Consider the following 113,912-nt stretch of genomic DNA (forward strand, 5'->3'; position numbering starts at 1 on the left):
GGGTGCAGGGGGGGGCGGGGGGGGCGTTGTGGGGGCCCGCCTCCGCCGCCCCCCGGGGGGCGCTGCGCCCCGCCCCCCCCCCCCCCCCCCCCCCGCGGGGGGGGGGGGGCGGCCCCCCCCCCCCCCACGACGTGCTCGTTGAGGTTCTCGCCGGAGCCGAGGCCGAGCCGGAAGCGGCCACCGGAGAGGAGCTGCATCGTGGCGGCCTTCTGCGCGACCACGGCGGGGTGGTAGCGGAAGGTCGGGCAGGTCACGTACGTCATGAGCGGGATCCGGTCGGTGGCCTGTGCGGCGGCGCCGAGGACGCTCCACGCGTAGGGCGCGTGCCCCTGGGATTCGAGCCAGGGGAAGTAGTGGTCGGAGACGACGGAGAAGTCGAACCCCGCCCTTTCGGCGCCGACCACGTGTTCCACCAGGTCCCGGGGGCCGGCCTGCTCGGTCATCATCGTGTATCCGATTCGCACCATGCCCGGCGTCTCACCGCTGGGGCGGGCCCGAAACCCCCGGGGCCGGTCAGTCGTGCGGCGCCTCGCCGGTGATCCGGTGGTCGGCGTGGCTGAGGGCTTCCAGGACCAGCCGGCGCAGATGGCCGTCCCGGAGGCGGTAGTACACGTACCGGCCCTCGCGGCGGGTCTCGACCAGGCCGGCCAGGCGGAGCTTGGCCAGGTGCTGGCTGACCGCGGTGCGCGAGGCGGTGCAGCGGTCGGCCAGCGAGCCGACGTCGGACTCCTGCTGCGCGAGCAGCCACAGCAGGTGCAGCCGGGTCGCGTCGGAGAGCAGGCCGAAGACGGCGGCCGCCTCGGCGAGGCGGGCGTCGTCGGGGGTCCGCAGGTGCGCAGGGGCCGCAGGAGGGACCGGTTCGCTGGCAGGCATGGGCACAGCCTAAGACCCGGGGCCGTCCGGCCGGGACGTCCCGACATCATGTGCACACATGCGCACATGATGTGTACGCTGGAACGGTCGCCCCGTCCGGAAAGGATGTCCGCGCATGCTCTCGGTCCTGGCCCACCGCACCTACCGGCGCCTGTTCGCCGCCCAGGTCATCGCCCTGACCGGCACCGGTCTCGCGACCGTCGCCCTGGGCCTGCTCGCCTACGACCTCGCCGGCGCCCGCGCCGGGTCGGTCCTGGGCACCGCGCTGGCGATCAAGATGGTGGCCTACGTCGGCATCGCGCCCCTGATCGGCGCCTTCGCCGGCCGGCTCCCCCGCCGGGCCCTGATGGCCGGCTCGGACCTGCTGCGGGCGGGGGTCGCGCTCGGCCTGCCGTTCGTGGACCAGGTCTGGCAGGTCTACGTACTGATCTTCGTCCTCCAGGCCGCCTCCGCCGCGTTCACCCCCACCTTCCAGGCCGTCATCCCGGACGTGCTGCCGGAGGAGCGCGACTACACCCGGGCCCTGTCCCTGTCCCGTCTCGCCTACGACCTGGAGAGCCTGTTCAGCCCGGCGCTCGCCGCCGCGCTGCTCGCCTTCATGAGCTACGACCGGCTCTTCCTCGGCACCGTCGGCGGCTTCCTCGCCTCCGCCGTCCTCGTGGTCTCCGTCGCGCTGCCCCGGCCCGCGCCGCCGGCCGGCTCCGCGGGGGGCGGGTACGCCAGGGCCATCGCGGGCAGCCGGCTGTTCTTCACCGTCCCGCGGCTGCGCGCCCTGCTGTGGCTGAACCTCGCGGTCGCCGCACCCGGCGCGATGGTCACCGTCAACACCGTCGTCTACGCCCGCGACCGGCTGGGCCGGGGCACCGGCGACGTCGCGCTCGCGCTCGGGGCGTACGGCGCCGGCTCGATGGCCGTGGCCCTGCTGCTGCCCCGGGTCCTCGACCGGGTCCCGGAGCGGGCGGTCATGCTGGGCGGCGCGCTGGCGCTGCCGCCGGTCTTCGCCGCCCTGGTGGCGATCACCACCGGGGCGGGCGGCGGCTGGCGCTGGCCCGCGCTGCTGGCGACCTGGACGGCGTTCGGGGCCGCCTGCTCGGCGGTGCTGACCCCGACCGGCCGGCTGGTCCGCCGCGCGGCGCCGCCCGAGGACCGGGCCCCGGCGTTCGCCGCCCAGTTCTCGCTGTCCCACGCCTGCTGGCTGCTCACCTACCCGCTCGCGGGCTGGCTGGGCGCGGTGGCCGGCCTCCGGTCCGCGGCCGTCGCCCTGGGCGCGGTGGCGACCGTGGCCGCCCTGGCCGCGCTGCGGCTCTGGCCGCCGGCCGGGCCGGAACCGGAGGAGGCCGCGGACGGGACCCGGCGGGTCCGGGTGCTCAGCGGATGAGCCGGCGGTGGGCTTCCGGCGCGGGTACGGGTGCGGGTACGGGTGCTCAGCGGTGGAGGCGGTCCCGCCAGTCGGGCGGGACCCGGCCGGCCGGTCCCGGGGAGGGCTGTTCGGTGGGGCGCTCGGTGGGCGGGGCCAGCGCGGGGCCCGACTTGTACAGCGCGCCGGTGTCGTAGTTCCAGTACCAGGCCTCGCCCGGCTCGAAGCTCTGCACCAGCGGGTGGCCGGTGGCCTTCCAGTGGGCGGTGGCGTGCTGCCCCGGCGAGAAGTCGCAGCAGCCGATGTGCCCGCACCGGGCGCACCGCCGCAGGTGCAGCCACCAGCCGCCGAGCGCGTCGCAGTCGCCGCACCCGGTGCCGCCGGGCGGCACCGCCGGGTCGATCCCGTGGGCGGGGTCGATCCCGTCGGCCGGGTGGGTCCCGTCGGTTCCTCCGGTGCCGTCGAGACCGGTCATGCGGGCTCCTCCGTTCCTGCTCCGGTGCGTTCTGCTCCCGTGTCTCCCGCTCCGGTGCCTTCTGCGCCGCTGTCTTCTGCTCCGGCGCCTTCTGCTCCGGTGCCTTCGGCTCCGGCGCCGGGGGCGGTCAGCGGCAGCAGGACCTGGAAGCGGGTGTCGCCCGGCACCGACTCGACGTGCAGGCTGCCGCGGTGCTTGTTGACCACGATCCGCCAGGAGATGTCGAGGCCGAGCCCGGTGCCCTCGCCGACCGGCTTGGTGGTGAAGAAGGGGTCGAAGATGCGGTCGCGGATGTCGTCGGGCACTCCGGGCCCCGTGTCGCGGAACTCCACGAGCAGCCGGTCGCCGTCCCGTGCCGTGCGGACCGTGAGGGTGCCCTCGCCGCCGCCGTCCGTGATGGCGGCGACCGCGTTGTCGATGAGGTTGGTCCACACCTGGTTGAGCTCCGCCGGGTAGGCCGGCACCTCGGGCAGCGAGCGGTCGTAGTCCTTCACCACCCGCACCCGGGGGCCGATCTTGCCGGACAGCATCAGCAGGGTGCTGTCGAGGAGTTCGTGGACGTCGACGTCGCGGTGCGGGGCGCGGTCCAGCTGCGCGTACTGCTTGGCCGCGTCCACCAGGTTCGAGATGCGGGTGGTGGAGTCCTCGATCTCGTCCATCAGGAGTTCGGTCTCCACCGTGTAGTTGAGCCAGCCGACGGCGCCCGGCAGGACGTCCTCGGCCACGGCCGCCGCGACCTGCTCCAGCCAGTCGGTGTCCAGGCCCGCCTGGACGAAGGTGGGCGCGACCCGCCAGCCCTCGGGGATGCCGTGGTCGTCGAGCCAGTCGGTCAGCTCGTCCTCGCGGTCGGACGCCTCCAGGGGGCTCAGCACCGGGGCCTTGGCCACGCGTTCGGCGGTCCGCTCCTGGATCTCGATGAGGTCGGCGAGCGTCTCGCGGGAGTACGGGCCCTGCGCGATGTGCGCCAGCTTGTGCCGCATCTTCCCGACCCGCTCGCGCAGCGCCGCGGTGGCGCGGACGGCGGCCGCGGCGGGGTTGTTGAGCTCGTGGGTGAGGCCGGCGGAGAGCGATCCCAGGGCCAGCAGGCGCTCGCGCTGGCCGATGGCCCGCTGGGTGTTCTTGGAGCCGAAGAACAGCCCCTCCAGCAGGTGCGCGGCCATCGGGAACCACTCGCGCATGACGTCGGCGAACGACTGGGCGGGGAGGACGAAGAAGCGGGTGGGCTCGGTCACCCGCATGGAGTTGACGTACGTCTGGGGCACCCGGTCGCCCAGGTAGGCCTGCATGGCGCCCGCGTACACGCCGCGCTGCGAGGTGCGGCTCACCTCCACGTCGTCGCCGCCCACCCGGCGGTACAGCACGACGGTGCCCTCGATCATCACGTAGAAGCACGTGGCCGGTTCGCCCTCGGTGTAGACGGGCCCGGGGTCGAAGCGCTCCACCCGGCCCTCGGCGCACAGCCGTCCCAGCTGCTCCGGGGACAGCTCCTCGAAGAGGAAGAGGGTGGCGATCTCGGTCGGGTCGCAGGCCGTGACCTCGGTGCTCATGACGGCGTCCTCATGACTGCTCCAGGTAGCGGTGGACGAGCATCACGGCCATGGCGCCCTCGCCGACGGCGGAGGCCACGCGCTTGGCGGACCGGGCGCGGGCGTCGCCGGCCACGAAGACGCCGGGGAGGCTGGTCTCCAGGTGGTAGGGGGGCCGGTCCAGCTCCCAGGTCGCGGGCGGGCGGCCGTCCGGGGTGAGGTCGGGGCCGGCGAGGATGAAGCCGTTCTCGTCCCGGAGGACGGTGCCCTCCAGCCAGCCGGTCAGCGGGGCGGCGCCGATGAAGACGAACATCCAGTGGGCCTCGGCCACTTCGCCGGCTCCGGTGACGGCGTCCCGCAGGGTCAGCCGTTCCAGGTGGTCGGTGCCGTGGGCCTCCGCCACGACGGTCCGGGGCCGGACGGTGATGTTCGGCGCCTCCTCGATCTGCTGGACGAGGTAGTGCGACATCGATGCCGTCAGGGACGCGCCGCGCACCAGCAGCGTCACGGACTTGGCGCCGCGCGCGAGGTACACCGCGGCCTGTCCGGCGGAGTTGGCGCCCCCGACGACGTACACATCCTCGCCCTCGCAGGACGAGGCCTCGGTGAGGGAGGAGCCGTAGTACACGCCCCGGCCGGTCAGGTCGTCGCAGCCCGGGACGGTGAGCTGCCGGTACGAGACCCCGGTCGCCAGGATCACGCTGTGCGCGGCTACGGCCGAGCCGTCGGCGAAGCGGACGACGCGGGCGGCGCCGTGCGCCTCCAGGCCGGTGACCTCGCGGGCGGTGAGGATCTCGGCGCCGAAGCGGGTCGCCTGGCGGCGGGCCCGGTCGGTGAGCTGGGCTCCGGAGACGCCGTCCGGGAAGCCGAGGTAGTTCTCGATGCGGGAGCTCTGGCCGGCCTGGCCGCCGGTCGCCGACCGCTCGACCAGGACGGTGCGCAGTCCTTCGGAGGCTCCGTAGACGGCGGCCCCGAGGCCGGCCGGGCCGCCGCCGATGACGACGAGGTCGTAGAACTCGGCTGCCGGGGTCGTCGCGAGTCCGACGCGGGCGGCGAGTTCGGGGGTCTCGGGCTCGATCAGTGCGGTGCCGTCCGGTGTGACCACCAGGGGGAGCCGGTGGCCGTCGGCGCCGGCCGCGGCCAGCAGCCGTCTGCCCTCGGGCTCGTCGGAGGAGTACCAGCGGTACGGCACCTGGTTGCGGGCCAGGAACTCCCGTACGTGCGAGGAGTGGGCGGACCAGCGGTGCCCGACCACCTTGGTGGCGGGTACCGGCCGGTGGTCGCTGGAGCGCCAGGCGGTGAGCAGGTCGTCCACGACGGGGTAGAGCTTCTCCTCCGGGGGGTCCCAGGGTTTGAGGAGGTAGTGGTCGAGGTCGACCACGTTGATCGCGTCGATGGCGGCGTTGGTGTCGGCGTAGGCGGTCAGCAGGACGCGCCGCGCCCCCGGGTACACCTCGATGGCCTGTTCGAGGAACTCGATGCCGTTCATCTGGGGCATGCGGTAGTCGGCCAGGATCACGGCGACCAGGTCGCCGCGCAGCTTGAGCTCGCGCAGCGCGTCCAGGGCCGACCCGCCGGACTCGGCCCGGACGATCCGGTAGCCGCCGCCGTAGCGGCGCCGCAGGTCGCGGGCGATGGCGCGGGAGACCCCGGGATCGTCGTCCACCGTCAGGATGACGGTCCGTGCCGCGTCGGTGGCCTGTGGCATGGTGCTCCGCCCTGGTGCTCCGGCCGGTGCGCCGAGCTGGTCGCGCCGGCTCCCGCCCATCGTATGTTCGATGGCGGGGGAACGCTTCGGTACGGGTGCCCCGCCTCCGGGCCGGGGTGCCGCCGGGGCCCGGCCCCGGCGGCGTCCGCGCCGGTCAGAGGCGTGTGGCGAAGACCTGGGTCCAGTAGGGGTCCGGCTGGGCGACGCCGACGCCGATCTCCTTGAAGGCGCAGTTCAGGATGTTCGCCTTGTGGCCGGGGCTGCGCATCCAGGCGGCCATGACCTTGGAGGGGGTGCTGTAGCCGTAGGCGACGTTCTCGCCGTAGGTGCGCCAGCGGTAGCCGGTCCGGGTGATGCGGTCGCCGGGGTTGGAGCCGTCGGAGCCGGTGTGCGACATGGTGCGGTGGGCCGCCATGTCCTTGCTGTGGTTGCGGGCGGCCTTCGTCAGCTTCGCGTTGATCTTGACCGCGCGGCAGCCGGCCTTGGCCCGCTCCTTGTTCACCAGCGCCACGACGCGCTCGGTGGTGGTGGACGTCTTCGTGGCGGCCGGTGCGGCGGGGGCCGCGGCGTCGGACGCGCCGGCCGCGGCGGTGCCGGCCTCGGGTGCCGTACGCGTGGCCGTCGCGGCGGCGCGGGTCACGGCGCCCGCCTCCTCCGCGCCCAGGCCCGCGACGGCGGTGGGTATGCCCACCACGCCGAGCGCGACGGCGCCGATGGCGATCTTCGTGTACTGGCTCTTCCTGCGGTGCTTCTGCATGCATGACCTCGTTCGGTGTTCGCCAAGCGTGAGCGCCCGGGCCGCCGGGGCGCCGAGCGGGCCGCCATTCTTGGAAGGGGCGCAACGGGCTGGCAAGTCAGGGCAGTTGCCGACGGGTGCGGATCGGCGGACCCGGCTTGAAAAGCGTCCGGCGACGTGCAGTAGGACGGCGGCGACCAAGGGGTGAGACGGCCCACGGGACGTCAGATGCCGCTGGGACAAGGCATTTCACGCCGGTCGTCTCGCGCTGCGAGACGGGCATTCGGCGGGAGTGGGAGAAAGGGCCCCTGGATCCCCATATCCCGACATCTCACACCGACGGGAGCGGTCGTGACCCTTCCGTGATCCGGAGGGGGCGGGTGATCCATGTCACGGCCGGACGAGCCGCGGGGGCCGGCCGGAAGGGCCGGCCCCCGCGCTCGTCGGGCGGCCCGGATCAGGAGACCGACGCCAGCCCGTAGTGGTTCCAGACCTGCGCGGCGGTCAGCGCCTTCGGGTAGACGGCCGTCTCGTCGATCTGGCCGGTGAACGCGTCGCTGCTCGGGCGCGCGGGCCAGCCGGCGAGGTTGTCCCCGCCGACGTGCCAGTAGCCCGTGAACTCCCCGTGGCCGGTGACGCCGGAGGTGGCCTTGAGCTTGCCGTCGACGTACAGCGCCGTGCCGGACGGGCCCTGCGTCGCCACGACGTGGTGCCACTGGTTGTCGTTGTACGCCTCCTGCCACGGCGAGGCGATGACCTGGACCGAGCCCGGGTAGACGCCGAACACGACGCGGCCGCCGTCGGTCAGGTAGAGCTGCTTGTCGTACTGGCTGCTGTTCCACGTCGTGTGGCTGCCGAAGCCGATCAGCTTGCCGCCGCGGGTGCTGCCGGTCCTGAACCACGTTTCGAGGCTGTACGCGCTGCCCACCGTCTGGCGGTGGTCGCTGTAGACCTGCTGGCCCGAGCCGTTGAAGCCGATGGCCGTGCTGGTGCCGTTCACCGCGCCGGGCGCCTGGCGCAGGGCCGGGCCGCCGACCTGGAGGCCGCCGGTGTTGCCGGCCCTGGAGGAGTCGGCCACGTACGGGCTGACGGTGTCGTCGTAGCGCCAGTACAGCTCCGCGCCGTCGGCGCGGACCCGGTCCGGGTAGGACGGGGCGGTGACCGGCACGGTCACCGAGGCGGTGGCCGACTTGGCGCTCGTGTTGCCCGCGCCGTCGGTGGCGGTGACCCGGTAGGTGTACGTGGTGCCGGCGGTGACCGCCGTGTCGGTCCAGGAGGCCTGGCGCCGCTCGAACTCCAGGGAGTCGGCGGTCATCGTGTGGACCGGGGTGCTGCCGCCGTTGCGGTAGATCCGGTACGTCAGCCTGCTGTCGTCGGCGTCGAAGCTGGTGCGCCAGCGCACCTGCACCTCGCCCGGGGCGACGCCGGCGGCACTGGCGACCGGGGTGGTCGGGTTGCCGACGTCGCCGGTGGAGGCGTAGCGGGTCAGACCCTGCTGGGGCTTGGTGTTGACGGTGGTGAACTCGCCGCCGACCCACAGGTACGCGGTGCCGTCCTTGGCGGCGACGGTCATCACCCGGGGCCCGACGCCCTCGCCGATGCCGCCGTTGACGGCGGGGAACCAGCCGAGCTTGCGCGGGCCGGGCACGAAGCCGTCCACCGGAGCGGGCTCGGCGCCCTTGTGGGCCGTGGGCTGCGCCATCAGGTAGCGCCGCTTGCCGTCGTCCGGGAACTCGCCCTCCGTGGCGCAGTTGTGCGCGTGGGAGGCGATGTAGAGCGCCCCGCCGTACGGCAGCACGTTCTGGGTGGCGCCGAGGCAGCGGTCGCGCCAGCGCTCGCCGAAGCCGTCCAGGTCGAAGGCCGCGCGCCCGTCGAAGACGCCGCCGCCGTTGCCCTGGTTGCCGGTGTAGAAGCCGGTCGCGTCGGTGGCGATGTCCATGACGACGGAGAGGCGGTGGAAGCTGTTGTACGTCTTGCGGACCGTGCCGGAGACCGCGTCGACCACGGCCAGGGCGTGGCTGGAGCTGTTGTTGACGGTGAAGAAGTCGCCGCCGAGCAGCACGTTCCTGCCGTCCGGGGTGAGCTCGACGGCCCGGCCGGACTCGTCGGCGTTCGCGGTGAACGCGCGGAGCGCGCCGGTGGAGGCGTTGACCGCGGCGAACTTGCGGCGGGTCTGGCCCTGGACGGTGCTGAAGTCGCCGGCGGCGTACAGGGTGGTGTCCGAGACCGCGAGGGCGCGCACGGTGGCCGAGAAGCTCGGGTGGAAGGCCGACTTCGGGGCGCAGCCGGCTATGTCGATCGCGGCCACGTTGGATACCTTCACGCCGTTCACGGCGCCGAACCGGCCACCCGCGTACAGGGTCTTCTTGTCCCTGGAGACGACGAGGGAGCGCACGGTGGCGGTGCCGCTGGTGGCCGTGAAGGACAGCCGGCACGAGGTGGGAGCGCCCGTCGCGGCGTTCAGGGCGGCGAAGTTCACCGCCGCGCGCGGGGTGCCGGCCGCACCGGCCGGCGGCCGGAGCTCGGAGAAGGTCCCGCCGGCGAACACCGTTCCGTTCACCTGGGTCAGGGCCCACACGATGCCGTTGGTCTGCCAGGTGGGCAGGCTGTCGGCGGTGAAGGAGACCGGCGGGGTGACCGCGGAGGCCCGTGGTGTGACCACCAGTCCGATGCCCGCGCCGGCACCCGCCAGCGCCAGCACGAGGGCGGCCGTGAGCCCTCTGGTTCCGCGCCCGCGGCGACGTCTTTCGCTCACTTCAGTACCTCGAAGATCCTGGTTTCGATGAGGGAGTTGGCGAAAGGGTGCCAGAGGGAGGCACGGGAGAATTCAGACAAAGGGCAACCGGCGCTGGGATACCTGAACGTTACCTTTCGATTACACCTGATGTTCACTCAATCATGTTGAATGAAAAGCGAGTTGGGAAAAACGCTCCAGATCCGAACCACTTTCGGCCGCGGGTCCGTTACCGAATCGAAATCTTCGCCCGGACGTGCCGCGGCCGCCGGTCCGGGCCTGGGCTCCGGACCGGCGGCGAGGGGCGGCGGGCTCAGGCGGCCCGGGCGGCGGGGGCCTCCTCCAGGTCCTCCGACCCGTCCCGTTCGTCGGCGTCCTCGCCACGCGCGGAGGTCTCGTCCCGGGTGGATTCCCCGTCGCGGGCGGAGTCCTCGTCCCGCGTGGTGCCGTCGTCGCCGACGACGTCGTCCCGGGCGCTGGGGATCTCCAGGGGGTCGCGCGGCGCCTCCCCCTTGGCCTCCTCCATCCGCTCGCCGAGTTCGACGAGCCGGTTGCGTCCCATGGCCTTGCGCACCTCGGGGAACCAGTCGTCCTCTTCCTCCTGGACGTGGTGCCGGACGTTCTCCATCAGGACGGTCATCTTGGCCTTGAACCGCTCGTCGGCCGCGTCCATGTCCTTGAGCTCGGAGAGCATCCAGACCGCCGCGTGGTGCTCCTCCACGCTCTCCAGCACGTGGTCGGTGGTGTCGGGAGCGGCCTCCCGCGCGGCCGGGTAGAAGACCTGCTCCTCGATCCAGGCGTGGACGGTGAGCTCCCCGATCACCTCGTCGGTGATCTCGCGGCGCTCGTCGACGTCCTCGTCGCCGGTCTTCTCGAACCGCTTGAACAGCTTCTCGACCGTCTTGTGGTCTTCCCGCAGCATGACGATCCCGTCCATCGCCGCCTCCTGTTCGTGTAGCCGGAACGGATCGCTCCGCTCATGCCCCGCACCGGCCCGGGCATGCGGCCGGACGCGCCGCGTCCGCACCACCCGTCGCCTCAGGCGCCGTCCGGTCCGTCCGTACCGGCGCGGCGCCGCTGGTCGCTGTCCCGGCGGAGCCGGTGCGTCTGCCGGACCATGCTGCCGATCCGGTCCGCGAGCGCCGGGTCGCCGGTGCGTACGTGGGGCTCGGCGGCGGCGAGGGGGTCGACCAGGGCGGCGGGGTCGCTGGCCGAGAGGGCCTCCCTGACCTCCCCGAGCGAGGCCCGGCCGGAGTCGTCGACGGCCGTCAGGGCGGTGACCAGACCGGCCAGCTGACGCAGGTCGGCGGCGTGGTCGCGGGCCCAGGCGTTCACGGTGCGCTGCGCGGCGCGGTAGTCGCGAGTGGCCTGGACCTTCTGCTCACCGGTGGCGCCCTCGGCGCCCGGACGCAGCCGCAGGTAGCGCCGCTCGGCGGCCTGGCGGCTGGCCACGCCGAGCGGACCGGCCAGCTCGGCCCAGCTCGCGCCGGCGGCCCGGGCCGTCTCGATGAGCCCCGACTCCCAGCCGGCCAGCCGCTCCCGGACCTCTCTCAGGAGCAGCAGCGCGGCCAGGGCCGCCTCCGGGTCCTCCGGAGTGTCGGCGCCCCGCCCGTGGGCGCCCTCCAGGGCCCGGTCGATGGCGCCCAGCGCCGCGACCGCGGCGAGGAAGGACGCGGGCGGGCCGGGCGATCTGGCGTCGTCGGACGGGCGGGACGGGGTCACGGGGCCTCCGGTGCGTCGTGGGCCGGCACGGTGACGGGCCGGGGGCGCCGGTTCGGCCGCGGACCGTGTCGGCGGCCCCCGGGCGCGTCATCCGGTGGATGCCGGATCCAATTGTCATCGTTTCGATGACATGTTACAACGGTGCTGTCCGCAGCGCACCGGCATCCCCCGCCGTCCGGCCCGGACCGCACGGCACCGCTTCGGGCAACGACAGCTCTTCCCTTCCTGACACGAAAGCGAAGAACCATGTTCGACCAGGCCGAACTCCGCCGGACGGCGCCGGCGATGACCTACGAGCAGCTGCTGGAGGCCGTGCGGTACGAAGGGGCGTACCCCGACGCCCCGCGCGCCGCCGAGTCCGTCCGGCAGGTCCTGGGCGCGCTGGGCCGCCGCCTGACCGGTGAGGAGCGGGTGGAACTGGCCGCCCGGCTGCCCGCCGAGGCCGCCCTGGCCTTCACCGCCCAGCCGCCCGAGCTCGACGAACTGACCGGCTGGGGCTTCGTGAAGGACCTCGCCGCCCGCACCGGGACCAGCCCGGCCGCCGCCCGCTGGGACACCGGCGCCGTGCTGTCCGTCGTCGCCCGGCTGGCCGGTCCCGAGCTGCTGGCCCGCATCCTGCGCGCCCTCCCCGGGGGCTACGCCCTGCTGTTCGGGCAGATCGAACTCGCCCCCGGCCGCACCGCCTGATCCGAGGTGAACAGCTGCGACGAAGGCGGTGGCGCCCGGATCGAGGTCGAGGCCCGGGACGGCACGACGGTGCTGCGGCCGCACGGCGAGATGGACATCGAGCGCGCCGCGGACTTCCACCGCCGGCTCCTCACGGCGCTGGCCCGGGACCCGGGCGGGGCCGCCGAGGTGGTGGTCGACCTGCGCCACCTCACCTTCTGCGACTCCGCCGGCCTGCACTCCCTCCTCCGCGCCCGCACCGCCGCCTCCCGGAACGGCCACCGGCTGTCCCTCGCGGCGCCGATGGACCAGTTCCTGCGGCTGCTGGACCTGACGGGCACCCGGGACCTGTTCGACATCCGGCCGGCCCCGCCGTTCTGAGCGCCGGGCGGGGCCGGGCGCGGGGTTCGGGGCGGGGCCGCGGGACCGGCCGGGGCCGGAGGACGCGCCGGGGCCGGGGCTCGCACGACCGGCACCTGCACGGCGGGGGCGCTCGGGGCCGACGCGCTCACCTGGAGCCCACGGGCGTGGGGCGCAGGCGGGCGGTCAGGTGCTCGGCGCTCCGCACGCCGGTCGGCCGCGGGGCCAGGTCGGGTGCGGGCCCTCGTGGGGGCGGCGCGGAGGGGGCCCCGTCGGCGGCCCGGCGCTCCCCGGGGGTGGGGGCGGGGCGGAGTGGCGAAAGGGCGGCCGCTTCACCACGCATCGCGGAATTCGGCCGTGCGGCCCTTTCCCGGAGGGGGTCCTGGACGCGCGGTAAACAGCCCGAATTTCCGGCCGGATGAATTACCGAGGCTTTACCCCCCGTACACGCTCCGGAATCCCCGGCGACCCGAGCGCCGGGGCCGTCACGCGGGGGCGACGCAGGCCCTGCCGCATTCCCCTCGAATGAATTCCGGTGATACGGAACAGGGGCCGTCGCCGGGAGTCGGATTCCGGCTTCCGGCCCCGCTCGGCGGCCCCGTCCGGACGGGGCCGCGCCGCGCCGGCGGAGCACCCGGCGCCCCGGCGGGCGCACGGGGGCGCGCACGCCGGAGCGTTCACCCGCGGCGACCGCTCAACAGGGGCCGGCGGGGCCCCGGAAGCCGTCCGCGGCGCCGGCGGCGGGCCGTTCCGGCCGCCCCCGGGGGACGGTCCGGCGGCCCTCTCAAATCCCCTTCGTCACAGGTCACATGGCCTGTCACCCCGGTCACGGCACCCGCACCGGGAACCGGTTTGTGGATCAGTCTTCGCAACTTGACCGCAAGTTGCACACATTCACTCTCCAGACGGGCCGCGATGGTCTAGATTGACCACTGCTTCAGACGCCTGGAGACGAGCCGACCATCTCTTGACGATCATCCCGGGGGCCCGAGGGGGGCGCACGGGAGCATCCGGAATTCACCGGGTTCCCTGGTCCGACGGGACTCTGGTAGAACATGCGGGTCCGCTGCCGCTCGGATGGGTTTCACGTAGGGCCGCAATAGCTGCAATAGCCGGTATGCCATTCGCGGGAGGTGGGGATCTCCCGTGCGAGAAACAGTGCGAGGCGACACCGCCGGAGCACTGGCGACCTGGGGGGGTCCTGTGCAGCAGAGGGAATTAGCCAGCCCGTTTCCGGCTGCGCGCGGGCGGCTGGGGAACGGGACATACAACCGGCCCGCGAGCGACTGGGAACAGCAGTACCGCCGGACCGTCGTGGTCGGCGACACCCTGGCCACCGCCCTGGTGGTGGCCGCCATCGGCGCCTCCCTGGGAGACCGGGAGGCCACCCACTGGCACGAGCAGTGGGGAACCCTCGCGGTCGCCACCGAGCTCCTGCTGCTGGGAGCGCTCGCGGTGGGCCGCTCGTGGGCGCCGGCCGTACTCGGCCAGGGCGCCGAGGAGTTCCGCCGGCTGGGCCGCTCCCTCTTCACCACCGCCGTCCTGCTGGCACTCGGCGGGATCGCCCTCACCTCACGCCCCATCAAGCTCTGGGTGTTCGTCGCGATCCCCGCGCTCGCACTCGTCACCATGACCACGCGGTACGTACTGCGCCTCCGGCTGCACAGGCAGCGTCAGGAAGGCCGGTGCCTGAGACCCGTACTCGCCGCCGGCAGCCCGGCCACCGTGCACGACCTGATCACCCGGGTGCGCAAGTACCCGCACCTCGGCTGGCGGATCGACGCCGTCTGCACCCCGGACGGGCTCGGCACCGACGGTGACCGCCTCGACGGCGTGCCGGTCGTCGGCCGGCTGACGGACGTCGCCGGCCACGTGCACCGCGACGGCTACCGGGTCGTCGCCGTCACCCCCGACCCCCACTGGACGCCCGAGCACCTGCGACGACTCGCCTGGAACCTCGAGGGCGGCGACGCCGAAATGGTCGTGGCCCCCGTGCTGATGGAGGTGGCCGGCCCCCGCCTGCACGTCGACGCCGTGCTCGGGATCCCGCTGCTGCGGGTCAGCATGCCGACGTTCAGCGGAGGGCCCCGGGCGGTCAAGGAGGTCGTCGACCGGCTCGGCGCCGCCTTCCTGCTGCTGCTGTTCGCGCCCGTGATGGCCTTCGTCGGGCTCCTCGTGGCGCTCGACAGCCGGGGCGGCGTGTTCTACCGCCAGCGCAGGATCGGCAAGGACGGCCGCCCCTTCATGATGGTCAAGTTCCGCACCATGGTCGCCGGAGCCGACCGGGCCCGTGCCGGGCTCGAAGACCTCAACGAGGGCGCGGGCCTGCTGTTCAAACTCCGCCGGGACCCGCGGGTGACCCGGGTGGGAGCACGGCTGCGCCGGTACTCGCTGGACGAACTCCCGCAGCTGTTCAACGTACTCACCGGATCGATGTCGCTCGTCGGTCCGCGGCCCCCGCTGCCGGAGGAGTCCGCCGCCTACGGCCCGGACATCCGGCGCCGGCTGCTGGTCAAGCCCGGCCTCACCGGGCTGTGGCAGGTCAGCGGCCGCAGTGACCTGCCGTGGGAGGAGGCGGTGCGGCTGGACCTCAGGTACGTCGAGGACTGGTCGCTCGCCCTGGACACGGTGATCTTGTGGAAGACCTTGCGTGCGGTGCTTCAGGGGCAGGGGGCCTACTGATGCGCGGAGCGTGCAGTCCGGTCAGCTGGCGGACGGCAGGCCACTGGGGCCTGGCCGGGGGGAGGAACGGGTCATGCGGATAAGCGTCTTGGGACTGGGTTACGTGGGCTGCGTGTCGGCCGCGTGCCTGGCCAGCCTCGGCCACGAGGTCATCGGAGTGGACGTCAGCCAGGTGAAGGTCGACCTGGTCAACTCCGGCCGGGCCCCGGTGGTCGAAGAACGGATCGGCGACCTCATCGCCGAGGTCGTGCGGACCGGGGCGTTACGGGCCACCGGCGACGTCCGCGAAGCGGTCCTGGGCAGCGACGTGTCGCTGGTCTGCGTCGGCACGCCGTCGGAACCCAACGGCAGCCTGTGCACCACCTACCTGGAGCGGGTCACCGAACAGATCGGCGCCGCGCTGGCCGAGCGCGGGGACCGGGACGGACGGCACACCGTCGTGTTCCGCAGCACCATGCTCCCCGGCACCTGCCTGAACCTGCTGGTGCCGATCCTGGAGAAGTACACCGGCGGCACCGCCGGCGTGGACGTCGGCGTCGCCGTCAACCCGGAGTTCCTGCGCGAGGGCTCCAGCGTGCGGGACTTCTTCGACCCGCCCAAGACCGTCATCGGAGAACTCGACCCGGCCAGCGGCGACGTCGTGGCCGCGCTGTACGAGGGACTGCCCGGCGAGGTGTTCCGGGTGCCCGTGCCCACCGCCGAGGCGATCAAGTACGCGGACAACGCCTTCCACGGCCTCAAGATCGGCTTCGCGAACGAGCTGGGCGCCGTGTGCCAGGCGCTCGGCGTGGACTCGCACCAGCTCATGGACGTGTTCCTGGCCGACCGCAAGCTCAACATCAGCTCCGCCTACCTGCGGCCCGGCTTCGCCTTCGGCGGCTCGTGCCTGCCCAAGGACCTGCGCAGCCTGGTCCACGCCGCGCGGCAGGCCGACGTGTCGGTGCCGATCCTCTCCCACGTGCTGCCGTCCAACTCCGACCACCTCCAGCGCGCCGTCGAGCTGGTCGAGCGCACCGGCAAGCGCCGGGTCGGCCTGTTCGGGCTGTCCTTCAAGCCCGGCACCGACGACCTCCGCGAGAGCCCCCTCGTCGAACTCGCCGAAAGACTCTTCGGCAAGGGCTACGACCTGCGCATCTACGACCCGAACGTGAACCTCTCCCGGCTGCTCGGCGCGAACCGCGAGTACGTCGAGACGCGGCTCCCGCACCTCGCCGGGCTGCTCTCCGACTCCGTCGACGACGTGCTGGCGCACGCCGAGGTCTGCCTCGTCGGCACCGGCGACCCCGCCGTCCTGTCGGCGCTGCCCCACGGCGAGGGCCCGGTGATCGTCGACCTCATCCGTGTCCCCGACGCCGAGACGCGCCGGGCCGAACGGGGGTACGTGGGCCTTGCCTGGTGACCCGACCGACGGCGCCCGCCCCGCCCGGCGCGCGCTGGTCCTGGTGGAGAACCTGTCGGTGCCGTTCGACCGGCGGGTGTGGCAGGAGTGCACCACCCTGCGCGACGCGGGCTGGGAGGTGCACGTCATCTGCCCGCGGGGCGAGAAGCGGGACACCGAACCGGAGGCGGAGATCGACGGGGTGCGGATCCACCGCTACCCGCTGCGCGCCGCCACCGGCGGTCCGGCAGGCTTCGCGCAGGAATACGGCACCGCCCTGTGGCACACCTTCCGGCTGGCCCGCAGGGTCGGGCCGGTCCACGTGGTGCACGCCTGCAACCCGCCGGACCTGCTGTTCCTGCCGGCCCTCTGGCTCAAGCGGCGCGGCGCCCGGTTCGTCTTCGACCAGCACGACCTCGTACCCGAGCTGTACCTCTCCCGGTTCAACCGCGGCAAGGACTTCCTCTACCGCGCCGTCTGCGCCCTGGAGCGGCTCACGTACCGGACGGCGGACGTCGTGCTGGCCACCAACGAGAGCTACCGGGACGTGGCGCTGGGCCGCGGCCGGCAGCGGCCGGAGGACGTGTTCGTGGTGCGCAGTGCGCCCGACACCGGGCGGTTCCAGCCGGTGCCGCCCGAGCCGGAGCTGAAGCGCGGCAAGCCCCATCTGCTGTGCTACCTCGGTGTGATGGGTCCCCAGGACGGGGTCGACTACGCGCTGCGGGCCCTGGCGAAGCTGCGCGACGAGCAGGGCAGGACCGACTGGCACGCGGTGTTCGTCGGCGGCGGCGACACCTTCGACGCGATGGTGGAGCTGTCCCGGCGGCTCGGTCTCTCGGAGCAGGTGCAGTTCACCGGCCGTATCCCGGACGCCGACCTGGCCCGCTACCTGTCCACCGCGGACGTGTGCCTCTCGCCCGACCCGCGCAACCCGCTCAACGACGTGTCGACCATGAACAAGGTGCTGGAGTACATGGTGATGGGCCGGCCCATCGTCTCGTTCGACCTCAAGGAGGCGCGGGTCTCCGCCGGCGACGCCGCGGTCTACGCCCCCGCCAACGACGAGGCCGAGTTCGCCCGGCTCATCGCGCAACTGCTGGACGATCCGGATGGCCGGGCCCGGATGGGCAAGATCGGCCAGGAGCGGATCGGCGGACCGCTCTCCTGGCCGAACTCCCAGGCGTCCCTGCTCGCCGCGTACGCCGCGGCCTGCCGTGACCGCAGCCCCCGTCGGGCGGGCGACCCGGACCGGGCAAGGAGGAGTCCGGGCCGTTGAGCGACGACACCATACGGCTGGTCACGATCGGCCGGATCCTCCGCCGGCGCCGGCGGCTGCTCACCGTCCTCGCCCTGGTGGGTGCGCTCGTCGGCTACGGCACCTCCCTGCTCTTCCCGCCGCGCTACACGACCTCGGCGTCGATCCTGCTGCCGGGGGCCTGGCAGGAGCGTGAGCTGCTGACCCAGGCGCAGATCGCGACCAGTTCGGTCGTGGTCGACCGCGCGGCGGCCGCGCTCGGCTGGGAGGGGGTCGACGGCGACGAACTGCGGGAGCAGGTCGCCGCCCAGGCCTCCGAAGGGAACATCATCAAGATCTCCGGTACGGCCGAGACGCCGGAGCGGGCCCAGCGGCTCGCCGACCAGGTGGCCCGGCAGTTCGTCACGTTCGCCGCGCGGGTCATGGGCGACAACGCCGACCCCGACGCGGCGGGCCGTCCCGAGGAACTCCGGGAGATGGTGGCCCAGGCCGCCCGGCGCATCACCGAGCTGTCCAACGCCACCGACCCGGGGCGGACCGTCGAGAGCGTGCAGGCCCGGACCGAGCTCACCAAGCTGCGCACCGCGCTGCAGGAGGCCGCCGACAAGCTGGAGCAGGCCGACCCGGCGACCGACCGGGCCGGCATGGTCGTGATGGGACCGGCGCCGCGGCCGACCGCCGAGGCACCCCCCACGACCGTCCACCTGGTCGCCGCCGGGGCCGTGCTGTTCGTCCTGGTGGCGGTCATCGGGCATCTGACCGCGGCCCGGACCAGCCGGCGGCTGCGCACCGGCCCGGAGATGGCCGCCGCGCTGCGCTCGGCCCTGCTGGGCACCGTCGACGTGCCGGTCGACGGGGCCGCGTACCGGCCGGAGGCGCCCGGCCCGCGGGCCCGGATCCGCCGGCTGCTGGGCGTCGAGGGCCGGTGGAACGCGCCCGCCCCGCGGGCCTCGGCCGACGAGACCGGCCAGGAGCTGCGGTACCGGCGGGTGTACGCCCGCCTGCGGGACCGGGCACCCGGCCGGATGCGGCTGCTGGTCGTCGTCCCGGACGGCGACGAGCTGGCGCGCCGGGCCGCCGGGCAGCTCGTGCTCACCGCGGCCGGGGACGAACCGGCCGCGGACGACGCGGACCCCGCGCTGCGGGTGGTCCGGGTGGCGGTGCCCCGGCCGACGGTGCCCGACCGCGCGGACGAGGCCGGTGCCCTGGTCGTGCTCAGCGCGGGCAGCTGGACGGCGGAGGAACTCTCCGGCATCGCCGAAGCCTGTGCGGACGCCGGTCACGCACTCGTCGGCACCGTCCTCGCCGAGCCGGTACGGGCCCGTGCGGCCCGTACCGGGGGCCGTTCTCGGCATGGAGCCAAGCCGGTGCTCGCCGGCACCGACGCGACGGGAAGTTCAGGGTGACGACGAGTACGACCACGGAGTCGCCGGCCGCCGCTCCGCTGCTGGACCTGCATTCCCTGGTGGTGGCCGTCTGGCGGCGACGGCGCCTGTGGTGCTCCGCGGCGCTGCTCGGGCTGGTCATCGGCACGGCGCTGGCGGTGCTGCTGCCCACGCCGCCCACCGCGGTGACCAAGGTGCTGGTCGCGCACCAGGAGGACCAGCCGAACGACCCGGGCACGCTGATCCGCACCGACGCGGCGCTGCTCCACACCACCCGGATCGCCGGCAAGGCCCTGGAGACCCTGAAGTCCGCGCAGAAGCCGGCGGACTTCATGGAGGACTACACCGGCACCGGCCTGACCAACAACCTGCTGCAGATCGACGTGTCGGGCGAGAGCGACGCGGACGCGGTGGCCCGCGCCCGGGCCCTGGCCGACGCCTTCGTGGCCGACCACGTCCGGCGGATCCAGGAGTCCTCCGCCGCCGAGGCCAAGACCCTGCTGGCACAGCGGGACCGCCTGCGGGCCGAACTCGCCCAGGTCAACAAGGAGATCGGGGAAGGATCGCCGGACACCGGGGCGAAGGCCTCGGCCACCATGGAGTCGCTCTTCTCCCGCCGGGCCGAACTCACCTCACGGGCAGCCGAGTTCGACCGGCGTGCCGCCGAGGCGCGGCTCGGCACCCCCCGGCTCGTCGCCGGCACCCAGATCGTCGACGCGCCGCGCGCGGTGCGGCGCTCCCCCGCCAGGGACACCGCCACGCACGCCGCCATCGGACTCGTCCTCGGCCTGGTCCTCGGGCTCGCGGTGTCCGCCGTCGGCACGGTGGTGGCGGACCGCCCCGTGCTGCGCCGGGACGTCGCGGCGCACCTCGGTGCCTCGGTCATCGCGGAGCTGCCCCGCAGGTCGGGCAGCCCGTGGCGGCGGCGCGGCACGCGGACGACCCGTGACCGGCTCACGACCACCCTGGCCCGCATCGTGCGGGACTCCCCCGAGCCGGTGTCCGTGCTCGAACTGGGCTGTGCCCGCAAGGCGGGTGAGATCGCCGTGGACCTGGCCCGGGCGCTCGGCACGGAGGGGCGGCCGGCGGCCGTCGTCGACGGCCTGCCGCGCCCGCGGCGGGCCGGGCGCCGCGCGAAGCCCGGCGACCCCGCCGTGGCCGTCGCCGGGACGGACGCGGAGGGACCGTACGAGGGGAACCGGGTCGGCGTCGGCTCGGTGGCGCCCGGGACGGCGTGGACCGACCTGCGGCACCTCGGCGCCCGGGCGGTGCTCGTCGTACGGGCCGGGCACGGCAGCGCGGCCTGGCTGCACACCGTGGCGCGGCAGCTCGCCGAGCAGCGCGTCCCGGTGATCGGTGTCGTGCTGGTCGACCCCGATCCGCTCGACCGCACCGACGGGACGCTGTGGGAGGGGCCGTACGCCCCGCCGCGCGCCCGGAACGACCGGCCGGCCCGGCCCAACGGGACCGCCCGGCCGGCGGACCGGCTGCCGAAGTGGGCCGCCCGGGTCCCGGAGACCGACCAGGAGGCGAGGTAGGACATGTGTGGCATCGCAGGCACGTACCGGTGGCCGGACGGGAAGGCCGTGACCGACCGGCTGACCGACACCCTCGCCCACCGCGGCCCGGACGGGGCGGGCCGGTACAGCCACGCCGCGGGGGACGGCGAGGTGCACCTCGGGCACCGCCGGCTGTCCATCATCGACCTGTCCGACACCGGCGCCCAGCCGATGGCGAAGGACGGCCTGGTCCTGACGTACAACGGGGAGCTGTACAACGCGCCCGTGCTGCGGGCCGAACTGGAGTCCGCCGGGGTGCGGTTCCGGGGCACCTCGGACACCGAGGTGCTGCTGGAGGCCTGGCGTCGCTGGGGCACGGACTGCCTGCCCCGGCTGCGCGGCATGTTCGCGTTCGGCGTCTTCGACGAGCGGACCGGTGAGCTGGTGCTCGTCCGCGACCAGCTCGGCATCAAGCCGCTGTTCCTGCTCCGGCGGGGCGAGGGGCTGGTGTTCGCGTCCGAGCTGAAGGCGCTCGCCGCGGCCACCGGCGGGTCGCTGGAGGTGGACCACGGGGCGCTGGTGGCCTCGCTGCTGTACTACTGGGTGCCGGACTCGCGGTGCGCGTTCCGCGAGGCGGAGAAACTGCCGCCGGGCAGCTGGCTGCGCTGCCGGCCGGACGGCCGGACGGAGCGCGGCCGGTTCTGGCACCTGAAGGACGTCGCGGCCGAGGGCCGGGAGCGGGCCAGGTCCGGTGAGCTGCCGGACATCGCGGCCGTCGTCGAGGAGTCGACCCGGCGCCACCTGCTCTCCGACGTGCCGGTGGCGACGTTCCTCTCCGGCGGTCTCGACTCCAGCTACCTGACGGCGCTGGCCGCCCGGGAACAGCCGGGGATCTCCGCCTACACGATCGGGTTCCGCGCCGAGGACGCGAAGTTCGAGGCGATGCCGGACGACCTCCGCTACGCCCGGCGGGTCGCCGAGCGGTTCGGGGTGGACCTGCACGAGATCGAGATCGCCCCGGACGTGCTCGACCTGCTGCCGCGGATGACGTACCACCTGGACGAGCCGATCGGCGACCCCGCGGCGATCAACACCTTCCTGATCTGCTCGGCGGCCCGGGAGGCCGGGGTGAAGGTGATGCTCTCCGGGATGGGCGCCGACGAGCTGTTCGCCGGCTACCGCAAGCACCTGGCCAACCTGGTGGCGCTGCGCTACCAGCGGATCCCGGGGCCGCTGCGGCGCGGTGTGTCCGGGGCCGTGGACCGGCTGCCGGTGGCCACGGCCCGGCGGGGGTACCGGTCGGTGCGGTTCGCGAAGCGGTTCCTGTCCTTCGCCGGTCTGCCGGAGGAGACGGCGTTCCGGCGCAGCTACACCATGTACGACCGGGAGGAGCTGCTCGGCCTGGTCGATCCGGACCTGGCGGGGACGGTCGACGACGTGCTGACCGAGCACGCGGACGTCTACCGGGACAACGGGCTGGACGACTTCGTCAACCGGATGTGCCTGGCGGACGCCCGGATGTTCCTGCCGGGGCTGAACCTCGCGTACACGGACCGCTCCAGCATGGCCGCCTCGACCGAGGTGCGGGTGCCGTACGTGGACGTGGAGGTGGTCAGGGCGGCGTTCGCCGTGCCGGGCGACCGCAAGATCGTCGGCCGGCAGGGCAAGGCGGTCCTGAAGGAGGCGGCCGCCACGGTCCTCCCCCGGGAGATCGTCTACCGGCCCAAGGGCCTGTTCAGCGCCCCGCTGCGGGCCTGGATGAGCCGGGACCTGGCACCGCTGGTGCGCGAGGTGATCCACGACGGGGCGCTCGTCGGGTCGGGGCTGCTGCGCCGCGACGCGCTGGAGCGGATGGCCGCCGAGGACGCCGCCGGGCAGCGGGACTTCTCCAAGCATCTGTGGCACGTGCTGACCCTCGAGTACTGGTACCGCGACGCGACCTCCGGTTCCGGGCAGAGCACTCGGTTGACGGCTTAGGAATCTTCAAGGAGTTCGGGTGAAGCAGGTTGTGCAGAACTACAAGAGCGGCGAGCTGGCGGTGCTCGACGTGCCGGTGCCGGGGTGCAAGCCGGGCGGTGTGCTGGTCCGCACCGTCTACTCGCTGATATCCACCGGCACCGAGCTGATGAAGGTGTCCGAGGCCGGCATGTCGATGCTGGGCAAGGCGCGTTCGCGGCCGGACCAGGTGGCGAAGGTCATGCAGAGCGTGGCCGTCAACGGGGTGCCGGCCACGTACCGCAAGGTGATGGGCAAGCTGGACTCGTACACGCCGCTGGGCTACTCGCTGTGCGGGGTGGTCGAGCAGGTCGGGGCCGGGATCGACGACGTGAAGGCCGGCGACCTGGTGGCCTGCGCGGGCAACGAGCACGCGCTGCACGCCGAGCTGAACTGGGTGCCGCGGAACCTGTACACGCCGGTGCCGGACGGTCTCGCGCCGCGGCACGCCGCCTTCGGGACGGTCGGGTCGATCGCGATGCAGGGCGTCCGCCAGGGCGAGCCGGCGCTCGGGGAGGTGGCGCTGGTCATCGGCCTCGGCCTGATCGGGCAGCTGGTGGTGCAGCTGCTGACCGCCTCGGGGGTCCGGGTGGTCGGGGTGGACCCGGACCCGGCGCGCTGCGCCCTGGCCGAGGAGCTGGGCGCCGACGCCTGCGGCGACCCCGAGTCCGCGGCGGTGGAGGCGGCCGTCGCGGCGCTCACCGGCGGTCACGGCGTGGACCAGGTGTACCTGGCGGCCGGCGGCGGCAGCAACGGGCCCGTCGAGCTGGCCGCCCGGCTGTGCCGGGACCGCGGCCGGGTGGTCGACATCGGCAAGTGCCGGCTGGACCTGCCCTGGAACGCGTACTACGAGAAGGAGCTCGACGTCCGCTTCTCGCGCAGCTACGGTCCCGGGCGCTACGACCCGGAGTACGAGCTGGAGGGCCGGGACTACCCGATCGGCTACGTCCGCTGGACCGAGCGCCGCAACCTGGCGTGCTTCCTCGACCTGATGGCGCGCGGCCGGGTCGACGTGGAGCCGCTGATCTCGCACGTCTCCGACTTCGCGGACGCGGTCACGACGTACCAGCGGCTGAAGGACGGCGAACTGAAGGCCGTGGCCGTGCTGTTCCGGTACCCGGAGCACGCGGCGGAGGGCGAGGCGGAGGCCCCGTCGGTGGCGGTGCCGGCGGTACGGCGTGACGCCACGGCGGCCGTCCCCGGCCGCACCCTGCCGGCCCGGTCCGCGCACGCGCCGGTGCGGCTGGCGTTCGTCGGCGCGGGGAACTACGCGACCTCGATGCTGCTGCCGCACCTGGCGGGGCGCGAGGGCGTCGAGCTGTCGGCGGTGGTCACCACGACCGCCCTGTCCGCGGCCAACGCGCAGCGGAAGTTCGGCTTCGGCCGGGCGACCACCGACCTCGACGCGGTGCTCGGCGACCCGGAGGTCGACGCGGTGTTCGTGGTCACCCGGCACAGTTCGCACGCCGAGCTGACCCGCAGGGCGCTCCTCGCGGGCAAGGCGGTGTTCGTGGAGAAGCCCCTCGCGCTGAGCGAGGAGGAGCTGGCCGGGGTGCTCGCGGCGGTGGAGGAGTCCGGCAACGACCGGATCCAGGTGGGCTTCAACCGGCGGTTCTCGCCGCTGCTGCGCGAGGCGAAGGCCCGGTTCGGCGCCCGGACCGGTCCGGCGAGCCTGCGCTACCTGGTGAACGCGGGCCGGCTCGGGCACGGCAGCTGGTACCTCCGGCAGGACACCGAGGGCTCGCGGTTCGCGGGCGAGGGCGGGCACTTCGTCGACACGGCGAGCTGGCTGATCGGCGCCGACCCGGTCTCGGTGTACGCGGTCGCCTCGGCCGGCAACGAGGACCTGCAGGTCGTGCTGCGCTACCCGGACGGGTCGACGGCCACCATCGGCTACGTGACCACCGGCTCCCCCGGCTTCCCCAAGGAGACGCTGGACCTGGTCGCGGACGGCAGGGTGCTCCGACTGGACGACTTCGTCCGCGCCTCGGTGTACGGGCGGAAGCGGTGGGTCAGCTCGCGGCTGCCCAAGGCCCGGGACAAGGGCCAGTCGGCCGAGCTGGCCGCGTTCGTGAAGGCCGTGCGGACGGGTGGGCCGATGCCGGTGCCGCTGGAGTCGCTGGCCGCGACCACCGCGGCCACCCTCGCCGTGGAGACCGCCCTGGCCGCGGGTGTGCCGGTCGCGCTGGCGGCCGCCCGATGAGCATGGGTGCGGGCTGGTACCTGCGGCGGCTGTCCCGGATGGGGCCGCGGGAGATCGGCGGCCGGGCGGTCGACACGGTGCGCAGGCGGCAGTGGCGGTCGGCGGTGCCGGCCGCCCCCGCGGTGCCCGGTGCCCGGTTCACCTCGGTGCTGCCCGCCGGGGTGCTCGACGACCTGCCGCCGGACGCGGTGAAGCGGCTGGTGGCCGAGGCGGACCGGCTGATGGCCGGGCACGCCGGGTTCTTCGGGGTGGAACGGGACGACCTCGCCGACCCGGACTGGTGGTACGACCCGAAGACCGGGCGCCGGGCGCCGTCCGGTCACGCCTTCGACGTCCCGTACCGCGACGAGGAGACGGCCGGGGACATCAAGCAGATCTGGGAGCCGTCCCGGCACCAGTACCTGACCGTGCTCGCCGCCGCGTACGCGGTCACCGGGGACGGGCGGTACGCGGAGCGCGTGGCGGGGCACCTGCGGTCGTGGTGGGCGGCGAACCCGCCGCTGCACGGCGTGCACTGGGTCAGCGGCATCGAGCTGGGCATCCGGCTGCTGTCCTGGGTGTGGATCCGCCGGCTGCTCGACGGGTGGTCCGGCGCGGCCGCCCTGTTCGAGGGCAGCCCGGTGGCGGTGGGGCAGATCTGGCACCACCAGCGCTGGCTGGCCGCCTTCCCGAGCCGGGGTTCCTCGGCGAACAACCACGTGATCGCGGAGGCCGCCGGGCAGTTCGCCGCGGCCTGCGCGTTCGGCTGGTTCCCGGAATCGGAGCGCTGGCGCTCCGCGGCGCTGCGGTCGCTGGAGCGGCACCTGCGCGGCAACACCTTCCCCTCCGGCCTCAACCGCGAGCTGGCGAGCGAGTACCACGGCCTGGTGCTGGAGCTCGGGCTGGCCGCGGTGGCCGAGGGCGACGCCGCCGGGGTGCCGGTCCCCGCGACGGTCCGGCTGGTGCTGCTGCGGATGACCGACGCGCTGGCCGCCGTCGTGGACAACCGGCTGCGTCCGCCGCGGCAGGGGGACTCGGACGACGGGCACGGCCTGGTCCTGGACGGGGCGGGCACGGACCGCTGGGGCTCACTGCTGTCCACCGGGGAGGCGGTGTTCGGCCGGCTCGACTGGTGGCCCGCGGTGCCCGGCACCGATGTGCGCACCCCGCTGCTGGCCGCGCTGCTGCGGTCCGGCGCCCCGGCCGTGGCCCGCCCGGCGCGCCGGCCGGCCCACTTCGCCGACGCGGGGCTGACCGTGCTGCGCGGCCCGGAGGAGATCTGGTGCCGCTGCGACGGGGGCCCGCACGGGTTCCTGTCGATCGCCGCGCACGCCCACGCCGACGCCCTGTCCCTGGAGGTGCGGCACGACGGGGTCGACGTACTGGCCGACCCGGGGACGTACTGCTACCACGGGCAGCCCGAGTGGCGGCGGTACTTCCGGTCGACGCTCGGTCACAACACGCTGGAGCTGGACGGCGGCGACCAGTCCGTCTCCGGCGGCCCGTTCCTGTGGACGCGGCACGCCCGCAGCCGCGTCCTGGTCGCGGACACCTCCGGCGGGGGTGTGGCGCGCTGGTCCGCCGAGCACGACGGCTACCGGCCCTCCGTGCACCGGCGCCGGGTGGAGCTGACGGCCGCGCTGCGGGAGCTGCGCGTGGTGGACGAGGTGCGGGGGCCGCGCCGGGCGGTGCGCCTGGCGTTCCACCTCGGCCCGGAGGTCACCGCGGAGCTGACGGGCAGCCGGGCGCTGCTCACCTGGAGCCGGGACGGCGAGGACCGCTCCGCCGTGCTCGACCTGCCGGAGCAGCTGTCCTGGCGGGCCCACCGCGGGGAGAGCGCCCCACCGCTGGGCTGGTACTCCGCCGGCTTCGGCCGCAGGGAGCCGGCCACCACGCTGCTCGGCACGGGGTCCACCGCGGGCGCCGGGCCGTCGGGCGGGTTCACCACCGTACTCAGGTTCCGTGGCTAGGGGGTGTCGTGTGGACCGCGCCGGATGCATGGGGTTCGGAAGGCGGCACCGGGCGTGGGCGGTGGCGCCGCTGCTGCTGGTGCTGGTGGCGGCGGCCGGCTGTACGGGCACTTCGGACGCGGCACTGACGGCGCGGGCCGGCCGGCCGGCCGCGACGGGTGCGCCCGGCGTGCCCCCGGCCCGGGTGTGCGACGCTCCCCCAGCCGGGCCGCGGACGGCCCCGGCGGGGGCGGTGACGGTCGACCCGGCGGTGGTCGGCGACCTGGCCGCGAAGACCAGGAACAGCCCCCCGCACACCACGTTCTGGCTGGCGCCGGGGACGCACACGCTCGAACCGCACCGCTACGCGCAGGTGCTGCCCAAGGAGGGGGACAGCTACCTGGGCGCCCCGGGCGCGGTGCTCGACGGCCGGAGGACCAACAACTACGCGTTCGGCGGCACCGGCACCGGCGTGTCCATCCGGCACCTGACCGTCCAGGGGTTCGTCGCGCCGAACAACGAGGGCGTGGTCAACCACGACATGGCCGACGGCTGGGTGATCGAGCACTCCACGATCCAGCGCAACTCGGGTGCCGGGCTGATGGCCGGTGCCCGGCAGCAGGTCCGCGCGAACTGCCTGCGCGAGAACGGCCAGTACGGGATGAACGCGTACAAGACCGGTGACTCCATCCGCGGCCTGGTGGTCGAGGGCAACGAGGTCGTCGGCAACAACACCGACGACTGGGAGCGGCAGCGGCCGGGCTGCGGCTGCACCGGGGGCATCAAGTTCTGGGCCGTCAACGGCGCGGACGTACGCGGCAACTGGGTGCACGACAACCGGGGTGCCGGCCTGTGGGCGGACAACAACAACAACGACTTCCGCATCGAGAACAACGTCCTCGACGCCAACGACGGTCCCGCCCTGATGTACGAGACCAGCTACAACGCGGTGATCCGGCACAACACGATGCGGCGGAACAACTGGGTCGACGGCCGCAGGTACGCGGGCACCGGCGACGACTTCCCGTACGCGGCCCTGTACGTGTCCGAGTCCGGGGGCGAGCCGCGGATCCCGGCCCGCACGGACAGGCTGGAGATCCACCACAACGTGCTGGAGGACAACTGGAACGGGATCACCCTGTGGGAGAACGCCGACCGGTTCTGCAACAGCCCCGCCAACACGTCCGCCGGCTACTGCACGCTGCTGGTGAAGGACACGGCACGCTGCGCGCCGCCGGCGATCGCCACCGCGCCGCTGCTGGACGACTGCCGGTGGAAGACCCAGCGGGTGGACATCCACCACAACCGGTTCGTGCTGCGTCCCTCCGTCCTCGCGTGCACGGGGCGGTGCGGTCTGATGGCGGTGCTGGCCAACTACGGCACCTACCCGGACTGGTCCCCGTACAAGGGCCAGGGGGTGGCCGAGGCGATCACCGGCCGGCAGCAGAACCGCTGGCACGACAACGTGTACCTGGGCACCTGGAACTTCGTCGCCCGTGACCCGGGACGGGTGCTCGACCCCGCGCAGTGGCAGGGCACCCCGTACCAGCAGGACCCCGGCAGCACCTTCCAGCCCCGGGCCGGTGGTTGAGATGGAGCGCGAGCTGCCTCCGAAGGGCGTCGGGATCGTCTGGGCGCTGCTGGCCCTCAACACGCTGGGGTCCGCGGGCGCGAAGACCGTGATCGCGCTGCCCCGCTCCCTGATCCAGCTCGCCACCATGGGGGCGCTGGTCGTCGCGTTCGCGCTGGCGCTGGTGCTCAACTTCCGGCTGCGCGTCCGGCCGAGCGCCTTCGTCTTCCTGCTCACCCTGCTGCTGGTGCCGAGCGTGATCTCCAGCGTGAACCTGGCCGTCGGGTACGGCGCGCTGTTCCGCTGCACCCGGCTCGCGCTGTTCGTCGGCACCCTGTGGCTGGTCAGCCGCTGGTGGGACGGCGGGCTGATGTTCGTCCGGTACCACATCCGGATGTACTTCTCCGTGCTGGTGCTGGTGGCCGCGGGACTGGCCGTGTCGCCGGGTACGGCCATGCCCGAGTACTACGGCGGGCGGCTGGTCGGTGCGCTGTGGCCGCTGACCCCGCCGCAGATCGGGCAGTACGCCGCGGTGATCATCGGGCTCACGGTGCTGCTCCTGCTGAGCCGGCGGACCACCGGGCGCAGCGCGGCGCTGGTCATCGTGCCGTCGCTGGTGCTGCTCGCGATGACGCACACCCGGACGGCCACGCTCGGGCTGATCATCGGGCTGGTGCTGGCGATCGGGTCGCTGATCCTGACCAGCGGGGCCGCCCGCCGGTTCTTCGCCTGGGCGGTGGTGTGCGCCACGGTGGCCGCGGTGGCGTTCAGCTCCGCGCTGCGCACCTGGTTCCTGCGCGGCCAGAGCCAGGAGAACTTCTCCAACCTGACCGGCCGGGCCAAGGTCTGGGACGCGCTGCTGGACGCGCCGCGGACGACGACGCAGGAACTGTTCGGCGTCGGCCTGGGCGACAAGTCGTTCGGCGGTCTGCCGATCGACAACAGCTGGCTCGCCGTCTACAACGAGCAGGGCCTGGTCGGCGTCGGCATCGTGGCCGGGGTCTTCCTCGTGCTCGGGTCGGTCGCGCTGCTGCGGCCTCCGTCGCTGCCCAGGGCCGGTGCGATCTTCCTGATCAGTTACGTCGCCATCTCCTCGTACACCGAGGCCGGCCTCGGCGACGCCTCGCCCTACCTGCTGCACCTGGCCCTGGCGGCGTCGCTGCTCGCGCTGCCCGCCGCGGCCACTCCCCCGCCGGAGCCCGCGCTCCCCCGACCGCCCGTACCGCCCCGGGCCCAGCACCCGGAGGTGGTCTGAACATGCACGTCGTCGTGGTGCACAACCGCTACAACACCACGCAGCCGAGCGGGGAGAACAGGGTCGTCGACGAGGAGGTGGAGCTGCTGCGCGCGGCCGGCCACCGGGTCGGGCTGTTCGAGCGGCGGAGCGACGACATCGCCGCCCGCTCCCTCCTCGCCAAGGCCGCGGTGCCGCTCCTGGTGCCGTGGAACCCGGCGGTCCGTACGGAGCTGGCCGCCCGGCTCCGGGCCGAGCGGCCGGACGTGGTGCACGTGCACAACGTGTTCCCGCTGCTGTCGGCCTCGGTCGTGGCCGCCTGCGCCGACGCCGGCGTGCCCCTGGTCGCCACGCTGCACAACTACACCCAGGTGTGCGCGCCCGGCACGCTGCACCGCAACGGCCTGCCGTGCGACGCGTGCGTCGGGACGGTCGCCTCGCTGCCCGCCGTCCGGCACGGCTGCTACCGGGGCTCCCGGCTGGCGACGGTGCCGCTTGCGGTCGGCCTGGCGGTCAACCGGCGGCGGTGGTGGTCGGGCGTGGAGCGGTTCTTCTGCATCTCGGCGGCGCAGCGCGACGTCCTGGTGCGGTCCGGCATGCCGGCCGAGCGGCTGTCGGTGAAGCACAACTTCGTGCCCGACCCGGGGGTGCGCCGGACCGGCCCCGGGGAGCACCTGCTGTACCTGGGCCGGATGGCGGAGGCCAAGGGGATCCGGCTGCTCATGGGCGCGTGGGACGAGGTCGCGGCCGGCGGCGGGGTGGGCGTGCCGCTCCTGCTCGCCGGGGCGGGCCCGCTGGAGGCGGAGGTGGCCGCGTGGGCGGCGGGCCGGGACGACGTCCGGTACGCCGGCCTGTACTCCCCCGCCGAGTGCCGGGAGGCCGTCGCGCGGTCGGTCGCGGTGGTGGCGCCCTCGGTGGCCAGGGAGACGTTCGGCCTGGTGGCCGCGGAGGCGATGGCGGCCGGGGTGCCGGCCGTCGCCGCGGGCCACGGCGGCTTCACCGAGCTGGTCGAGGACGGGGTGACCGGGCTGCTGCACACGCCGGGCGACACCGCCTCGCTGGTGTCCGGCATCCGCCGGATCACGGCGGAGCCGGACCGCAACCGGGAGATGGGGCGGGCGGCCCGGCGCCGCTACGAGCTGGGGTTCAGCCCGCGGGTCGGGCTCGAACGCCTGATGGAGGGGTACCGCGCCGCGATCGCGGGGCGGCCGGCCGGCGGGGAAGGACCGCCGCCGGCGAGGAACGGAAACGCTGGCCCGCTGCGGGACTCCGCACGCGGGCAGGGATGGGGGCAGGAGAAATGACACAGTGCCGACTCTGCGGCTCGGCGAAGCTCGCGAGCGTCGCCGACCTGGGGGCGACGCCGCCGTGCGAGAGCTTCCTCGCCGCGGACCAGCTGGACCTGCCGGAGCCCGCGTACCCGCTGCACCTGCGGGTCTGCACGGACTGCTGGCTCGCGCAGATCCCGCCGCTGATCACGCCGGAGGAGACGTTCGAGGAGTACGCGTACTTCTCCTCGTACTCCACCTCGTGGGTGGAGCACGCGCGCACCTTCGTCGGCGACGCCGTGGCCCGGCTGGGGCTCGGCCCCGACGCGTTCGTGGTCGAGGTCGCGAGCAACGACGGGTACCTGCTGCGGCACGTGGCGGAGCGGGGGATCCGCTGCCTGGGCATCGAGCCGTCGGTGAACGTCGGCGCCGCGGCGCGCGAGGCGGGCGTGCCCACGCTCACGGAGTTCCTGGACCCGGCCACCGGCGCGGGGGTCCGCGCCGAACACGGCCCGGCGGACCTGGTCGTGGCCAACAACGTGTACGCGCACATCCCGGACGTGGTCGGCTTCACGCAGGGCCTGCGCGCCCTGGTCGCGGACGACGGCTGGGTGTCCGTCGAGGTGCAGCACCTGCTGACGCTGATCGAGGAGAACCAGTACGACACCATCTACCACGAGCACTTCCAGTACTACACGGTCGCGTCCGCGGCCCGGGCGCTGGCCAGTGGCGGCCTCACGCTGGTGGACGTCGAGCTGCTGCCGACGCACGGCGGCTCGATCAGGCTCTGGGCCCGGCCCGCCGGGACGGCCGCCGAGCCGAGCCGCCGGGTGGCCGACGTACTGGCCCGGGAGAAGGCCGCCGGGCTCCAGGAGCTGTCCGGGTACACCGAGTTCTCCACCCGGATCTCCAAGGTGCGCCGGGACCTGCTGCGGTTCCTGATCGAGGCGGCCGACCGGGGCGAGACGGTCGTCGGCTACGGCGCGCCCGGCAAGGGCAACACCCTGCTCAACCACTGCGGCATCCGGCCCGATCTGCTCCGGTACACGGTCGACCGCAACCCGTACAAGCACGGCCGGTTCACCCCGGGCACCCGCATCCCGATCCTGCCGCCCGAGCAGATCGCCGCCGACCGGCCCGACTACGTGCTGGTCCTGCCGTGGAACCTGCGGACCGAACTGGCCGAGCAGCTGGCGTTCGTGCACGAGTGGGGCGGCCGCCTGGTCTTCCCCATCCCGGAACTGAGCATCGTCGAGGTGAAGTCGTGAAGGTCGTGCTGTTCTGCGGCGGTTACGGGATGCGGATGCGGAACGGAACCGCGGACGACGTGCCCAAGCCCATGGCCATGGTCGGCCCCCGGCCGCTGATCTGGCACGTCATGCGCTACTACGCGCACTACGGGCACAAGGAGTTCATCCTGTGCCTCGGCTACGGGGCCCACCACATCAAGGACTTCTTCCTCCACTACGAGGAGACGACGTCCAACGACTTCGTCCTGCGCGGCGGGCGCACCGAGTTACTGTCCACCGACATAGCCGACTGGACGATCACCTTCGCGCAGACCGGCATCGAGTCGCCCATCGGGGAGCGGCTGCGCCGGGTGCGGCACCACCTGGACGGCGACGAGATGTTCCTCGCCAACTACGCCGACGTGCTCACCGACGCCCCGCTGCCGGAGATGATCGACCGGTTCTCCCGGCGCGACGCCGGCGCGTCGATGATGGTGGTGCCGCCGCAGCAGTCGTTCCACTGCGTGGACCTGGCCGAGGACGGCCTGGTCGGCGGCATCACGGCGGTGAGCGACATGCCGCTGTGGGAGAACGGCGGCTACTTCGTGCTCCGCCAGGAGGTCTTCGACCACATACCCGAGGGCGGGGACCTGGTCGCCGACGGCTGCGCCGGGCTGGCCAAGCAGGGCCGGCTGGTGGCGCACCGGCACCGCGGCTTCTGGAAGCCGACCGACACCGTGAAGGAGCGGGCGGCGCTCGACGCCTCCTACGCGCAGGGCGACCGCCCGTGGGCCGTGTGGGAACGGGACGGCGCCACGGCGGCCCGGGTGCCCGCGAGCCGGGGCGGCGCCGCCGTGGGGGCCAGGTGATCCGGCTCGGGGCCCGGCGCCTGGACCGGCTCGTCGCGGTGGGGGCGCACTGCGACGACATCGCCATCGGGGCCGGCGGGACACTGCTGACGACGTGTCTGGCGCGGCCGGGCATCCGGGTCGACGCGCTGGTGCTGTCCGGCGGCGGGACCGAGCGGGAGGCGGAGGAGCGGGCCGCGCTCACCGCCTTCTGCCCGGGCGCCGACCTGCGGCTGACCGTCCTCAAACTGCCGGACGGCCGGCTGCCCGCGTACTGGGAGGAGGCCAAGTCCGCGGTGGAGGAACTGCGCGCGCGGACCGAGCCCGACCTGGTCCTCGCCCCGCGCACGGACGACGCGCACCAGGACCACCGGGGGCTGGCGCGGCTGCTGCCCACCGCGTTCCGCGACCACCTCGTCCTCGGCTACGAGATCGTCAAGTGGGACGGCGACCTGGGCCGTCCGTCCGCGTACCAGCCGCTGCTGCCGGAGACCGCGGAACGGAAGGTCCGGCTGCTCCAGGAGCACTACCCCTCGCAGCGGCACCGGCCCTGGTACGACCGCGAGGCCTTCCTCGGCCTGGCCCGGATCCGCGGCATCGAATGCCACGCCCGCTACGCCGAGGCGTTCGACGTCACCAAACTCACTCTCGACCTGGGGGAATGAACCTTGCGCGTACTGCTGACCGGACACCAGGGCTACCTGGGCACCGTGATGGCCCCGGTCCTCGCGGCCGCCGGGCACGAGGTGGTCGGCCTCGACTCCGGCCTGTTCGCCGACTGCCTGCTCGGCCCCCGGCCCGCGGACCCGGCCGGGCACCGGGTGGACCTGCGGGACGTCACCGCCGAGCACGTGGCCGGGGTGGACGCCGTGATCCACCTGGCCGCGCTCTCCAACGACCCGCTGGGGTCGCTGGCGCCCGAGCTCACCTACGACATCAACCACCACGCCTCCGTACGGCTGGCCCGGCTGGCCCGCGAGGCCGGCGTGCGGCGCTTCCTGTACGCCTCCACCTGCTCGGTCTACGGTGCCGCCGGCGGGGACGCCCTGGTCGGCGAGGACGCCCCGCTGCGCCCGGTGACGCCGTACGCCGAGTCCAAGGTGCGGGTCGAGGACGACCTGCACGACCTGGCCGACGACGACTTCAGCCCGGTGTACCTGCGCAACGCGACCGCGTTCGGCTTCTCCCCGCGGCTGCGCGCCGACATCGTGCTGAACAACCTGGTGGGCCACGCCCTGCTCTCCGGCGAGGTGCTGGTGCTCTCCGACGGCACCCCGTGGCGCCCGCTGGTGCACGCCGCGGACATCGCCGAGGCCTTCACGGCCGCGCTGACCGCGCCGCGCGAGGCGGTGCACGACCGGGCGTTCAACATCGGCAGCGAGCGCAACAACGTGACGGTCGCCGAGATCGCCGAGCAGGTCGCGCAGGCGGTGGACGGCGCGAAGGTGGTGATCACCGGGGAGAACGGGGCCGACCCGCGCTCGTACCGGGTGGACTTCTCCCGGTTCCGCGACGCGCTGCCCGGCTTCGACTGCGCCTGGTCGGTGGAGCGGGGCGCGCGGGAACTCGCCGACGCCTACCGGAAGCACGGGCTGACCCGGGAGGCGTTCGAGCAGCGCTTCACCCGCCTCGCCGTGCTGCGCGCGGCCTCCGGCGCCGGCTCCGTCGACGGCACCCTGCGGTGGAGCCGGTGACGGAGGTCGGCGAGGAGATGCACGCGCTGGTGCGGCGGCTGTACCCGCTGTGCCGGAGCATCACCGGCGACGGGGTGCGCGCCACCCTGGAGGTCGTCGGCGAACACCTCCCGCTGGAGGTGCACGAGGTGCCGACCGGGACGCAGGTGCTCGACTGGACGGTGCCGCAGGAGTGGAACATCCGGGACGCGTACGTGGCCGACGCCGCGGGCCGCCGGGTGGTCGACTTCGCGGCGTCCAGCCTGCACGTGCTCGGCTACAGCGTGCCGGTGTCGGCGACCATGCCGCTGTCCGAGCTGCGGGGGCACCTGCACACGCTGCCGGACCAGCCGTCGTGGGTGCCGTACCGGACCAGCTACTACACGCCGCAGTGGGGGTTCTGCCTGGCGCAGGAGACGCTGGACGCGCTGCCCGACGGGGACTACGAGGTGCGGATCGACTCCACGCTGGAGGACGGGCACCTGACGTACGCCGAGCACGTGGTGCCCGGGCAGGTCGCCGACGAGGTGATCGTGTCCTGCCACGTGTGCCACCCGTCGCTGGCCAACGACAACCTGGCCGGGATCGCGGTGGCGGTGCAGCTGGCGCGGGCGCTGGCGGCGGAGGACCCGTACCACACCTACCGGTTCCTGTTCGCGCCCGGCACCATCGGGGCGATCACCTGGCTCGCGCGGAACGCGGAGCGGATCGACCGGGTCCGGCACGGGCTGGTGCTGGCCTGCGCCGGCGACCGGGGGCAGCTGACGTACAAGCAGAGCAGGCGCGGCGACGCCGAGATCGACCGGGTGCTGCGGCACGTGCTCGCCGCGTCCGGACGGCCGCACGAGATCAGGGAGTTCACCCCGTACGGGTACGACGAGCGGCAGTTCTGCTCGCCCGGGTTCGACCTGGGCGTGGGCTCCCTCAGCCGCACCCCGTACGCGGGCTACCCCGAGTACCACACCTCGGCCGACAACCCGGACTTCGTCACCCCGGAGGCGATGGCGGACACCCTGGCGGTCTGCCGCGAGGCGTTCTCCGTGCTGGACCGCAACCGGCGGTACGTCAACCTCAGCCCGTACGGCGAACCCCAGCTGGGCAGGCGGGGGCTGTACGACTCGCTCGGCGGGCGCAGCGACGCCAAGCAGGCCCAGATGGCCATGCTCTGGGTGCTCAGCCTGTCCGACGGCGGGCACAGCCTGCTCGACGTCGCCGAGCGGTCGGGGCTGCCCTTCGACACCGTGGCCGCCGCGGCCGCCGCCCTGCACGGCGCCGGACTGCTCAAGGAATGACGCCGATGACCACCGAGGGGAAGAAGACGGGCACCGGGACGCGGGCCGGGTCCGCGGGGCGGGCGCTGGCCGGCCGGCTGTCCTGGGGCCTGGCCGACCAGGCGGCCTCCAGCATGAGCAACTTCGTGGTGGGCCTGTACGTGGCCCGCTCGCTGGGGCTGTCCGCGTTCGGCGTGTTCAGCCTCGCCTGGGTGACGTACGGCGTGGTGCTCAACGTGTCCCGCGGGCTGGCCACCGATCCGCTCGTGGTGCGCTTCAGCGGCGTGCCCGAGGCGTCCTGGCGTGCGGCGGTGACCCGGTCGACGGGCACCGCGCTCGGCGTGGGCACGGTCGTCGGGGCGGCCTGCCTGGTGGCCGGGCTCGGCATCGGCGGCCCGGTGGGCAGCGCGTTCGTCTCTCTCGCCGTCACGCTGCCCGGTCTGCTGCTCCAGGACGCCTGGCGGTTCTCGTTCTTCGCCGCGGGGGCCGGGCGGAAGGCGTTCGTCAACGACGTGGTGTGGGGCGTCGCGCTCGTCCCGGCCATGATGCTGGCGGCCGGCGTCGGCAGCGTGGCCGCCTTCGTGCTCGCCTGGGGCGGCTCCGCCGCGGTGGCGGCCGGGTACGGCTGCGTCCAGTCCGGCATCCGGCCCCGGCCGGCCGGGGCCCGCGGCTGGCTGCGCGAGCAGCGCGACCTCGGCTACCGGTACCTGGTCGAGAACGTCAGCCTCGGCGGTGCGAGCCAGCTGCGGGCGTACGGGCTCGGCGCGATCGCCGGCGTCGGCGCGGTGGGCGCCGTCCGGGGCGCCGAGCTGCTGCTCGGCCCGTTCCTCGCCGTGCTGATGGGTCTGTCGCTGGTCACCGTCCCGGAGGCGGCGCGGGTGCTGCGGCGGGCCCCGCACCGCCTCGGCGCGTTCTGCCTGCTGCTGGGCGGCGGGCAGGCCGTCGGCGCGCTGCTGTGGGGCGGGGCGCTGCTGCTCGTACCGGACCGGGCCGGCGCGTTCGTGCTGGGCGGCGTCTGGCAGTCCGCCTCCCAGCTCGTCGTGCCGGTCACCCTCGGCGTCGCGGGGGCCGGCCTCGGCACCGGCGCGGCGGCCGGGCTGCGCGCGCTCGGCGCGGCCCGGCGCAGCCTGCGCTGCCAGCTCTTCGCCTCCGTCTGCTACGTCGGCGGCGGCCTCGGCGGGGCGGCCGCCGCCGGCACGGCCGGCTCGGCCTGGGGCGTCGCCGCCGCGACCGTCGGCGCCTCGGCCGTGTGGTGGCTCCAGCTCCGGGCCGCCCTGCGCGAGCGCCGTCACGACCCCCTTCCCGAAGTGAGGACCACATGACCGCACAGCCCAGGCTGAGCATCGGCCTGCCCGTGTACAACGGCGAGGAGTACCTCGCCGAGTCGCTCGACGCCCTGCTCGGCCAGACCTACGAGGACTTCGAGCTGGTCATCTCGGACAACGCCTCGACCGACGGGACCCAGGACATCTGCCGCCGGTACGCCGGGAAGGACTCGCGCATCCGGTACCTGCGGCTGCCCCGGAACATCGGCGCCGCGCCGAACCACAACCACGTCTTCACCCAGTGCCACGGCGAGCTGTTCAAGTGGGCCTCGCACGACGACCTGTACGCCCGCACGCTGCTGGAGCGCTGCGTGGAGGCGCTGGACGAGCGGCCCGGGGTGATCCTCGCCCACGCCGACCAGGCGGTCATCGACGAGCGCGGCCAGGTGAAGGTGCCGTACCCGTACACCCTCGCCACCGCGTCCCCCTCCGCGCCGGAGCGCTTCCGCAGCATGCTGTTCGAGCCCGGGGGCGACGACTTCTACGGGGTGATGCGGGCCGACGTGCTGCGGCGGGTGAAGCCGCACGACAGCTACCACCACGCGGACCGCACCTTCGTCACCGAGATCGGCCTGCACGGGCCCTTCCACCAGGTGCCGGAGCTGCTGTACTTCCGCCGCGACCACCCCACCCGCGCCGAGCGGGCCAACCCGTCGAAGCGCTCGCGCTGCGTGAACCTGGACCCGCGCCGGGCGGGGCCGCTGCACCCGACGCCGCGGCTGCTGGCCGAGTACGTGTGGGGCTTCGTCGCGGCGATCCGGCGGGCGCCGCTGTCTCCGGCCGACCGGCGCGCCTGCTACCGCCACCTGGCCGCGTGGATGGCCAGCCGGGCCCGGCCGGGTGCCGGTGAGCGGGTCGAGGACCGCACCCCGGTGGACCCGGCCCTGCTCACCGTGTCCGTCGACGAGCTGGTCGCCGGGCGCGAGGGGAGGCGCGGGTGACGTCCACCGGCGGAACCCCGGTGCGGGTGGGGGTGTTCGGGCTGCTCGGGTCCGGGAACCTCGGCAACGACGGCTCGCTGGAGGCCGTGCTCGGGTACCTGCGCGCCGAGCACCCGGACGCGGTGGTGGACGCGCTGTGCGGCGGGCCCGAGGTGGTCGCGGCCCGGTTCGGGATCCCGGCGACGCGGCTGCACTGGAACCGCGGGGAGTACCGGACCGCGTCCCGGGCGGGCGCCGTCGCGGCGAAGGGCCTGGGCAAGGTGGTCGACGCGTTCCGCACCGCCGCCTGGGTGCGGCGGCACGACGTGGTGGTCGTGCCGGGCATGGGCGTGCTGGAGGCGACCCTGCCGCTGCGGCCGTGGGGCTTCCCGTACGCGCTGTTCCTGCTCTGCGCCTCCGGCCGGCTGCTGGGCACCCCGGTCGCGCTGGTCGGCGTGGGCGCCGCGGAGATCGCCAGCCGTCCGACGCGGGCGCTGGTGCGCTGGTCGGCGCGGCTGGCCGCGTACCGGTCGTACCGGGACGAGCCGTCCCGCGACGCGATGCGGGCGATGGGCGTGGACACGGCGCGCGACGAGGTCTACCCCGACCTCGCGTTCGCCCTGCCGGCGCCGCGGTCCGGGGCCCCCTCCGGCGCTCCCGGCACGGTCTGCGTGGGGGTGATGGACTTCCACGGCGGCAACGACGACCGTGCGCGGGCCGCGGAGATCCACCGGCGCTACCTCGACGGCACCGTGGCGTTCGTGCGCGCGCTGGCCGAGGAGGGCCGGCCGGTCCGGCTGCTCACCGGCGACGCGTGCGACGCCCCGGTGGTCGCCGCGGTCCTGGAGGCGGTGGACTCGCCGCTGGTCACCGCCGCCGACACGGCCTCGCTGGCCGACCTGATGAAGGAGACGGCCGCCGCCGACAGCGTGGTGGCCGCCCGGTACCACAACCTGGTCTGCGCGCTGAAGACCGGCACCCCGGTGCTCGCGGTCAGCTACGCGGCCAAGAGCGACGCGCTGATGGAGCGGATGGGCCTGGGCGCGTACTGCCACCCGGCCCGCGAGGTCGACGCCGGGCGGCTGCTCGGGCAGTTCCGGGAGCTGGAGGAGCGCTCGGCCGGGCTGCGCCGGGTCCTGACCGCCCGGAACGAGGCCGTGGCCCGGCAACTCCGGCTCCAGTTCGACGCCTTGACGAAGGCGCTGTTCCCCGCGACCGACCGGGCCCACGCCCTGGAGGAGACGTCATGAAGGTGACCGAAGTGCCGGAAGTGGCCGGCGCGTTCCTGTTCGAGCCGACGCCGCACACCGACGAACGCGGCTTCTTCTGCCGCACGTTCGACGCCGAGGTGGTCCGCTCGGTGGGGCTCGACCCGGGCGCCTTCGTCCAGGACAGCGTGTCCCGCTCGGTCCGCGGCGTGCTGCGCGGGCTGCACCTGCGGTCCGGCGCCGGCGAGGCCAAGCTGGTGCGGTGCTCGTACGGCAGGATCTTCGACGTCGTGGTGGACCTGCGGCCGGACTCGCCGACCTACCTCGGCCGGGCCTTCTTCGAGCTCTCCGGCGAGACCCAGGCCACCGTGTACGTCCCGGCCGGGTGCGCGCACGGCTTCCAGGCGCTGACCGGGACCGCCGACACCTCGTACCGGATCGACCGCCCGCACGACCCGGCCGAGGACGTGACCATCGCCTTCGACGACCCGGACCTGGCCATTCCGTGGCCGCTGCCGGCCGCCTCGACGTCCCGGCGGGACCGGGAGGCGCCGAGCCTCGCCGAGGTCCTGAAGCAGAAGGAGAGCTGACATCACCGTGGACACCGAAGTCACCGCGGACCCGGACGGGTTCGCCCTGCCCCGGTCGGTGCGCGCGAACGAGCGGCTGCACGCCCTGGTGCCCGGCGGCGCGCACACGTACGCCAAGGGCGACGACCAGTACCCCGAGGGCCTGGCCCCGGTCATCAGCCACGGCCTGGGCGCCCACGTGTGGGACGTCGACGGCAACCGGTACGTCGAGTACGGCTCCGGCCTGCGGTCGGTGAGCCTGGGCCACGCCCACCCGCGCGTCCTGGAGGCGGTGCGGCGCGAACTCGGCCGCGGCGGCAACTTCGTCCGGCCGTCCGTGGTGGAGGTCGAGGCGGCGGAGCGGTTCCTGGCCACGGTGCCGACCGCGGAGATGGTGAAGTTCGCCAAGAACGGCTCCGACGTCACCACCGCGGCCGTACGCCTCGCCCGCGCCGTCACCGGGCGCCCGCGGGTGGCGATCTGCGGCGACCACCCGTTCTTCTCCGTGGACGACTGGTTCATCGGCACCACGCCCATGGCCGCCGGCATCCCGGCCGCGATCACCGAGCTGACCGTGGCGTTCCCGTACGGGGACCTGGCCGCCACCGAGGAGCTGCTCACCCGGTACCGCGACGAGGTGGCCTGCCTGGTCCTCGAACCGGCCGGGCACGCCGAGCCCCCGCCCGGCTACCTGGCCGGGCTGCGCGAGCTGGCCGACCGGCACGGCTGCGTGCTGGTCTTCGACGAGATGATCACCGGCTTCCGCTGGTCCGAGGCGGGTGCCCAGGGGCTGTACGGCGTGGTCCCCGACCTGTCCACGTTCGGCAAGGCGCTGGGCAACGGCTTCGCCGTCTCCGCGCTGGCCGGGCGGCGCGAGCTGATGGAGCGGGGCGGGCTGCGGCACTCCGGCGACCGGGTGTTCCTGCTGTCCACCACGCACGGCGCGGAAACGCATGCGCTGGCCGCGGCGATGGCGGTGCAGACCGTCTACACGGAGGAGGGCGTCACCGCACGGCTGCACGCCCTGGGCGAGCGGCTGGCCGCAGGGGTGCGGGAGGCCGCCGCCGGCATGGGCGTCGGCGACCACGTCCTCGTACGGGGCCGGGCCAGCAACCTGGTCTTCGCCACCCTCGACCGGGACGGGCAGCCGTCCCAGGCCTTCCGCACCCTGTTCCTGCGCCGGCTCCTCGCGGGCGGGGTGCTGGCCCCGTCGTTCGTGGTGAGCAGTGCGCTCGACGAGGCCGACATCGAGCACACCGTCGACGTGGTGGCCCAGGCCTGCGCGGTGTACCGGAAGGCGCTGGACGCCGGGGACCCGACGCCCTGGCTGGGCGGGCGGCCGGTCAGGCCGGTCTTCCGCCGCCTGGCCTGACGGGGGCGGCGGCGCCGGCCGCCGCCCGCGCCCGGCGGTCCTCGGCGGGTCACGGCCGGCGGGTCACGGCCGGGGCCGCGGGCCCCGGCCCGCCGGGCGGGCCCGTCTGGGGGTCACGGCCGGGCCCGCGCGGCGTCGGCCGTCCGGTCGACCAGCCACGCCGTCGCCGGCGTCACCGCCAGTGCGGTGCACCAGCCGCCGAGGACGTCGGTCGGGTAGTGCGCGCCCAGGGCGACCTGGGCCCAGCCCATGCCGGCACCGGCGGCGAGCGCCGCGGCGCATACGGCCAGCGCGCCGGCCGTCCGGCCGGCGCGCTCGACCGCGAGCAGTGTGACGGAGACGGCCAGGGCGGTGAGGAAGGCGGTGTGGCCGCTCGGGTAGGACAGGTGGCCGCCGTTGATGGTGCGCCCCGCGACGTGCTTGAGCAGCGTCGTCGTCCCCACGGTCAGGCCGGCGCCCGCGACGGCCAGCACCGCCGCGCGCGGGCGCCGCAGGAGCAGGCAGCCCCCTGCGACGACCAGGACCAGGACGGCCGCTCCGGCGGGCTCGCCCAGGAAGTCGGCGGCCAGGGCGGCCTGCCGCCACCAGGGCGGCCGCGCCCCGTCCACCAGCGCCCCGACCCGTACGTCCACCGCACCGGGACCGCTGTCGTCCGCGTACCGGATCCCCAGCAGGAGGACCACCAGCGCGGCCAGGACGGCCACGAGTCCCAGCCGGCCGCGCTGGGGCACGGGCAGCACCGGGGCCGCCGGCGGGCCCCCCGTCGGAACACCCCGGCCGGTCCGTGACACGTGAGCCCCCCGTCGTCGCCGGCCCGCTGCCCGCCCCGGTCGAGGGCGCCGTCACCGGCCTCCGCCGTCACCCTAGCCAAGGTTCCGGGCCGGCACGGGTCCCTCCTCGAAGCGGGAGGCGAGTGCGCTGGGCCACCAGGCGCGGGGGCCGATGTCCAGCACGAGGGCGGGGACCAGCAGGGACCGGACGACCAGCGTGTCGAGGAGGACGCCGAAGGCGACGATGAACGCGATCTGCACCAGGAAGGCCAGCGGGATCACCATCAGCGCGGCGAAGGTCGCGGCGAGGACCACGCCGGCGGAGGTGATCACCCCGCCCGTGGTCGTCAGGCCGCGCAGCACGCCCTGCCGCGTGCCGTGCACGAGGCTCTCCTCGCGGACGCGTGACATCAGGAAGATGTTGTAGTCCACGCCGAGGGCGACCAGGAAGACGAATCCGTAGAGCGGCACGGAGGCGTCGGTGCCGCTGAAGCCCAGCACGTGCTGGAAGAGCAGCGCGGAGACCCCGAGCGTGGCCAGGAAGTTGAGGGCGACGGTCGCCACGAGCAGGACCGGAACGATCAGGGAGCGCAGCAGCGCGGCCAGGATGAGCAGGATGACCGCCAGGACGACGGGCACGATCAGGTTCCGGTCGCGCGCCGAGGTCAGCTGGGTGTCGTACTGCTGGGCGGTGTAGCCGCCGACCAGGGCGTCGGCGCCCGGTACGGCGTGGACGTTCTCCCGCAGCCGCCGGACGGTGTCCTTGGCGGCGTCGCTGTCGGCCGCGTCGTCGAGGGTGGCGTCCAGGCGTACCCGGCCGTCCACGACGAGGGGTTCGGCCGGGCCGCCCGGCGCGGGCCGGCCGCCGCCGGCCGCGGTGACCGGGCGTACGGCCGCCACGCCCTCGGTGCCCTCGGCGGCCGCCCGTACCGCGGCCGCCCGGCCGGCGTCGGTGATGATGACGGCCGGATTGCCGGAGCCGGCGGGGAAGTGGCGGGCGAGGGTCTGCTGGGCGCTGACGGAGGGTGCGTCGTTGACGAAGATCTCGTCCAGCGGCACGCCCTTGGAGGAGAGGGCGGGGGCGAAGGCGGCCAGCACGCAGAGCAGCAGCGCGGTGCCGGCCCACACCCGGCGGGGTGCCCGGTCGACCAGGGCGGCGACGCGCTGCCAGATGCGGTGGCCCTCGGCGGTGGCGTCGGCCGGCTTCGGGGTGGCGGGCCAGTAGGCGGCACGGCCGAGCAGGGCCAGGACGGCGGGCAGGAAGGTCAGGGTGGTCAGCACGGCGCAGAGGATGCCGATGGCGCCGACCGGGCCGAGGGCGCGGTTGTTCGTCAGGTCGCTGGCCAGCAGCGCCAGCAGGCCGAGCGCCACGGTGGCGGCGCTCGCGGTGACGGCTCCGGCCGAGCGGCGCACGGCCGCGCGTACGGCGGCGATCCGGTCCCCCCGTACGGCGAGCTCCTCGCGGAAGCGGGCGGCGAGCAGCAGGGCGTAGTCGGTCGCCGCCCCGATCACCAGGATGGAGAGGATCCCCTGCACCTGGCCGTCGACGCGCACCACGTCGCGGGCGGCGAGCGCGTAGACCACGGCGCAGGCGAGGCCGAGGGCGAACACCGCGCTGATGATGATCACGAAGGGCAGCAGGACGCTGCGGTAGACGAGCAGCAGGATCAGCAGGACGGCGCCCAGCGCGACCCCGAGCAGCAGGCCGTCGATGCCGGCGAAGGCGTCGGAGAGGTCGGCCTGGGTGGCCGCCGGGCCGGCGACCTGCACCGAGGTGCCCGGCACGCGCTCGGCGGCCCGGCGTACCTCGTCCAGCACCTCCGGGGTCCGCTCCCCGAGGTCGGGGGCCAGGGGTACGACGGCCTGGACCGCCTCCCCGTCGGCGGAGAGGGCGGCGGGGGAAGGGGTACCGGCGATGCCGGGGCGTCCGGCGAGGCCCGCGGCCGCCTGGGTGGCCGCGCGCTGCTGGCCGGCGGTCACGCGGCCGCCGTCGTCGGCCGTCCACACGAGGATCGCGGGGACGGACGCCGACGCCTCGAAGGCCTTGCGGGCCTGGAGCACCTGGGTCGATTCGGCGCTGCGGGGCAGGAAGGCGGCCTGGTCGTTGGTGGCGACCTCGCCGAGCTTGCCCGCGTAGGGCCCCAGGGTGCCGCCGATGCCGAGCCAGACGAGCACGAGCGCCAGGGGCACGGCCCAGCGGGCCCAGCGGGGTGCGTTCCTCACGTCATTTCCTCACTTGATTTGATCATCAAGAATCTCAATCGTCGAGAGATCTTATGCTGAACCCATGCGTGACGCGGACACCCCCCCGGCCTCCCCTCGGAGTTCCCCTCCGGCTTCACCCTCGACGCCGCCTTCGCCCTCGCCCTCCCTTCCGGCCGACGACCCGATCGGGTTGCAGTCCTTCGCGGTGTTGCTGCGCCGGATGAACGCGGAGTTCAACCGCGTCGCGCAGGAGTTCGCCCAGTCCCAGGGCCTCCACCTCACCGACGTGCAGGCCCTGATCGCCGTCCTGGAGGCGGAGGCGCACGGAGAGGGCGCCCTGACGCCCGGCCGGCTGGGCCGGCAGATGAACCTGACCTCGGGGGCGACGACGGCCTGCCTCGACCGTCTGGAGAAGGCCGGCCACATCCGGCGCGTCCGGTCCGCCCACGACCGGCGCATCGTCCACCTGCACTACGCGGAGGCCGGCCGGGAGGTGGCCCGTGACTACTTCCGGCCGCTGGCCACGCTCACCGACGCCACCCGCGCCGGCTTCACGTCCGACGAGCTGCACGTCGTGGTGCGCTTCCTGACGGAGATGAACCGGCAGCTCGCCCTGGTCCGCCGCTGACGGCGCCGCGGCGGCGCCGCGGTACGGCGGCCGGGGCCCCGGTACCGGCGGCCCGCGCCCTCGGTACCGGCGCCTCGGTACCGGCGCCTCGGTACGGCGGCCGGCCCCGCCGGCCGGGTCAGCCCCCAGCCCGCGCCGCGCCCGGCCCACGGGGGTGCGGCGGGCCCGTCCGGCCCCGTGCCACCATGGCACCGCCCGCCGCTCCGTCACGTCCGGGCGGGCGCCGATCTCCTCGAAGGGCGGTATCTCCGTTGGCCGTTGAGCACGACGCGATCGTGGTGGGCGCCGGAATGGCCGGTCTGGCCTGCGCCGCGGACCTGGCGGAGGCCGGCCTCCGCGTCGTACTCCTGGAAGCGTCCGACGGCCCCGGCGGGCGCGTCCGCACCGACCGGCGGGACGGCTTCCTGCTGGACCGCGGCTTCCAGGTCTTCAACACCGCCTACCCGCAGGTGAAACGGCGCTTCGACCTGCGCGCGCTGCGCCTGCACCCGTTCACGCCGGGCGTGGTGGCCCACACCCCGTCCGGGCCGGTGCGGCTGGTGGACCCGAGCCGCCGCCGGGAGGGCGCAGCCACCCTGCTGCCGGGCCGCGCCCTCTCGGCCCGCGACCTGGCGGCACTGTCGGCGCTCACCCTGCGGGACGCGTTCCTGCCGGCCCGCGCGCTCAAGGGCCGCGGTGACCGCAGCACCCGGGAGGCGCTCCGCCGGGCCGGAGCGACACCCGCCCTGGTGGACCACGTCCTGCGGCCGTTCCTGTCCGGCGTCTTCCTGGAGGACCGGCTGGAGACCTCGGCCCGCTACTTCCACCTGGTGTGGCGGAGCATGGCCCGCGGCACCCTGTGCCTGCCCGCCGAAGGCATCGGCGCGGCCGCCGCCCAGCTGGCCGCGGCGCTGCCCGAGGGCACCCTCCGGCTGCGCACACCGGTCGCGGCGGTCACCGGTACGGGCGTCCGGCTGGCCGACGGCCGCGACCTGTCCGCCCGTACCGTGGTCGTGGCGACCGACGCCCGCACCGCGGCCGGCCTGCTGCCGGGCCTGGCGGTACCGCCCCAGCGCACGGCCACCACCTTCTACTACGCCACCGACGACGCACCCCTGACGGAGCCGGTCCTGCTGCTCGACAGCACCATGACGGTCCTGAACACCTGCGTGCTCAGCGCGGTGGTCCCCGGCTACGCGCCCCCGGGCACGGCACTGGTCTCGGCCACGGTGCTGGGCACGGACACCCCGGAACGCGAACGCGCGGTCCGCCGCAGACTGGCCGAGCTGTACGGCTGCGACACCGCCCGCTGGCAGCCGGTGGCCACCTACCCGGTCGTGGACGCGCTCCCGGCCATGACACCGCCCTGGCCCCTGACCCGCACCACCCGCTTCGCCCCCGCCCGCTACGTCTGCGGCGACCACCGCGCCACGGGCTCGGTCCAGGGCGCCCTCGCCTCGGGCACCCGCGCGGCCCGCGAAGTCCTCGCGGACCTCACCCGGACCCGGCTTCGCTGAGGAGGTCGTGATGCCGGGCACGGCACGGCGCCAGGCCCGGCGGTCGGCCCCCAGCCACTCGGGGTCCGGCGGCACCGCGAAGCCCAGGCCGCGGCATCCGCGGCCGGACGCCGGGCGGGCGTGGGTCGGTCGGGTCGCGGTCGGGGGCCGTTCGCGCGCGTGCGGGGCCGGGGTCAGGGGCCCAGGCGGAACCAGCGCTCCTCGCCCGGGGCGACGTGTTCGCGGCGGCCGTCCGGGAGGACCAGGGGGACCGGCCCCAGGGGCGACGGCGGCACGCTCACGCCCAGGCGGCCGGGGCGGAAGCGGATGCGGACGTCCCGGTGGCCGGCGTAGCAGAGGGAGAAGGCGGAGCCGGGGATGCCGGAGAGCGCGACGGGGTCGATGCGCAGGCCGCCGCCGGTCGGTTCGAGTCCCACGACGCCCCGCTCGACGAGGTCGAGGGTGCCGGCCATGGCCCCCAGGTGGATGCCCTCGCCGGTGGTGCCGCCCTGCACGTCCGTGATGTCGCTGAGCAGGGCTTCCCGGCAGTACCGCCAGGCGTCCGCGCCCTGCTGCCGGGCGAGCACCCAGCCGTGGACCAGGCTGCTGAGCGTCGATCCGTGGCAGGTGCGCCGCAGGTGGTACGCCACGGTCCTGCGCCACAGTCCGTCGTCGAAGGCGTAGCCCAACCGACTGAAGAGGGCGGCGAGTTCGTCGGGGGCGAAGAGGTAGCCGAGCATCAGGGTGTCGGCCTGCTTGGACGCCTGGTAGCGGTTGGGCGTGTCCCCCTCGGCCTCCAGGATGCGGTCGAGCCGGCGGATGTCGTGGTACCGGGCGCGGTACGCCGCCCAGTCGAGCTCGGCGAGTTCGCCGTAGCCGTGGAACTGGCTGATCACGCCCTGGTGGAACGGCACGTACAGGCGCCGCGAGACGTGGTCCCAGTGCCGGAGCGCCTCCCGGCCGCAGCCGAGCTGGGCGAGGAGCTCGGCGCGCCGGGCCGCCGGGAGTTCCTCGTACAGGTCGAGCGCGCGGGCCAGTACCCAGGCGGCGGTGACGTTCGTGTACGCGTTGTCGTCGATGCCCGGGACATCGGCGTCCGGGTAGGCGTCGTGGTACTCGTCGGGGCCGACGACCCCGCGGATCCGGTAGCGGCGGAGCGAGTCGTCCCAGGTCGCGGTGGAGGCCCAGAAGTGCGCGACGTGCAGCAGGAGTTCGGCGCCCGGACCGTGCACGAAGCCGGTGTCGCCGCTCGTCCGGCCGTACCGCCAGACGTTCCACGCGACGGCCGAGCCGACGTGGTGCTGGAGGTGGGAGTGGTCCGGCAGCCAGCGGCCGGAGCGCGGGTTGAGGTGCAGCCGCTGCGTCTCCTCGGCCCCCGAACTGCCGCTCTGCCAGGGGAACATCGCACCGCCCGCTCCGCTCCGGCGGGCCGCCTCCCGGGCCGCGGGCAGCCGCCGGTACCGGTACATGAGGAGGGAGCGGGCCGTCCCGGGGAAGTGGAGGGAGAGGTACGGCATCACGAACAGCTCGTCCCAGAACACGTGCCCCCGGTACGCCTCGCCGTGCAGGCCCCGGGCCGGGACGCCGGCGTCCAGGTCGGCGGTGTGGGGCGAGAGCGTCTGCAGGACGTGGAAGGCGTGCAGGCGCAGGATCCGGCCCGTGTCGTGCGGGACCGCCAACTCGCCCTCGCTCCAGAGCCGTTGCCACGCGGCCCGGTGGGCCGCCAGGAGCGAGGGGAAGTCCGGGGCGCGTGCGGCGTACTCGGCGCTCCTGCGGACGGGGTCGTCGAAGGGGCGGTCGAGCGAGCTGAAGAGGGCCGCGGTCTTCACGACCACGGCCGGCGCGGCCCGGCTGACCGGCAGCACGAAGGAGTGCCCGGCGGCGGTCCCCGTCACCGTCCGGCGGACCTCGGCCGGCTCCCGCGGCACGGCCCGTACGGCGAGGCCGACCCGGATCCGGGAGCCGGTCGTGGTGCAGGACAGCCAGGCCGTGCCGGCCGCGTCCACCCCAGCGCGGTGGCCGGCGAGGTGGCGCCCCGCGAGGGCGCGGTAGCGGTCGACGCCGCTGTTGGACACGTCGCCGTCGAGGACGGACTCGGCCTCGATCCGGCCGCTCCACCCGTACACGCGGAACACGGTGCGCTGCGCGGCCAGGTACGGGTCGCCCATGTGGACGAGGCGGGTGTGGGTGACGCCCAGCCGGCGCCCGTCCGCGTCCTGGAACAGCATCCGGCGGGTGAGCGTCCCGTCGTGCAGGTCGAGCGTGACGCGGCAGTGGCGCAGGGCGGGGTGGTCCGGCGTGAGCCAGTCCCCCGGCGGCCCGCCGTCGGGCAGGCAGCGGTAGCGCAGGGCGGTCCAGTCCGGGAGCCGGACCGTGTCCTCGTTGGAGACCTCCCGGCCGCCGACGACGGAGGTGAGCCGGTCGTAGCAGCCGGCGAGGTACGTGGCCGGGTAGTGGACGTCGTCGGCGACGCACTCGGGGGCCGCGCCGCGGGTCGCGAAGCGGCCGTTGCCGAGGGTGCACAGCGACTCGACGAGCCGCTCGGCCCCCGGGGCGTACCGCGGGTACTCCCAGCACCAGGGCGCGGTCACGGCCGGCCGCCCGCGAGTGCGGCGGGCAGTCCGGACAGGTCCCGGAGCACGAGGTGGGCACCCCGGGCGCGCAGGGCCCGGTCCCCGGCCGGGTCGCCGGCGCGGTCGAGGCCCACGACCAGGCCGAACCCGCCCCGGCGCCCGGCCTCGACGCCGGCGAGGGCGTCCTCCACCACGGCGGTGTGCGCGGGGTCCGCGCCGAGCCGGGCCGCGGCCTCGTGGAACAGCGCCGGGTCGGGCTTGCCGGGCAGGGCCAGTACGGCGGCCAGCTCGCCGTCGACGACGGTGCCGAGGAGGCCGGCGAGGCCCGCGGACTCCAGCAGGGCACGGGCGTGCCGGGATGCCGAGACCGCCGCGCAGCGGATCCCCGCCCGCGACAGGCCCAGCAGGACGGGGCGTACGTCGTCGAACGCGCGGGCGGCCCCGGTCCGCAGCCCCGCGGTGAACACCCGCTCCTTGCGGGCGGCGACCGCGTGGACGGTCGCGCAGCCGGGCGGGTCCTCCGGCCGCCCCGGGGGCAGGCGGATCGCGCGGGCGGCCAGGAAGGCCCGTACGCCGTCGAGCCGGGACCTGCCGTCGACCAGCTCCCGGTACTCGCGCACGGCGTCGAACGGGCGCGGCGGGTCCCGGCCGGGCGGCTGCCACTCGGCGAGGCAGCCGTCGAAGGTCTCCTTCCAGGCGGCGGCGTGGCGGGCCGCCGTGTCGAGGAGGACCCCGTCCGTGTCGAAGACGACGGCGCTCAGCGCGCTCATCCCCCGTGCACCACCCGACGGCCGGTGACCCGGTCCGGCGTGATCAGCATCCAGTGGCTGCGGGGGCCGCCCGCCCAGGGGTGGGAGCGGGCCACGGCGCTCAGGCGGCGCAGCTCGGCCCCGTCGGTGACGGCGGTCAGTCCGCCCACCAGCAGCACGCTCCAGCCACCGGCGGTCACGTCGTCGATGTGGTCGATCTCGAACGCGGCCCGGGTGCCCGCGGCCCGGGCCGCGGGGCTCTCCACGGCCGTCCGGAAGGCCACGCCGGGGCCGGCGGTCACGTAGTTGACGGGGAAGACGGCCGGCCCTTCGTCGGTGGAGACCGCGATGCGGCCGACGCCGTGGGTGCCGAGCAGCCGCCGGCACTCGTCCTCGGCCATCGGTACGAGAGCGGTGTCGCGCCGGGCGCCGGACCGGCCGGGCACCCGTTCCGCGCTCGCGCCGGTCAGGTCGTCGACGGTGACGCCGAGGGCGTCGGCGACGCGGAGGAGCGTGCCGATCGCCGGTGTCGCGACGTGGTCCTCCAGGTAGGCGACGTAGTTGGCGTCGGCGCCGCAGCGCCGGCCCAGCTCCTCCCGGCTGAGGCCGAGGGCCTCGCGCCGGGCCACCAGGCGCCGGCCCAGGTCCGTGCGGCCGGGTGGTGCTCCGTGCGCCGTGCCCCGCGCCGTTCCCTGTGTCTCTCCGAGCGCCTCGCCCGACGTCTGCCGTGCGCTGCTCCGGCTCCTCTTCACGGCGTTCACGGTGATCACGGCTCCCGGGACGGTACGGCGGCGACCGGGTCGGCGGCGTCCTTGACCGAGGGGTCCGGTACGTCCTGCCAGGAGGTCCGTCCGGGCCCGTGGAAGGCGAGTGCCTTCATGGCGCGGCCTCCTCTCTGTTGCGGTGCGATCGGTGGCACCGTCAGGGTGTGCCACCGGCCCGCCGCCCCGCTTGGGCCGGTCGGCCCCCATCGGGGTCCGGACGGGCCTCGCGCCGGCCCTTCCAGCGTCCCGCGGCCCGGTACCGCCGCAACCGGGGGCGAGGGGCGGGCCGGGGTCAGCGGCGGTGCCACTCCTCGGCCAGGAGGCGGTAGGAGCGGACCCGGGCGGCGTGGTCGTGCGTGATGGTGGTGATCAGCAGCTCGTCGGCCGCGGTGGCCTCCTGGAGCCGCTCCAGGTGGTCGGCGACGGTGCGTGCCGAGCCGACGAACCGGGTGTCCACCCGGTCGGCGACGAGTTCCGTGTCCGCCTCCGTCCAGGGCAGGGCGCGCGCCTCGGCGGGCGTCGGGTAGGGGATGGCCCCCTCGGCGGTGCGGATGCTGCGTACCCAGGGTGCGTATCCGGTGGCCAGTTCCCGGGCGGTCGCGTCGTCCTCGGCGACCACGACGTCGGCGGAGACCGTCAGGTACGGACGGTCCAGCTCGGCCGACGGCTTGAAGGCGGCCCGGTAGCCCTCGGCCGCCTCCAGCACCGTCGCGGGGCTGACGTGGTAGTTGGCGGCGAAGCGCAGCCCGTTGCGGCCCGCGGTCTCCGCGCTGACCCCGCCGCTGCTGCCGAGGATCCACACCTGTACGTCGGCGCCGGCGCCCGGCACGGGGTGCGCCGCCATGCCCTCCGGCGAACGGTAGTCCCCCCGGAGGAGGGCCAGGACGTCGTCGACCTGCTCGGCGTAGTCCTGGGGCCGGGCGCCGGGGAGGTTCAGCAGGCGCTGCTGGAGCGCGACGCGCGGGTGGCCCAGCAGGTGCTCGAAGGAGAACCGGGGCGGGATGCGCAGGCCGTTCGGGGCGTACCCGTCCACGACGGGGGTCGCGGGGCCGGCCGGTGCGGGCCTGTCCGTCCGCCGGGGCGGCCGGCCGGCGGAGCGGCCCAGGCCCAGGTCCAGGCGGCCCGGGTACAGGGCGTCGACCAGGCCGAACTCCTCCACCGTGGAGAGCGCGGTGCGGTGCCCGAGCTGCACGGCGCCGGAGCCGAGACGGATGGTCGAGGTCGCGGAGGCGGCGAGGGCGATGACGACCGCGGGGGACGTGCCCGCGACCCCCGGGTTGAGGTGGTGCTCGGCGAACCAGTGGCGGACGTAGCCGAAGGACTCGGCCCGGCGGGCCAGGTCGATGCTGTGGCGCAGCGCGTCGGCGGCGGTGGAGCCGGACGGGACGGGGACGAGGTCGAGGACCCCGAGGGGGATGCCGGACACGGCTGGGCTCCTTGCGGGTCGGGGCGGGGAGGAGGACGGGGACGTGGGAGTGGGGGGTGGGGGGTGGGGCCGGGAGGGCGGTGCGTGGGGCCGCTGGGGCCGGCCGCGCCTCAGGGGGCCGCGGCCTGCCGGGCCGCGGTGTGCGGGGTGGCCGCCCCCGGGTGCGGCACCGTGAGCCCGAGGTGGTCGCGCAGGGTGGTGCCCTCGTACGCGGTGCGGAAGACGCCGCGTTCCTGGAGGAGCGGGACGACCGTGTCGGCGAACCCGTCCAGCCCGCCCGGCGTGAGGTGGGGGACGAGGATGAAGCCGTCGGCCGCGTCCGCCTGGACCAGGTCGTCGATGGCCCGGGCGACCGTGGCGGCGGAGCCGACGAAGGTCTGCCGGGAGGTGGTCGCGATCACCAGCTCCCGGATCGACAGCTTCCGGGCCTCGGCGAGCTCGCGCCACTGCCGGGCCGTGGCGAGCGGGTCGCGGTACTGGCGCACGCTCGCCCGGCCGAGGGCCACGGTGTTCTCGCCGGGCACGGGGTCGACGTCCGGCAGCGGGCCGTCCGGGTCGTACGCCGACAGGTCCCGGTTCCACACGTGCTCCAGGTACTTGATCGCGGTCTGCCCGCTGACCTGGAGGAGGCGGACCTCGTGCGCGGTCTCCCGCGCCTCGGCGTCGGTGTCGCCGAGGACGAAGGTGGCCGCGGGCAGGATCTTCAACTCCCCGTGCGTACGGCCGTACTTCGCCAGCCGGCGCTTCACGTCGGTGTAGAACTCCCGGCCCTCGTCGAGCGTCCCGTACCGGCTGAAGATCGCGTCGGCGCTCGCGGCGGCGAACTCCCTGCCCTCGTCGGAGTCGCCCGCCTGGAAGACCACCGGGCGGCCCTGGGGGCTGCGCGGCACGTTGAAGTGGCCCTCGATGTCGAAGTGTTTCCCGTGGTGGTCGAAGGCCCCGGCCCGCGCGTCCCGCAGGAAGGCGCCGGAGACGGGGTCGGCGAGGAGCTCGGTGCCGTCCCAGGAGTCGAACAGCTCGGTCGCGGTGGCCAGGAACTCCTTCGCCCGGGAGTAGCGGTCCTCGCGCGGGAGGAATCCGCCGCGCCGGAAGTTCTCCCCGGTGAAGGCGTCCCAGGAGGTGACGACGTTCCAGGCGGCCCGGCCCGCGGAGAGGTGGTCCAGCGAGGCGAACTGGCGGGCCACCTCGTACGGCTCGTTGAAGGTCGAGTTGATCGTCCCGGTCAGCCCGAGGCGGTCGGTGACGGCCGCCAGGGCGGCGAGCACCGTGAAGGTGTCCGGCCTCCCGACCACGTCCAGGTCGTGGATCCGCCCGCCCTGTTCGCGGAGCCGGAGCCCCTCGGCGAGGAAGAGGAAGTCGAACCGGGCGCGTTCGGCGGTGCGCGCGAAGTGGACGAACGAGTCGAAGTCGATCTGGCTGCCGGCCGCCGGGTCGCTCCACACGGTGGTGTTGTTGACGCCGGGGAAATGGGCTGCGAGATGGATCTGCTTGCGCGGCTTGCCGCTCATGACGCTTCCTCAGGGGTCCGGGACGGGACGGCGAGCCGGGCGGCGGGCGCCGGGGCGTACCGGCCGGGCGGGGCGGCGTAACGGCCGGACGGACGCGGCAGGCCCAGCAGTCCGCGCAGGGTGCCGGCCTCGTACGCGTGGCGGAAGACCCCGCGGCGCTGGAGCTCGGGCACCAGGCTCCGGGTGATGGCGGGCAGGTCGTGCGCGAGGACGCCGGGCCACAGCCGGAAGCCCGACAGCCCGGCCGTCCGCCAGTCCTGGAGCAGGTCCGCGAGGTGCGTGGCGGTCCCGGTGAAGACGGCCGCGTCACCGGGGCAGGGGGCGCCGGCGAGCGCGTCGAGCCGGCTCCGGCGGGCGTCGGCGGCCGGGGCGTCCTCGTCGAGGAAGACGGTGAGGTCCGCGAAGAGGTGCAACGGCTGGGCGCCGGTCCCGGCGGCGTCCCGGGCCCGCCGGATCTCCGCGACCGCGGCGCGGACCGCGCCGGCGTCGCGCGCGGCGAGGTACCCGATGTCCGCGGATCGGGCGATCAGGCCGCGCGCCCCGGTGCCGTCGGCGGCCCCGGGGGCTCCGGCGGCGGCCGCCGCGCTCACGAGGGGCTGGCCCTGGGGCGGGCGGGGGGTGATCGACGGGCCCCGGACGCTGAAGTGCCGGCCCGCGAAGTCGATGTGGTGCAGCTTGTCGCGGTCGATGAACCGGCCGGTGGCCACGTCCCGTATCTCGGCGTCGTCGTCCCAGCTGTCCCACAGCCGCCGGACCACCTCGACGTGGTCGGCGGCCTCCTCCCACGCCTCGGCGTCGGGGAGCGGGACCGCCCGGCGCCCGAAGTGCCGCCCCTCGGACGCGCTGTGCGCCACGCGGACGCTCAGGCCGGCGCGGCCGCGGCTGACGTGGTCGAGGGTGGCGATGGCCTTGGAGATGTGGAACGGCTCCGTGTGGGTGGCGGTGACGGTCGGCACGAGTCCGATGTGCCGGGTCAGCGGAGCGACGCGGGCGGCGGTGAGCACGGCGTCCAGCCGCCCGCGGACGCGGTCCGTACGCCCGTCGGGCCCGTCCGGCGCGGACGACTGGAGGGCGAGGGAGTCCTCGAAGGTGACGAAGTCCAGCAGGCCCGCTTCGGCCTCCGCCACGGCATCGGCCCAGTAGCGGGCCGTGAACAGCTCACCGGGCCGGGCGCCCGGCTCGCGCCAGGCGGCGGGGTGCCGGCCCGCGCCGTCGAGCGCGACGGCGAGGTGCAGCGGCGCGGGGGGTGCCGGGGCTGCGGGTGCGGGCCGGGACGGGGACGGGGACGGGGACGGGGACGGGGGTGTGGAAGGGGGTGTGGAAGGGGGTGTGGAAGGGAACGGGGGCGGGGATGCGGACACGGCGGATCACGCCTTCCTGGCCGGCCGGGGAGGCGGCCGGTGCGCGTCGTGAACGAGCTGGGGGCGGGGGCTACGGGCGGCCGGGCACGTACTTGTAGCCGACGCGGCGCACGGTGGAGATGCGGTTCCGGTGGGTCGCGCCGAGCTTGCGGCGCAGCCGTGCCACGTGGACGTCGACCGTACGGCCGTCGCCGATGTGCCCGTACCCCCAGATGCCGGAGATGAGCGCGTCACGCGTGTGGACCGTGTGCGGGTGGGCCACGAAGTGCGCGAGGAGGGCGAACTCCAGGTAGGTGAGGTCCAGTTCGCGTCCGTCGACCTCGGCCAGCCGGCGCGCCCGGTCGACCCGGACGGCGTCGTCGGAGTGGACCTCGGGGCCGGCTTCGGGGGCGGGGTCGACGCCCGGGCCGGGGAGGGGCAGCGGCCCCGGAGGCGGAGGCGTGGCCGGTCCCAGGGGGTGGATCTCCGGGCGGATGCCGTGGGCCGACATCACCGCCACCGGGTCGACGTTCGCCGGCAGGAAGACGAGGTATCCGACGCGCCCGCCGCCGGCCCCGCCCGCGGGGACGCCGGCGGGCGCACGGTCGCCGACGACCTGGAGGCGCGGGCCGGTGTGACGGGGAGCGGAGGAGGTGGCGGAGGCGGCGGAGGCGGCGGATGCGGGAACTGCGGTGGTCATGACGTGCCCCTTCGGCTGCTCGGAGTGAGGTGCGGAGGCCGGTCGTCCGGCCGCGGAGGGCAGGGCGGGAACTCCCCTCGGGTACACCCGGGAACCCGGCACGGCGGCGCAGCGCCGAGCGGGACCCGTGGCGCCCCGGAGGGCGGGGGGGGAGGAGGGCGTGACGCCCGGTGGGCCTGCGCCGGGGGGCGTGCGCCCTGGGGCGTGAGCCCGGGGCGCGGCGGCCCGAACGGCGGCGCGCGCCGGAGGAGTCCCCTGCCGGAGAAGCCCTAGACGGCCCGGCAGACCGCGCTGGCGACGCGACGGAAGTCGACGTGCCGGCGGCGTACGAGCATGGGCTGCGACGGGGACATGACCTCATCGTGAGGGGCGCGGCGACGGCGGTCAATGGTTCCCTACCAGTTCTATAGGGAATCCGTGACGGCGGCTCAGGACCCCATCCGTCTCCGTCCGCGAGACCGGCGTGTCCATCATCCGGTCACACCCTTGCCCGACGAGCGGGTTCGGGGAAATATTCCTATCAATCCGATGGGAAAAGTAGGGATTTCTCGCCGGCTGGGCGCGCCGCGGTGCGCCGGGGGACACGGTGCCGCAGCGGCCCGCCTGCCCGGCGTACGGCCGCCCATCGGCCCGCACACACCGACCGCCCCGTCCCTCCCGCCCCGTCCCCGTGTGAACGCCGCCCGACGAACCCGGAGTAGCCGACATGACCACCGCCCTCCCCCCACACAGCGCCGCCCGCCCGGCCGCCCCCGCCCCGGCCGGCGGCACCCGGGCCTGCCGGTGACGCCCACCCGGACGGCACCGGCCACGGCCGGCGGCCGGTCAGCCGACGAGCAGCGCCGGACGGTCCTGCGCACCGCCCGCGACGTGGCGGACGACCTCGCCGCGGACGTCATCGGCCGGGACCGGGCCGGCGGACAGCCGGCCGACGAGACCGCCCGGCTCCGCGAGGCCGGGCTGCTGGCGGCGCTCACCCCGCCCGGGCCCGGCCACGGGACGGACTGGCGTACCGGATGCGCCGTCATACGGGAGGTCGCCACCGCGGACAGCTCGGTCGGCGACGTACTCGCCCGCCACTACGCCCACACCTGGAGCGGACGCTTCTACGCGAGCCGGCCGCAGGCGGCCGCCCTGGAGGAGGAGTCGGCGCGGGAGCAGTGGCTGTGGACCGGCGCGGTCCGCACCCCCGGTCCGCACGACGACGCCCACGGACCCGACCTCACCCTGCGGCCGCGCGGCACCGGGTACGCACTGAACGGGCGCCGGGCCGTGGACACGGCGGTGGCCGTCGCCGACCAGATCGTGCTGGACGCGCTCTGCGCCGCGACCGGCGACGTCCTCGTCGTACGGATCCCGGCCGGCGCACCGGGCGTCACCGTCGAGCCCGCCCGCGACCGCCTCGGGCAGCGCGTGGCCGGCGCCGGCGAGGTCCTCCTCGACCGGGTCACCGTCGCACCCGGGCAGGTGCTGGGCCGCCGGCCGCACGACGAGGAGTCGGCCCCGCCCTTCACCGCGCTGGCCGAACCCGCGCTCCGGCTCGCCCTGTGCCACGTCGCCCTGGGCAACGCCGGGGGCGCCCTCGCGGAGGTGCGCGACCTCAGCAGGGGCGGCCACGGCCGCAGGCTGCCCGGCACCGACCCGGACCTGCTCATGACGTACGGGGAACTCGCCTCCGCCGTCCAGACGGCCACCGCCGTCGTCGACCGGGCGACCGAGGTGACGGCCCAGGCCCTCGAAACGGGTGCGCTGCTGGACGCCGACGAGGCGGCGGGCGCCGCCGCCCTGGTCGCCACGGCCGAGACCGTGACGTCGAGGGCCGCCCTGCACATCACCACCCGGGTGCTGGAGCTCGCCGACGCCCCCGGCCTGGACCGGTTCTGGCGCAACGCGCGCGCCCTGTCGGCCCACCGGCCGAGCGCCCACCGCCTGCGCGCCATCGGCGAGCACTACCTCAACGGCCCGCACCGCGCGCTGGCGGTCTTCGGCTGACGCGCCGACGGCACGCCGCCAGCCGCGACCTGCGCCTTCGGCCGCCGGGCACCTCCTCCCCCGCCCGGCGGCCCGGCGGCCCCGCGGGCGTGCCCGGCCCGAGCCGTGCGGGATAATGCCCCCATGCGGATCTCAGCCAGGGCGGACTACGCGGTACGAGCCGCACTGCAGCTCGCCGCGTCGCAGGAGGACGGGCCTCTGAAGGCCGAAGCCATCGCCGACGCCCAGGACATCCCGCACAAGTTCCTCGAAGGCATCATGAACGACATGCGCCGGGGCGGGCTCGTGCTGAGCCAGCGCGGCGGCAACGGCGGGTACCGGCTGGCGAAGCCGGCCGATTCGATCAGCATCGCGGACGTCATCCGCGTCGTCGACGGCCCGCTGGTCTCGGTACGCGGCGTCCGTCCCCCGGACCTGTCCTACACGGGCCCCGCCGAGTCGCTGCTGCCCCTGTGGATCGCGCTGCGGGCCAACGTACGGGAGATCCTGGACGGCGTGTCGCTCGCCGACGTCGCCTCGTCCGCGCTGCCGGCCGACGTGTCCGCCCTGAGCGACGCCCCCGGAGCCTGGACCAACCCCTGAGCCCCGGCGCCCGGTCCCGTCATCCGCTCCGGCACCCTCCCCAGCCCCGCCCTCGCGCGACCCTCTCCACCTGCACGTTCTCACATTCCGAGCCATCTCCGTCCAGCATGTGAACACACCCTTGGGATGGACCCCCCGGCTCTGCCACTATGCCTACCAGCCCGGTAGGAAAACTAGGAATGAGGAGGTGGCCGTGCACATGCTCCACGTCGCAGGCCGGATCACGCCTCTCACCTCCCGCCGGCACATCGACCTGGCCCGTACGTCCAGCGCCATCTGTCAGTCCGCCTGACGCGGCCCCCGGCCGGTCCGGCGCGCACCCACTGCCGTGCGCCCGCGCCGTTCGCCACCGGGGCACCCCCTCCGGCCGGCCCGGCCGCATCCCGCCCGCATGCCTCCCGGCGCGCTCACACCTCGCGCGTACCCGGCATGCCCGCGTCCGCCCGTCCCCACTGCTCCGTTCCTCCGGCTCCCCCGCCACCTTCCCGTGAAAGGACACCTCCGTGTCTGCCGCAAGACCGCTCACCGCCCTCCGTGCCGTTGCCGTCACCGCCGCCCTGCCCCTCCTGCTCACCGCCTGCGGCTACGGCTCCGGCGCGAAGGACGAGAAGAAGGACGAGAAGTCCAACGTCGCGGCCACCGGAAAGAAGCTCTCCGCGGACACCGTCCGCATCGGCTACTTCCCCAACCTCACCCACGCGACCGCGCTGGTGGGCATCCAGGAAGGCCTCATCGCCAAGGAACTGGGCGGAACGAAGATCGCCCCCCAGACCTTCAACGCCGGCCCCTCCGAGATCGAGGCGCTCAACGGCGGCTCCCTCGACATCGGCTTCATCGGCCCCTCGCCCTCGATCAACGCCTACGTCAAGTCCAAGGGCAAGAACCTCCGCATCATCTCCGGCTCCGCCTCCGGCGGCGTCAAGCTCGTCGTCAACCCGGACAAGATCAAGACCCTCGACGACCTCAAGGGCAAGAAGATCGCCACCCCCCAGAAGGGCAACACCCAAGACGTCGCGTTCCTCAACTGGATCGCCGACAAGGGCTGGACCGTCGACCCCGAAAGCGGCAAGGGCGACGTCTCCGTCGTCCGCACCGACAACAAGGTCACCCCCGACGCCTACAAGTCCGGCTCCATCGACGGCGCCTGGGTCCCCGAACCCACCGCATCCAAGCTCGTCTCCGAAGGCGCCAAGGTCCTCCTCGACGAGACCAGCCTGTGGCCCGACAAGAAGTTCGTCATCACCAACGTCATCGTCTCCCAGAAGTTCCTCGCCGAGCACGCCGACGTCGTCGAGGCCGTCCTGCGCGGCACCGTCAAGACCAACGACTGGATCAACGCCAACCCCGACAAGGCCAAGGCCTCCGCGAACGCGGCCCTGAAGGCCGAAACCGGCAAGGAACTGGCCGCCAAGGTCATCGACCCCGCCTGGCCCAGCATCCAGATCACCGACGACCCGCTCGCCGCCACCCTGAAGACCCAGTCCGAATGGGCGGTCAAGGCCAAGCTCATCAAGCAGCCCGACCTCACCGGCATCTACGACCTCACCCTCCTCAACAAGGTCCTCAAGGCCGCCGGCAAGCCCGAGGTCTCCGACGCCGGACTCGGCACCAAGTAAGCCCGCGCTCCACACCCCGGGGAGGTGACGGCCACGGCGCACGCAGGCCGCGCCGGACGCGTCGCCTCCCGGGAACTCCGCACCGCACGCGCCGCCTCCGGCGCGTGCGGTCGTTCACGGCCGTGACCGAGCATTCCCAGGGAGACGCATGTCCGCCACTTCCCAGAAAGCCGTCCCGTCCTTCCGCAGCCGGATCGGCCGTGACGCGCGCAGCGGCTATCCGCCCGTGCCACGCCGGTACCGGCTCCACCTCGCGCCGTCCTGTCCGCGGTGTCTGCGGATCGCCGTCACCCACAGCCTGCTGGGCCTGGAGGACGTCCTCCCGCTGACCGTGCTGCCCGCCGTGCCCGACGCACCCCACGGCGGATACGAGGCCCTGCGCCGGCTGTACGGTGCCACGTCCCACCAGTACCCGGGACCGGCCGCGGCGCCGGTCCTGAGCGACGACTGGACCGGACGGATCGTCAGCAGCCACTCCCCCGACATCCTCCACGACCTGACCCGGCGCTTCGGCGCCGACTCCGGCGCCCGCCTGCACCCGGACGGCGCGGAGCAGGAGATCGAGGCCCTCGCCCTGCTCTGCGAGCAGGACGTCGACGCGGCCGCACAACGCGCGGGTGACTCCCGCGCCGACGGGCCGGCCCGCGAAGCCGCGCTCGCCACCCTCGCGGCCGGACTGGGCGCGCTGGAGCGCCGCCTGGCCGGCACCGAGTACCTCCTGGGCGACGAACTCACCGCCGCCGACGTCCGGTTGTGGGTGACGCTGGTGCAGCTGGACACCGTACACCGCTGGCACCTGGACGCCGCGGCCGTGTACCGGATCACGGACCATCCGCGCCTGTGGTCGTACGCACGGCGCCTGGCGGCGCATCCCGCCTTCGCACCCCACCTCGACCTGGACGGCATCGCCCGCCGGCACCACGCGCACTGCCAGGGCAAGGAGGCCGCCGGCGCGGCGATCCGCATCGTCGACTGGCCCGGCACCTCCGGCGGACGGAGCGGGCGGAACTGACGGGAACGAGCGGAGCGGACCGGAGCCGACGGAACAGCACGGGCGGTGCGGCCCTCAGCGGGCCGCGCCGCCGCGGCGGTTGAAGGGCAGCCGGCCGAGCACGACGGCCATGCCGCACGTGTCGGTGACCGCGGAGAACACGAGTCCCGTCGCGATCGCCGCGGACAGCAGCTGGTAGCCGGGGTGCGCGAGCAGCCCGAGGACCAGGCCGAGCAGCACGACGGCCCCGGCGGCGAAGCGGACCTGCCGCTCCATGGCCCAGACGGCCCGCACCGGCCCGGCGGGACGTTCGAGCGGATGCCCGGCGGCCACCCACGCCCGGAGGCCGCCGGTGAGACCGGAGGCGTCGACGCCGTGGCCGGCCAGTTCCCTGACCGCCCCGTCGGAACGCGCTCCCGAGGCACACACCACCAGGAGCGGCCCGCGCCCGGCGGCCTCGCGCAGCTCCGGCACGCTCCGTGCGAGCCGTTCGAGGGGCACGTTGAGGGCACCCGGCAGATGGCCGGTGGCGAACTCGCCGGGCGTGCGAACGTCGACGACGGTCAGCTCGCCGAGGCGCGGCTGCGCCTCGGCGACGGCGGTGGCACGGGCAACGGTCATGTCGGAAGGCGTCCTTGCGGAGAACGGAGCATGCCGGGCGGGGGAAGGGACGCGCGGCGTGACACCGGCTGGGCGCGCGCCGTCCGGATCACGGTGTGACGCGCGGGGTCGGACGGCCGTACGAGGTCGGCCGGCCGCCCGGGGTCGGGTGCCGTACGAGGTCGGGTGGCCCTGCGCCCGATCCTAGGCACCGGCCGGGCCCCCTTCACGGAACCGCCCGCGCCTGCCACGAACTCGCCACACTGCCGCAACATGCGCCGGGCTGGCCCGTTCGGCGGACGTTGCGCGCGGCGCGGGGCGCGGCCGCCCGGACGGGATACGGATGCTCTCGGCATCCCCCTCACTCTCCCCTGGGAGCTTCAGATGAGCTTCATCAACCGACGTGACCTCGCCCTGCTGGCCCTCCGCGCCGGGACCGGGGCGGTGCTGATGGCGCACGGTACGCAGAAGCTGTTCGGCTGGTTCGGCGGCGGCGGCCTGGAGGGCACCGCCGCCGCGATGGAGCAGATGGGCTTCAGGCCCGGCAGGCACAGCGCGCTGGCGGCCGGACTCGGCGAGGCCGGCGGCGGGGCGCTGCTCGTGCTGGGCCTGGCCACCCCCGCGGCGGGCGCGGCGGCGGCGGGTGCCATGGCGGGCGCGGTGTCGGTGCACGCCCCGGCCGGCTTCTTCGCGCAGTCGGGCGGCTTCGAGTACCCGGCGTTCCTCGGCTTCACCGCGGCCGCCATCGGCCTCGCCGGCCCGGGCCGCTACTCCCTGGACCACCTCAGCGGCCATGCCTTCGACCAGCGGTGGATGCTCGGCCTGGCGTTCACCGCGAGCGCCGCAGCGGCGGCGTTCGTCCTGACGAAGCGCGCCCAGGACCTCCAGTCGGCGGAGCCGGCGGGATCCGCCGAGGAGGAGTAGCCCCGGATCCGGGCGGCGCCGACCGGTGCCCCGGCTCCGGCTCAGGTCGTCCGCTGGTCGTCGTGGTCGTCCTGAAGCATGTGGCGTCGTTCCTGTTCGCGCTTGGAGTAGGCGGCCGCCCGGATGGCCTCGTCGCTCTCCAGGCCGGAGCCCAGCGCGCCCCCCACCGTCGCGGTCGAGGCGACGAACCACGACAACGTCCAGTAGTCCGTCGCGTCCAGCGGTTCCCGGGTCGCGGCGGCGAACACCTGGTCGTTGAGGATGAACAGCGCCCACACCACGTTGATGAGCAGGAGACCCACGTAACAGACCAGCGCCCCGATCCCCACGGTCAGGACCGTCGACGCGTTGTAGAGCCGCGCCTTCTGCCGCGCCTCCGGCGAGGCCTCGGCCGAGCGGTGCCACAGCTCCGCGTCCACGATCAGCCAGCCGATCATGAGCGCGACGGATCCGACCGTGGCGATCACGAGGCGCGGTGCGCTCAGGGCCTCGGCGACGCTCCAGACGGTGGAGTTCACGGTGGCGACCGCTCCGGTGGCGAGTGCTGCCGCCAGGGCCTTCGACAGCCCCGGCACCAGGCGCCAGGGCCGGTTGGCGCGGACCATGCCGAGGAGCACCCGCAGGTAGCCGCGGGGTCCCCCGAGGACGTACCGCAGGTCGGCGGCCTCCTCCTCGCCGACCCGGCCCGGACGGACGGGCGCGAGACGGCCGCCGAACGGTCCCGGACGCCGCTGCCGGCGCGACGGCTCCCCGGCACCGCCGTCCTGCGGACCGGCCAGGCCGAGTACGGCTTCCTCCACGGCCCGCCGGGCCCTCGTCTGCAGGCGCAGACCGCCCAGGGAAGGCAGCGAGAGCAGCGCCAGCCCGTGCTCGTGACTGAGGTCCACCACGACCTTGTGCCCGTCCGAGTGCAGGGGCAGGTCGGTGAGGGCCACGACGACGTCCCAGTCCTCCGTCCTGCCGCGGTCCCTGATCCGGCACATCAGGGTGTGCGGGTCCTCGGCCTTCGCGGTGAAGGGCTCGCTGACCACCCGGACGTCGAAGCGCCGCCCCTGGTCCGACCTGTCGGCGAGCCGGTCGGGAAGGCCCCGGGCCAGGCGCCGCGCGATGTCCGTCGGCGCGTCCGGATCCGCCAGGAGGGCCACGACCGTGACGTCCTGAGGCGACATGTGGATGACCCCCGACCCTTCTCGTCGGCTACTTCCCCGCCGGGCGGACCAGGTTGCCCGTCACCTCCCGGTGCTCGTGCACGTAGCGGATCGCCATGGCCCCCTCACCGGCGGCCGAGGCCACTCGCTTGACCGAGCCGCTCCTGACGTCGCCGGCGGCGAAGACCCCCGGAAGGGTCGTCTCCAGCAGCAGCGGACCGCGGCCGAGGGCGTCCCACCGGGACGCGTCGGCCGCCGCCCGGGCGTCCGCGCCGGTGAGGACGAAACCCTTTTCGTCCAGGGCCAGCACGCCCTTGAGCCAGTCCGTGCGCGGCCGGGCCCCGATGAACACGAACAGCGCCGCGGCCCGCAGTTCGCGGCGCTCCCCGCTCGTGTTGTCCTCCACGGCCAGCGATTCCAGCTCGTCCTGCCCGGTGACGCCGCGGACCTCGGTGTGGAGCAGCACCTCGATCTTCGGGTGGCGTTCCACCTGGTCCACCAGGTAGCGCGACATGTCCGCGTTGAGGTCGCCGCCCCGGACGAGGAGGTGGACCCGGGACGCGTACTGGGCGAGGAACAGCGACGCCTGCCCGGCGGAGTTCCCGCCGCCCACCACGGCCACCGGATCCGCCCGGCACAGGCCGGCCTCGTGGACGGTCGCCGCATAGTGGACGCTGATGCCCTCCAGGCGCTCGATGTCCGGTACCTCCAGCCGGCGGTACCACACGCCGGAGGCGAGCACCACGGCGCCGGCCCGGGCCCGGGACCCGTCCGTGAAGGTGACGACGTACTCGTCGTCCTGCGGGGTGAGCCCGGTGGCCTGGGCCGGCACCATGAGGCGGGCGCCGAACTTGTGGGCCTGGAGCACCGCGCGTTCGATGAGCTCGCCCCCGGAGATGCCGGAGGGGAAGCCGAGGTAGTTCTCGATGCGGGACGAGGTGGCGGCCTGGCCGCCGGTGGCCACGGCATCGACGGTGACCGTGGTGAGCCCGTCCGAGGCCCCGTACACGGCGGCGGCGAGTCCCGCGGGGCCCGCGCCGACCACCATCACGTCGTACCGTGCGGTCTCCGGTGCGGGGGCGGGCAGCCCGATGAGCCGGGCGAGTTCGGCGTTGCTCGGGTTGCGCAGCACCCGCTCGCCCTGCCAGAGGACCACCGGGGTCTCCTCGGGGCGGATCGAGAACCGGCGCAGCAGCGCGTCGGCCTCCTCGTCCTTCTCCAGGTCCACCCACCGGTGGGGCAGCCGGTTGCGGGCGGCGAACTCGCGCAGCCGCACCGTGTCGGGGGAATAGCACGACCCCAGGATCCGGAAGCCGGCGCCGAGGCCGATGAGCAGGTACCTGCGGCCCAGGTAGGCGCGGAGGATCAGGTCACCGAGGACGGGGTCGCGGTCGACCAGGGCGCGTTGCCGCTCCACCGGCACGGCCAGGATCTCGCCGGCCTGTCGCACCACGGCGGTGTCGAACGCCGCCTGGCCCTCCAGCAGCCCGAGTTCACCGAGGAACCGGCCGGGCCCGTGCACGGCGACCGTGCGTTCAGCGGGCCCGCCGTGGTCGTGGATGATCTCGACGGTGCCGCTGAGGACCGCCAGGAACTCCCGGAACGGCTCCCCCTCGCGGTACAGCACCTCGCCCTCGGCGACGCTGCGGCGTTCCCCGTGCGCGGCCAGGTCCTGGAGCTGCTCCGGTGTCAGGCGCGGGAAGGCCCCGTACCGGTCGGGTGTCTCGCGGACCGCGCCGCGGTCCTGCTCGGCGGTGCCCATCAGACCAGGGCCTCGTGAACGAAGCACCAGCGCCAGTCCTCTCCCGGCTGGAAGGACTGCACGACGGGGTGACCGACGCTCCCCGCATGCCGCCTGGCGTGCTTGAGGAGCGAGGAGTCGCAGCAGCCGACGTGTCCGCAGGTGAGGCAGAGGCGCAGGTGCACCCAGGGGGAATGCTCCCTGAGGCACTCCTCGCAGCCCTGCGGCGTACGGGGTGTCACCGGGCGCACCATCGCCAGGTGGGGGTCGGGGATCGTGGTCATGGGGGTTCTCCTTCCGTGTGGCGGGGGTTCAGCCGCGGTCGGCGACCGGGCGGCCCGCCATCGCCTGCTCGACCCACGCGCGCAGCACGTGGGCGGGTGCCGCGCCGGCCTGGCGGGCGACCTGCTCGCCCCGGTCGAGGACGAGGAGGGTCGGCACGGCCTGTACCTCGAACCGGCGGCTGAGCCGTGGGTTCCTGTCGACGTCGACCTTGACGAGCTTGATCCGTCCGGCGAGGTCGCGGGCGACCTGTTCGAGGGCGGGGCTGACCATGCGGCAGGGGCCGCACCAGGTGGCCCAGAGGTCGACGACGACGGGAACGGTGGCCCGCTCGGCCACCTCGGCGAAGTCGTCGTCGCCCGCGTCCACCAGCCAGGGCAGCGGCTGCTTGCAGTGGCCGCACCTGGGCCGTCCCTCGGCGGCCACCGGGATCCGGTTGCCGCGCCCGCAGTTCGGGCAGGCCACCGTCGTCGTCCGGGTGGTGTTCACGCCGCCTTCGCCTCCCAGGCCTCGTCCCGGCCGTCGTAGGTGACGACCAGCTCTCCGTGCTCGGCGTCGACGCGCACCGTGGCACCGTCCTGGACGTCGCCGCGCAGCAGGGCGCGTCCGACCAGCGTCTCGACCTCGTGGGAGATGTAGCGCCGCAGCGGCCGGGCCCCGTACACCGGGTCGTAGCCCTGGTGGGCGATCAGCTCCTTGGCGGCGGGCGTGAGTTCGACGGTGATGCGGCGCTCGGCGAGGCGTTGCCGCAGCTCGTCGAACTGGAGCTCCACGATCCGCTCGATCTGCCGCTCGCCGAGCGGCTTGAACAGCACGATGTCGTCGACGCGGTTGAGGAACTCCGGGCGGAAGTGTCCGCGCAGCTCGCCCATCACCAGGGCGCGGGCCTCGGGCTTGATCTCACCCTCGGCGGTGGCGCCGTCGAGGAGGTGCTCGGAGCCGATGTTGGACGTCATGATGATCACGGTGTTGCGGAAGTCGACGGTGCGGCCCTGGGCGTCGGTGATGCGGCCGTCGTCGAGGATCTGCAGCAGGGTGTTGAAGACGTCGGTGTGCGCCTTCTCGACCTCGTCGAACAGCACGACCGAGTACGGCTTGCGGCGTACGGCCTCGGTGAGCTGGCCGCCCTCCTCGTAGCCGACGTATCCGGGCGGGGCGCCCATGAGCCGACTGACGGTGTGCCGCTCCTGGTACTCGCTCATGTCCAGCCGGACCATGTTCTCCTCGGAGTCGAAGAGGGCCCGGGCCAGGGTCTTGGCCAGCTCGGTCTTCCCGACGCCGGTGGGGCCGAGGAAGATGAACGATCCGATGGGGCGGCGGGGGTCGCGGATGCCGGAGCGGGCGCGGATGATGGCGTCGGCGACGAGCTTGACCGCCTGTTCCTGGCCGATGACGCGCTCGCGCAGGATCTCGTCGAGGCGCAGCAGCTTCTCGCGTTCGCCCTCCTGGAGGCGGGCGACGGGGACGCCGGTCCAGGCGGCGACGATCTCGGCGATCTCCTCCTCGGTGACGACCTCCCGCAGCAGCCGGTTCTGCCCCTGCTTGGCGGCCAGTTGCTCCTCCTCCGCGGCGAGGCGGCGCTCCAGCTCCCGGAGGCGGCCGTAGCGGAGTTCGGCGGCGCGGTTGAGGTCGTAGGCGCGTTCGGCCTCCTCCGCCTCCAGGCGGACCTGCTCCAGTTCCTGGCGCAGCTCCTGCACGCGGCGGATCGCCTGCCGCTCGGCCTCCCACTGGGCGCGTTTGGCGTCGGCCTCGGTGCGCAGGTCGGCCAGTTCCCTGCGCAGCTCCGCCAGGCGGGCCTCACTGGCGGGGTCGGTCTCCTTCGAGAGGGCGGCGTCCTCGATCTCCAGGCGGGTGACGCGGCGGGTGATCTCGTCGAGTTCGGCGGGCATGGAGTCGATCTCGGTACGCAGCCGGGCGCACGCCTCGTCCACGAGGTCGATGGCCTTGTCGGGCAGGAACCGGTCGGTGATGTAGCGGTGGCTGAGGGCGGCGGCGGAGACCAGCGCCGTGTCCTGGATCCTCACCCCGTGGAAGACCTCCAGGCGTTCGCGCAGTCCTCGCAGGATGGAGACGGTGTCCTCCACGCTCGGCTCGTCGACCAGCACCTGCTGGAAGCGTCGTTCGAGGGCGGCGTCCTTCTCGATGTGCTTGCGGTACTCGTCGAGGGTGGTGGCGCCGATCATGTGGAGTTCTCCGCGCGCGAGCATCGGCTTGAGCATGTTGCCCGCGTCCATGGCGCCTTCGGCGGCGCCCGCGCCGACGACGGTGTGCAGTTCGTCGACGAAGAGCAGGATGCCTCCCTGGGCGGCCTTGACCTCGCTGAGGACGGCCTTGAGGCGTTCCTCGAACTCACCGCGGTACTTGGCCCCGGCGACCAGGGAGCCCATGTCGAGGGCGAACACGATCTTGTCGCGGAGTCCTTCGGGCACGTCGCCGCGGACGATCCGCTGGGCGAGGCCCTCGACGATGGCGGTCTTGCCGACGCCCGGGTCGCCGATGAGGACCGGGTTGTTCTTGGACTTGCGGCTGAGGATCTGGGTGACGCGGCGGATTTCGGCGTCCCGGCCGATGACCGGGTCGAGCCTGCCGGTCCTGGCCTCCACGACCAGGTCGCGGCCGTACTTCTCCAGGGCCTCGTAGGCCACTTCGGGGTTGGCGGAGGTGACGCGCTGGTTCCCGCGGACCTGGGTGAGCGCGCTCAGGAAGGAGTCCCTGGTGATGCCGGCCTCTCGGAGCAGACGCCCGGCCCCGGTCGAAGAGCCCTCCTCGGCCAGGGCGAGCAGCAGGTGCTCCACGGACACGTACTCGTCCTTGAGCCGCTTGGCCTCCCGTTCGGCGGCGTCGAGCAGGCGGGTGAGGCGCCGGGTGACGAAGACCTGGCCGGGAGCGGCGCCGGGCCCGGTGACCTTCGGGCGGCGGGAGAGCTCCTCGCGCACGGCCGCGCGCAGCGCGCCCGGCTCGGCGCCGGCCTGCTGGAGCAGCCTCGGGATCAGGCCGTCCTCCTGGTCGAGGAGTGCGAGGAGCAGGTGTTCCCCGTCGACCTCGGTCTGCCCCATGCCAACGGCCACGGTCTGGGCCTGCTGGAGGGCTTCCTGGGACTTCTGGGTGAGACGGTTCATGTCCATGGGGGGTTTCCACTCCTCGTGCCGCGCCCTCGCAGGGCGGCTTCGAGCAGGCTGATGCGGTCGAGCAGGTCGAGCACCAGGCCGATCGATGCGTAGTTGAGGCAGAGTCCGGTACGCAGCCGCTGGATGCGGGCGAGCACCGCAGGGGCCGTGGGGTCGAACACCAGGTGCCCCGCGGCGTCGCGGTCGGCGTCGACCAGCCCGAGGGCGACGAACCGGCGGATCAGGTCGGGGTGCAGGCCCGAGAGACGGGCCACGGCGTCCAGGGAGAGCCTGTGGACGGGCACGAGCGCGTACCGGACGGTGGTGGCGGCGGTGGGGCCGTCGCCCGTGCGTACCGGGCGGTCGCCCAGGCCGGGCCGGCCGGTGCCCGCCGCTCCCGAGGGTCGGTCCTTCATCGCGTCCTCCTGGGGTCGAACGGGGAAGTGGCGGCGAGCTCCTCGAACAGTTCGCGCTCCCGGTCGCCCAGGGTGGGCGGCACCATGATGCGGAGTTCGGCGTACAGGTCGCCGTCGGCGCCGCGCGGGTTGGGCATGCCCTCGCCGCGCAGCCGCAGCCGCCGGCCGCTGGACGAGCCCGCGGGTACGGTGACCTTGGCCGTGCCGCCGCCGGGGGTGGGCACCGGCACGGTCGCGCCCAGGGCCGCCTCCCAGGGGGTGACCGGTACCTGGACGTGGACGTCGCGGCCGTCCAGCCGGTACTGCGGGTGGGGCCGGATGCGCACCCTGAGGTAGAGGTCGCCCCCGGGTGCGCCACCGCTTCCCCGGCCGCCCTCCCCCGCCAGCCGGATGCGCTGCCCGTCGGTGACGCCGGGCGGCACGTTGACCTCGTACCGCCGCGGCTGTCCGGTCGGCCCGGCCAGCGTGACGCTGCGGCGGCCGCCCGTGAACGCCTCCTCCACGGTGAGCGGCAGCTCGGCCTCCTGGTCGGCTCCCGGGACCCCGCCGCGGGCGGCGCCCGCTCCGAAGAGCGAGCCGAACAGGTCCTCCATGTCGACGCCGTCCGCCCCGAAGTCCCCGCCGAAGCCGGTGCCGTAGCCGCCGCCGAAGCCGGTGCCGTACCGGACGCGGGGGCCGCCCGCGCCGGCCGCGACGCGTTCGTCGAAGTCCTCGGGGATCCTGCGGAAGTCCTCGCCGAAGCGGTCGTAGCGGGCCCGGGTCTTCGGGTCGGACAGGACGCTGTACGCCTCGTTGAGGTCCTTGAAGCGTTCCTCCGCCCCCGGGTCCCTGTTGACGTCGGGGTGGTTCTTGCGGGCGAGCGTGCGGTACGCCCGCTGGATCTCGTCCTGGCCGGCGGTCCGCGGTACGCCCAGCACCTCGTAGAAGTCCCGTGCCATGGCCGGTCACTCCCGTTTCGCGACCGTCACGGCGGCGGGTCGGAGCTGCCGCTCGCCGTCCCCGTAGCCCGGCCGCAGCACGTCGACGACCGTGCCGGGCGGGGCGTCAGGGTCCTCGACGACGCCGATCACCTCGTGCCGGGCCGGGTCGAACGCGATGCCGGTCTCCGCGTGCCGCGGGTAGCCGAGCAGTTCGAGGACGTTCACCGCCTGGTCGCGGACCGCCTGGACGCCCTCCACGATGGCACCGGGGTCGGCGCCGGCATGGGTCAGGGCGAGTTCGAGGTTGTCCAGGACGGGCAGGAGGGCGGCGGCCGTCCGGGAACGCTCGGCCGTCCGCTCCCGCTCCAGCTCCCTGGCGTGGCGCTTGCGCAGGTTGTCGAGGTCGGCGAGGGCGCGCCGCCAGCGGTCCTGCAGTTGCTCCAGCTCGGCCGTGTACCCGTCCTCGGGCGGTGCGGGGCCGCCGGCGGAGGGGCCGGCGGTGCCCTCGGCGGCCGGCTCGGTGCGCTCGGGCGGTACGGCCGCGTCGGGTTCCCCGGGGTGGATGGGCATGGCGGTTCCTCAGTCCTTCGCGAACTCGGCGTCGATCACGTCGTCCTCGTCGGCACCGCCGCCGCCGCTCGTGGGACCGCCGGCGGCGGGGTCCGGCCCGGGGCCGCCCGTGTCGGCGGCGGCGCCCCGGTGGGCCGCCAGCCCGGCGAGCAGCTGCTGGAGTTCGGAGGCCAGGGGCCGCACCCGCTCGACGCCCGCCTCTTCCTTGACCGCCGCCCGGGCGTCGGCGACCAGCATCTCGGCGCGGGCCCGTTCGTGCGCGGGGGCCGCGTCGCCCAGTTCCGCCAGCCGCTTCTCGACCTGGTAGGCGACGGCGTCGAGCTCGTTGCGGGCGTCGACGGCCTCGCGGAGTGCCTGGTCCTGGCCCTGGTTGCGCTCGGCCTCCTGGACCATGCGTTCGACCTCGCCGCGGTCCAGGTTGGAGCTTTCGCTGATGGTGATGCCCTGCTCCTTGCCGGTGTCCCGGTCGCGGGCCGTGACGTTGAGGATCCCGTTGGCGTCGATGTCGAAGGTGACCTCGACCTGTGGTTCGCCCCGCGGCGCCGGCCGGATGTCGGTGAGCTGGAACCGCCCCAGCACCCGGTTGTCGGCGGCGAGCTCGCGCTCGCCCTGGAGGACGACGATGTCGACGGCGGGCTGGTTGTCCTCGGCGGTGGAGAAGGTCTCGGAGCGGCGCACCGGGATGGTGGTGTTCCGTTCGATGATCTTCGTCATCACGCCGCCGCGCGTCTCGACGCCCAGCGACAGCGGGGTGACGTCGAGCAGCAGGACGTCCTTGACCTCGCCCTTGAGCACTCCGGCCTGGATCGCGGCGCCCAGGGCCACGACCTCGTCGGGGTTGACGCTCATGTTGGGTTCCTTGCCGCCGGTCAGCCGGCGGACGAGGGCCTGGACGGCGGGGATGCGGGTGGAGCCGCTGACGAGGATGACCTCGTCGATGTCGCTCTCGCCGACCTTGGCATCGGTCATGGCCTGCCGGACCGGTCCGAGGCAGCGCTCCACCAGGTCGGCGGTGATCTGCTCGAAGGTGGACCGCATGACCGAGTCGGTGAGGTGCTTGGGTCCCGAGGCGTCGGCGGTGACGAACGGCAGGCTGACCTGCGTCTGCGTCACCGAACTCAGTTCGGTCTTGGCCTTCTCCGCCGCCTCGAAGAGTCGTTGCAGTGCCTGCGGGTCCTGGCGGAGGTCGATGCCGTTCTCCTTCTGGAAGTCGTCCGCGAGGTGGTCCACCAGGCGCCGGTCGAAGTCGTCGCCGCCGAGGTGGCTGTCACCGGCGGTGGACCGCACCTCCACGACGCCGTCACCGACGTCGAGGATGCTCACGTCGAAGGTGCCGCCGCCCAGGTCGAAGACGAGGACGGTCTCGTGCTGCTGCTTGTCCATGCCGTACGCCAGGGCCGCGGCCGTCGGCTCGTTGATGATCCGCAGCACCTCCAGCCCGGCGATCCGGCCGGCGTCCTTGGTGGCGGTGCGCTGGGCGTCGTTGAAGTACGCGGGCACCGTGATGACCGCCTCCGTGACCCGCTCCCCCAGCTGCTTGGAGGCGTCCTCGGTGAGTTTGCGCAGCACCTGGGCGCTGATCTCCTCGGGCGCGTACAGCTTGTCGCGCACCTTGAAGCGGGCCGCCCCGCCGTCGCCCTCGACGACGTCGTACGCGACCGCCCTGGCCTCCTCGGAGATCTCGTCGAAGTGCCGGCCGATGAAGCGCTTGGCCGAGTAGATGGTCCCCTTGGGGTTGAGGATCGCCTGGCGCCGGGCCATCTGGCCCACCAGGCGCTCGCCGGTGTCCGTGAAGGCCACCACCGACGGTGTCGTGCGGTTGCCCTCGCTGTTGGGCACCACGGACGGTTCGCCGCCCTCCCACACGGCGATCACCGAGTTGGTGGTACCCAGGTCGATGCCCACTGCCTTGGCCATGAGACTTCTCCTCCCAGCCGTGCCGCCTCGCCCCCGCCGGTGCCCGCGGATGCTTCCGGGCCCTGTCCAGCCTCACCGGCCGGGTGGCCCCGCGCCTGCACTTGGCGGGACGGAAACGCCCGGCCCCGCTGGCCCCGGGAGTGCGAGAGGGAAACATCCGGACATCCCGGATGAGCCGCCCCCGGGTGGGTAGACGGCCAGACGATCGGCTCCCCCGGACTCCATCGGCTCCCCGGGGCTCCGGGGAGAACGGAGTGGACTCATGGCCGGCAGCGGGGCACACCACGGGTACGGCCGCCGCTCCGACCGGGAGGGCCTCCTCCGGCCGGACGGCGCCGGGCGGCGTCCGCTCAGGCACGGGCAGGGAGACGGGGAGAGCCACGGGGAGGACCGCGGGAAGGACCACGGGGAGGACCGCGGGAAGGACCACGGGGCGGACCGCACCCGTCCGCCACGGTCCCGGTCGGCCGGGCCCTGAACCGGCTGGAGCTGCTGTCCCGCGCCCTGTTCGCCGCCCCGGACGAGGGCGAGATCCTGCGCCTGGCCCTGCGCCACGTCGCCGCCGCCGGGCCCTACCGTGCCGAAGCCGGATACCTCGACAGGGACGGCGACCTGGCCCCCGGTCCGGGGAACGGTCGGCCTCCCGCCGCCTCCGTGGACCGGAGGGTCCGGGAGCTGGAGGGGCAGGACGGCCCCGTGACCGTGCCCGGCAGGCCCTGGGGCCGGGCCCTGGCGCTGCGGGGGCCGGCCGGACTCCACGGGTACCTCGTGGTGACGGCCCCGGCCCGGCCCACCGGCACCCAGCGGTCCCTGCTCGCCCTGCTCGTCCGGCACACCGCCGCCGCCCTGTCGGTCGCCGTCGCGCAGCGCCGCCGACGCGAGGACGCGCTGGAGATCCACCGGGTCGGGGAGGAGCGCGCCACGCTCCAGCGGCAGCTGGTCTCCGTGCTGGCCGAGCTGGGGTACCAGCAGGCCGTCCACGCGCTGATGGCCGACATCGCGGCCTCCGGCGGCGGCGCGGAGGCCGCCACCCGCGCCCTGCACGAGCTCACCGGGCTTCCGGCGCTGGTCGAAGACCGCTTCGGCCGGCTGACGTCCTGGTCGGGCCCCGGCCGGCCCGACCCCTACCCGGAGCCGGACCCGGTGCGGCAGAACGACATGCTGCACGCCGTCGCCCGGCAGCTCGGGCCCGTACGCATCAGGGACCGGCTGGTCGCCCTGGTCCGCCCGCACGGCGAGATCCTGGGCGTGCTGGCCCTGGTCGACGCGTCGGAGCAGGCCGACGAGCACACCGTGTTCGCGCTCGAACACGCCGCGGCCCTGCTCGCCCTGGCGCTGGCGCACCTGCGCCACGTCGCCGAGGTGGAGCTGAGGCTGCACCGCGAGCTGGTCGACGACCTCCTGGCGGGGACCGACGCGGCGAGCGCCTACGCCCGGTCCGAGGCGGTCGGACACGACCTGCACCGCAGCAACTACGTCGTCGTCGTGGAGTGGTCGGACCGGACCGCGGACGACGCGTTCGCCCGGACCGTGGGCCGGGCGGCCACCGCCGTCGGCATGCGCTCGCTGCTGACCCGGTGCGCCGACCGGATCGTCCTGGTCGTCGACGACAGGCCGCACGCCCGCGCGCTGCACGAGGCGCTCGCCCGGGAGACCGGAACACGGTCCGGGACGATCGGGGTGAGCGCCCCCTGCGACTCCGTCCCCGACATCCCCCACCGCTACCAGGAGGCGCAGCGCGCCCTCGAAGTACGCCTCCATTCCCGCGAGCGGTACGGCACGACGTTCTTCGACGAGCTCGGCCTGTACCGCATCCTGGGACCCGGCGCCGATCACCAGGAGCTGGAGGCGTTCGTCCACGAGTGGCTCGGGCAGCTCATCGCGTACGACTCCCGGCACCACGCGGCCATGGTGGAGACCCTCTCCCGCTACTTCGACTGCGGCGGCAACTACGACGAGACCGCCGCCTCCCTCGCCATCCACCGCAGCACGCTGCGCTACCGGCTCCAGCGCATCCGCGAGATCAGCGGCAACGACCTCGCGGACGTCGAGGACCGGCTCAACCTCCAGGTGGCGACCCGGGTGTGGAAGATCGTGCTGGGCGGCCGCGGCCCGGCACAACCCGCGCCTCCGGGCCGGTCCGCCGAGCCTCCCGGGGAGGGTGCTCCGCCCGGCCGGCCCCGCACCCGACGGTGACCCGCCGACGACCGGCGCCGGGATCCCGGTCCCCGCGCGGTCGGCACGCGCGACCGTCCCGCCGGAACCACGTGCCCGGGTGGCTCCGGACGTCGCGGCCGGCACGGGCTGTTCCGGCCGGCATCCACGCCGATCCGCTGCTCCGGACGCGACTCCGAGGCGGTGCCACGACGTGGGCCCCTGGGACGAGCCGACCCCCGAACAACAGCACCGCTACGCCCGCTACATGGAGGTCTACGCGGCGATGCTCCACCTGAGCGTCGCGTTGCCGGGGCCGTTGTGGTTCACCAGGGTCGAGTACTGCTCGTACCGCATGATGGTGGTGCACATCCGGCCACGGACTCGTCCTTCCCCATCCGCGGCCGGCCCGGTCAAGCGGGCTCGGGACGGCCGTGATCGCGGGCGAACTCGCCGAAGACCTGGCGTGTGCTCCCCTCGGTGCGCAAGAAGCGGTCGTCCAGGATGACGGCGAGGTCGTCCAGGGCGGCGCGGAGAACGGCTGCCGACATCCTCACGTCGGGGTGCCGTGCGACCGATGCCTGGTCCGCCAGATTGACGGCGCCCGTGACCTGGCCTGCCAGTGAGATGTGGTCGTCGCCGTCCTGGAAGTAGTAGGACTCGGCATATTGCAGGAAGTCCACGGAGATCACGGACACGTCTGCTGCCAAGCTGTCGAGAATCGCAGCGCCGGCGTCGGCATCCAGTTGCTCCGTCGTGGGACGGGTGCGGACGAGGTGTGAGATCCGCAGCGCGAGAGCGCGGCGGCGGGCCAGAGCCGGGAAGATTCCCAGGGTCCAGGCCACCGTCGCGCTCAGCAGGGCGAAGCCGACCAGGGCTTCCATGGGCGCGACGATCCGCAGCCAGCCCACGGCCGGCGCGATGTCACCCAGCCCCAGGGTCGAGATGTGGACCAGGGACACGTAGACCGCATCCGGGAAACCCGCGTGATCGGCCGGCTCCAGCCCGGGCGCGTAGGTGAAGGCGTGCGGCATGTGGGGCCAGTAGACGAGGGCCCAGCCCACGACGGCCGTCAAGGCCCATGTGGCGACGACTGCCGCCATGCCGACCGGTGCGGCGAGCCCGGCGGCCCGGTGCCGTGCAGACACTTTCGACAGGCGCCACAGGACGGTCATGATCACACGGCTCAGGCCACCGTGGCGCGTAGGGTGCCACAGGGTGTGGAACACGTCCCGCAGAGCGATCAGCACCAGCGCCACACCCAAGACGGTCGTCGCCCAGGCCATCCCACATCACTCCTGACTGTCCGGCCTCCAGTGGCTGGGCGGACGTCACGCCGCCCTTCTCCGCCGGGAGCGCTCACGCCCTTCGTCCCCACAGGCGGAGGGCGCACCACCGCCGGAAGCCTGCCTACCAGCGGGCCCCGCCGAGGGTACGGCGGCTCGCCGAACAGCCACCCCGGGCATCAGGTCCGCCGCCCGGTCCAGCAGTTCGGAAGTCGAATACAGATGGGCGGGAGCTTTACGTGCGCCTCGCAGGTGCCTCTGCGGTTCTGCTGGTTCGCCCTCCCCTTCCATGAAAAGGACGCCCGACTCCGCGACGAGTCAAGCACGGACAAGTCTGTGTCACGCGCGCGTGGTGACCCGTTCGCGCAGGTTGTGGAACTGGCGGGTCTGCATGACGAAGTGAGCGGGCTCCCAGAACAGCAGGTCAGCGGACCGGGTGAACGGCCGTGGCCGGCTTCGGCCTCGTCCCCGGACCACGAGGCGGGTTTGGCCTCCGGGAGCCGGTTCGAGGTGAAAGCCCCACAGCGAATCGACGTACGCCCTGGGCAGGGGTTCGGACCGGATGTCGAAGCTCCGGCCGGTACGCAGATCCACGTCTGAGCGGAGCACCAGGGTTCGGTCCGGCACGAGGAGGGCGACGGTGAACCAGGTGTGGCCACTGGACACCGCAGGGAGACGTTGCCCCTCTTCCAGGCTCTGCCAGTCGGGGACGATACGGCGCGCGCTCGGCCGTCCGCCGTTGTCCAGCCGGTCCCAGCTGTACCAGCCGCCGCGGTTGCAGCCCATCTGGACCAGCCAGGGCCAGACTTCTTCGGGAGGCGCGGGCAGGGTCGTTGCCATGATCGACGAGCTGCCGGTATCGGGGATGAGGTCGTCACCTGGGTAGGTGCGCACGACTTCGTCGGGGTGGCGCCCCAGGTCAGCAGCCGTGGCCGTACGAGCAGTACATAACCGGCCAGTGCACAAGTCACCGCACTGAGTGAAGTCCGCCCAGGTTTGAGACCATTCCTGCCCATAGGATCGAGCGTCACTCGCCCGGCTCGGTGCGGCAAGCGGGGGCAGCCGGGCGCTGCGGTAGGGGTGTCTGTCAGGCAGGAGCGCCGCCGCGGGCGAGGCGACACATGGGTGCGGGCCGGCGTGTCGGAGCCGGCGCACACAGGGGGGATCGGTCCGCTCTCCCGCCACGGGAGCACGTCGTTGCCGCTGACGTCGTATTTGTCGCCGAGCGAGACGAACGCCGAGACCCCGATGCCCAGTCGGGACAGTCCGGCCGGCAGGGCGATGCCCACGCCTTCGGACTGAACGGCGACGCCGGCGGTTCCCGGACCGGGGAGGTCGGCCGCGAAGCCGGCATCCAGGCGAACGTCGTCCTCGGTGGCGCGTCCGACGGATCCCGGGGCGCCTTCCGGGCCCGACCACGACGACATCCGGTCGGACTGGTCGGACGGACACGGTCGCCCCATCCGCGAGAAGTGCGTTGGCGAACGCATCCGCCTCCTGACCGCGGATTCCCGCGGCATCCGGGCACGGCGCCGACGACACCGCTTCAGCCTGGGCCACTCGGACCCTCCGCCTGGCCCACAGAGCCCATGCGCGGGCACGTGATCGGGGTGCTCATATGGAAGAAGAGTTCGACCCGACCTGCCGTGCACCGTCGGGCGGCGGCAGGATCCACGACCGAACGCGGCGAAGGAGCCGGTCATGCCCGCATCCCGCTACACCGTCAGTGACGTCATGACGCACACCGCCGTCGCCATCGGCCGCGAAGCGTCTTACAAGGAGATAGTCGAACTGATGCACGAATGGAAGGTGAGTGCGGTCCCTGTCCTGGAGGGTGAGGGCCGCGTTGTGGGAGTCGTCTCCGAGGCGGACCTGCTGCCCAAGGAGGAGTTCCGCCGCGAGGAGCCCCACCTGCCGGACCAACTGGAGGAAGCCTCCAAAGCCGTCGGCGTACTCGCCGAGGACTTGATGTCGAGCCCGGCGGTCACCGTCCACCCGGACGCCACCATCGCCGAGGCGGCCCGCATCATGGCCCGCAAGCACGTCAAGCGCCTGCCGGTGGTGAACGGCGTGGGCATGCTGGAAGGGGTGGTCAGCCGCAGCGACCTCCTGAAGGTGTTCCTGCGGCCGGACGAGGAGCTGGAGGAGGAGATTCGCCAGGCCGTGCTGACCGAACTCGTACCCGGCGTGTCCATGGACTTCTCGGTCCAGGACGGTGTCGTCACCCTTCAGGGACCTCTGCAGGACCGCGCTCTGATTCCCCTCCTGGCACGGGCCATCCGCGCCGTCGAAGGGGTCGTCGACGTCCGGATGGAGCTCGACGGAGCAGGCTCGGCCACGGCATAGGCCCACGCGCCGGCGCCGCACGGGCCGGCATCGCCGGCCCGCCGGTTCGAGGATGAGTATCGCCCTCCTGTTGAGACAATTCGGGTGGAAGCGTGCACAGCATGGTGCGGATCAGGCGGTGAACATGTCCGACGTACCGGCTGCCTCCGCCGAGGCGCCGATCAAAGTGTTCCTCCTCGACGACCACGAGGTTGTCCGACGGGGGCTGCGCGACCTCCTCGACGCCGAGGCGGACATCACCGTCGTAGGCGAGGCGGGCACCGCAGAGCAGGCAATGGCACGCGGCCCGGCGCTGCGCCCGGATGTCGCGGTTCTCGACGTACGACTGCCCGACGGCGACGGCATCACCGTCTGCCGGGAGCTCCGCTCGCGGATGCCGGACCTGGCCTGCCTGATGCTGACCTCGTTCGACGACGAGGAGGCCCTGCTGGACGCGATCATGGCTGGTGCCGCCGGGTACGTCCTCAAACAGATCAAGGGGGCCGACTTGGTTTCCGCCGTACGGATGGTCGCCACCGGCCAATCCATGCTCGACCCCGCCACCACCGCCCGGCTGATGCACTCCTTGCGCGACCCGGAAGCCGCCAAGTCCCCCGAGGACGCCCGGCTGGCCGCCCTCTCCGAACGGGAACGGGCTGTCCTGGAACTGATCGGCGGCGGCCTCACCAACCGCCAGATCGCCAAGCAGCTCTACCTGTCCGAGAAGACCGTCAAGAACCACATCTCGCGCCTCCTCGGAAAGCTCGGCGTCGAACGCCGGGTCCAAGCAGCGGTGATCGCAGCGCAAGTCCACGACGAGGGGCACCAAGGCGAGAGCCCCTCCCCGACACAGTGACCGACACTCAACGACACGCGCCGTGCTCGCTGCGGCCCCGTCTGGTGATGTGCCACAGCATGCACCGGAAGCCGCCCTTGCCGCTCACTCGCCACGCTCGTTGGGCTGTGCGGGGATCCGGGCCGGTCAGCCCCCGCCAGGGACCCGGTCGGCCCTACCGCCACCTCCGGGCTCCACTCTCGGATGACGGCCTGACGGCGACGCCTGGCCGCAGGAGCGGAAGGAGAACACGGTGAGGCACAGGGAAGTGGGCGAGCTGATGACCCGCGAAGTCGTCACGGTCCCGCGGCACGCCACCTTCAAGGACATCGTCCGCACGCTCGCTGAACACAAGGTTTCCGCGGTGGCGGTCACCGACGCCGCCCGACACCCGCTCGGCGTGGTCTCCGAGGGCGACCTGCTACCGAAGCCGGCCGACCAGGGAGATTGGTTCCGCTCGCTGCCGCGCCCCGAACCCTGGGAAAACGACAAGGCCGCGAGCACCAAGGCGGAGGAGCTCATGTCGGCGCCGGCGGTCTGCGCACGGCCGGAGTGGACTGTGGCGGAGGCCGCTCGGCTCATGGAGAGCCAGCACGTCAAGCGGCTGCTGGTCGTCGATGACTCAGACGTCCTCGTGGGAATCGTCACCCGCGGCGACCTGCTGCGGATCTTCCTGCGCGACGACGACGCCATCCGGCACGAGATCACCGGGGACATCCTCGACCGAACCCTCCACGTGGACCCCTCGACCGTATCCGTCGAGGTGCAGGACGGGCAGGTGACTCTGCACGGCGTGGTGCGCTTCCGAAGCCTCATCCCCGTCATGGAGCGGCTGTGCCGCACCGTCGACGGCGTCGTGCACGTCACCGAGCAGCTCTCGTGGGAGACGGACGACACGGGTACAGGTCGCTGACCCCGGCCAGGGGCACGTGACCTCGTCGGCGCACGATGTGGGCCCACAGGCTGCCGCCAGGACCCCGAGGGCCGTGCGGCCCCACCACGGGGGCACCCGCCGGCAGAGCGCCTTCGCAACATCAGCCGACCCGCCACTTGGCGCCCTCTTCGCGGTCATGACTTCTCTCCCGGCTCCGGGGCCTGGGGGCGCTTGACTGGGATGCTGCGGCGGCTGGCCGGGGGTTCAGCCTCCAGCGGTACGCGGACGGTGAGGATGCCGTCCTGGTACGAGGCCTCGACCCCTTCGGCCGGGATCTGGCCGGGCAGGCGGACGCTGCGGCGGAAGGATCCGTAACGGAACTCCGAGTGGTCCTTGTCCTCCGTGCTCTCGGTGTGCTCGGCGCTGACGCTGAGGGTGTCGCCGTCGACGGTGATCTCGACGTCCTTTTCGGGGTCCAGTCCCGGCATCTCGGCGCGGAGCGTGTACGTGCCTTCGTCGCTGGTCACCTGCTTCCGGAACCGGGGACCCGCGCGGCCGCATCAGGGGCGGCATACCACCCGGCGACCCGTGAGCCGGACCGGGGCGAGTCTCATCCAGTGGGCACGCGAGCCACCTGCCCAGGGCTTGTAATGGGCGGCTGCGGCCCTGCCCTCGAGCTCGTCGGGGTTGGGCGCTGCCTGGAGCACCCCCACGGCCAGCACACTCCACCCCCTTGCCGCCACTTCGTCGATCCGCTCCACCTCGAAGGCGGCCTCGGTGCCCGCAGCCCGTGCCAGCACGGTGTCGGCCGCAGTCCGGAAGACCACGTCGCCGGCGACGACCAGGTAGTTCACTGGGTGGACCGCTGGACCTTCGGGGGTGAATACCGCCACCCGCCCGATGCCCCGGACCCCGAGCAACCGCCGGCACTCTTCCTCTTCCAGAACGACCGGGTGATCGGCAGCGTCTGGCGCCCTCGTCGCCGGTCGATGATCGCGATCCGAACCCGCGCCGACCAGGGCGTCGACGGTGGTGCCGAGCGCATCGGCCAACCGTACGAGAGTCCCGATCGCCGGCAGGGCGACATGCTCCTCCAAGGAGGCGATGTAGTGCGCGTCGGCACCGCAACGCTCCCCGAGCTCCTCGCGACTCATACCGGCCGCGGTCCGACGGGCGGCAAGCCGCCGCCCCAGGTCGGTGGTCATGGCGTCAGCGCTCCTCGCGCGGCCCGGTCGCCGCTTCGTGCTGTGGTCAGGCGGGACGCGCCCCGTTCCTTTCCCTGGTACCGCCAGGCCGGCCCTACACCACGCCGCTCCGCATGGGCCAGTCGGTCCCCCATCACGCGCCAGTCGACGATCATGAGGGCGTCGCGCGGCGGGAAGCGCGTACTGGTGAAGACGATGCGCCCCGATTCGGCGGGCGAGTCGCCGGAGGATCCGCCCCAGTGGTCACTTCACGGGAGCGTGGGCTTGGGGGCGTGGCTGCGCAGCACCTCAAGCCGCCGCTCGTACTCTTCGTCGTCGATCTCACCTCTCGCATAGCGCTCCGCGAGCAGACCCTCAACACCCTTGTCGGGTCCGGCATCAGAGACGGAGACGGGATGTCCGTCGGTGCTTTCCCGCCTGTAGGCGCGGGCCACGAGAAGGGCCGATGCGACGATCAGCGCCCAGACGATGAGTGTGGTGAGTGACATGGCGAACCATCCCCAGCCGCCCATGCCATGGCCGTACCAGTACATCTCGCACCTGCCAGGTCGGCGGAACCGGCGGCCGTGAACAGGCCGTCTGCTTCCCAGGGTCTCGGGATGCGCGGGTCGCGGCATGGGCCGTTCGGGGCACGGAGAGGGGCCATGGGGCCCATGCCCGGAACGCACGGCGCTCCCGGACCGGTAACGGACTCGAATCAGGAGGCCGTATACGGGTGCTCACTCACCCACACGGATGGCCGCAGCGCTTTCTCCTGTGAACGCTGCATGACCGGCCCTTCGCGGCCCTGCGAGCAGGGCCGGTCACAGCGTCGGCGGGGCCAGAGGCACCTCCCACTCCAGACGGGTGCCACGCGTCGCACCGCCCGGACTGGTGACCTCCATCCGGCCCCCAAGCCTCTCGGCTCGTTCGGCGAGGTTGCGCAGGCCACTGCGCCGCCCGCCCTCGGGCATGCCGACGCCGTCGTCGGTCACAGTGAGCGTCAGCACCCCGTCCGCCGCGACGACGGAAACCTCCGCGTGCGCCGCTCCTGCGTGCCGCGCGACGTTGGTGAGGGCCTCGCCGAGTACGGCGAGAGCCTCGTCGGCCACGGCCGGCGGTACCTCGGTGTCGAGTAGCCCTCCCATGCGCAGGGCGGGGCCGAAGCCGAGGCCGGCGGAGAGTTCGTCCAGGGTCTGGACGGCTCGGGAGCGCAGCTTCGAGCCGGTCGCAGGTGCTTCGTGCTCGCGCAGTCCGAAGATCGTGGATCGGATGATCTTGATGGTGGCGTCGAGGTCGTCAACGGCGCGGCCGAGCCGTTCGGACACCTCGGGATGCTCAGCGAACCGCTGGGCGCTCTGCAACGTCATGCCGGTCGCGAAGAGGCGCTGAATGGCCAGGTCGTGGAGGTCGCGGGCGATGCGGTCGTGGTCCTCCAGCATGCTCATCTGTTCGGCATCGCGGCGGCGGTCGGCCAGCTCCAGGGCGAGAGCCGCCTGGCCCGCGAATCCCGGCAGTGCGGCGACCTCCGCGCCGACGAACACCGGGCGGCCCTGACGCCTGGCCAGCATGAGCACGCCGCTGAGCCTCTCCTTGGTGCCGACGGTGACGGCCACGGCCGGGCCGAAGCCCGTCCAGCGTTCAGGCTGCACCGTGACCCGCTCGTCGGATTCCACGTCGGTGACCGTGATGATGCCGTCTTGAGCCAGGGCGGCTTCGGCCAAGGTGCCCTGGGTGCTGGGGAGGGTGATCCCGCGATGTGCTTCGGCACCCTGTCCGAGGGCGATGGAGCCGCGCAGTTCACCGGCGGGCCCGAGCAGGTAGAACACGCCCATGTCGGCGGCGGTGATGTCCTTCGCGCGCTCGAGCATGCCTTCGAGGACCTCGTCCTCGGGGGTTCCGGAGAGGAGGGCGCTGGTGATCTCGGAACTGGCTGCCAGCCAGCGCTCGCGCAGGCGGACTTCCTCGAAGAGGCGGGCGTTCTCGATGGCGATACCGGCGGCGACGGCGAGGGTCGACAGGACCGCCTCGTCCTCCTCGTCGAAGTCGGCGCCGCCGCGCTTCTCGGTGAGGTAGAGGTTGCCGAAGACATCCTCCCGGACCCGGATGGGCACCCCGAGGAAGGAGTGCATCGGCGGATGGTGTGCCGGGAAGCCGTACGAGGCCGGGTGTTCGGACAGTTCGGAGAGGCGCAGGGGTTCGGGGTGCCGGATCAGCTCGCCCAGGATGCCGTGGCCAGAGGGCAGGTCCCCGATCTGGGCGCGGAGGCCGTCGCTGATGCCGACGGGAAGGAACTCGGCAAGCCTCTTGTCGTCACCGATCACACCTAGGGCTCCGTACTCGGCGTCCACCAGGACCACGGCGGCCTCGACGATGCCGCGCAGTACCTGCGGCAGATCCAGCTCCCGGCCGACCGACATCACGGCCTCCAGAAGACCGTTCAGCCGGTCCCGGGTGCCCCGGACCTCGTCGATCCGTACCTGGAGCTCGTCGAGCAGCTCATCCAGTCGCAGCCTTGGCAGGCCGCTCGCGGCCGGCTGACCGCCTGCGCTCATGTCCCACCTCCGGCCCGCGGCAACGGTAAGAGGACCACGTGTCCACCGTAGCCCCGGCCGGAGGAGGCTTCCTGCGCACTCGGCAGCTACCCGTGCTTCCTACGGCTGCTTCCCGACCGCGTCGCGCGCCGCCATTTCGTGCAGATGGCGGACATGGGCGTCCGGCCCCGGGAAGAACACCGTCGTACGGCCGGTGTCGGACCAGCGGACGTCGTACGGCGGGGTCCCGTCCGGGTGGTGCAGGGCGACGACCTCCCCGTCCCGGCCCGGCTTGCCGATGGCGGGGCCGCCCACAACGATCTGGTCACCGACCTCGGCGTGGATACCGGGCCCGTGTTCCGGTGCATAGGTGTTCATGATCATGCCTTTCTGCGGAATGCGGCCCGCAGGAGCCGGGCTGCGACGAACGCTGCGAGAGAGGCGACTGCAGCGAGCCAGACACCCGTCCAGCCGACGGGCTCGGTTTCCAGGAGGGACTGCAGGGCTGGGACGTGCAGCGCCGCCGTCCCCAGCGCGGCGGATCCGGCCACGGAGGCCGGAAGGAAGAGGTTCTCCCTGGTCAGCAGGCGGGCCCGCAGGCCCAGAGCCACGCCCAGCTGGGCTGCGAGGAGGGCAAGGAAGAGCACGCTCTGCCAGGGCAGGTCCATGGCCCGGGCTGCGATGCCGGCGAGCAGGCTGACGGCAGCCACGGCGGACGCCAGGATGAGCAGGCGCTGCCACACACCCGCGGCGAGGATGTGCTGGCCGGGCGGCCGGGGCGGGCGACGCATGGCCTGCGGAGCGACGGGCTCGGCGCCCATGGCCACGCCCGTGAGGCCATGCGTGAGGAGGTTGATCCACAAGATCTGCCCGGCACGGAGCGGCAGTGCCAGTCCGAGCAGCGGGCCGACCAGCATCACCAGGATCTCGGCGGCTCCGCCGGCCATGGCGTAGACGAGGAAGCGGCGGATGTTGTCGTAGACCCGGCGGCCTTCCTCCACCGCCGTAACGACGGTGGAGAGCTCGTCGTCGGTGAGGACGAGGTCGGCGGCCTGGCGGGCCACCTCGGTGCCACGGGCGCCCATGGCGACGCCGATGTCTGCCTGGCGGAGGGCGGGACCGTCGTTGACGCCATCGCCGGTCATGGCGGTGACGGCGCCGTGCGCTCGCCAGGCGTGGACGATGTCCAGCTTCTGCTGCGGGTCGGTGCGGGCGAAGACCCGTACGCCGGTCAGGTCCGTGTCCGGCGCGGCGGCCAGCTCGGGGCCGGTGAGCACCTCACCGGCCTCCCCGTCACGGACGAGGCCGGTGCGCTCGGCGATGGCACGTGCTGTCGCGGGGTGGTCGCCGGTGATCAGGACGGAGGTGATTCCCGCATCCCGGCAGGCCGCCAGGGTCGCGGCGGCCGCGGCTTTCGGGGGGTCACTGATGGCGATCAGGCCCAGCAGGTGAAGTCCCTGCTCGGCCTCGGCGACCGGCAGGGGCCACAGGAGCCGCTCGATGCCTGCCACGGCCAGGACGCGGAACCCGTGCGCGGCCAGCGCGGCGGCACGCTCGTGAGCTTGGGTCAGCAGTTCGGGCGGGTCTGCGAGCACGAGGGGCGTGAGCACTGCCTCCGGAGCCCCCTTGAGGCAGACGAGCACGTTCCCGTCAGGCAGGTGGTGCAGCGTGGTCATCCGCTTGCGCAGGCTGTCGAAGGGAGCTTCCCCGATCCGGGGGCAGGCCCGGTGCAGCTCGGCCCGTGGGGGGCAGCCGGCTTTGGCAGCAGCTGCCAGCAGAGCGGCCTCCATGGGATCGCCCACGGCGCTCCAGGCATCCTCTCCGGGCTGGGGCGGCTTGAGGCTCGCGTCGTTGCACAGGGCCGCGGTGGTGAGCAGTTCCTGCAGGGGCCGGAGCTCCACGGGCGTCAGCGTGCGCCCTGCACGGGTGAGCTCCCCGTGCGGCTGGTAACCGCTGCCCGACACATCGGCGGCTCCGGAGGGCGTCCAGACATGCTGGACGACCATGCGGCCTTCGGTGAGAGTGCCTGTCTTGTCAGTGGCCAGCACGCTCACCGAACCCAGGGTCTCGACGGCGGGCAGACGGCGCACGAGCGCGCCCCGTGCCGTCATCCTGCGGGCTCCCAGTGCCAGGGCGAGGGTGACCACAGCGGGAAGGGACTCGGGCACCGCGGCGACGGCCAGGCTGATCGCCGTGACGGCCATCGTGCTCAGCGCCAGGCCCCGCAGCAGGCCCAGGGCGAAAACCAGCACGCACAGGGCGATGGTGACGACGGCCAGGACGCGCCCGAGGGAAGCCAGCCGGCGCTGGAGCGGCGTGGGGTCGTGGCCGCCGTCGAGCAGTGCGGCGATGCGGCCGAGAGCACTGCCCGGCCCGGTGGCCGTGGCCGTGGCAGTGCCCCGACCTCGTACGACGACGGTGCCGGCACTCACCGACTCGCCCGGCGCCTTGTCAACGGGCTCGGACTCGCCGGTGAGCATGGACTCGTCCAGCAGAAGCGCGGAGGCATCGGTGAGGTCGGCATCCGCGGCGACGATGTCGCCCTCACCCAGCAGCAGGGTGTCACCCGGGACCACGAGCGCCGCCGAGACCTCGTGCACGGCTCCGTCGCGCAGCACCCGGGCATGGGGGGCGGAGAGGGCGGAGAGCGCGGCCACGGCCCGGTCGGCCCGGACCTCCTGGGCGACCCCTACGGCGGTATTGAAGACGATCACCAGTCCGATGACGACGGCGTCCGGGTGATCCCCTATCGCGACGGTCAGAAGTGCGGCGCCCAGCAGCACCATGATCAGCGGATCGCGCAACTGGGCCAGCACCCGGCGGTACAGCGGCGTCGGCCGGGGAGGTGCCACCTCGTTGCGGCCGTAGCGGACCAGTCGGCGTTCGGCTTCGGCCTGTGTCAGCCCCGGGTTGTCGGGGGCCTGGACGGGCGGTGCTTCGGTCGCGCGGCTGGTCATTTTCGCCTCAGCCCTCCGGGATGGTGATCACCGGGCAGTGCGCCCGGCGCAGCAGACCGTGCACCGTGGAACCGAGACGCATGCCGGTGTGGCCACCGTGGCCGCGACGACCGACGACGACGGCCAGGGCGTGCTCGGCCGCCCGGGCCAGCTCCTCCACCGGGTGGCCGACCAGGACTTCGTGGTGGAGGCGCACGTCCGGGTACTTCTCGGACAGCCCCGCGGTGGCCTCGGCGAGCAGGGCCCGCTGAGCTCGTACGGCCGCTTCCCCATCGTGGAGCGGGACGATGGGCGGCTGCCACACCGAGATGGCGCGGACAGCCGCGCCGCACAGGTCGGCTTCGTCGAAGGCGAACTGGAGAGCCGTGACCGAGGCGGCGCTGCCGTCGATGCCGGCGACGATGTACGGCGGCTGCTGGGTGGTGTGGGGGGCGTCGCCCACGACCACGACGGGACAGGGGGCTTGGGCGGTCACCGGGTTCACGAGCGACCCGGCACTGAGCACTTCCGCTACTCGGCCGAGGTGGCGGGAGCCGAGGACGACCATGCGGGCATGCCGGGCCATCCCGGCGATGACGGATGCGGGGAAGCCACCCCGCAGGTCATCGGTCACGGCCAACTCCGGATGCCTGTCACGGACCCAGTCCCTGGCCTGCTCAAGCCTCGCGGTGCCTGCCTGTCGCAGGGCCGTCTGCTGTGGGGTGTCGTCGACGTGACGGGGGTCGTGCTGGGGTGGTGGCACGGCGAGCACCAGACGCAGCGGGAGGTGGTGCCGATGCGCCTCGTCGGCGGCCCAGGCCAGGGGAAGGTGCCACTCCCGGACCGGGTCGATGGCCACGAGGATTTCACGAGCACCTTCCCAGGGGCCGGTCATGACCGGCTCCCGACGTCGGTTCCCGCGCGAGGGATGAGGAGCACGGGGCAGTGGGCGTGGTGCAGCACGCTGTGCGTGGCCCCGCCGAGGTTGCGGCCGAGTCCGAGCGGGGTGGGAGCCCTGCGGCCTCCCATGACGAGCAGGTCGGCGTGGCGGGACGCCTCGACGAGGACTCCGGCCACGGAGAGGCTCTTCTCCGCGTCGCTTGCCACGGTCAGGTCGGGGAACTCGTCGTGGATCGTGTCGGTGACGGCCTCCAGGGCCGAGGCGTGCTTGCCGTCGATCCCGTCGACGTCATCGAGCATGGGCGCCACGTTGCCGACGGACTGCAGGATGTTCCACACGTGCAGCAGCCGCAGGGATGCCTTGCGCAGTTCGGCCTCACGGGCGGCGTACTGCGCGCACACGAGGTCGTGCTCGTCGCGGACGGCGGCGAGGACGGTGCCCCGCTCGTGCGTCTCGTCGACGTCGCGGACGACGATGACGGGGGTTCTGGCCCCGGCTGCCGTGTTGAGGCCGACGGAGCCCAGCATGAGCGAGTTGAAGCCACCCAGGCCGCGGTTGCCCACGACGATCGTGCCGTGCAGGCCGCCGGCCCGGTGCAGGCTGGTGACGGCGTCCACGCGGCTGAACTCGGTGGTCACATGCAGACCGGGGTGCTCGGAGGCCACGGCCTTCGCCGTGTCGTCCAGGAGCTCCCGGCCGGCCACACGGACCCTTTCGATGGTCTCCGCCGCCATGTACAGCGCTCTGCCGTCGGTGTCGGCACCGTAAACGATGTGCAGGGGGCGACCTCGGCGCACGGCCTCACCGGCGGCCCAGAGGGCGGCGCGCCGCGCCGGCTCCGAGCCGTCCACACCGACGATGACCGAGCTGGTGTCCGGGGTACGGATGGTGATCTCCACGGCTACTCCCAACCGAGGGTCCGATGGGGGACACCGCCCACGCTGACACCCGCGGTGGCGTGGGCAGAGGGCCGCCCGGGACCGCCGCCGGGACCAAAGGTCCCCATCGCGACGGCGCGGCTGCCGCCGTCGGCGCCGAGTGGTCCTTCCGGTCCCGGGACGGGACCGTTCGGCCCTCGAATTCCTGTCCTTTCCGACGGAGGGTGAGTGGCACCCACACAGGAGACCGGCACCCACGACTCGGAGCCTCAGGAGGGCCTGATGAGGAACGTCAAGGTGGCGGACCTGATGACCGACGAGGCGGTCTCGGTGGCTCCCGACACCTCTTTCAGGGATGTCGCCATGCCGTGGTGACGCCCGGTCCACCGCGCGAAGGAGCTGGTCATCATGACGCACCACGTGGCCATCGGGGTCGACGGTTCCCCCGAGAGTCTGGCGGCTGCCCGTTGGGCCGCGCAGGAAGCCGTGCTGCGGCAGGTCCCGCTGCGGCTCGTCCACGCCGTCGACTGGCCCTTGGACCCGACGCTCCCGGTCCTGGGCAAACGGGACATCGACCGATGGGCGGACCAGGTGCTGACCGAGGCGGCGCAGGAGCTGCACCGGCGCCATCCGCACCTGGAGATCACGACTCGATGCCCGACGGGCCGCCCGGCTGCTGCCCTCGCCGCCGAGGCTGCCGACGCCGCACTGCTGGTCCTGGGCTCACGCGGCCTGGGGGGCCTGGTCGGCTTCATCATCGGCTCGGTGGCGCTGTCCACCGTGGTCGCCACCGACACCCCGGTCGTCCTCGTCCGCGTCGCCGACGACCCGGACGGCCCCGGCACCGGTACCGCTGCCGAGGTGCTCGTCGGCGTCGACATCCACGAGGCCGGGGATCGAGTGCTCGCCTTCGCTTTCGAAGAGGCGGAACGACGGGGATGCTCGCTACGGGCCGTGCACGGTTGGAAGATGCCACCCGCTTACGCGTACGTCCCCTTCTTCGACCCGGACAACGAGCGGGACATCGGGCGGAGCGTCACGCACATGGTCGACGACATGCTGCTGCCCTGGCGCCACAAGTATCCGGATGTGAATGTCACCACCAGCGTGTTCATGGGCTCCGCGGGCGAACGGCTCGTCCAGGCCTCCAAGGGAGCAGGACTGGTCGTGGTGGGCCGCCACCTGCGCCGGTCGCCCCTCGGCGTTCACCTGGGCTCCGTCGCCCACGCTGTGCTGCACCACGCGGCAGCGCCCGTGGCCGTCATAGCCCACGCCTGAGGAGGGGAAGAGGTCATGAAACACCTGCGCACCGTCGGCGACGTCATGACCCACACTGTGGTTTCCGTCGGCCACGAAACCGCTTTCAAGGACATCGTGGAAACGATGCGGATGTGGAACGTCAGCGTCCTCCCCGTGCTGGCCGAGGGCGGGCGGGTGATCGGCGTCGTCTCCGAAGCCGACCTGCTGCTGGATGCACGGAACACCGACCCTCACCGCCTGACCACCGCAGAGCGGCTGATGACCCGCCCGGCCGTGACGGTCACGAAAGATGCCACCATCCCGGCGGCGGCACGTCTGATGGCTCGCGGTCACCTCAAGCGCCTGCCCGTGGTCGACGGCGACGGCGGCCTGATCGGCGTCGTCAGTCGTGGGGACCTGCTGAAGGTCTACCTGCGTCCGGACGCGGACATCGGCGCCGAGATCCGGGAACTGATCACGCATCACCTCGTCCCGCACGGCTCCGCCGAGGTCCACGTCCACGTCGCCAAGGGCGTCGCATACCTTCACGGATCCATTCCGGATCCTGCCCTGGAAGACGTGGTGGTCCGCGCCGCCGGCACCGTTCCGGGGGTCGTGGACGTCGAGGCCGACTTCACGGTCCCGGTGTCCGCCGCCTGAAGGGGAGGCCGCCGTGGACGTCGACAACAGACTCACCCGTGTCCCTACCGCGACCGTGGGTCAGGAGGGCCGAACGGTCCCCCGTCGGACCGATCGGTCCTACCCGGACCGCCGGTGATCAGCGGAGCCTCAAAGCAGCCGAATACACCACCCGAGGAGGCACACCATGTCGAGCCGCATCACGGTGGGGCTGGACGGATCGGACGCAGACCTCGCCTCCGTCGACTGGGCGGCCGAGGAAGCAGAACTCCGCGGCTCCGACCTCGAGCTCCTCCACGTCGAGGACTGGCCGGAGTACGCGCCCTTCGCCGCACCACTTCCCGAATCCCGCAGACGCTGGACCGAGGACCTCCTGGCCGGCGCCCGCGAGAGGCTGGCACGTGAGCACCCCGCCCTGGCCATCAGCACCCGCCGCATCGACGGCGTCGCGGTGTCCGACGGCCTGGCATCGGCCGCTGCGGACGCGGAGCTGCTCGTGCTCGGCTCGCGCCGGCTCGGCCCGATCGCAGGGTTCTTCGTCGGCTCCACCGGCTCCGACACCATTCCCAGAACCGCGGCGCCAGTCGTCCTTGTGCGTACGGCCGCGAGCTCGGCCCACACGGCCGGGCAAGCAGGTGACGGCGGGCCGGTGGTCCTCGGAGTGGACCTCCGCAGCAATTGCGATCGGCTGTTCGCTTTCGCCTGCGAGGAAGCCCAGCGGCGGTCCCGCCCGCTCGTCGTGATCCACGGCTGGTCACCACCGCCCATGCTCTCCTACGCCCCCGCCCTCGACCCGGGCGTCGAGGAAGAGATCGCCGACGGACTCGTGGCCACGCTCCGGGGACTGCTGGATCCGTGGCGGTTGAAGTACCCCCGACTCGATGTGGACTCACGCGCCGTCATAGGATCGCCCGCCGTACAGATACTCGAGGCGGCCTCGGGTGCGGCACTCGTCGTCGTCGGCCGGCGCATCCGTCGCTCCGCGCTCGGTGCACACATCGGTCCCATCACCCACGCGGTGATGCACCACGCCACCGCGCCGGTTGCCGTCGTGGCACACGCCTGAGGACGTACAGACAGGACCAGTCCCGTGGCCGCACCACACGGTCGTCACCGCCTGGCCACGGCGACCGTCGACGAGCATGCCGGGGAGGACCACGAGCTGGCGGCCCTGCACGATGCCCTGCGACGTCGGCACCCCAGCCGCCCTCCGTCAGCGGCGAGCCTGTGCCGGAGGTCCTGTTGGTCCAGGCCGAGACCGCGGCCTGGACCGCACCCGAGCGCGGCCCGACCGGCCCGCACGGCGAGGGAATTCCTGCGGACGCGTTCGGCCCGCGAAGTCCTGGAGCTCCGGTGACCGCCCTCGCCGGCCCGGCACGAGCCTGCGTGTTTCAGGGAGCGAGATCCCTGCGGTGGAGCACCACGTGAGCCGACAGAAGGCCCAGCACCCCGGCCGCCACCAGGATCCCGAACTGGGGCCAGAGGACACCGCCTTCGGCCAACGCGTCGCCCGGGGCGTAGTAGTGGAACGGGCTGAGAAACCTCATCGGTGCGGCCGGCGCCCAGGCCAGAGCGATGAAGTTCACGGCGAAGCCCACCGCTCCGATCACGATGGTCGCGCCGATCACCTGCGTCCGTCGGCGGCCGGCCGCCGACACGGCCAGGGCCGGGCCGATCATGCACAACGCGAAGCCGAGGCCCATGAACCCGGCGGCGAAGACCCCGCGGAGCGGCACCGCTCGGTGGATGTCCGGGGACAACGCCACCCCCACGGCGACCGTGAACGTCGCGGCGGCATTGAGGGCCAGCACCACGACCAGTAGTGCGGCGGTCCGCTCTGCCAGCAGCCGGGTTCGGCTGACAGGCCGCACCATGATCAGCTCCACCGTGCCCGATTCCACGTCCGCCGCCACGGCGGCCGCCGCGAGCGAACCGATCGCCGTGAGCTGCATGGCGATCCAGAACGGGTGGGTGAGGCCGGCACCCAGCAGCCCCGGGTAGGTGGCGATCGACACGTCCCCGCTGGAGCCGCTGAACGCCCGGTAAGCCGATGGCGGCCCCTTGCCGCCCGCGGAGAAGAGTTCTCCCGGAGCCAGCGCATTGGCCACCACCACGATGAGTGCCTCGAAGGCGACCATCCCGAGCAGCAGAGCCGACAGCATCCTGCGCCGCCGGTACAGGGCAAGCCAGAACAGGGGCCACCGGCTTCTCACGGTTCCACCTCCGGGCCCCCGTCGCGGTAGAGGTCCAGGAACGCCTCGTCGAGGCCCGCTTCCTCCACCGTGACGTCCGCGACCGTCGGTCCCAGCAGCCCGCGCAGCGCGCCCACCACCTCGCTCGGCGGCACGAGCAGCTCCACCCGGTTTCCGTGCCAGCGCGGGGTCCACCGCTCCGCGCCGCCCAGTGGCCGAGCGCCCAGTCCGTCCGAAAAGGTCAGGCGGATCCTCCTGGCACGTGCCTCGCGCAGACCGGCCACGCTCTCGACCGTCACCAGCTGCCCGTCCCGTACGATCGCCACGCGCCCGCAGGTGCGCTGCACTTCCGGCAGGACATGGCTCGACAGCAGGACGGTTCGTCCGGCACCTGCCATCTCGTGGAGCAGTGCGTGGAACGTCTCCTGCACCAGCGGATCGAGCCCCTCGGTCGGCTCGTCGAGAACCACCAGCTTCGGATCGTGCTGGAGGGCCTGCACGAGCCCCAGCTTCTGCTTCATGCCACGCGAGTAGCCGCCGACGGAGCGCGCGAGGACCGAGTCCGTCAGGCCCAGGCGATCGCACAAGTCACCACGGTGGGGCGCTGGAGCACCCTGCAGAGCGGACAGCAGATCCAGCGTCTGCGCTCCGGACAGTTCCGGATACAGCCGGAGCTCGCCCGGAAGGTAGCCCAGGTACGGTGCCACTCGGCCGTGATCGGTGATCGGATCCAGTCCCAGGACCTTCACGCGGCCTTCGGTCGGCCGAAGGAGTCCGACGAGGCACCGCAGGGTGGTCGTCTTCCCCGCACCGTTGGGTCCGAGGAAGCCGAACACCTCCCCGGTCCCCACGGTCAGGCTCAATCGCTCGACCCCGACCACCGTGCCGTACGTCTTGGTCAGACCGGACAGCTCGATGGCCGGTTCGTCATCCATGCGTCCAGTCTGACCCGCCGGGTGAAGGCGTGCTCGCTCGCGGGCGGGTTCCGGCGTCCTCCATGTCACCGTAGGCAAGACGCTTCAGCTGCGCGCCGAGGTCTTCCATGGCGCGGGCCGCGGCGAGCTCGTCACCGATCTCCGGTACGTCCGCGTCGGTGGGGTTGCAGCGCGCGGTGCCATGGCCGGTGAGCTTCGCGGTGCCGGTGTCCAGCTCGACGCGGACCTTGGTCGTCCGGTCTTCCTCGAACAGATGGATCTGGGTCTTCCACTCAGTGGTGTGCGACATGGTGTTCCTCCGGTGGGTTCAGGAGCTGTGGCGTCTACGACGGCCCCGGCGACGGATCTCGTCGGTCCCCCATACCAGAGGCGGAAAGGCAGCGATGAGGAGGACGACGTCCAGCGGGAGGGCCGCGGTCCCGAAGAGGTGCTGGAGCGGGGGCGCGTAGACGAGGGCGGCGGTGAAGGCGAGTTCGAAGGCGATGCCGGCGAGCAGCAGGGGGTTGGTGAAGAAGCCGATGTCGCGCAGGGCGGCGTGGTCGGTGCGTGCGGCGATCGCGGTGCCGACCTGGCAGGTGACGATGCCGGCGAAGGTCGCGGTGGTCGCGGTGAGGTATGCGTCGTGGAGCGGAGTGCCCGGGCCGGTCGGGTCGCCGAGGTGCCATCCCGCGCGCCACAGGACGTAGAAGAACGCGGCCATGACCAAGGCGGCGGAGACGGTGCCGAGCCAGCCCCAGCTGCGGATCAGCATGCCTTTGTTGATCACGCTTTCGGTGCTGGGCCGGGGTGGCCGGTTCATGACCCCCGGCTCGGCACGTTCGCGGCCGAGGGCGAGGGCGGGGAGGGTCTCGGTACCGAGGTCGATGGCGAGGATCTGAAGCACGGTCAGGGGTAGGGGTACTGCCCCGCCGGAGAGGGCGAACACGAGGAAGGGGACGACCTCGGGGGTGAGGTGGGCGAAGATGTAGACGATGAACTTGCGGACGTTGTCGTAGACCCGGCGCCCCGATTCGATCGCCGTGACGATGGTGGCGAAGTTGTCGTCGGTCAGGACCATGGTCGACGCCTCGCGCGCGACGTCGGTGCCCGAGCGCCCCATGGCCACGCCGATGTGGGCACGGTGCAGGGCGGGAGCGTCGTTCACGCCGTCGCCCGTCATGGCCACGATCTGCCCGTGGCTGCGCAGGGCGTCAGCCACCTTCAGCTTGGTCTCGGGCGAGGAACGCGCGAAGACGATCTCGGTGTCCGCCTGCCGGAGGAGGTGGTCGAGGTGGTGGTCGTCGACCGCTTCGGACTGGGCAACCACCCGCATTCTCGGCACGCCGATGCCGACGGCGCGGGCGATGGACGCGGCCGTGGCGCCACTGTCGCCGGTGACGATGTGTACGGTCAGGCCCGCCTCGTGGCAGCGCCGGACAGCGGCTGCGACCTCCGGGCGCGGTGGATCGTAGAGGCCGACCAGCCCGAGCAGGTGCAGGTCCCGCTCGGCCTGCTGACGCCGCGCCGGGGGCTCAGCACCGGCCGGCAGGTCCCGCACCGCGACGGCCAGCACCCGCATGCCCTCGGACGCCAGCGCCTCGGCAGCGTCCCGTCCCTCCCGGACCGGCTCCCCGCCCGTCAGCAGTGACAGGACCGCTTCCGGGGCGCCCTTGACGATGACGCGGAGGGGACCGTCATCCGTCGCCTGGACCACCGACATCAGGCGCAGGCGGGGGTCGAAGCGGAAGCAGGCTCGGCGGTGGGCCTCCCGGTCGGCCGGATCGACGGGCACGGCCTGCTCCGCGGCTCCTTCGGCCAGTGCGATCTCGGTCGGATCGCCGTGCAGCCGGCCGTCGGTCTCGCGGATCACGGTGGTGCACAGGGCCGCTGCCCGGATGAGCTCGGCGCTCCGGGGGCCGGCCCCCGTGAGGGCTTCGGGCGTCCAGAAGCCGTGCAGGCGCATCTCGTTCCGTGTGAGGGTGCCGGTCTTGTCGGTGCAGATGACGTTGGTGGAGCCGAGGGTCTCGACAGCGCTCAGCCGCTTGATCACCGCGCCCTGCCGGGCCAGGGCCCTGACGCCCACCGCCAGGGCGAGGGTGATGGTGGGCAGGAGGCCTTCGGGCACGTTGGCGACGAGCAAGCCGATCGCGAACGTGAGCGAGTCGGTCACCGGCAGGCCGACCGCCACACCTGTCACGAGGAACACGGCGCCCATCGCGACGGCGACCGCCGCGATCAGCCAGGCGACCCTCTTGACCTGCTTCTCCAGCGGGCTCGGCTCTCGACGGGTGCGCTGGCTGAGGGCGGCGATACGGCCGAGCTCCGTGTGGTCGCCGGTCGCGAACACGATGGCCTGTGCCTGTCCCTCGGTGGCACTGGTGCCGCTGAAGACGAGGTTCGGCTCCTGGAGCACCGGCACCGCCTGCAGACCGGGACCGGCCAGGCGTTCCACGGGTGTGGACTCGCCCGTGAGCATGGACAGGTCGGCTTCGATGCCTCCCTCGGTCAGGCGGGCGTCCGCGGGGATCCGGTCGCCTTCTTCGAGGACGATGAGGTCTCCGGGGACCAGATCGCGGGCGGGGATGTGCTGTGGCTGCCCGTCGCGGATCACCCGGGCCTGTACGGGGAGGTAGCGTGCCAAGGTTTCGACGGCCTTTTCGGCCTGCCGTTCCTGGGCGAGGGCGAAGCCGGCGTTGACGAGGACGACAGCGATGATCGCCCAGCCGAGCACGTCGATGCCGGCGATGAAGGCGAGGGCGGCCGCCGCCCACAGGAGCAGCGCAAGAGGGTGCACCAGCTGCCGCAGGAGTTCCCTCAGGATGCTTGGGGACGCGGTGCGGCGGACCTCGTTGGGCCCGTAGACCGCAAGGCGGCGTTCCGCCTCCCGGCTCGACAGGCCCAGCGGCCCGGTGTGCAGTTCACGGCGGAGCAGGGGAAGGGGCTCGAGGGGATCCGGCGTGACGTCCGGCCTGAGGTCCGGGCCCACGGCGCGGTCAGCCATCGTCTGCTCCCCGATCAGGGCGGGGTGGCGCGGCGGCGGCATGGCCACGGTCGTCCACCCGCACACGGACGGTGTCCCCCTTGCGGGTCTGCGCCGGGACGGCGACCGTGCCGGCGTGCGCGCGGTCAGTGGGGTACTGCCAGGTGGCGGGGGCAACGGTGGTGGTCCTCTTGATCGGCGGGGCTCCGGCGCGGTAGCCGGTCCCGTGCCTGGTGCCGTGGCCGACCAGGGCTCTCTTGCTGCTCATGGCCGGGCCTCCTCGTCTCCTCCGGCTGCTGCCACCGTCACGCGGCCGGCGGCGCATCCGCAGGGGTCGGACGGTTCCCGGCGGGGACTGTTCGGCCTTCCAGCTCGTGGTCCTCAGCCGCTGCCACGTGCTGCTTGACGGCCGCGAAACTGTCCGGGACCACGGAGATCGAGTCGATCCCGACTCGGACGAGGAAGGCCGCGAAGGCAGGATCGTCGCTGGGGCGTTGCCCGCACAGGCCCACCGGACGCCGCGAGGCATGGGCCCGCGGGACGAGGATGCGGATCAGGCCGGTGACCGCCGGGTCGTTCTCGTCGAAGACGTCGGCAAGGGACTCGGAGTCCCGGTCGACGCCGAGGGTGAGCTGGGTGAGGTCGTTGCTGCCGATGGAGAAGCCGTCGAACCGTTCGGCGAAGTCCTGGGCGAGCATGACGTTGGCGGGGATCTCCGCCATCACGTAGACCTTGAGTCCGTTCTCGCCGCGGCGCAGGCCCTCACCAGCCATGACCTTGAGGACCCTGTCGGCCTCCAGCAGGGTGCGGCAGAAGGGGATCATGACGATGACGTTGGTCAGGCCCATCTCGTCACGCACCCGGCGAAGGGCCCGGCATTCAAGGGCGAAGCCTTCGCGGTAGCCGTCGCTGTAATAGCGGCTGGCGCCCCGCCATCCGATCATCGGGTTGGCCTCGACCGGCTCGAAGGGCCGGCCACCGAGGAGCTTGGCGTACTCGTTGGTCTTGAAGTCACTGGCCCGGACGATGACCGGGTCCGGCCACCGGGAGGCGGCGATCCGGGCGATGCCGTACGCGAGGCGGTCGGTGAAGTAGCGGGTGCGGTCGAGGCAGCCCTCGGTCAGCTGGTCGACGGCGCAACGGTCGCCGGGGTCTAGGCGCTCAGGGTGCACCAATGCCATGGGGTGGACCTTGACCTGGTGGGCGACGATGAACTCCAGGCGGGCCAGGCCGACCCCGTCAGCCGGCAGCCGCCACCAGCGGAAGGCGGCGGAGGGGTCGGCGAGGTTGAGCATCACCCGGGTGCGGGTGGCGGGCAGCGAGGCGAGGTCCGTCTCGGTTTCCTCGTACGGAAGCAGGCCCGCGTAGACCTTGCCGCGGCTGCCTTCGGTGCACGAGACGGTGACAGGGGCGCCGTCGAGGAGGACCTCCGTGGCGTTGCCGGTGCCGACGACGGCGGGGACGCCGAGTTCCCGGCTGACGATCGCCGCGTGGGAGGTGCGGCCTCCGTGGTCGGTGACGATGGCGGCGGCCCGCTTCATGATCGGTTCCCAGTCGGGGTCGGTGACCGAGGTGACGAGCACCGCACCGGCGGGGAACCGATCCAGGTCGACGGGGGTGTCCAGTCGTCGCACCGGGCCGGCACCGATGGCCTCGCCGACCGCGACGCCCTCCGCGAGAACCGTGCCAGGCGTACCGGTGAGGCGGCAGCGGCGCAGGGTGGTGGAGCGTCGGCGGGACTGCACGGTCTCGGGCCGGGCCTGGACGATCGCCAGGTCGCCGGTGATTCCGTCTTTCGCCCACTCCAGGTCCATCGGACACCCATAGTGCTCTTCGACGGCGACGGCCCATTGGGCGAGCCGGCGCACCTCGGCGTCCGTCAGGACGCGACGGGTCCGTTCTTCGGCGGCGGTGTCGACGGTCTCGGTCAGCCCCTGTTCCGCGTAGACGGCCTTGCGGCGCTTGGCGCCGATGCGGACGTCGATGACGGGGTTCAGGGCGGCGTCCTTCAGGGACGGCTTGAAGACCGTGTACTCGTCGGGGTCGGTCTGCCCGCTGACGACGGTCTCGCCGAGCCCCCAGGCTGCGCTGACCACGACAACCTCGGGGAAGCCGCTCTCGGGGTCGAGGGTGAAAATCACCCCGGCACCTGCGAGATCCGAGCGGACCATGGCCTGGACACCGACGGACAGCGCGACCCGGAGATGGTCGAAGCCCATCCGCTCGCGATAGTCGATCGCCCGGTCGGTGAAGAGTGAGGCGAAACAGCGGTGTACGGCACGCAGTAGCTGCTCGATGCCCCGTACGTTCAGGTACGTCTCCTGCTGGCCCGCGAAACTGGCCTCCGGCAGGTCTTCCGCGGTCGCGCTGCTCCGTACGGCGACCTCCGGGTCGGGCCGACCCAGCTCCCGGCCGAGGTCCTCGTACGCCGAGACGATCTCGTCACGCAGCGCGTCGGGAAGCGGTTCAGCCATGATCACCGACCGGATGCCCTCCCCCGCAACCTCCAGGGCCCCACCGTCGTGGAACCGGTCGAGCCGCTCCTGGATGCGGGTGCGCAGCCTGTGTCCGTCAAGCAGTTCCTCGTAGGCATCGGCGGTCGTGGCGAAGCCCGGCGGCACCGCCACGCCGGCCGAGGCCAGCTGTACGGTCAGCTCTCCCAGTGAGGAGTTCTTCCCACCCACCCGACCGACGTCGCCGCGGCCGAGCCGGGTGAACGGTATGACGCGTCGCGTGCGTTCCATGACATCCTCCGAAGCCTTCGCGACCACGGCTCAGTACGGCAAGGGGCGGCCGGACGGTGTGCGCAGGTCCAGAGGGGAGGGCCTGTGGGGTTGCTTCGGCCGGGTCTGGATCCGTATGCGCTGCATCGTGGTCACCCTCTTCGGGAACGGCGCCTTGGGCGGCGGCCGGGCTCCACGATCACGCCTCGCCCCGCTTCGCCCGCAGTGCCGAGGGGGCCATTTCCGCGGGGCCGAGTGGGCCCTCCCGGTATGGGGCCGATGGTCCCACGGCCGGTTTCACCCGGCCCCGGCACCATGCCGCGGGGCCTGGGGCCACTGGAGCCCGGACGAGCCCGTGTGGTCCTACGCCTCCATCCCGATGCTGACCCTCGGTGGGCGTCGGCGCCCGGTCCGTCCCGCCGGCGTCCGCGGGTTGGTCGGCCGACAGCCGGTGACCACGGACGTCGACGGCGTACACGTCGCCTTCGACGTGGGTGGCATCGAGCGTGCACCGACCCGCGCGCCCGGCATGGTGATCCAGGATGCGGACCACCGGAACCGGCCCCATCATCGGCACGCGGTCGCGTCGGTCCCGGCTTGCGCAGGACGGTGTTACCGCTGGGCCGTCTGCGGAGAGGGAATCAGGGACCGATGGAAGCGTTCACCGCTACGGCGGTCATCGGGGTCGGCAACGAGTTCCGCAGGGACGACGGTGTCGGACGGGTCGTGGTCGGCCTGCTGAGGGACCGGGCCGCGCAGCGGCAGCTGCCCGCGTACACCGTTTTCGCGCAGTGCGACGGGGACCCCGGGCGTTTGATCGAGCTATGGGACAACACCGCCCTGGCGATCGTCGTCGACGCCTGTTTCCCTCCTTCGGCGCAGCCGGGACGAACGCACCGGTGGGATGCCGCCACGGGCGACGCACTGCGCACCGCCGCCGCTGGAAGGCACAGCACGCACGGGCTCGGATTGCCCGACGCGCTGCGTCTCGGCGCCGTGCTCGGACGCAGTCCCGGCCGTCTGATCGTGTACGCGGTCGAGGGGATGGACCGTTCGATGGGCGTGGGCATCACCCCGTCAGTGGCTCGCGCGGTACCGCGGCTGGTCCGGCGGATCGAGGCGGACATCGAGCACCACAGCGCGTCCCAGGGTGGCGCCCGCGCCCGGACCGCCCCGCACGACGGGACTCGCCGGACCGGATTCGCCGCCGACGGACGATCTGCCTGACACCCTGTCCGTGAGCACTTGCACACCGTCCGGCTTCCCACCGGCGGACCGCTGGTGCCCCACGCGCCCAGGCCTCTCGCGGGCGGCGGGGCGCGGAGGAGAGGGCAGACCATGAGCGACCCCGAAGGAGTCGGCCGGGTTGCCGACGGCCCGGCCGAGGCGGTGCTCGACCGCAACGGCCTGGACGCTCTCGTGCAGGTCCTCAGGCGCCGCGGCCGTACGGTGATCGGCCCGACCGTGCGTGACGCAGCGATCGTTCTCGACGAGCTGGACTCCGCCGCCGAGCTGCCCTACGGGTGGGGGGTGGAGCTGGAGGCGGGACGGTACCGGGTCCGCCGGCGTGCGGACGGGGCCGCGTTCGCGCACAGCGCGGGGCCCCAGTCGTGGAAGTCGTTCCTGCACCCCGAGCGGGTCCGCCAGTGGTCTGCGGATCGCGGGCCCGATGGCGAGCTGACCGTGCGCCAGGAGAAGCCGCAAAGCGTCTCGTACGCGTTCCTCGGCGTGCGGCCCTGCGACCTGCGCGCCATCCGCATCCTGGACCGGGTGATGTCCGGCGGCCGGTACCGGGATCCCGCCTACCTGTCCCGACGGACGGGCGCCTTCCTGATCGCCGTCGAGTGCACCGAGCCCGGTGCCACCTGCTTCTGCGTCTCGATGGGCACCGGACCGGCCGTGGACGCCGGGTACGACCTCGCCCTCACCGAGGTGGTCGACGACGCCGGCCACCGCTTCCTGTGCCGGAGCGGGACCGAGGAGGGAGCCGCGGTCCTCGCGGAACTCCCGTACCACGCGGCCGACGACGGCACCCGCGCCGCCGCCGCCCGCGGGGTGCGCGAGGCCGCCGACCGCATGGGCCGGTCCATGCCGCTGGTGGACCTGCGTACGCTGATGCGGGACAGCCTGGAGGCCGACCGCTGGGATGACGTCACCGCCCGCTGCCTGAGCTGTGGCAACTGCACCATGGTCTGCCCCACCTGCTTCTGCACCACCACCGAGGACGTGACGGACCTGACCGGCGACCACGCCGAGCGGTGGCGCCGCTGGGACTCCTGCTACGACCTCGACTTCTCGCTCCTGCACGGTGGCCCGGTACGGGCCACCCCCCGCAGCCGCTACCGCCAGTGGCTCACCCACAAGCTGGGCACCTGGCACGACCAGTTCGACAGTTCCGGCTGCGTCGGCTGCGGCCGCTGCATCGTCTGGTGCCCGACCGGCATCGACCTCACCGAGGAGGCCCACGCCCTGCACCAGGAGGCCGCGGGGAAAGAGGCCACGCCATGACCACGGATCCGGGCGGACCCGGCGGCGAGGGACTGCTCGCCGCCCTGCCATCAGAGGAGCGCGAACGACTGATGGCCTTGGCCCGCGACACCGTCCTGGCGGCCGGCACGCGGATCTTCGAAGAGGGCGAGGAAGCGGACCGCTTCTGGATCCTCCGCTCGGGCACGGTCGCGCTCGACGTCCAGGTGCCCGGCCGGGGACGTGCCGTCGTCGAAACCGTCGGCGCGGGCGACCTGCTCGGCTGGTCGTGGCTGTGCCCGCCCCGGCAGTGGCACCTCGGCGCCGAGACACGGGAACCCACCCGCGCCTGGATGTTCGACGCCGCCGCGGTACGCGACCTCTGCGCCGTACGGCCCACGCTGGGACTGGCACTGGTCACCTTCGTCGCCGAGACCATCGGAGAACGGCTCAGGGCCACGCGCATCCGCCTGCTCGACCTGTACGGGACACAGGAGAGCGGCCGCACGACATGACGCTGACACCGCTCCCCTACCGCGTGGTGGACCGTCGCGAGGAGACACGCGACACGGTCACGCTCACCCTGGAGCCGGTGGGTGAGTCCCTGGCCCCCTTCGCCCCGGGCCGGTTCGCGATGGTGTACGCCTTCGGTGTCGGGGAGATCCCCGTGTCCGTGTCCCGGATCCCCGACGGCCGACAGCTGGCCCACACGGTACGGGCCGTCGGTGCCGTCTCACGGGCGCTGTGCCACATGAGGCCCGGCGCACAGGTCGCGGTCCGCGGGCCGTTCGGTACCGCTTGGGACACGGCGGCCGCGCGTGGCCGCGATGTGCTCGTCGTCGCCGGCGGCATCGGCCTCGCCCCGTTGCGGCCCCTCATCCACGCCGTACTGGACGAACCGGGCGAGTACGGGCGGCTCAACGTCCTCGCCGGTGCCCGAACCCCCGGCGATCCGCTGTACGTGGACGAGTTTCCCGTCTGGCGCCGACCGTTCGCGGCCGCCACCGTCGACCGGCCGTGGCCCGACTGGACCGGCAGGGTCGGAGTCGTCACCGCGTTGATCCGCGAGGCCCGATTCACCCCGGGCGACACCACCGCTTTCGTCTGCGGCCCCGAAGTCATGATCCGCGCGACCGCGCGTGCCCTGCTCCACCTCGGCGTGCCCCCGGCCCGCATTCTTGTCTCCCTCGAGCGCAACATGCGCTGTGCCACAGGCCATTGCGGCCACTGCCAGCTCGGCCCGCTGCTGCTCTGCCGCGACGGCCCGGTCGTCGGCTACGACCAGGCCGCTCCCCTGCTCGCCATCCGAGAACTGTGAGAGATGAACGCCCCCGAAGCACACCCTCAGCCCGCCCGGCCCCGGCTGGGCGTCTTCAAGTTCGCCTCTTGCGACGGCTGCCAGCTCACCCTTCTCGACTGCGAGGACGAACTGCTCGGCATCGCCGCCGAGCTGGAGATCGCCCACTTCGCGGAAGCCTCCAGTGACGCCGCACCGGGTCCGTACGACCTCGTGCTCGTCGAAGGCTCGGTCAGCACCCCCGAGCACGCGGACCGCATCCGGCGCATCCGCGCCGACTCCCGGCACCTCGTCACCATCGGCGCCTGTGCCACGGCAGGAGGCGTCCAGGCACTGCGCAACTACGCCGACGTCGAGGACTACCTGGCGACCGTCTACGCCCGCCCCGACTACATCGCGACCCTCGCCGCCTCCACCCCCGTCTCGGCCCACGTACCCGTCGATTTCGAGCTGCGCGGCTGCCCCATCGACCGGGGCCAGCTCGTGGAGGTCATCACCGCCTTCCTCGCCGGACGCCGACCCGGCATCCCGAACCACAGCGTCTGCTTCTCGTGCAAGCGCCGCGGCAACGTCTGCGTCACCGTCGCCCACGGAACGCCGTGCCTCGGTCCCGTCACCCACGCCGGCTGCGGAGCCCTGTGCCCGACGTACGGGCGCGGCTGCTACGGCTGCTTCGGACCGGCCGGAACCACCAACCTTCCCGCGCTGGTCCCGCTCCTGCACCGTGACGGGATGAGCGAGGAGGACGTCGGCAGGTTCCTGCACACCTTCAACGTCACCGCGTTCACCACCGTGGAAGAGCAAGGGCCCGGTGTGACGGGCGCCGAGGAGGCCGGATGAAGGAGCCCGCGCCCAGGTCCCGGGTGCTGCGCATCCCCGCCCTCACCCGCGTCGAGGGCGAGACCGCGCTGCACCTGCGCATCCACGACGGCACCGTCCTCGAGTCACGCCTCGCGATCTACGAGCCGCCGCGGTTCTTCGAGGCCTTCCTCCGCGGAAGAGGCCACACGGAGCCCCCCGACCTCACCTCCCGCATCTGCGGGATCTGCCCCGTCGCCTACCAGATGAGTGCCTGCCGGGCCATCGAGGACGCGTGCGGCGTCACCGTCGGCGGTCAACTGGCCGCCCTTCGCCGCCTGCTGTACTGCGGTGAGTGGATCGAGAGCCAGACCCTTCACATCCACCTGCTGCACGCTCCGGACTTCCTCGGCCACGAGGACGTGATCGGCCTGTCCCGCACCCACCGTGAGCACGTCGCGCGCGGACTGCGCCTGAAGCAGACGGGCAACGCGGTGGTCGAGCTGCTCGGGGGACGATCGATCCACCCGGTCAATGTCCGTCTCGGCGGCTTCCACAGGACCCCGACCCGCGGCGAACTCCGGCCCCTGGCGGAGCGGCTGCGCACCGCGCTCGACGACGCGTGGGACACGGTGCGCTGGGTCGCCGGATTCGACTTCCCCGACGCCGAATGCGACGCCGACTTCTTCGCCCTCGCCGAGACCGGCACCTACGCCATCGAGTCCGGCGTCCCCACCGTACTCCCGTACGACGAGCCCCACGCCCCACGCACGTTCCCCCTGCGGGACTTCTGCGACCACGTGACCGAGACGCAGGTCCCGCACTCCACGGCCCTGCACTCCCGGCTGGACGGCCGCAGGCACCTCACCGGCGCCCTGGCCCGCTGGGCCATCAGCGGCCACCTGCTCTCCCCCACGGCCCTGGGGGCAGCCCGGGAGGCAGGGCTGGACGACCCCCCGACGCCGCCCGGCGCGGCGGGCGGCGGACGCGGCGCCGTCTGCAGGAACCCCTACCGCAGCATCGTCGTCCGCGCGGTGGAAGTCCTGTACGCCGTGGAGGAGGCGCTGCGCGTCATCGACGCGTACGAGCCGCCGCCCCACCCGTACGCGGAGGTGCCCGCCCGGGCCGGCACCGGCCACGGAGCCACGGAAGCACCCCGTGGCCTGCTGTACCACCGCTACGCGCTCGACGACAGCGGCCGCATCACCGACGCACGCCTCGTTCCGCCGACCGCGCAGAACCAGGGCGCCATCGAGGAGGACCTGCGCCGGATCGTCCAGGCCGGGATCGACCGAGGCGAGGATTCCGAGACCGAACTCACCCGGCTGTGCGAGCGGGCCGTCCGCAACCACGACCCCTGTATCTCGTGCTCGGCCCACTTCCTGGACCTCGACATCGAGCGGACGCCGGAGAGGCGCGGGCACACTCCGTGAATGTCGACTACTGGTCAGCCTCGATCGGGCGGACGATGGTCACCGGGCACGGGGCATGGAGCGCCACCTGCTGGCTCACCGATCCGAGGAGCGTCCGGCGGAAGCCTCCGCGTCCACGGCTTCCCACGACCAGCATGTCGGCCCCCTTGGCCGCGTCCACCAGGACCTCGACCGGGTGGCCGTGCACCAGGCGCTCGTGCACCAGGGACGCGCCGTCCTCACCTAGTACGGTTCGCACCTCCTCGACCATGCGCCTCTCGGCGTCCTCCTGGTCGAACGTCGCGTCCACCGCAGGGGCAGACCACGACGCTTCGCCGGGGACCTCCCAGGCCGTGACCGCCTCCACCTTTCCGCCGACCAGGCCGGCGTACCGCACCGCCCAGCGCAGTGCGGCCTGGGACGAGGGCGATCCGTCGACGCCCACCACGATTCGCGGAGTCTCCTGCTGCGTGTCCATGCCCTTCATCCCTTCCGAGATCTACCTCCAGCGTGTGCGAGGCGCGTGGCGACCGCCACGCGGGGAGCCTGGCAGTGCAGTGTTCCCGCAGGTGAGGCGGCCTGCCTCTCCGTCCGTCGGTAGGCGGAACCACGGCGGTGCGGCCGGGGCCGACGCCGTCGAATGCCTCCGCTCCTTCGGTCCGCACCAACCCGTACACCGTCGAGCCGGGACCTGCCGTCCACCCGGTCCCGGTACTCGCGGAGGGCGTCGAACGGGCGAAGCCGCCCTCCGGAGGGCTGTCCGCAGAAGCCTTCGGCACTCGTCCTCCTCCAGCGGAACGAGCCTGCTCCACACCGCCGGCCCAGTTCCTCTCGGCTCAGGCCGAGTTCTCGGCGACGGGCCGCCAAGCGGCGGCCCGGGTCGGTGCGTCCAGTAGTCCCACCGGACGGCGGCATCGGGGTTCGCGGGTTGCTCTTCACCGCGATCACTACTCCTGAGGCGGCACGGCGACCTTGTCGTGCTGTGGTCCGCCGAGGACGACCTTGAGGGCGCCGGTGTCGCCGGCCCGGGAGAAGACGTCGTACGCCTCCTCCATCTGGTCCAGTTCGAACCGGTGGGTGACCATGGCGGCCCCGGGCAACCGGCCTGCGGCCATCATGCGCAGCAGCATGGGGGTGGTGTGGGTGTCGACGAGGCCGGTGGTGATGGTGACGTCCTTGATCCACAGGTCTTCGAGGTGCAGGGTCGCGGGCTTGCCGTGGACACCGACATTGGCGACCCGGCCGCCGGGACGGACCATCCGGGTGCACATCTCGAACGCCTCCGGCACGCCGACGGCCTCGACGACCACATCCGCGCCGAGCCCGTCGGTCAGGTCCTCCACCAGCTTCTCGGGCCCCTCCTTCGCGCTGACGGTGGCGTCGGCACCGAGGTCGCGGGCGGCGGCGAGCCGGGAGGCGGCAAGATCGACGGCGATGACGCGGTACGGGCTGCAGAGCGACGCGGTGGCGATCACCGCGAGGCCGATGGGGCCCGCGCCCACCACGACGACGGTGTCGCCGGGGCGTACGTCGCCGTTGAGTACGCCCACCTCGTAGGCGGTCGGGAAGATGTCCGCGAGGAGCACCGCCTCGTCGCTCGGCAGGGTGCTGGGCAGGGGGTGCACGGACAGGTCGGCGAAGGGGACGCGCACGTACTCGGCCTGGGTGCCGTCGACGGTGTGGCCCAGGACCCAGCCCCCGCCCCCGCGGCACTGCCCGTAGCGGGCCTCGCGGCAGAACCGGCAGCGGCCGCAAGCCGAGATGCAGGAGATCAGGACGCGGTCCCCCGGGCGGACGCTGCGGACGTCGCCGCCGGTCTCGACGACGGTGCCGACGGCCTCGTGGCCGAGCACGCGACCCGGCGCAACCTCGGGGACGTCGCCCTTGACGATGTGCAGGTCGGTTCCGCAGATGGTGACGGTGTCGACCCGGACGATCGCGTCGGCGGCGTCCTTGACGGAGGGATCCGGCGCATCCTGCCAACTGGTCTGCCCGGGTCCGTGGAAGACGAGTGCCTTCATGGCGCGGCTCTCTCTGCTCTACGGAAGTGTCAACGCCAGGCTGTCCCTCCGTCCCGCTGCCACGCTTGGGCCGGTCGGGCCCTTAGGAGGGACCGGTCGGGCCATCCCTGGAGGGGAGTCCGGTGCGAGGCTGGAGATCGGCTCCCGTCCCGAAAGGAGGGCTGCTGCCGTGTCCCAGTCAGCCCCGTCCCTCGCCGCGGCTTCGGCCCGTCCGGCCCTGCTGTCCTTCCTCGGCGGTGTGCGGACGGTCACCGGGAGCAAGTTCCTGGTCGAGAGCGACCATGCCCGGATCCTCGTGGACTGCGGGCTCTTCCAGGGTGTCGCGGACCTGCGCCGCCGCAACTGGGACAAGCTGCCCTGCGACGCCCGGGACATCCACGCGGTCGTCGTCACCCACGCGCATCTGGACCACTGCGGGTACCTGCCGCGCCTGGTCCGGCACGGCTTCCGAGGCCCGATCCTGACCAGCGCCCACACTGCCCGGCTCGCCGAGATCGTGCTCCGCGACAGCGCGAAGCTGCAGATGGAGGCCGCCGAGCACGCCAACCAGCACGGCTGGTCCAAGCACCGGCCGGCCAAGCCGCTCTACGACGATGACGATGTCGACCACATCGTGAAGTTCTTCGACCCGGTCCCCGTCGGCAGCGAGGTCGAGATCATGGCCGGGACGAAGCTCACCCTCCACCACGGCGGCCACATCCTCGGCTCGGCCTGGGTCCACCTGACCCTGGAGGACGGCCACACCCTCGCCGTCAGCGGCGACCTCGGCCGCCCCGGCCACCCGCTCCTCCTGCCGCCCGAACCCTTCTCGGGTGCCGACGTCCTGCTCATGGAGTCCACCTACGGCAACCGGCGCCACGACCACGAGACCTCCAGGCGAGAGTTCGCCTCCGTCATCACCCGCGCACTCGCCCGCGGCGGCACGGTCGTCATCCCGGCTTTCGCCATCGACCGCACCGAGGTCGTCCTGCACGAACTCGCCGCCCTGCGCGCCGACGGCACCCTGCCCCGCCACGTGCCCGTCTACGTCGACAGCCCCATGGCCCTGGCAACCCTCGACGTCTACCGCGACGCCGTCCGGTCCCACGCCCCCGAACTGCGCCCCGAAATCGTCGCCGCTGGCGAGGCCTCGATCAGCCCGGAGCCGTTCCTTGCCGCACGTACCGTCCAGGAATCGATCGACATCAACAACACCACCGGACCGGCGGTCATCGTCTCCTCCGCCGGCATGGCCACCGGCGGCCGCGTCCTGCACCACCTCCACCGCACCCTGCCCGACCCCCGCAACGCCGTCGTCATCGTCGGCTTCGCCGCCGCCGGCACCCGCTCCCGGGACCTCGTGGACGGGGCGCGAGTGCTGAAGATGTTCGGCGAATACGTTCCCGTGCGCGCCGAGGTCGCCGACGTACCGCACTTCTCCGCCCACGCCGACGCCGGCCAGGTCATCGACTGGCTGCGCGCCGCGCCGGCCCCGCACACCACCTACCTCGTCCACGGTGAGGAGACCGCATCCGAAACCCTGCGGGACCGCATCGACCGCGAGCTGGGCTGGACGGCCGTCGTACCCAAGCCGGGCGAGGCCGTCCTGGTCCGCTGACCTGGGCCTAACGGTCCCACGGTCTGCACCGCGCGGCCCTCCCGGCCCCCACAGCACCCGGCGCACGGTGAAGGGGAAGGGCTGGAGGCACACCATGAGCACCATGCACAGCATCCTCGAACAGATGACTCCAGAAGCGCGCGAGGCCCTGCTCGCCCACTCCCACCAGGTCACGTTCCCGGCTGACACCCGCATCTTCAGGGAACACCAGCGGGCAGAAAAGTTCTGGATCATCGAATGCGGCACCGTCGACCTCGACATCCACGTGCCCGGCCACAAGAACGCCGTCATCGACACCCTCGGCTACGGCGAACTGCTCGGCTGGTCCTGGATGTTCCGCCCCTACACCTGGCACCTGGGCGCCACCGCCACACGCGAGGTCCGCGCCCTCGAGTTCGACGCCGCCTCCGTACGGGAGCTGTGCAGCGAGGACTCTGCCGTCGGCCGGTCCGTCTCCACCGCCGTCGCGGGCGTCATCGCCGACCGGCTCGACTCCGCCCGCACCCGGCTCCTCGACCTGTTCGCCCCTCACGGCAGCGGAACCCCGCTCGCCTACGCACGCTGAGGACCCGCCATGACCTCCGCCCCGTACACCGTCGCCGACGTCATGACCGCCAAGGTCATCGCCGTCACCCCCGACACGGGCTTCAAGGACATCGCCGCCGCGATGGAACGCTGGAAGGTGACCGCCCTCCCTGTCATCCAAGGCGAAGGCCGCGTCGTCGGCGTCGTCTCCGAGGCCGACCTCCTCCCCAAGGAAGAGTTCCACGAAAAGCGCCCCGGGATGATCGAACAGATGCGCCGCCTCGGCGACACCGCCAAGGCCGGCTCCACCCGCGCCGAGAACCTCATGACCACCCCGGCCGTCACGATCCGCCCCGACGCCACCCTCCCCCAGGCCGCACGCCTCATGGCCGACCGGCACATCAAGCGCCTGCCGGTCGTCGACGCCGACGGCACCCTCAAGGGCATCGTCAGCCGTGCCGACCTCCTCAAGGTCTTCCTCCGCAGCGACGACGAACTCACCGAGGAAATCCGCGAGAGCGTCGTCGAACGACTCTTCCCGCTCTCGCACAAGGAGGTCACCGTCACCGTCACACACGGCATCGCCACCCTGACGGGCAGCGTCCGGGACGATCACCTGATCCCCCTGGCCGAGCGCCTGGCCCGGTCCGTCGAGGGCGTCGTCGACGTCCGCTCCCGGCTGACGGCCCACACCGAACCATGAGCCCCGGGAAAGCGGCTGCGCCAGGAGAAGACCAAGTCCGACCCACCGATCAGCCGCCGCGCCCACCAGACGCCGACAGGACTGCCAGGACACCGCCATGAGCACAGCGGCGGCACCGGACCCCTCAACCACCGGGACTGCCGACGGTGTCGGAGTACCGGAGCGAACCGCCGGTCCAGAAGTCGTCACCCTGACGATGAATCCGACCCTCGACCTCCGCTGGGAGGTCGAGCAGCTGACGGTCATCGGCAAGCACCGCGCACGGGTCAGGTCGGTCGCCGTCGGGGCGGAGGAATCAACGTCGCCCGCCGTCTGCCAGTCCCCTCAGAGCCGGAGGGCACACCCGCTGCCACCCCGTGGGCCCTTTGTCCCCTGTGCACAAGATCCGACAGGGCCCAGACACGCACTCCGGCGACGGGTCTCATGCACTGGTCGGCCCTTGCAGCTGGGCGCGTGCACCGCGCTCAGCCCGGGTCCGCGCAACGCAGCGGTTCAGCGAACCCTTCCCCTGGGCTTGAGGTGGGTGGGGGGCAGTTCCGGGGCCGGAAGTGGAGGTCCGTCGTAGCCCTTGACCTCGCCGAAGCGGGTGCCGGTCATCCACGCCTCGCGGGCCTCGGCGATCTCCTCGTGGGACCGCCCGATCCAGTTCCAGAACATCACGATCTCCTCCTCGAACGGCTCGCCGCCCAGCAGCATCACCGAGGCGTCCGACGTGGCGCGCAGGGGGAGTTCGGTGCGGCCGCAGCCGAGGTAGAGCATCGAGCCGGGGACCACCGGGACGCCGTCGACGTACGCCTCGCCGGACATGGCCAGGACCGCGTACTCGAAGTCCGGCTCCAGGGGGAGGCGGGTCTCGGTGCCGGAGACCAGGCTGAGGTCGGCGCCGACCAGCGGGGTGTACGTGGTGCCGGGCGAGGTGGCGCCGTCGAGGGTGCCCAGGATGACCGTGGCGTCGACGCCGGGGGCGGTGACGTGCGGGAGTTCGGCGTGGTGCTGGAAGTGCGGCTCCACGTGGCGGTGCTCGTCGGGCAGGGCGACCCACAGCTGGGCGCCCTCCAGGAAGCGGGCGTGGGAGCGGGGGCTCTCCTCGGAGTGGCTGATCGCGCGGCCGGAGGTCATCAGGCCGAGTTCGCGGGGGCGTACGGTCTGGAGGCTGCCGACGCTGTCGCGGTGCAGCACCTCGCCCTGGTGGAGCCAGCTGACGGTCTGGAGGCCCATGTGGGGGTGCGGCGGGACCTGCATGCCGGGCTCGTCGGCGATGTCGTCGGGGCCGTAGTGGTCGACGAAGCACCAGGCGCCCACCATCCGGCGCCCGAGGTTCGGGAGCAGTCTGCGCACCTCGGTGGATTCGCCCAGCCTGACCTGGCGCGGGGTGAGGAGTTCGCGTACGGGTTCGGCGACGACGAAGCCGCGGCCGCCGCACACGGAGAGCGTTGCCTGGCGATCGAGATTGCTCATGTCCCCAACCTAGTCCCGTGGGGGCGGGGCGCGGCCCCGTACCGCGCCGGATGCCCGCCCTATGTAGTGGAATGTTAAACCTTCTCTGGGTGTTGAGGCCATCGAACACCGGACGGACGAGAGAGGACGGGCTGCGGGATGACCGAGCGTGCGGAGGGGTACTACGACCACGGCACGGCGGCCGAGCGCTGGGCGCGGGCCGGGCTGTTCTTCGACGCCAGGGAGTACGCCACGGCCGCGCGGGTGCTGGAGCCGCTGACCGCGGAGGCGCCCGAGCAGCTCGCGGCGCGGCTGCTGCTGGCGCGCGCCTACTACCACTCGGCGCAGCTGCGGCGGGCGGAGGCGGAGCTGCGGGCCATCCTGGAGCGCTGGCCGGTGGAGGACTACGCCCAGCTGATGCTGGGGCGGACGCTGGAGCGGCAGGGCCGCCTGGCCGAGGCGGCACCCTACCTGCGGCTGGCGGCCGCCATGTCCGGCGACTTCGACGAGGACTGAGGCCGGGCGGGCGGGGCGGCGGGGAGGGAGGCCGCCGCCGCGCGGGCGGGGCGGCGGGCGGGAGACCGCCGCCGGCCCGTGCGGCGGCCGGGGCGGGGCGGCTCGGCTAGCCTGGGGCCACGATGACTGGCACCACTGAGAACCGCTTGACGACGTCCTGGGGCGACTACGGCCTCACCCGCTTCCCCGAGGACCCCCGCGACCAGCTGCGCGCCTGGGACGCCTCCGACGAGTACCTGCTGAGGCACCTGGTCGGCGGCACCGGGGAGGTGCCGGCCGTTGACGTGTCACAGTGCAATGTCACCGTGTTCGGTGACCGCTGGGGCGCCCTGGCCACCGCCCTCGCCGGGCGCGCCGCCTCCCTGACCCAGATCACCGACTCGTACCTGGGCCGCCGGGCCACCGAGGCCAACCTCGCCCGGGCCGGCGTGCCCGAGGACGGCGTACGCCTCCTCACCACCCAGGACGAGCCGCCGGCCCGCATCGACGTGCTGCTCGTCCGGGTCCCCAAGAGCCTGGCGCTGCTGGAGGACCAGCTCTGCCGGCTGGCGCCCTCCCTGCACGCGGACAGCGTCGTGGTGGGCACCGGCATGGTCAAGGAGATCCACACCTCCACCCTGGACCTCTTCGAGCGGATCATCGGCCCGACCCGCACCTCCCTCGCGGAGAAGAAGGCCCGGCTGATCTTCGCCACGCCCGAGCCCCGCGAGAAGCCGGAGCGGAGCCCCTGGCCGCTGGTCTACACCCTGGGGCCGGAAGCCGGCGCTGGCCCGGCCGAGGGCCTCACCGTCACCAACCACGCCGGCGTCTTCTGCGCCGACCGCCTCGACATCGGCACCCGTTTCCTCCTGGCCCACCTGCCACCGTGGCGGGGCCCCGGCACCATCGTGGACCTCGGCTGCGGCAACGGCGTCGTCGGCACCGCCCTCGCCAAGGGCAGCCCCGAGGCCGACGTGATCTTCACCGACGAGTCGTACCAGGCGGTCGCGTCCGCGGAGGCGACGTACCGGGAGAACATCGGCCCGGGCGCCCTCGGCATCCCTCGGTTCCTGGTGGGCGACGGGATCGCCGACCTGCCGGCGAACTCGGTGGACGCGGTGCTCAACAACCCGCCGTTCCACTCCCACCAGTCGCTCACCGACGCCACCGCCTGGCGGATGTTTTCGGGGTCCCGCCGCGCCCTGCGCAAGGGCGGCGAGCTGTGGGTCATCGGCAACCGCCACCTCGGCTACCACCTGAAGCTGCGCCGCCTCTTCGGCAACTGCGAGCTGGTGGCCAGCGACGCCAAGTTCGTGGTGCTCCGCGCGGTCAAGACCCGCTGACCGGCCCGACCGGCCGGCCCGTCCCGCATGCCGTAGGCCGCCCCGTGGCCGACCATGGGGACCGAGGGCGGTCGGCGCCCCCGGTCGGCGAGGAGGCAGGCGGATGTGCGCGGAGGGCCCCGACCCGGCGTTCCCGGGGCCGTACCTCTTCTCGGCGGACGCCGAGGCGGTGATCGCCGCGGCCGGGCGGACCCTGGCCCGCGAGTACCGCCTGCTGCGCCAGATCCTGCACGGCACCCTGGCCGGGGTGGCCGTGCTCGACACCGAGCTGCGCTACCTCTACGTCAACCCCCACATGGCCGTGATGACCGGCATCCCCGCCGAGGAGCACCTGGGCCACACCCTCGCGGAGCTGCTGCCGGCCGTCCGGCGGCCCGACGAGGCCCTGCGGGACGTGCTGCGGGACGGGCAGCCCCGCGAGGTGGTCGGCACGGGCAGCACCCTGGCCGACTCGCCCCACGAGAGCAGGGTGTGGCGTGTGACGTACCACCGCCTGGAGGAGGACGGCGAGGTCCTCGGCCTGGTGGGCATCGGCCTGGAGATCAGCGCCTCCCGCGAGCACCAGCGGTCCCTGGAACGGGCCCACGAGCGGCTGATCCTGCTCGACACCGCGGCCGTCCGGATCGGCACCACCCTGGACGTCGAGACCACCTGCCGGGAACTGGCCGAGTTCCTCGTGCCCGGCCTGGCCGACGCCGCCAGCGTCGAGCTCCTCATCCCGGAGGAGCCCAACGGCCACCCCCTCCCGCCGCCCGGCATCCTCCGGCTGCGCCGCGCGGCCATGGCCTCCGTCCCCCACCTCACCGCGCACGTGGCCGCCTTCGGCACCGCGGGCTCGTACGTGGACCTGCAGCCCGGCGCCGCCATCCGGCGCAGCCTGGAGACCGGGCACCCCTGGATGGACAACCTCTCCTCCGACGAGGTGATGAGCAAGGCGGCCCCGAGCGCCGAGCGGGTGGCCGCCTACCGGGCCGCCGGCATCCACTCCTCCCTCGTCGTGCCGCTGCTGGCCCCCGACCATCCCCTGGGCACCCTCACCCTGGTACGGGCCGGGGCCTCGCCCGTCTTCGGCCCCGAGGACGTGCTGGTGGCGCAGAGCCTGGCCGAGCGCGCCTCCCTCAGCCTCGCCAAGGCCGAGCGGTTCACCCGCGAGCACACGATGGCCCTCGAACTCCAGCGGGCGCTGCTCTCCGAGCCCTCCCTCCCGCACCCCGACCTGGAGGTGGCGGCCCGCTACCTCCCCTCCGGCAACGGCGCGCTGGTGGGCGGCGACTGGTACGACTCCATCGCGCTGCCCGGCTGGCGGACGCT

General features: G+C 73.4%; 99 protein-coding genes and 2 pseudogenes (1 of these 101 only partly in view). 52 read left to right on the top strand and 49 right to left on the bottom strand.

The genetic code is table 11. From position 1 onward, the window contains the following. Positions 1 to 467, bottom strand: a pseudogene (locus ACIQUR_RS00125) (TIGR03557 family F420-dependent LLM class oxidoreductase); the annotation flags it as partial. A 46-nt stretch (positions 468 to 513) separates the two neighbouring features. Continuing rightward, a complete protein-coding gene (locus ACIQUR_RS00130; protein ID WP_403656011.1) occupies positions 514 to 873 on the bottom strand; it encodes an ArsR/SmtB family transcription factor in 360 nt (119 codons plus the stop codon). Positions 874 to 988: 115 nt separating this feature from the next. Here ACIQUR_RS00130 and ACIQUR_RS00135 point away from each other — a divergent pair, with 115 nt between their 5' ends. Then, on the top strand, positions 989 to 2,251 hold the full coding sequence (locus tag ACIQUR_RS00135; protein ID WP_403656014.1) for an MFS transporter: 1,263 nt from the start codon (positions 989 to 991) through the stop codon (positions 2,249 to 2,251). 46 nt (positions 2,252 to 2,297) lie between these two features. On the opposite strand, the gene ACIQUR_RS00140 is transcribed toward ACIQUR_RS00135, so the two are convergent. From ACIQUR_RS00140 to ACIQUR_RS00170, 7 genes are all read right to left on the bottom strand, one after another. Further along, a complete protein-coding gene (locus tag ACIQUR_RS00140; RefSeq protein WP_403656017.1) occupies positions 2,298 to 2,705 on the bottom strand; it encodes a UBP-type zinc finger domain-containing protein in 408 nt (135 codons plus the stop codon). Then, on the bottom strand, positions 2,702 to 4,252 hold the full coding sequence (locus ACIQUR_RS00145; RefSeq protein ID WP_403656020.1) for an ATP-binding protein: 1,551 nt from the start codon (positions 4,250 to 4,252) through the stop codon (positions 2,702 to 2,704). The genes ACIQUR_RS00140 and ACIQUR_RS00145 overlap by 4 nt, the downstream gene beginning before the upstream one ends. Before the next feature lie 10 nt (positions 4,253 to 4,262). Then, positions 4,263 to 5,939 carry an FAD-dependent oxidoreductase gene (locus ACIQUR_RS00150; RefSeq protein ID WP_403656023.1) on the bottom strand — a complete coding sequence of 559 codons (1,677 nt, stop codon included), beginning with the start codon at positions 5,937 to 5,939 and terminating at the stop codon, positions 4,263 to 4,265. Positions 5,940 to 6,093: 154 nt separating this feature from the next. Then, a complete protein-coding gene (locus tag ACIQUR_RS00155) occupies positions 6,094 to 6,696 on the bottom strand; it encodes a CAP domain-containing protein (RefSeq protein WP_403656026.1) in 603 nt (200 codons plus the stop codon). A 436-nt stretch (positions 6,697 to 7,132) separates the two neighbouring features. Further along, complete coding sequence (locus ACIQUR_RS00160) at positions 7,133 to 9,430, bottom strand: LamG-like jellyroll fold domain-containing protein (RefSeq protein ID WP_403656029.1); 2,298 nt, start codon at positions 9,428 to 9,430, stop codon at positions 7,133 to 7,135. 292 nt (positions 9,431 to 9,722) lie between these two features. Next, positions 9,723 to 10,346, bottom strand: a complete 624-nt coding sequence (locus tag ACIQUR_RS00165; RefSeq protein ID WP_403656032.1) for a hemerythrin domain-containing protein — start codon at positions 10,344 to 10,346, stop codon at positions 9,723 to 9,725. Positions 10,347 to 10,447: 101 nt separating this feature from the next. Beyond that, complete coding sequence (locus tag ACIQUR_RS00170) at positions 10,448 to 11,131, bottom strand: hypothetical protein (RefSeq protein ID WP_403656035.1); 684 nt, start codon at positions 11,129 to 11,131, stop codon at positions 10,448 to 10,450. Positions 11,132 to 11,377: 246 nt separating this feature from the next. On the opposite strand from ACIQUR_RS00170, the gene ACIQUR_RS00175 reads away from it, so the two are divergent. From ACIQUR_RS00175 to ACIQUR_RS00285, 23 genes are all read left to right on the top strand, one after another. Beyond that, the gene (locus ACIQUR_RS00175) at positions 11,378 to 11,818 is read left to right on the top strand and encodes a DUF2267 domain-containing protein (RefSeq protein ID WP_403656038.1); all 441 of its coding nucleotides are present in this window, start codon (positions 11,378 to 11,380) and stop codon (positions 11,816 to 11,818) included. Positions 11,819 to 11,824: 6 nt separating this feature from the next. Beyond that, on the top strand, positions 11,825 to 12,178 hold the full coding sequence (locus tag ACIQUR_RS00180) for an STAS domain-containing protein (RefSeq protein WP_403656041.1): 354 nt from the start codon (positions 11,825 to 11,827) through the stop codon (positions 12,176 to 12,178). A 1,182-nt stretch (positions 12,179 to 13,360) separates the two neighbouring features. Beyond that, entirely contained in the window at positions 13,361 to 14,839 is a 1,479-nt protein-coding gene (locus tag ACIQUR_RS00185; protein WP_403656044.1) for a sugar transferase, read from the top strand. A gap of 73 nt (positions 14,840 to 14,912) precedes the next feature. Further along, positions 14,913 to 16,238, top strand: coding sequence for a nucleotide sugar dehydrogenase (locus tag ACIQUR_RS00190; RefSeq protein WP_403656047.1), 1,326 nt, complete (start codon positions 14,913 to 14,915; stop codon positions 16,236 to 16,238). Beyond that, entirely contained in the window at positions 16,228 to 17,493 is a 1,266-nt protein-coding gene (locus ACIQUR_RS00195) for a glycosyltransferase family 4 protein (protein ID WP_403656050.1), read from the top strand. Before ACIQUR_RS00190 ends, ACIQUR_RS00195 begins: the two co-directional genes overlap by 11 nt. Further along, positions 17,490 to 18,878 carry a Wzz/FepE/Etk N-terminal domain-containing protein gene (locus tag ACIQUR_RS00200; protein WP_403656053.1) on the top strand — a complete coding sequence of 463 codons (1,389 nt, stop codon included), beginning with the start codon at positions 17,490 to 17,492 and terminating at the stop codon, positions 18,876 to 18,878. Before ACIQUR_RS00195 ends, ACIQUR_RS00200 begins: the two co-directional genes overlap by 4 nt. After that, positions 18,875 to 20,395 (top strand): Wzz/FepE/Etk N-terminal domain-containing protein, encoded by a 1,521-nt coding sequence (locus ACIQUR_RS00205; protein WP_403656057.1) that lies wholly within the window; start codon positions 18,875 to 18,877, stop codon positions 20,393 to 20,395. The genes ACIQUR_RS00200 and ACIQUR_RS00205 overlap by 4 nt, the downstream gene beginning before the upstream one ends. A 3-nt stretch (positions 20,396 to 20,398) precedes the next feature. After that, on the top strand, positions 20,399 to 22,333 hold the full coding sequence (asnB, locus tag ACIQUR_RS00210; RefSeq protein WP_403656060.1) for an asparagine synthase (glutamine-hydrolyzing): 1,935 nt from the start codon (positions 20,399 to 20,401) through the stop codon (positions 22,331 to 22,333). Positions 22,334 to 22,352: 19 nt separating this feature from the next. Beyond that, positions 22,353 to 24,554, top strand: a complete 2,202-nt coding sequence (locus tag ACIQUR_RS00215; protein WP_403656063.1) for a bi-domain-containing oxidoreductase — start codon at positions 22,353 to 22,355, stop codon at positions 24,552 to 24,554. After that, positions 24,551 to 26,503: an alginate lyase family protein gene (locus ACIQUR_RS00220; RefSeq protein WP_403656066.1), complete on the top strand. Its 1,953-nt coding sequence runs from the start codon at positions 24,551 to 24,553 to the stop codon at positions 26,501 to 26,503. The genes ACIQUR_RS00215 and ACIQUR_RS00220 overlap by 4 nt, the downstream gene beginning before the upstream one ends. Positions 26,504 to 26,531: 28 nt before the next feature. Then, positions 26,532 to 28,073 carry a right-handed parallel beta-helix repeat-containing protein gene (locus ACIQUR_RS00225; RefSeq protein WP_403656069.1) on the top strand — a complete coding sequence of 514 codons (1,542 nt, stop codon included), beginning with the start codon at positions 26,532 to 26,534 and terminating at the stop codon, positions 28,071 to 28,073. Between the two features lies 1 nt (position 28,074). Further along, the gene (locus tag ACIQUR_RS00230; protein ID WP_403657897.1) at positions 28,075 to 29,307 is read left to right on the top strand and encodes an O-antigen ligase domain-containing protein; all 1,233 of its coding nucleotides are present in this window, start codon (positions 28,075 to 28,077) and stop codon (positions 29,305 to 29,307) included. 2 nt (positions 29,308 to 29,309) lie between these two features. Next, positions 29,310 to 30,590: a glycosyltransferase gene (locus ACIQUR_RS00235; protein ID WP_403656072.1), complete on the top strand. Its 1,281-nt coding sequence runs from the start codon at positions 29,310 to 29,312 to the stop codon at positions 30,588 to 30,590. Beyond that, on the top strand, positions 30,587 to 31,822 hold the full coding sequence (locus ACIQUR_RS00240) for a class I SAM-dependent methyltransferase (RefSeq protein ID WP_403656075.1): 1,236 nt from the start codon (positions 30,587 to 30,589) through the stop codon (positions 31,820 to 31,822). Before ACIQUR_RS00235 ends, ACIQUR_RS00240 begins: the two co-directional genes overlap by 4 nt. Further along, the gene (locus ACIQUR_RS00245; protein ID WP_403656079.1) at positions 31,819 to 32,652 is read left to right on the top strand and encodes a glucose-1-phosphate cytidylyltransferase; all 834 of its coding nucleotides are present in this window, start codon (positions 31,819 to 31,821) and stop codon (positions 32,650 to 32,652) included. The genes ACIQUR_RS00240 and ACIQUR_RS00245 overlap by 4 nt, the downstream gene beginning before the upstream one ends. Then, positions 32,649 to 33,296: a PIG-L deacetylase family protein gene (locus ACIQUR_RS00250; protein WP_403656081.1), complete on the top strand. Its 648-nt coding sequence runs from the start codon at positions 32,649 to 32,651 to the stop codon at positions 33,294 to 33,296. Before ACIQUR_RS00245 ends, ACIQUR_RS00250 begins: the two co-directional genes overlap by 4 nt. Before the next feature lie 3 nt (positions 33,297 to 33,299). Beyond that, positions 33,300 to 34,325, top strand: a complete 1,026-nt coding sequence (locus tag ACIQUR_RS00255) for an NAD-dependent epimerase/dehydratase family protein (protein WP_403656084.1) — start codon at positions 33,300 to 33,302, stop codon at positions 34,323 to 34,325. Continuing rightward, positions 34,313 to 35,596 (top strand): DUF4910 domain-containing protein, encoded by a 1,284-nt coding sequence (locus tag ACIQUR_RS00260; protein ID WP_403656087.1) that lies wholly within the window; start codon positions 34,313 to 34,315, stop codon positions 35,594 to 35,596. The genes ACIQUR_RS00255 and ACIQUR_RS00260 overlap by 13 nt, the downstream gene beginning before the upstream one ends. Beyond that, positions 35,593 to 36,897, top strand: coding sequence for a hypothetical protein (locus tag ACIQUR_RS00265; RefSeq protein ID WP_403656090.1), 1,305 nt, complete (start codon positions 35,593 to 35,595; stop codon positions 36,895 to 36,897). The genes ACIQUR_RS00260 and ACIQUR_RS00265 overlap by 4 nt, the downstream gene beginning before the upstream one ends. After that, positions 36,894 to 37,841: a glycosyltransferase family 2 protein gene (locus ACIQUR_RS00270; RefSeq protein WP_403656093.1), complete on the top strand. Its 948-nt coding sequence runs from the start codon at positions 36,894 to 36,896 to the stop codon at positions 37,839 to 37,841. Before ACIQUR_RS00265 ends, ACIQUR_RS00270 begins: the two co-directional genes overlap by 4 nt. Continuing rightward, positions 37,838 to 39,070 carry a polysaccharide pyruvyl transferase family protein gene (locus tag ACIQUR_RS00275; RefSeq protein ID WP_403656096.1) on the top strand — a complete coding sequence of 411 codons (1,233 nt, stop codon included), beginning with the start codon at positions 37,838 to 37,840 and terminating at the stop codon, positions 39,068 to 39,070. The genes ACIQUR_RS00270 and ACIQUR_RS00275 overlap by 4 nt, the downstream gene beginning before the upstream one ends. Continuing rightward, complete coding sequence (locus ACIQUR_RS00280; RefSeq protein ID WP_403656099.1) at positions 39,067 to 39,618, top strand: dTDP-4-dehydrorhamnose 3,5-epimerase family protein; 552 nt, start codon at positions 39,067 to 39,069, stop codon at positions 39,616 to 39,618. Before ACIQUR_RS00275 ends, ACIQUR_RS00280 begins: the two co-directional genes overlap by 4 nt. 7 nt (positions 39,619 to 39,625) lie before the next feature. Next, complete coding sequence (locus tag ACIQUR_RS00285) at positions 39,626 to 40,969, top strand: glutamate-1-semialdehyde 2,1-aminomutase (RefSeq protein WP_403656102.1); 1,344 nt, start codon at positions 39,626 to 39,628, stop codon at positions 40,967 to 40,969. Positions 40,970 to 41,082: 113 nt separating this feature from the next. On the opposite strand, the gene ACIQUR_RS00290 is transcribed toward ACIQUR_RS00285, so the two are convergent. Both ACIQUR_RS00290 and ACIQUR_RS00295 read right to left on the bottom strand, forming a co-directional pair. Then, complete coding sequence (locus tag ACIQUR_RS00290) at positions 41,083 to 41,700, bottom strand: phosphatase PAP2 family protein (protein WP_403656105.1); 618 nt, start codon at positions 41,698 to 41,700, stop codon at positions 41,083 to 41,085. A 132-nt stretch (positions 41,701 to 41,832) separates the two neighbouring features. Beyond that, entirely contained in the window at positions 41,833 to 43,962 is a 2,130-nt protein-coding gene (locus ACIQUR_RS00295) for an MMPL family transporter (RefSeq protein WP_403656108.1), read from the bottom strand. Between the two features lie 172 nt (positions 43,963 to 44,134). On the opposite strand from ACIQUR_RS00295, the gene ACIQUR_RS00300 reads away from it, so the two are divergent. Together ACIQUR_RS00300 and ACIQUR_RS00305 are read left to right on the top strand one after the other, a co-directional pair. Next, entirely contained in the window at positions 44,135 to 44,572 is a 438-nt protein-coding gene (locus tag ACIQUR_RS00300; protein WP_403656111.1) for a MarR family winged helix-turn-helix transcriptional regulator, read from the top strand. Between the two features lie 251 nt (positions 44,573 to 44,823). Beyond that, the gene (locus tag ACIQUR_RS00305; RefSeq protein ID WP_403656115.1) at positions 44,824 to 46,068 is read left to right on the top strand and encodes an NAD(P)/FAD-dependent oxidoreductase; all 1,245 of its coding nucleotides are present in this window, start codon (positions 44,824 to 44,826) and stop codon (positions 46,066 to 46,068) included. 173 nt (positions 46,069 to 46,241) lie between these two features. Here ACIQUR_RS00305 and ACIQUR_RS00310 read toward each other — a convergent pair whose 3' ends face one another. The 8 genes from ACIQUR_RS00310 to ACIQUR_RS00345 form a co-directional block, all read right to left on the bottom strand. Beyond that, entirely contained in the window at positions 46,242 to 48,638 is a 2,397-nt protein-coding gene (locus ACIQUR_RS00310; protein WP_403656118.1) for a glycoside hydrolase family 65 protein, read from the bottom strand. Continuing rightward, positions 48,635 to 49,390, bottom strand: a complete 756-nt coding sequence (locus ACIQUR_RS00315) for an HAD family hydrolase (RefSeq protein ID WP_403656121.1) — start codon at positions 49,388 to 49,390, stop codon at positions 48,635 to 48,637. Before ACIQUR_RS00315 ends, ACIQUR_RS00310 begins: the two co-directional genes overlap by 4 nt. Continuing rightward, a complete protein-coding gene (locus tag ACIQUR_RS00320; protein WP_403656124.1) occupies positions 49,387 to 50,121 on the bottom strand; it encodes a helix-turn-helix domain-containing protein in 735 nt (244 codons plus the stop codon). The genes ACIQUR_RS00315 and ACIQUR_RS00320 overlap by 4 nt, the downstream gene beginning before the upstream one ends. Before the next feature lie 304 nt (positions 50,122 to 50,425). Further along, positions 50,426 to 51,559, bottom strand: a complete 1,134-nt coding sequence (locus ACIQUR_RS00325; protein WP_403656127.1) for an LLM class flavin-dependent oxidoreductase — start codon at positions 51,557 to 51,559, stop codon at positions 50,426 to 50,428. A gap of 110 nt (positions 51,560 to 51,669) precedes the next feature. Then, on the bottom strand, positions 51,670 to 53,067 hold the full coding sequence (locus ACIQUR_RS00330) for an NtaA/DmoA family FMN-dependent monooxygenase (protein ID WP_403656130.1): 1,398 nt from the start codon (positions 53,065 to 53,067) through the stop codon (positions 51,670 to 51,672). Further along, complete coding sequence (locus ACIQUR_RS00335; protein ID WP_403657899.1) at positions 53,064 to 54,302, bottom strand: LLM class flavin-dependent oxidoreductase; 1,239 nt, start codon at positions 54,300 to 54,302, stop codon at positions 53,064 to 53,066. Before ACIQUR_RS00335 ends, ACIQUR_RS00330 begins: the two co-directional genes overlap by 4 nt. Before the next feature lie 196 nt (positions 54,303 to 54,498). After that, positions 54,499 to 55,107: a winged helix-turn-helix domain-containing protein gene (locus tag ACIQUR_RS00340; protein WP_403656133.1), complete on the bottom strand. Its 609-nt coding sequence runs from the start codon at positions 55,105 to 55,107 to the stop codon at positions 54,499 to 54,501. A gap of 269 nt (positions 55,108 to 55,376) precedes the next feature. Then, complete coding sequence (locus ACIQUR_RS00345; RefSeq protein ID WP_403657902.1) at positions 55,377 to 55,460, bottom strand: putative leader peptide; 84 nt, start codon at positions 55,458 to 55,460, stop codon at positions 55,377 to 55,379. 430 nt (positions 55,461 to 55,890) lie between these two features. Here ACIQUR_RS00345 and ACIQUR_RS00350 point away from each other — a divergent pair, with 430 nt between their 5' ends. The 5 genes from ACIQUR_RS00350 (at position 55,891) to ACIQUR_RS00370 (ending at position 60,309) form a co-directional block, all read left to right on the top strand. Beyond that, positions 55,891 to 57,099, top strand: a complete 1,209-nt coding sequence (locus ACIQUR_RS00350) for an acyl-CoA dehydrogenase (RefSeq protein WP_403656136.1) — start codon at positions 55,891 to 55,893, stop codon at positions 57,097 to 57,099. A gap of 123 nt (positions 57,100 to 57,222) precedes the next feature. Beyond that, on the top strand, positions 57,223 to 57,681 hold the full coding sequence (locus ACIQUR_RS00355) for an RrF2 family transcriptional regulator (RefSeq protein WP_403656139.1): 459 nt from the start codon (positions 57,223 to 57,225) through the stop codon (positions 57,679 to 57,681). A gap of 199 nt (positions 57,682 to 57,880) precedes the next feature. Beyond that, on the top strand, positions 57,881 to 57,973 hold the full coding sequence (locus ACIQUR_RS00360) for a putative leader peptide (RefSeq protein ID WP_403656142.1): 93 nt from the start codon (positions 57,881 to 57,883) through the stop codon (positions 57,971 to 57,973). Positions 57,974 to 58,184: 211 nt separating this feature from the next. After that, a complete protein-coding gene (locus ACIQUR_RS00365) occupies positions 58,185 to 59,297 on the top strand; it encodes an aliphatic sulfonate ABC transporter substrate-binding protein (RefSeq protein ID WP_403656146.1) in 1,113 nt (370 codons plus the stop codon). A gap of 148 nt (positions 59,298 to 59,445) precedes the next feature. Further along, positions 59,446 to 60,309 carry a glutathione S-transferase C-terminal domain-containing protein gene (locus ACIQUR_RS00370; protein WP_403656149.1) on the top strand — a complete coding sequence of 288 codons (864 nt, stop codon included), beginning with the start codon at positions 59,446 to 59,448 and terminating at the stop codon, positions 60,307 to 60,309. A gap of 54 nt (positions 60,310 to 60,363) precedes the next feature. On the opposite strand, the gene ACIQUR_RS00375 is transcribed toward ACIQUR_RS00370, so the two are convergent. Further along, positions 60,364 to 60,909, bottom strand: a complete 546-nt coding sequence (locus ACIQUR_RS00375) for a rhodanese-like domain-containing protein (protein ID WP_403656152.1) — start codon at positions 60,907 to 60,909, stop codon at positions 60,364 to 60,366. A 363-nt stretch (positions 60,910 to 61,272) separates the two neighbouring features. On the opposite strand from ACIQUR_RS00375, the gene ACIQUR_RS00380 reads away from it, so the two are divergent. Continuing rightward, positions 61,273 to 61,812 (top strand): DoxX family protein, encoded by a 540-nt coding sequence (locus tag ACIQUR_RS00380; RefSeq protein ID WP_403656155.1) that lies wholly within the window; start codon positions 61,273 to 61,275, stop codon positions 61,810 to 61,812. 41 nt (positions 61,813 to 61,853) lie between these two features. On the opposite strand, the gene ACIQUR_RS00385 is transcribed toward ACIQUR_RS00380, so the two are convergent. The 9 genes from ACIQUR_RS00385 to dnaK are packed head-to-tail and all read right to left on the bottom strand — an operon-like array spanning position 61,854 to position 71,913. Next, entirely contained in the window at positions 61,854 to 62,981 is a 1,128-nt protein-coding gene (locus tag ACIQUR_RS00385) for a hypothetical protein (RefSeq protein ID WP_403656158.1), read from the bottom strand. A gap of 28 nt (positions 62,982 to 63,009) precedes the next feature. After that, entirely contained in the window at positions 63,010 to 64,722 is a 1,713-nt protein-coding gene (locus tag ACIQUR_RS00390; protein ID WP_403657905.1) for an FAD-dependent oxidoreductase, read from the bottom strand. Then, a complete protein-coding gene (locus tag ACIQUR_RS00395; RefSeq protein WP_403656161.1) occupies positions 64,722 to 64,985 on the bottom strand; it encodes a UBP-type zinc finger domain-containing protein in 264 nt (87 codons plus the stop codon). Before ACIQUR_RS00395 ends, ACIQUR_RS00390 begins: the two co-directional genes overlap by 1 nt. Positions 64,986 to 65,013: 28 nt before the next feature. Then, on the bottom strand, positions 65,014 to 65,472 hold the full coding sequence (trxA, locus tag ACIQUR_RS00400) for a thioredoxin (RefSeq protein ID WP_403656164.1): 459 nt from the start codon (positions 65,470 to 65,472) through the stop codon (positions 65,014 to 65,016). Beyond that, positions 65,469 to 68,108 (bottom strand): ATP-dependent chaperone ClpB, encoded by a 2,640-nt coding sequence (gene clpB, locus ACIQUR_RS00405; RefSeq protein ID WP_403656167.1) that lies wholly within the window; start codon positions 68,106 to 68,108, stop codon positions 65,469 to 65,471. The genes trxA and clpB overlap by 4 nt, the downstream gene beginning before the upstream one ends. Beyond that, positions 68,099 to 68,506, bottom strand: coding sequence for a chaperone modulator CbpM (locus ACIQUR_RS00410; RefSeq protein WP_403656170.1), 408 nt, complete (start codon positions 68,504 to 68,506; stop codon positions 68,099 to 68,101). Before ACIQUR_RS00410 ends, clpB begins: the two co-directional genes overlap by 10 nt. Further along, positions 68,503 to 69,444, bottom strand: coding sequence for a DnaJ C-terminal domain-containing protein (locus ACIQUR_RS00415; protein ID WP_403656173.1), 942 nt, complete (start codon positions 69,442 to 69,444; stop codon positions 68,503 to 68,505). Before ACIQUR_RS00415 ends, ACIQUR_RS00410 begins: the two co-directional genes overlap by 4 nt. A gap of 6 nt (positions 69,445 to 69,450) precedes the next feature. Then, complete coding sequence (locus tag ACIQUR_RS00420; protein ID WP_403656176.1) at positions 69,451 to 69,996, bottom strand: nucleotide exchange factor GrpE; 546 nt, start codon at positions 69,994 to 69,996, stop codon at positions 69,451 to 69,453. Positions 69,997 to 70,005: 9 nt separating this feature from the next. Then, the gene (gene dnaK / locus ACIQUR_RS00425) at positions 70,006 to 71,913 is read right to left on the bottom strand and encodes a molecular chaperone DnaK (RefSeq protein WP_403656179.1); all 1,908 of its coding nucleotides are present in this window, start codon (positions 71,911 to 71,913) and stop codon (positions 70,006 to 70,008) included. 474 nt (positions 71,914 to 72,387) lie between these two features. Here dnaK and ACIQUR_RS00430 point away from each other — a divergent pair, with 474 nt between their 5' ends. Beyond that, positions 72,388 to 74,109 carry a PucR family transcriptional regulator gene (locus tag ACIQUR_RS00430; RefSeq protein WP_403657907.1) on the top strand — a complete coding sequence of 574 codons (1,722 nt, stop codon included), beginning with the start codon at positions 72,388 to 72,390 and terminating at the stop codon, positions 74,107 to 74,109. Positions 74,110 to 74,480: 371 nt separating this feature from the next. Here ACIQUR_RS00430 and ACIQUR_RS00435 read toward each other — a convergent pair whose 3' ends face one another. The 3 genes and pseudogenes from ACIQUR_RS00435 to ACIQUR_RS00445 form a co-directional block, all read right to left on the bottom strand. Further along, on the bottom strand, positions 74,481 to 75,353 hold the full coding sequence (locus tag ACIQUR_RS00435; RefSeq protein WP_403656182.1) for a potassium channel family protein: 873 nt from the start codon (positions 75,351 to 75,353) through the stop codon (positions 74,481 to 74,483). 339 nt (positions 75,354 to 75,692) lie between these two features. Beyond that, complete coding sequence (locus ACIQUR_RS00440) at positions 75,693 to 76,247, bottom strand: hypothetical protein (protein WP_403658043.1); 555 nt, start codon at positions 76,245 to 76,247, stop codon at positions 75,693 to 75,695. A 278-nt stretch (positions 76,248 to 76,525) separates the two neighbouring features. Further along, positions 76,526 to 76,738, bottom strand: a pseudogene (locus ACIQUR_RS00445) (acyl-CoA synthetase); the annotation flags it as partial. A gap of 316 nt (positions 76,739 to 77,054) precedes the next feature. On the opposite strand from ACIQUR_RS00445, the gene ACIQUR_RS00450 reads away from it, so the two are divergent. The 3 genes from ACIQUR_RS00450 to ACIQUR_RS00460 all read left to right on the top strand — a co-directional run bounded on the left by ACIQUR_RS00450 (position 77,055) and on the right by ACIQUR_RS00460 (position 79,426). Further along, entirely contained in the window at positions 77,055 to 77,699 is a 645-nt protein-coding gene (locus tag ACIQUR_RS00450; RefSeq protein WP_403656185.1) for a CBS domain-containing protein, read from the top strand. Positions 77,700 to 77,823: 124 nt separating this feature from the next. Next, positions 77,824 to 78,534, top strand: coding sequence for a response regulator (locus ACIQUR_RS00455; protein WP_403656188.1), 711 nt, complete (start codon positions 77,824 to 77,826; stop codon positions 78,532 to 78,534). A 232-nt stretch (positions 78,535 to 78,766) separates the two neighbouring features. After that, positions 78,767 to 79,426, top strand: a complete 660-nt coding sequence (locus ACIQUR_RS00460) for a CBS domain-containing protein (RefSeq protein WP_403656190.1) — start codon at positions 78,767 to 78,769, stop codon at positions 79,424 to 79,426. Between the two features lie 155 nt (positions 79,427 to 79,581). On the opposite strand, the gene ACIQUR_RS00465 is transcribed toward ACIQUR_RS00460, so the two are convergent. From ACIQUR_RS00465 to ACIQUR_RS00500, 8 genes are all read right to left on the bottom strand, one after another. Beyond that, on the bottom strand, positions 79,582 to 79,914 hold the full coding sequence (locus ACIQUR_RS00465; RefSeq protein WP_403656193.1) for an Hsp20/alpha crystallin family protein: 333 nt from the start codon (positions 79,912 to 79,914) through the stop codon (positions 79,582 to 79,584). A 33-nt stretch (positions 79,915 to 79,947) separates the two neighbouring features. Next, positions 79,948 to 80,592 (bottom strand): helix-turn-helix domain-containing protein, encoded by a 645-nt coding sequence (locus ACIQUR_RS00470; protein WP_403656196.1) that lies wholly within the window; start codon positions 80,590 to 80,592, stop codon positions 79,948 to 79,950. A 248-nt stretch (positions 80,593 to 80,840) separates the two neighbouring features. Next, the gene (locus tag ACIQUR_RS00475) at positions 80,841 to 81,125 is read right to left on the bottom strand and encodes an SHOCT domain-containing protein (protein ID WP_403656199.1); all 285 of its coding nucleotides are present in this window, start codon (positions 81,123 to 81,125) and stop codon (positions 80,841 to 80,843) included. Between the two features lie 270 nt (positions 81,126 to 81,395). After that, positions 81,396 to 83,126: a GAF domain-containing protein gene (locus ACIQUR_RS00480; RefSeq protein WP_403656202.1), complete on the bottom strand. Its 1,731-nt coding sequence runs from the start codon at positions 83,124 to 83,126 to the stop codon at positions 81,396 to 81,398. 99 nt (positions 83,127 to 83,225) lie between these two features. Then, entirely contained in the window at positions 83,226 to 83,483 is a 258-nt protein-coding gene (locus ACIQUR_RS00485; RefSeq protein ID WP_403656205.1) for a DUF1918 domain-containing protein, read from the bottom strand. A gap of 2 nt (positions 83,484 to 83,485) precedes the next feature. Then, positions 83,486 to 86,062: a cation-translocating P-type ATPase gene (locus tag ACIQUR_RS00490; RefSeq protein ID WP_403656208.1), complete on the bottom strand. Its 2,577-nt coding sequence runs from the start codon at positions 86,060 to 86,062 to the stop codon at positions 83,486 to 83,488. 7 nt (positions 86,063 to 86,069) lie between these two features. Further along, positions 86,070 to 86,936: a universal stress protein gene (locus tag ACIQUR_RS00495; RefSeq protein WP_403656211.1), complete on the bottom strand. Its 867-nt coding sequence runs from the start codon at positions 86,934 to 86,936 to the stop codon at positions 86,070 to 86,072. After that, the gene (locus ACIQUR_RS00500; RefSeq protein WP_403656214.1) at positions 86,933 to 87,841 is read right to left on the bottom strand and encodes a universal stress protein; all 909 of its coding nucleotides are present in this window, start codon (positions 87,839 to 87,841) and stop codon (positions 86,933 to 86,935) included. Before ACIQUR_RS00500 ends, ACIQUR_RS00495 begins: the two co-directional genes overlap by 4 nt. Positions 87,842 to 88,048: 207 nt before the next feature. Between ACIQUR_RS00500 and ACIQUR_RS00505 the strand changes: the two genes are divergently transcribed. From ACIQUR_RS00505 to ACIQUR_RS00520, 4 genes are all read left to right on the top strand, one after another. Further along, positions 88,049 to 88,195: a hypothetical protein gene (locus ACIQUR_RS00505; RefSeq protein ID WP_403656216.1), complete on the top strand. Its 147-nt coding sequence runs from the start codon at positions 88,049 to 88,051 to the stop codon at positions 88,193 to 88,195. Positions 88,196 to 88,228: 33 nt separating this feature from the next. Next, complete coding sequence (locus tag ACIQUR_RS00510) at positions 88,229 to 89,098, top strand: universal stress protein (protein WP_403656219.1); 870 nt, start codon at positions 88,229 to 88,231, stop codon at positions 89,096 to 89,098. Between the two features lie 15 nt (positions 89,099 to 89,113). After that, positions 89,114 to 89,719 carry a CBS domain-containing protein gene (locus ACIQUR_RS00515; protein WP_403656222.1) on the top strand — a complete coding sequence of 202 codons (606 nt, stop codon included), beginning with the start codon at positions 89,114 to 89,116 and terminating at the stop codon, positions 89,717 to 89,719. Positions 89,720 to 89,885: 166 nt separating this feature from the next. Continuing rightward, positions 89,886 to 90,764, top strand: a complete 879-nt coding sequence (locus ACIQUR_RS00520) for a universal stress protein (RefSeq protein WP_403656225.1) — start codon at positions 89,886 to 89,888, stop codon at positions 90,762 to 90,764. A 325-nt stretch (positions 90,765 to 91,089) separates the two neighbouring features. Here ACIQUR_RS00520 and ACIQUR_RS00525 read toward each other — a convergent pair whose 3' ends face one another. The 6 genes from ACIQUR_RS00525 to ppsA form a co-directional block, all read right to left on the bottom strand. Then, on the bottom strand, positions 91,090 to 91,836 hold the full coding sequence (locus tag ACIQUR_RS00525; protein WP_403656228.1) for an ABC transporter permease subunit: 747 nt from the start codon (positions 91,834 to 91,836) through the stop codon (positions 91,090 to 91,092). A gap of 71 nt (positions 91,837 to 91,907) precedes the next feature. Beyond that, positions 91,908 to 92,825 carry an ABC transporter ATP-binding protein gene (locus tag ACIQUR_RS00530; RefSeq protein ID WP_403656231.1) on the bottom strand — a complete coding sequence of 306 codons (918 nt, stop codon included), beginning with the start codon at positions 92,823 to 92,825 and terminating at the stop codon, positions 91,908 to 91,910. After that, the gene (locus tag ACIQUR_RS00535) at positions 92,818 to 93,114 is read right to left on the bottom strand and encodes a DUF1876 domain-containing protein (protein WP_403656234.1); all 297 of its coding nucleotides are present in this window, start codon (positions 93,112 to 93,114) and stop codon (positions 92,818 to 92,820) included. The genes ACIQUR_RS00530 and ACIQUR_RS00535 overlap by 8 nt, the downstream gene beginning before the upstream one ends. Before the next feature lie 18 nt (positions 93,115 to 93,132). Continuing rightward, a complete protein-coding gene (locus ACIQUR_RS00540; RefSeq protein WP_403656237.1) occupies positions 93,133 to 95,805 on the bottom strand; it encodes a cation-translocating P-type ATPase in 2,673 nt (890 codons plus the stop codon). Then, positions 95,798 to 96,052 (bottom strand): hypothetical protein, encoded by a 255-nt coding sequence (locus tag ACIQUR_RS00545; RefSeq protein WP_403656240.1) that lies wholly within the window; start codon positions 96,050 to 96,052, stop codon positions 95,798 to 95,800. The genes ACIQUR_RS00540 and ACIQUR_RS00545 overlap by 8 nt, the downstream gene beginning before the upstream one ends. A 37-nt stretch (positions 96,053 to 96,089) precedes the next feature. Further along, positions 96,090 to 98,528, bottom strand: a complete 2,439-nt coding sequence (ppsA, locus tag ACIQUR_RS00550) for a phosphoenolpyruvate synthase (RefSeq protein ID WP_403656243.1) — start codon at positions 98,526 to 98,528, stop codon at positions 96,090 to 96,092. A gap of 630 nt (positions 98,529 to 99,158) precedes the next feature. On the opposite strand from ppsA, the gene ACIQUR_RS00555 reads away from it, so the two are divergent. The 6 genes from ACIQUR_RS00555 to ACIQUR_RS00580 all read left to right on the top strand — a co-directional run bounded on the left by ACIQUR_RS00555 (position 99,159) and on the right by ACIQUR_RS00580 (position 104,501). Next, positions 99,159 to 99,734, top strand: a complete 576-nt coding sequence (locus ACIQUR_RS00555) for a hydrogenase maturation protease (RefSeq protein ID WP_403656246.1) — start codon at positions 99,159 to 99,161, stop codon at positions 99,732 to 99,734. Positions 99,735 to 99,845: 111 nt separating this feature from the next. Further along, positions 99,846 to 101,015, top strand: a complete 1,170-nt coding sequence (locus ACIQUR_RS00560) for a 4Fe-4S dicluster domain-containing protein (RefSeq protein WP_403656249.1) — start codon at positions 99,846 to 99,848, stop codon at positions 101,013 to 101,015. Further along, positions 101,012 to 101,488 (top strand): cyclic nucleotide-binding domain-containing protein, encoded by a 477-nt coding sequence (locus tag ACIQUR_RS00565; RefSeq protein ID WP_403656252.1) that lies wholly within the window; start codon positions 101,012 to 101,014, stop codon positions 101,486 to 101,488. Before ACIQUR_RS00560 ends, ACIQUR_RS00565 begins: the two co-directional genes overlap by 4 nt. Beyond that, entirely contained in the window at positions 101,485 to 102,291 is an 807-nt protein-coding gene (locus tag ACIQUR_RS00570; protein WP_403656255.1) for an FAD/NAD(P)-binding protein, read from the top strand. The genes ACIQUR_RS00565 and ACIQUR_RS00570 overlap by 4 nt, the downstream gene beginning before the upstream one ends. 3 nt (positions 102,292 to 102,294) lie before the next feature. Further along, positions 102,295 to 103,110, top strand: coding sequence for an oxidoreductase (locus ACIQUR_RS00575; RefSeq protein ID WP_403656258.1), 816 nt, complete (start codon positions 102,295 to 102,297; stop codon positions 103,108 to 103,110). After that, complete coding sequence (locus ACIQUR_RS00580) at positions 103,107 to 104,501, top strand: Ni/Fe hydrogenase subunit alpha (RefSeq protein ID WP_403656261.1); 1,395 nt, start codon at positions 103,107 to 103,109, stop codon at positions 104,499 to 104,501. Before ACIQUR_RS00575 ends, ACIQUR_RS00580 begins: the two co-directional genes overlap by 4 nt. A 7-nt stretch (positions 104,502 to 104,508) precedes the next feature. Here ACIQUR_RS00580 and ACIQUR_RS00585 read toward each other — a convergent pair whose 3' ends face one another. Both ACIQUR_RS00585 and ACIQUR_RS00590 read right to left on the bottom strand, forming a co-directional pair. Next, positions 104,509 to 104,958: a universal stress protein gene (locus ACIQUR_RS00585; RefSeq protein ID WP_403656264.1), complete on the bottom strand. Its 450-nt coding sequence runs from the start codon at positions 104,956 to 104,958 to the stop codon at positions 104,509 to 104,511. 469 nt (positions 104,959 to 105,427) lie between these two features. Beyond that, positions 105,428 to 106,501 carry an alcohol dehydrogenase catalytic domain-containing protein gene (locus ACIQUR_RS00590; RefSeq protein WP_403656267.1) on the bottom strand — a complete coding sequence of 358 codons (1,074 nt, stop codon included), beginning with the start codon at positions 106,499 to 106,501 and terminating at the stop codon, positions 105,428 to 105,430. A gap of 169 nt (positions 106,502 to 106,670) precedes the next feature. Here ACIQUR_RS00590 and ACIQUR_RS00595 point away from each other — a divergent pair, with 169 nt between their 5' ends. The 3 genes from ACIQUR_RS00595 (at position 106,671) to ACIQUR_RS00605 (ending at position 109,326) form a co-directional block, all read left to right on the top strand. Continuing rightward, the gene (locus ACIQUR_RS00595; protein ID WP_403656270.1) at positions 106,671 to 108,098 is read left to right on the top strand and encodes an MBL fold metallo-hydrolase RNA specificity domain-containing protein; all 1,428 of its coding nucleotides are present in this window, start codon (positions 106,671 to 106,673) and stop codon (positions 108,096 to 108,098) included. A gap of 94 nt (positions 108,099 to 108,192) precedes the next feature. Continuing rightward, positions 108,193 to 108,663 (top strand): cyclic nucleotide-binding domain-containing protein, encoded by a 471-nt coding sequence (locus tag ACIQUR_RS00600; RefSeq protein ID WP_403656274.1) that lies wholly within the window; start codon positions 108,193 to 108,195, stop codon positions 108,661 to 108,663. Positions 108,664 to 108,672: 9 nt separating this feature from the next. Further along, complete coding sequence (locus ACIQUR_RS00605) at positions 108,673 to 109,326, top strand: CBS domain-containing protein (RefSeq protein WP_403656277.1); 654 nt, start codon at positions 108,673 to 108,675, stop codon at positions 109,324 to 109,326. A 492-nt stretch (positions 109,327 to 109,818) separates the two neighbouring features. On the opposite strand, the gene ACIQUR_RS00610 is transcribed toward ACIQUR_RS00605, so the two are convergent. Further along, a complete protein-coding gene (locus tag ACIQUR_RS00610; protein WP_403656279.1) occupies positions 109,819 to 110,784 on the bottom strand; it encodes a pirin family protein in 966 nt (321 codons plus the stop codon). 138 nt (positions 110,785 to 110,922) lie between these two features. Between ACIQUR_RS00610 and ACIQUR_RS00615 the strand changes: the two genes are divergently transcribed. From ACIQUR_RS00615 to ACIQUR_RS00625, 3 genes are all read left to right on the top strand, one after another. Further along, positions 110,923 to 111,279, top strand: coding sequence for a tetratricopeptide repeat protein (locus ACIQUR_RS00615; RefSeq protein WP_403656282.1), 357 nt, complete (start codon positions 110,923 to 110,925; stop codon positions 111,277 to 111,279). A gap of 122 nt (positions 111,280 to 111,401) precedes the next feature. Beyond that, positions 111,402 to 112,601 (top strand): methyltransferase, encoded by a 1,200-nt coding sequence (locus ACIQUR_RS00620; protein WP_403656285.1) that lies wholly within the window; start codon positions 111,402 to 111,404, stop codon positions 112,599 to 112,601. Between the two features lie 103 nt (positions 112,602 to 112,704). After that, positions 112,705 to 113,912, top strand: the 5' portion of a protein-coding gene (locus tag ACIQUR_RS00625) for a SpoIIE family protein phosphatase (protein ID WP_403656288.1). It continues 544 nt past the right edge of the window; only the first 1,208 of its 1,752 coding nucleotides appear in the window; the start codon lies at positions 112,705 to 112,707; its stop codon lies beyond the right edge, outside the window.

This window comes from Streptomyces sp. NPDC101132 (genome assembly GCF_044759225.1).
GTDB lineage: Bacteria > Actinomycetota > Actinomycetes > Streptomycetales > Streptomycetaceae > Streptomyces.

Excerpts from the sequence above, each read along its gene's own strand:
- ACIQUR_RS00410 (WP_403656170.1), bottom strand. The coding sequence starts at position 68,506 with ATGAAGGACCGACCCTCGGGAGCGGCGGGCACCGGCCGGCCCGGCCTG.
- ACIQUR_RS00540 (WP_403656237.1), bottom strand. The coding sequence starts at position 95,805 with ATGGCTGACCGCGCCGTGGGCCCGGACCTCAGGCCGGACGTCACGCCG.
- ACIQUR_RS00240 (WP_403656075.1), top strand. The coding sequence starts at position 30,587 with ATGACACAGTGCCGACTCTGCGGCTCGGCGAAGCTCGCGAGCGTCGCC.
- ACIQUR_RS00450 (WP_403656185.1), top strand. The coding sequence starts at position 77,055 with ATGCCCGCATCCCGCTACACCGTCAGTGACGTCATGACGCACACCGCC.
- ACIQUR_RS00415 (WP_403656173.1), bottom strand. The coding sequence starts at position 69,444 with ATGGCACGGGACTTCTACGAGGTGCTGGGCGTACCGCGGACCGCCGGC.
- ACIQUR_RS00620 (WP_403656285.1), top strand. The coding sequence starts at position 111,402 with ATGACTGGCACCACTGAGAACCGCTTGACGACGTCCTGGGGCGACTAC.
- ACIQUR_RS00190 (WP_403656047.1), top strand. The coding sequence starts at position 14,913 with ATGCGGATAAGCGTCTTGGGACTGGGTTACGTGGGCTGCGTGTCGGCC.
- ACIQUR_RS00420 (WP_403656176.1), bottom strand. The coding sequence starts at position 69,996 with ATGCCCATCCACCCCGGGGAACCCGACGCGGCCGTACCGCCCGAGCGC.
- ACIQUR_RS00155 (WP_403656026.1), bottom strand. The coding sequence starts at position 6,696 with ATGCAGAAGCACCGCAGGAAGAGCCAGTACACGAAGATCGCCATCGGC.
- ppsA (WP_403656243.1), bottom strand. The coding sequence starts at position 98,528 with ATGGAACGCACGCGACGCGTCATACCGTTCACCCGGCTCGGCCGCGGC.
- ACIQUR_RS00560 (WP_403656249.1), top strand. The coding sequence starts at position 99,846 with ATGAGCGACCCCGAAGGAGTCGGCCGGGTTGCCGACGGCCCGGCCGAG.
- ACIQUR_RS00610 (WP_403656279.1), bottom strand. The coding sequence starts at position 110,784 with ATGAGCAATCTCGATCGCCAGGCAACGCTCTCCGTGTGCGGCGGCCGC.
- ACIQUR_RS00375 (WP_403656152.1), bottom strand. The coding sequence starts at position 60,909 with ATGACCGTTGCCCGTGCCACCGCCGTCGCCGAGGCGCAGCCGCGCCTC.
- ACIQUR_RS00355 (WP_403656139.1), top strand. The coding sequence starts at position 57,223 with ATGCGGATCTCAGCCAGGGCGGACTACGCGGTACGAGCCGCACTGCAG.
- ACIQUR_RS00150 (WP_403656023.1), bottom strand. The coding sequence starts at position 5,939 with ATGCCACAGGCCACCGACGCGGCACGGACCGTCATCCTGACGGTGGAC.
- ACIQUR_RS00395 (WP_403656161.1), bottom strand. The coding sequence starts at position 64,985 with ATGACCACGATCCCCGACCCCCACCTGGCGATGGTGCGCCCGGTGACA.
- ACIQUR_RS00315 (WP_403656121.1), bottom strand. The coding sequence starts at position 49,390 with ATGAGCGCGCTGAGCGCCGTCGTCTTCGACACGGACGGGGTCCTCCTC.
- ACIQUR_RS00485 (WP_403656205.1), bottom strand. The coding sequence starts at position 83,483 with ATGAACACCTATGCACCGGAACACGGGCCCGGTATCCACGCCGAGGTC.
- ACIQUR_RS00330 (WP_403656130.1), bottom strand. The coding sequence starts at position 53,067 with ATGAGCGGCAAGCCGCGCAAGCAGATCCATCTCGCAGCCCATTTCCCC.
- ACIQUR_RS00480 (WP_403656202.1), bottom strand. The coding sequence starts at position 83,126 with ATGAGCGCAGGCGGTCAGCCGGCCGCGAGCGGCCTGCCAAGGCTGCGA.
- asnB (WP_403656060.1), top strand. The coding sequence starts at position 20,399 with ATGTGTGGCATCGCAGGCACGTACCGGTGGCCGGACGGGAAGGCCGTG.
- ACIQUR_RS00570 (WP_403656255.1), top strand. The coding sequence starts at position 101,485 with ATGACGCTGACACCGCTCCCCTACCGCGTGGTGGACCGTCGCGAGGAG.
- ACIQUR_RS00390 (WP_403657905.1), bottom strand. The coding sequence starts at position 64,722 with ATGGGCACCGCCGAGCAGGACCGCGGCGCGGTCCGCGAGACACCCGAC.
- ACIQUR_RS00575 (WP_403656258.1), top strand. The coding sequence starts at position 102,295 with ATGAACGCCCCCGAAGCACACCCTCAGCCCGCCCGGCCCCGGCTGGGC.
- ACIQUR_RS00585 (WP_403656264.1), bottom strand. The coding sequence starts at position 104,958 with ATGGACACGCAGCAGGAGACTCCGCGAATCGTGGTGGGCGTCGACGGA.
- ACIQUR_RS00435 (WP_403656182.1), bottom strand. The coding sequence starts at position 75,353 with ATGGCCTGGGCGACGACCGTCTTGGGTGTGGCGCTGGTGCTGATCGCT.
- ACIQUR_RS00135 (WP_403656014.1), top strand. The coding sequence starts at position 989 with ATGCTCTCGGTCCTGGCCCACCGCACCTACCGGCGCCTGTTCGCCGCC.
- ACIQUR_RS00600 (WP_403656274.1), top strand. The coding sequence starts at position 108,193 with ATGAGCACCATGCACAGCATCCTCGAACAGATGACTCCAGAAGCGCGC.
- ACIQUR_RS00130 (WP_403656011.1), bottom strand. The coding sequence starts at position 873 with ATGCCTGCCAGCGAACCGGTCCCTCCTGCGGCCCCTGCGCACCTGCGG.
- ACIQUR_RS00165 (WP_403656032.1), bottom strand. The coding sequence starts at position 10,346 with ATGGACGGGATCGTCATGCTGCGGGAAGACCACAAGACGGTCGAGAAG.
- ACIQUR_RS00370 (WP_403656149.1), top strand. The coding sequence starts at position 59,446 with ATGTCCGCCACTTCCCAGAAAGCCGTCCCGTCCTTCCGCAGCCGGATC.
- ACIQUR_RS00145 (WP_403656020.1), bottom strand. The coding sequence starts at position 4,252 with ATGAGCACCGAGGTCACGGCCTGCGACCCGACCGAGATCGCCACCCTC.
- dnaK (WP_403656179.1), bottom strand. The coding sequence starts at position 71,913 with ATGGCCAAGGCAGTGGGCATCGACCTGGGTACCACCAACTCGGTGATC.
- ACIQUR_RS00520 (WP_403656225.1), top strand. The coding sequence starts at position 89,886 with ATGTCGAGCCGCATCACGGTGGGGCTGGACGGATCGGACGCAGACCTC.
- ACIQUR_RS00140 (WP_403656017.1), bottom strand. The coding sequence starts at position 2,705 with ATGACCGGTCTCGACGGCACCGGAGGAACCGACGGGACCCACCCGGCC.
- clpB (WP_403656167.1), bottom strand. The coding sequence starts at position 68,108 with ATGGACATGAACCGTCTCACCCAGAAGTCCCAGGAAGCCCTCCAGCAG.
- ACIQUR_RS00235 (WP_403656072.1), top strand. The coding sequence starts at position 29,310 with ATGCACGTCGTCGTGGTGCACAACCGCTACAACACCACGCAGCCGAGC.
- ACIQUR_RS00615 (WP_403656282.1), top strand. The coding sequence starts at position 110,923 with ATGACCGAGCGTGCGGAGGGGTACTACGACCACGGCACGGCGGCCGAG.
- ACIQUR_RS00470 (WP_403656196.1), bottom strand. The coding sequence starts at position 80,592 with ATGACCACCGACCTGGGGCGGCGGCTTGCCGCCCGTCGGACCGCGGCC.
- ACIQUR_RS00280 (WP_403656099.1), top strand. The coding sequence starts at position 39,067 with ATGAAGGTGACCGAAGTGCCGGAAGTGGCCGGCGCGTTCCTGTTCGAG.
- ACIQUR_RS00515 (WP_403656222.1), top strand. The coding sequence starts at position 89,114 with ATGAAACACCTGCGCACCGTCGGCGACGTCATGACCCACACTGTGGTT.
- ACIQUR_RS00490 (WP_403656208.1), bottom strand. The coding sequence starts at position 86,062 with ATGACCAGCCGCGCGACCGAAGCACCGCCCGTCCAGGCCCCCGACAAC.
- ACIQUR_RS00225 (WP_403656069.1), top strand. The coding sequence starts at position 26,532 with ATGGGGTTCGGAAGGCGGCACCGGGCGTGGGCGGTGGCGCCGCTGCTG.
- ACIQUR_RS00590 (WP_403656267.1), bottom strand. The coding sequence starts at position 106,501 with ATGAAGGCACTCGTCTTCCACGGACCCGGGCAGACCAGTTGGCAGGAT.
- ACIQUR_RS00220 (WP_403656066.1), top strand. The coding sequence starts at position 24,551 with ATGAGCATGGGTGCGGGCTGGTACCTGCGGCGGCTGTCCCGGATGGGG.
- ACIQUR_RS00510 (WP_403656219.1), top strand. The coding sequence starts at position 88,229 with ATGACGCACCACGTGGCCATCGGGGTCGACGGTTCCCCCGAGAGTCTG.
- ACIQUR_RS00360 (WP_403656142.1), top strand. The coding sequence starts at position 57,881 with ATGCTCCACGTCGCAGGCCGGATCACGCCTCTCACCTCCCGCCGGCAC.
- ACIQUR_RS00270 (WP_403656093.1), top strand. The coding sequence starts at position 36,894 with ATGACCGCACAGCCCAGGCTGAGCATCGGCCTGCCCGTGTACAACGGC.
- ACIQUR_RS00340 (WP_403656133.1), bottom strand. The coding sequence starts at position 55,107 with ATGACCACCGCAGTTCCCGCATCCGCCGCCTCCGCCGCCTCCGCCACC.
- ACIQUR_RS00265 (WP_403656090.1), top strand. The coding sequence starts at position 35,593 with ATGACGCCGATGACCACCGAGGGGAAGAAGACGGGCACCGGGACGCGG.
- ACIQUR_RS00345 (WP_403657902.1), bottom strand. The coding sequence starts at position 55,460 with ATGTCCCCGTCGCAGCCCATGCTCGTACGCCGCCGGCACGTCGACTTC.
- ACIQUR_RS00175 (WP_403656038.1), top strand. The coding sequence starts at position 11,378 with ATGTTCGACCAGGCCGAACTCCGCCGGACGGCGCCGGCGATGACCTAC.
- ACIQUR_RS00530 (WP_403656231.1), bottom strand. The coding sequence starts at position 92,825 with ATGGATGACGAACCGGCCATCGAGCTGTCCGGTCTGACCAAGACGTAC.
- ACIQUR_RS00545 (WP_403656240.1), bottom strand. The coding sequence starts at position 96,052 with ATGAGCAGCAAGAGAGCCCTGGTCGGCCACGGCACCAGGCACGGGACC.
- ACIQUR_RS00495 (WP_403656211.1), bottom strand. The coding sequence starts at position 86,936 with ATGACCGGCCCCTGGGAAGGTGCTCGTGAAATCCTCGTGGCCATCGAC.
- ACIQUR_RS00525 (WP_403656228.1), bottom strand. The coding sequence starts at position 91,836 with ATGGTCGCCTTCGAGGCACTCATCGTGGTGGTGGCCAATGCGCTGGCT.
- ACIQUR_RS00475 (WP_403656199.1), bottom strand. The coding sequence starts at position 81,125 with ATGTACTGGTACGGCCATGGCATGGGCGGCTGGGGATGGTTCGCCATG.
- ACIQUR_RS00230 (WP_403657897.1), top strand. The coding sequence starts at position 28,075 with ATGGAGCGCGAGCTGCCTCCGAAGGGCGTCGGGATCGTCTGGGCGCTG.
- ACIQUR_RS00455 (WP_403656188.1), top strand. The coding sequence starts at position 77,824 with ATGTCCGACGTACCGGCTGCCTCCGCCGAGGCGCCGATCAAAGTGTTC.
- ACIQUR_RS00380 (WP_403656155.1), top strand. The coding sequence starts at position 61,273 with ATGAGCTTCATCAACCGACGTGACCTCGCCCTGCTGGCCCTCCGCGCC.
- ACIQUR_RS00565 (WP_403656252.1), top strand. The coding sequence starts at position 101,012 with ATGACCACGGATCCGGGCGGACCCGGCGGCGAGGGACTGCTCGCCGCC.
- ACIQUR_RS00580 (WP_403656261.1), top strand. The coding sequence starts at position 103,107 with ATGAAGGAGCCCGCGCCCAGGTCCCGGGTGCTGCGCATCCCCGCCCTC.
- ACIQUR_RS00555 (WP_403656246.1), top strand. The coding sequence starts at position 99,159 with ATGGAAGCGTTCACCGCTACGGCGGTCATCGGGGTCGGCAACGAGTTC.
- ACIQUR_RS00535 (WP_403656234.1), bottom strand. The coding sequence starts at position 93,114 with ATGTCGCACACCACTGAGTGGAAGACCCAGATCCATCTGTTCGAGGAA.
- ACIQUR_RS00385 (WP_403656158.1), bottom strand. The coding sequence starts at position 62,981 with ATGTCGCCTCAGGACGTCACGGTCGTGGCCCTCCTGGCGGATCCGGAC.
- ACIQUR_RS00605 (WP_403656277.1), top strand. The coding sequence starts at position 108,673 with ATGACCTCCGCCCCGTACACCGTCGCCGACGTCATGACCGCCAAGGTC.